This is a genomic window from Flavobacterium sp. KACC 22763, assembly GCF_028736155.1.
GTDB lineage: Bacteria > Bacteroidota > Bacteroidia > Flavobacteriales > Flavobacteriaceae > Flavobacterium.
This window is the reverse complement of record NZ_CP117879.1, coordinates 3575636-3690978: the sequence shown is the minus strand read 5'-3', so window position 1 is coordinate 3690978 and position 115343 is coordinate 3575636. Positions and strand designations below refer to the sequence as shown.

The 115343-nt window shown below is 32.9% G+C and carries 124 protein-coding genes (2 of these 124 running past the window's edge); 93 read left to right on the top strand and 31 right to left on the bottom strand.

Features of this window, described 5'->3' with window-relative positions; genetic code table 11:
- The 3 genes from PQ463_RS15375 to PQ463_RS15365 all read left to right on the top strand — a co-directional run.
- Positions 1 to 794, top strand: the 3' portion of a protein-coding gene (locus PQ463_RS15375; protein WP_274254436.1) for a M28 family peptidase. It extends 184 nt beyond the left edge of the window; the window shows 794 of its 978 coding nt (coding positions 185-978); its start codon lies off the left edge, out of view; it ends in the stop codon at positions 792 to 794.
- Positions 795 to 829: 35 nt separating this feature from the next.
- On the top strand, positions 830 to 1507 hold the full coding sequence (locus tag PQ463_RS15370; protein ID WP_274254435.1) for an SDR family NAD(P)-dependent oxidoreductase: 678 nt from the start codon (positions 830 to 832) through the stop codon (positions 1505 to 1507).
- 76 nt (positions 1508 to 1583) lie between these two features.
- Complete coding sequence (locus PQ463_RS15365) at positions 1584 to 2198, top strand: SprT-like domain-containing protein (RefSeq protein ID WP_274254434.1); 615 nt, start codon at positions 1584 to 1586, stop codon at positions 2196 to 2198.
- Positions 2199 to 2335: 137 nt separating this feature from the next.
- Here PQ463_RS15365 and PQ463_RS15360 read toward each other — a convergent pair whose 3' ends face one another.
- The 6 genes from PQ463_RS15360 to gcvP form a co-directional block, all read right to left on the bottom strand.
- The gene (locus PQ463_RS15360; protein ID WP_274254433.1) at positions 2336 to 3100 is read right to left on the bottom strand and encodes an ABC transporter ATP-binding protein; all 765 of its coding nucleotides are present in this window, start codon (positions 3098 to 3100) and stop codon (positions 2336 to 2338) included.
- Positions 3100 to 3846, bottom strand: coding sequence for an MlaE family ABC transporter permease (locus PQ463_RS15355; protein ID WP_008464210.1), 747 nt, complete (start codon positions 3844 to 3846; stop codon positions 3100 to 3102). The genes PQ463_RS15360 and PQ463_RS15355 overlap by 1 nt, the downstream gene beginning before the upstream one ends.
- Before the next feature lie 79 nt (positions 3847 to 3925).
- A complete protein-coding gene (locus PQ463_RS15350) occupies positions 3926 to 4774 on the bottom strand; it encodes a glycosyltransferase family 2 protein (RefSeq protein WP_274254432.1) in 849 nt (282 codons plus the stop codon).
- 125 nt (positions 4775 to 4899) lie between these two features.
- Positions 4900 to 5424 (bottom strand): methyltransferase, encoded by a 525-nt coding sequence (locus PQ463_RS15345; protein ID WP_274257963.1) that lies wholly within the window; start codon positions 5422 to 5424, stop codon positions 4900 to 4902.
- 283 nt (positions 5425 to 5707) lie between these two features.
- Positions 5708 to 6766: a 3-oxoacyl-ACP synthase III family protein gene (locus tag PQ463_RS15340; RefSeq protein ID WP_274254431.1), complete on the bottom strand. Its 1059-nt coding sequence runs from the start codon at positions 6764 to 6766 to the stop codon at positions 5708 to 5710.
- Between the two features lie 441 nt (positions 6767 to 7207).
- On the bottom strand, positions 7208 to 10057 hold the full coding sequence (gene gcvP, locus PQ463_RS15335; protein ID WP_274254430.1) for an aminomethyl-transferring glycine dehydrogenase: 2850 nt from the start codon (positions 10055 to 10057) through the stop codon (positions 7208 to 7210).
- Positions 10058 to 10253: 196 nt separating this feature from the next.
- Between gcvP and PQ463_RS15330 the strand changes: the two genes are divergently transcribed.
- Positions 10254 to 11066 carry a UbiA prenyltransferase family protein gene (locus tag PQ463_RS15330; protein WP_274254429.1) on the top strand — a complete coding sequence of 271 codons (813 nt, stop codon included), beginning with the start codon at positions 10254 to 10256 and terminating at the stop codon, positions 11064 to 11066.
- A 161-nt stretch (positions 11067 to 11227) separates the two neighbouring features.
- On the opposite strand, the gene PQ463_RS15325 is transcribed toward PQ463_RS15330, so the two are convergent.
- The 7 genes from PQ463_RS15325 to PQ463_RS15295 all read right to left on the bottom strand — a co-directional run bounded on the left by PQ463_RS15325 (position 11228) and on the right by PQ463_RS15295 (position 15191).
- Positions 11228 to 11698: an SRPBCC family protein gene (locus PQ463_RS15325; RefSeq protein ID WP_274254428.1), complete on the bottom strand. Its 471-nt coding sequence runs from the start codon at positions 11696 to 11698 to the stop codon at positions 11228 to 11230.
- 125 nt (positions 11699 to 11823) lie between these two features.
- Positions 11824 to 12729, bottom strand: a complete 906-nt coding sequence (locus PQ463_RS15320) for a TIGR01777 family oxidoreductase (protein WP_274254427.1) — start codon at positions 12727 to 12729, stop codon at positions 11824 to 11826.
- Between the two features lie 57 nt (positions 12730 to 12786).
- On the bottom strand, positions 12787 to 13173 hold the full coding sequence (locus tag PQ463_RS15315) for a hypothetical protein (RefSeq protein WP_111424348.1): 387 nt from the start codon (positions 13171 to 13173) through the stop codon (positions 12787 to 12789).
- 12 nt (positions 13174 to 13185) lie between these two features.
- Positions 13186 to 13539: a hypothetical protein gene (locus tag PQ463_RS15310; RefSeq protein WP_274254426.1), complete on the bottom strand. Its 354-nt coding sequence runs from the start codon at positions 13537 to 13539 to the stop codon at positions 13186 to 13188.
- A 19-nt stretch (positions 13540 to 13558) separates the two neighbouring features.
- Positions 13559 to 14296 (bottom strand): YqjF family protein, encoded by a 738-nt coding sequence (locus PQ463_RS15305; RefSeq protein WP_274254425.1) that lies wholly within the window; start codon positions 14294 to 14296, stop codon positions 13559 to 13561.
- A 5-nt stretch (positions 14297 to 14301) separates the two neighbouring features.
- Entirely contained in the window at positions 14302 to 14631 is a 330-nt protein-coding gene (locus tag PQ463_RS15300; RefSeq protein WP_274254424.1) for a hypothetical protein, read from the bottom strand.
- A gap of 56 nt (positions 14632 to 14687) precedes the next feature.
- A complete protein-coding gene (locus tag PQ463_RS15295; protein ID WP_274254423.1) occupies positions 14688 to 15191 on the bottom strand; it encodes a GbsR/MarR family transcriptional regulator in 504 nt (167 codons plus the stop codon).
- A 138-nt stretch (positions 15192 to 15329) separates the two neighbouring features.
- On the opposite strand from PQ463_RS15295, the gene PQ463_RS15290 reads away from it, so the two are divergent.
- Positions 15330 to 16592 (top strand): cation:proton antiporter, encoded by a 1263-nt coding sequence (locus tag PQ463_RS15290; RefSeq protein ID WP_274254422.1) that lies wholly within the window; start codon positions 15330 to 15332, stop codon positions 16590 to 16592.
- Between the two features lie 100 nt (positions 16593 to 16692).
- Here the strand turns inward: PQ463_RS15290 and PQ463_RS15285 are convergent, their stop codons facing one another.
- From PQ463_RS15285 to PQ463_RS15260, 6 genes are all read right to left on the bottom strand, one after another.
- Positions 16693 to 17352 (bottom strand): SanA/YdcF family protein, encoded by a 660-nt coding sequence (locus PQ463_RS15285; RefSeq protein ID WP_274254421.1) that lies wholly within the window; start codon positions 17350 to 17352, stop codon positions 16693 to 16695.
- A 155-nt stretch (positions 17353 to 17507) separates the two neighbouring features.
- Positions 17508 to 19535 carry a M3 family metallopeptidase gene (locus PQ463_RS15280; protein WP_274254420.1) on the bottom strand — a complete coding sequence of 676 codons (2028 nt, stop codon included), beginning with the start codon at positions 19533 to 19535 and terminating at the stop codon, positions 17508 to 17510.
- Positions 19536 to 19638: 103 nt separating this feature from the next.
- A complete protein-coding gene (gene purE / locus PQ463_RS15275) occupies positions 19639 to 20124 on the bottom strand; it encodes a 5-(carboxyamino)imidazole ribonucleotide mutase (protein ID WP_129747982.1) in 486 nt (161 codons plus the stop codon).
- A 109-nt stretch (positions 20125 to 20233) separates the two neighbouring features.
- Positions 20234 to 21397 (bottom strand): 5-(carboxyamino)imidazole ribonucleotide synthase, encoded by a 1164-nt coding sequence (locus tag PQ463_RS15270; protein ID WP_274254419.1) that lies wholly within the window; start codon positions 21395 to 21397, stop codon positions 20234 to 20236.
- Between the two features lie 197 nt (positions 21398 to 21594).
- A complete protein-coding gene (locus tag PQ463_RS15265) occupies positions 21595 to 22146 on the bottom strand; it encodes a HEAT-like fold family protein (RefSeq protein ID WP_274254418.1) in 552 nt (183 codons plus the stop codon).
- A 387-nt stretch (positions 22147 to 22533) separates the two neighbouring features.
- The gene (locus tag PQ463_RS15260; protein ID WP_239457894.1) at positions 22534 to 22788 is read right to left on the bottom strand and encodes a hypothetical protein; all 255 of its coding nucleotides are present in this window, start codon (positions 22786 to 22788) and stop codon (positions 22534 to 22536) included.
- Positions 22789 to 22972: 184 nt separating this feature from the next.
- Here PQ463_RS15260 and hpt point away from each other — a divergent pair, with 184 nt between their 5' ends.
- The 4 genes from hpt to obgE all read left to right on the top strand — a co-directional run bounded on the left by hpt (position 22973) and on the right by obgE (position 26723).
- Positions 22973 to 23503, top strand: a complete 531-nt coding sequence (hpt, locus tag PQ463_RS15255) for a hypoxanthine phosphoribosyltransferase (protein WP_111379706.1) — start codon at positions 22973 to 22975, stop codon at positions 23501 to 23503.
- 66 nt (positions 23504 to 23569) lie between these two features.
- A complete protein-coding gene (locus PQ463_RS15250; protein ID WP_274254417.1) occupies positions 23570 to 24142 on the top strand; it encodes an adenylate kinase in 573 nt (190 codons plus the stop codon).
- A 253-nt stretch (positions 24143 to 24395) separates the two neighbouring features.
- The gene (locus tag PQ463_RS15245) at positions 24396 to 25619 is read left to right on the top strand and encodes a hemolysin family protein (RefSeq protein WP_238989935.1); all 1224 of its coding nucleotides are present in this window, start codon (positions 24396 to 24398) and stop codon (positions 25617 to 25619) included.
- 102 nt (positions 25620 to 25721) lie between these two features.
- Complete coding sequence (obgE, locus tag PQ463_RS15240; protein ID WP_274254416.1) at positions 25722 to 26723, top strand: GTPase ObgE; 1002 nt, start codon at positions 25722 to 25724, stop codon at positions 26721 to 26723.
- A 117-nt stretch (positions 26724 to 26840) separates the two neighbouring features.
- On the opposite strand, the gene PQ463_RS15235 is transcribed toward obgE, so the two are convergent.
- Complete coding sequence (locus PQ463_RS15235) at positions 26841 to 27371, bottom strand: outer membrane beta-barrel protein (protein WP_274254415.1); 531 nt, start codon at positions 27369 to 27371, stop codon at positions 26841 to 26843.
- A 312-nt stretch (positions 27372 to 27683) separates the two neighbouring features.
- On the opposite strand from PQ463_RS15235, the gene PQ463_RS15230 reads away from it, so the two are divergent.
- The 5 genes from PQ463_RS15230 (at position 27684) to PQ463_RS15210 (ending at position 33648) form a co-directional block, all read left to right on the top strand.
- On the top strand, positions 27684 to 29828 hold the full coding sequence (locus PQ463_RS15230; RefSeq protein ID WP_274254414.1) for a S46 family peptidase: 2145 nt from the start codon (positions 27684 to 27686) through the stop codon (positions 29826 to 29828).
- Positions 29829 to 30030: 202 nt separating this feature from the next.
- On the top strand, positions 30031 to 31386 hold the full coding sequence (locus PQ463_RS15225; protein ID WP_274254413.1) for a UDP-N-acetylmuramate--L-alanine ligase: 1356 nt from the start codon (positions 30031 to 30033) through the stop codon (positions 31384 to 31386).
- Positions 31387 to 31507: 121 nt separating this feature from the next.
- The gene (gene radC / locus PQ463_RS15220; protein ID WP_274254412.1) at positions 31508 to 32197 is read left to right on the top strand and encodes a RadC family protein; all 690 of its coding nucleotides are present in this window, start codon (positions 31508 to 31510) and stop codon (positions 32195 to 32197) included.
- 3 nt (positions 32198 to 32200) lie between these two features.
- Complete coding sequence (locus PQ463_RS15215) at positions 32201 to 32887, top strand: YjjG family noncanonical pyrimidine nucleotidase (protein WP_274254411.1); 687 nt, start codon at positions 32201 to 32203, stop codon at positions 32885 to 32887.
- Entirely contained in the window at positions 32887 to 33648 is a 762-nt protein-coding gene (locus tag PQ463_RS15210; RefSeq protein WP_274254410.1) for a hypothetical protein, read from the top strand. Before PQ463_RS15215 ends, PQ463_RS15210 begins: the two co-directional genes overlap by 1 nt.
- 14 nt (positions 33649 to 33662) lie before the next feature.
- Here PQ463_RS15210 and PQ463_RS15205 read toward each other — a convergent pair whose 3' ends face one another.
- Positions 33663 to 34940 carry a replication-associated recombination protein A gene (locus PQ463_RS15205; RefSeq protein WP_274254409.1) on the bottom strand — a complete coding sequence of 426 codons (1278 nt, stop codon included), beginning with the start codon at positions 34938 to 34940 and terminating at the stop codon, positions 33663 to 33665.
- Positions 34941 to 35114: 174 nt separating this feature from the next.
- On the opposite strand from PQ463_RS15205, the gene PQ463_RS15200 reads away from it, so the two are divergent.
- Positions 35115 to 35879: a rhomboid family intramembrane serine protease gene (locus PQ463_RS15200; protein WP_274254408.1), complete on the top strand. Its 765-nt coding sequence runs from the start codon at positions 35115 to 35117 to the stop codon at positions 35877 to 35879.
- 63 nt (positions 35880 to 35942) lie between these two features.
- The gene (locus PQ463_RS15195) at positions 35943 to 36449 is read left to right on the top strand and encodes a hypothetical protein (protein ID WP_274254407.1); all 507 of its coding nucleotides are present in this window, start codon (positions 35943 to 35945) and stop codon (positions 36447 to 36449) included.
- Between the two features lies 1 nt (position 36450).
- Here the strand turns inward: PQ463_RS15195 and PQ463_RS15190 are convergent, their stop codons facing one another.
- The 9 genes from PQ463_RS15190 to PQ463_RS15150 all read right to left on the bottom strand — a co-directional run bounded on the left by PQ463_RS15190 (position 36451) and on the right by PQ463_RS15150 (position 50963).
- Positions 36451 to 37254: a DUF2490 domain-containing protein gene (locus tag PQ463_RS15190; RefSeq protein ID WP_274254406.1), complete on the bottom strand. Its 804-nt coding sequence runs from the start codon at positions 37252 to 37254 to the stop codon at positions 36451 to 36453.
- A 54-nt stretch (positions 37255 to 37308) separates the two neighbouring features.
- Positions 37309 to 38043, bottom strand: coding sequence for a 23S rRNA (guanosine(2251)-2'-O)-methyltransferase RlmB (gene rlmB, locus PQ463_RS15185; RefSeq protein WP_274254405.1), 735 nt, complete (start codon positions 38041 to 38043; stop codon positions 37309 to 37311).
- An 89-nt stretch (positions 38044 to 38132) separates the two neighbouring features.
- Complete coding sequence (locus PQ463_RS15180) at positions 38133 to 38630, bottom strand: lipid-binding protein (protein WP_111424370.1); 498 nt, start codon at positions 38628 to 38630, stop codon at positions 38133 to 38135.
- Between the two features lie 15 nt (positions 38631 to 38645).
- Positions 38646 to 39281, bottom strand: coding sequence for a DUF5011 domain-containing protein (locus tag PQ463_RS15175; protein ID WP_274254404.1), 636 nt, complete (start codon positions 39279 to 39281; stop codon positions 38646 to 38648).
- Between the two features lie 13 nt (positions 39282 to 39294).
- Positions 39295 to 40731, bottom strand: a complete 1437-nt coding sequence (locus PQ463_RS15170) for a SusD/RagB family nutrient-binding outer membrane lipoprotein (protein ID WP_274254403.1) — start codon at positions 40729 to 40731, stop codon at positions 39295 to 39297.
- 16 nt (positions 40732 to 40747) lie between these two features.
- Positions 40748 to 43939, bottom strand: a complete 3192-nt coding sequence (locus PQ463_RS15165; protein WP_274254402.1) for a SusC/RagA family TonB-linked outer membrane protein — start codon at positions 43937 to 43939, stop codon at positions 40748 to 40750.
- A gap of 551 nt (positions 43940 to 44490) precedes the next feature.
- A complete protein-coding gene (locus PQ463_RS15160; protein ID WP_274254401.1) occupies positions 44491 to 45951 on the bottom strand; it encodes a SusD/RagB family nutrient-binding outer membrane lipoprotein in 1461 nt (486 codons plus the stop codon).
- Positions 45952 to 45962: 11 nt separating this feature from the next.
- Positions 45963 to 49241: a SusC/RagA family TonB-linked outer membrane protein gene (locus PQ463_RS15155; protein WP_274254400.1), complete on the bottom strand. Its 3279-nt coding sequence runs from the start codon at positions 49239 to 49241 to the stop codon at positions 45963 to 45965.
- A gap of 87 nt (positions 49242 to 49328) precedes the next feature.
- The gene (locus PQ463_RS15150; protein ID WP_274254399.1) at positions 49329 to 50963 is read right to left on the bottom strand and encodes a BamA/TamA family outer membrane protein; all 1635 of its coding nucleotides are present in this window, start codon (positions 50961 to 50963) and stop codon (positions 49329 to 49331) included.
- Positions 50964 to 51211: 248 nt separating this feature from the next.
- Here PQ463_RS15150 and rpsL point away from each other — a divergent pair, with 248 nt between their 5' ends.
- The 37 genes from rpsL (at position 51212) to ctlX (ending at position 74824) form a co-directional block, all read left to right on the top strand.
- A complete protein-coding gene (rpsL, locus tag PQ463_RS15145) occupies positions 51212 to 51595 on the top strand; it encodes a 30S ribosomal protein S12 (RefSeq protein ID WP_007136570.1) in 384 nt (127 codons plus the stop codon).
- A gap of 24 nt (positions 51596 to 51619) precedes the next feature.
- Complete coding sequence (rpsG, locus tag PQ463_RS15140; protein WP_026727879.1) at positions 51620 to 52096, top strand: 30S ribosomal protein S7; 477 nt, start codon at positions 51620 to 51622, stop codon at positions 52094 to 52096.
- A gap of 10 nt (positions 52097 to 52106) precedes the next feature.
- Positions 52107 to 54263, top strand: coding sequence for an elongation factor G (gene fusA / locus PQ463_RS15135; RefSeq protein ID WP_274254398.1), 2157 nt, complete (start codon positions 52107 to 52109; stop codon positions 54261 to 54263).
- A 10-nt stretch (positions 54264 to 54273) separates the two neighbouring features.
- A complete protein-coding gene (gene rpsJ, locus PQ463_RS15130) occupies positions 54274 to 54579 on the top strand; it encodes a 30S ribosomal protein S10 (RefSeq protein WP_007803605.1) in 306 nt (101 codons plus the stop codon).
- A 383-nt stretch (positions 54580 to 54962) separates the two neighbouring features.
- Positions 54963 to 55580 carry a 50S ribosomal protein L3 gene (gene rplC, locus PQ463_RS15125; protein WP_008464284.1) on the top strand — a complete coding sequence of 206 codons (618 nt, stop codon included), beginning with the start codon at positions 54963 to 54965 and terminating at the stop codon, positions 55578 to 55580.
- Positions 55580 to 56209, top strand: coding sequence for a 50S ribosomal protein L4 (rplD, locus tag PQ463_RS15120; RefSeq protein WP_274254397.1), 630 nt, complete (start codon positions 55580 to 55582; stop codon positions 56207 to 56209). Before rplC ends, rplD begins: the two co-directional genes overlap by 1 nt.
- Before the next feature lie 7 nt (positions 56210 to 56216).
- Positions 56217 to 56507, top strand: a complete 291-nt coding sequence (gene rplW, locus PQ463_RS15115) for a 50S ribosomal protein L23 (protein ID WP_008464286.1) — start codon at positions 56217 to 56219, stop codon at positions 56505 to 56507.
- Positions 56508 to 56516: 9 nt separating this feature from the next.
- Positions 56517 to 57341: a 50S ribosomal protein L2 gene (rplB, locus tag PQ463_RS15110; protein WP_008464287.1), complete on the top strand. Its 825-nt coding sequence runs from the start codon at positions 56517 to 56519 to the stop codon at positions 57339 to 57341.
- 6 nt (positions 57342 to 57347) lie between these two features.
- The gene (gene rpsS, locus PQ463_RS15105; RefSeq protein ID WP_008464288.1) at positions 57348 to 57626 is read left to right on the top strand and encodes a 30S ribosomal protein S19; all 279 of its coding nucleotides are present in this window, start codon (positions 57348 to 57350) and stop codon (positions 57624 to 57626) included.
- Positions 57627 to 57634: 8 nt separating this feature from the next.
- A complete protein-coding gene (rplV, locus tag PQ463_RS15100; protein WP_007803631.1) occupies positions 57635 to 58048 on the top strand; it encodes a 50S ribosomal protein L22 in 414 nt (137 codons plus the stop codon).
- A gap of 5 nt (positions 58049 to 58053) precedes the next feature.
- Entirely contained in the window at positions 58054 to 58812 is a 759-nt protein-coding gene (gene rpsC / locus PQ463_RS15095) for a 30S ribosomal protein S3 (RefSeq protein ID WP_008464292.1), read from the top strand.
- Positions 58813 to 58831: 19 nt separating this feature from the next.
- A complete protein-coding gene (gene rplP / locus PQ463_RS15090) occupies positions 58832 to 59257 on the top strand; it encodes a 50S ribosomal protein L16 (protein WP_008464295.1) in 426 nt (141 codons plus the stop codon).
- A gap of 12 nt (positions 59258 to 59269) precedes the next feature.
- Positions 59270 to 59461, top strand: coding sequence for a 50S ribosomal protein L29 (gene rpmC, locus PQ463_RS15085; RefSeq protein ID WP_008464297.1), 192 nt, complete (start codon positions 59270 to 59272; stop codon positions 59459 to 59461).
- Between the two features lie 17 nt (positions 59462 to 59478).
- On the top strand, positions 59479 to 59739 hold the full coding sequence (gene rpsQ, locus PQ463_RS15080) for a 30S ribosomal protein S17 (RefSeq protein ID WP_012022485.1): 261 nt from the start codon (positions 59479 to 59481) through the stop codon (positions 59737 to 59739).
- A 2-nt stretch (positions 59740 to 59741) separates the two neighbouring features.
- Positions 59742 to 60110, top strand: coding sequence for a 50S ribosomal protein L14 (gene rplN, locus PQ463_RS15075; protein ID WP_007803649.1), 369 nt, complete (start codon positions 59742 to 59744; stop codon positions 60108 to 60110).
- Between the two features lie 11 nt (positions 60111 to 60121).
- Positions 60122 to 60436, top strand: a complete 315-nt coding sequence (rplX, locus tag PQ463_RS15070; protein WP_026727873.1) for a 50S ribosomal protein L24 — start codon at positions 60122 to 60124, stop codon at positions 60434 to 60436.
- A gap of 2 nt (positions 60437 to 60438) precedes the next feature.
- Complete coding sequence (gene rplE, locus PQ463_RS15065; RefSeq protein ID WP_017495015.1) at positions 60439 to 60990, top strand: 50S ribosomal protein L5; 552 nt, start codon at positions 60439 to 60441, stop codon at positions 60988 to 60990.
- A 3-nt stretch (positions 60991 to 60993) separates the two neighbouring features.
- Entirely contained in the window at positions 60994 to 61263 is a 270-nt protein-coding gene (gene rpsN, locus PQ463_RS15060; RefSeq protein ID WP_008464305.1) for a 30S ribosomal protein S14, read from the top strand.
- Between the two features lie 104 nt (positions 61264 to 61367).
- Positions 61368 to 61766, top strand: a complete 399-nt coding sequence (rpsH, locus tag PQ463_RS15055) for a 30S ribosomal protein S8 (RefSeq protein WP_008464306.1) — start codon at positions 61368 to 61370, stop codon at positions 61764 to 61766.
- Positions 61767 to 61784: 18 nt separating this feature from the next.
- Positions 61785 to 62327, top strand: coding sequence for a 50S ribosomal protein L6 (gene rplF / locus PQ463_RS15050; protein WP_111424377.1), 543 nt, complete (start codon positions 61785 to 61787; stop codon positions 62325 to 62327).
- An 11-nt stretch (positions 62328 to 62338) separates the two neighbouring features.
- Positions 62339 to 62689 carry a 50S ribosomal protein L18 gene (gene rplR, locus PQ463_RS15045; RefSeq protein ID WP_008464310.1) on the top strand — a complete coding sequence of 117 codons (351 nt, stop codon included), beginning with the start codon at positions 62339 to 62341 and terminating at the stop codon, positions 62687 to 62689.
- Positions 62690 to 62692: 3 nt separating this feature from the next.
- Positions 62693 to 63217 (top strand): 30S ribosomal protein S5, encoded by a 525-nt coding sequence (gene rpsE / locus PQ463_RS15040; protein WP_085949269.1) that lies wholly within the window; start codon positions 62693 to 62695, stop codon positions 63215 to 63217.
- Positions 63218 to 63228: 11 nt separating this feature from the next.
- The gene (rpmD, locus tag PQ463_RS15035) at positions 63229 to 63411 is read left to right on the top strand and encodes a 50S ribosomal protein L30 (protein ID WP_008464315.1); all 183 of its coding nucleotides are present in this window, start codon (positions 63229 to 63231) and stop codon (positions 63409 to 63411) included.
- Between the two features lie 11 nt (positions 63412 to 63422).
- On the top strand, positions 63423 to 63875 hold the full coding sequence (gene rplO / locus PQ463_RS15030; RefSeq protein ID WP_109190654.1) for a 50S ribosomal protein L15: 453 nt from the start codon (positions 63423 to 63425) through the stop codon (positions 63873 to 63875).
- A 13-nt stretch (positions 63876 to 63888) separates the two neighbouring features.
- Positions 63889 to 65235, top strand: a complete 1347-nt coding sequence (secY, locus tag PQ463_RS15025; protein WP_007803669.1) for a preprotein translocase subunit SecY — start codon at positions 63889 to 63891, stop codon at positions 65233 to 65235.
- A gap of 7 nt (positions 65236 to 65242) precedes the next feature.
- The gene (gene infA / locus PQ463_RS15020; protein WP_007136545.1) at positions 65243 to 65458 is read left to right on the top strand and encodes a translation initiation factor IF-1; all 216 of its coding nucleotides are present in this window, start codon (positions 65243 to 65245) and stop codon (positions 65456 to 65458) included.
- A 12-nt stretch (positions 65459 to 65470) separates the two neighbouring features.
- Positions 65471 to 65587: a type B 50S ribosomal protein L36 gene (gene ykgO, locus PQ463_RS15015; RefSeq protein WP_002987490.1), complete on the top strand. Its 117-nt coding sequence runs from the start codon at positions 65471 to 65473 to the stop codon at positions 65585 to 65587.
- Positions 65588 to 65589: 2 nt separating this feature from the next.
- Positions 65590 to 65964: a 30S ribosomal protein S13 gene (gene rpsM, locus PQ463_RS15010; protein ID WP_008464322.1), complete on the top strand. Its 375-nt coding sequence runs from the start codon at positions 65590 to 65592 to the stop codon at positions 65962 to 65964.
- 8 nt (positions 65965 to 65972) lie between these two features.
- On the top strand, positions 65973 to 66356 hold the full coding sequence (gene rpsK / locus PQ463_RS15005; RefSeq protein ID WP_026727866.1) for a 30S ribosomal protein S11: 384 nt from the start codon (positions 65973 to 65975) through the stop codon (positions 66354 to 66356).
- 92 nt (positions 66357 to 66448) lie between these two features.
- Positions 66449 to 67054 (top strand): 30S ribosomal protein S4, encoded by a 606-nt coding sequence (rpsD, locus tag PQ463_RS15000; protein WP_008464326.1) that lies wholly within the window; start codon positions 66449 to 66451, stop codon positions 67052 to 67054.
- Positions 67055 to 67075: 21 nt separating this feature from the next.
- Positions 67076 to 68068 carry a DNA-directed RNA polymerase subunit alpha gene (locus PQ463_RS14995; RefSeq protein WP_008464329.1) on the top strand — a complete coding sequence of 331 codons (993 nt, stop codon included), beginning with the start codon at positions 67076 to 67078 and terminating at the stop codon, positions 68066 to 68068.
- 62 nt (positions 68069 to 68130) lie between these two features.
- A complete protein-coding gene (gene rplQ, locus PQ463_RS14990) occupies positions 68131 to 68622 on the top strand; it encodes a 50S ribosomal protein L17 (RefSeq protein ID WP_008464331.1) in 492 nt (163 codons plus the stop codon).
- Between the two features lie 247 nt (positions 68623 to 68869).
- Complete coding sequence (gene carA, locus PQ463_RS14985; RefSeq protein WP_111379750.1) at positions 68870 to 69979, top strand: glutamine-hydrolyzing carbamoyl-phosphate synthase small subunit; 1110 nt, start codon at positions 68870 to 68872, stop codon at positions 69977 to 69979.
- Positions 69980 to 70090: 111 nt separating this feature from the next.
- Complete coding sequence (gene eno / locus PQ463_RS14980) at positions 70091 to 71383, top strand: phosphopyruvate hydratase (RefSeq protein ID WP_008464336.1); 1293 nt, start codon at positions 70091 to 70093, stop codon at positions 71381 to 71383.
- Between the two features lie 153 nt (positions 71384 to 71536).
- Complete coding sequence (locus PQ463_RS14975) at positions 71537 to 72814, top strand: citrate synthase (RefSeq protein WP_111424379.1); 1278 nt, start codon at positions 71537 to 71539, stop codon at positions 72812 to 72814.
- A 63-nt stretch (positions 72815 to 72877) separates the two neighbouring features.
- Complete coding sequence (locus PQ463_RS14970) at positions 72878 to 73792, top strand: dimethylarginine dimethylaminohydrolase family protein (protein WP_274254393.1); 915 nt, start codon at positions 72878 to 72880, stop codon at positions 73790 to 73792.
- A gap of 96 nt (positions 73793 to 73888) precedes the next feature.
- Positions 73889 to 74824, top strand: coding sequence for a citrulline utilization hydrolase CtlX (gene ctlX, locus PQ463_RS14965; protein ID WP_274254392.1), 936 nt, complete (start codon positions 73889 to 73891; stop codon positions 74822 to 74824).
- Positions 74825 to 74907: 83 nt separating this feature from the next.
- On the opposite strand, the gene PQ463_RS14960 is transcribed toward ctlX, so the two are convergent.
- Positions 74908 to 75534: a MarC family NAAT transporter gene (locus PQ463_RS14960; protein WP_111424382.1), complete on the bottom strand. Its 627-nt coding sequence runs from the start codon at positions 75532 to 75534 to the stop codon at positions 74908 to 74910.
- Positions 75535 to 75686: 152 nt separating this feature from the next.
- Between PQ463_RS14960 and PQ463_RS14955 the strand changes: the two genes are divergently transcribed.
- From PQ463_RS14955 to PQ463_RS14760, 40 genes are all read left to right on the top strand, one after another.
- The gene (locus PQ463_RS14955) at positions 75687 to 76052 is read left to right on the top strand and encodes a CoA-binding protein (RefSeq protein ID WP_274254391.1); all 366 of its coding nucleotides are present in this window, start codon (positions 75687 to 75689) and stop codon (positions 76050 to 76052) included.
- Positions 76053 to 76182: 130 nt separating this feature from the next.
- The gene (recR, locus tag PQ463_RS14950; RefSeq protein WP_274254390.1) at positions 76183 to 76803 is read left to right on the top strand and encodes a recombination mediator RecR; all 621 of its coding nucleotides are present in this window, start codon (positions 76183 to 76185) and stop codon (positions 76801 to 76803) included.
- Positions 76804 to 76874: 71 nt separating this feature from the next.
- Positions 76875 to 77666, top strand: coding sequence for a polysaccharide biosynthesis/export family protein (locus tag PQ463_RS14945; protein ID WP_274254389.1), 792 nt, complete (start codon positions 76875 to 76877; stop codon positions 77664 to 77666).
- A 15-nt stretch (positions 77667 to 77681) separates the two neighbouring features.
- Positions 77682 to 80123 (top strand): polysaccharide biosynthesis tyrosine autokinase, encoded by a 2442-nt coding sequence (locus tag PQ463_RS14940; protein WP_274254388.1) that lies wholly within the window; start codon positions 77682 to 77684, stop codon positions 80121 to 80123.
- A gap of 10 nt (positions 80124 to 80133) precedes the next feature.
- Positions 80134 to 81117 carry an SDR family oxidoreductase gene (locus PQ463_RS14935; protein ID WP_274254387.1) on the top strand — a complete coding sequence of 328 codons (984 nt, stop codon included), beginning with the start codon at positions 80134 to 80136 and terminating at the stop codon, positions 81115 to 81117.
- Between the two features lie 24 nt (positions 81118 to 81141).
- Entirely contained in the window at positions 81142 to 82533 is a 1392-nt protein-coding gene (locus tag PQ463_RS14930; protein WP_274254386.1) for a UDP-glucose 6-dehydrogenase, read from the top strand.
- A 64-nt stretch (positions 82534 to 82597) separates the two neighbouring features.
- Positions 82598 to 83062: a UpxY family transcription antiterminator gene (locus PQ463_RS14925; RefSeq protein WP_274254385.1), complete on the top strand. Its 465-nt coding sequence runs from the start codon at positions 82598 to 82600 to the stop codon at positions 83060 to 83062.
- Between the two features lie 282 nt (positions 83063 to 83344).
- Positions 83345 to 84634 carry a nucleotide sugar dehydrogenase gene (locus PQ463_RS14920; RefSeq protein ID WP_274254384.1) on the top strand — a complete coding sequence of 430 codons (1290 nt, stop codon included), beginning with the start codon at positions 83345 to 83347 and terminating at the stop codon, positions 84632 to 84634.
- A 24-nt stretch (positions 84635 to 84658) separates the two neighbouring features.
- Entirely contained in the window at positions 84659 to 85666 is a 1008-nt protein-coding gene (locus PQ463_RS14915) for a mannose-1-phosphate guanylyltransferase (RefSeq protein WP_274254383.1), read from the top strand.
- A gap of 16 nt (positions 85667 to 85682) precedes the next feature.
- The gene (gene rfbB, locus PQ463_RS14910) at positions 85683 to 86729 is read left to right on the top strand and encodes a dTDP-glucose 4,6-dehydratase (protein WP_274254382.1); all 1047 of its coding nucleotides are present in this window, start codon (positions 85683 to 85685) and stop codon (positions 86727 to 86729) included.
- 32 nt (positions 86730 to 86761) lie between these two features.
- A complete protein-coding gene (locus PQ463_RS14905; RefSeq protein WP_274254381.1) occupies positions 86762 to 89245 on the top strand; it encodes an SLBB domain-containing protein in 2484 nt (827 codons plus the stop codon).
- A 9-nt stretch (positions 89246 to 89254) separates the two neighbouring features.
- Positions 89255 to 90328 carry a Wzz/FepE/Etk N-terminal domain-containing protein gene (locus PQ463_RS14900; RefSeq protein WP_274254380.1) on the top strand — a complete coding sequence of 358 codons (1074 nt, stop codon included), beginning with the start codon at positions 89255 to 89257 and terminating at the stop codon, positions 90326 to 90328.
- A 73-nt stretch (positions 90329 to 90401) separates the two neighbouring features.
- The gene (locus tag PQ463_RS14895; RefSeq protein WP_274254379.1) at positions 90402 to 90809 is read left to right on the top strand and encodes a sugar 3,4-ketoisomerase; all 408 of its coding nucleotides are present in this window, start codon (positions 90402 to 90404) and stop codon (positions 90807 to 90809) included.
- Entirely contained in the window at positions 90796 to 91230 is a 435-nt protein-coding gene (locus PQ463_RS14890) for a sugar 3,4-ketoisomerase (protein WP_274254378.1), read from the top strand. The genes PQ463_RS14895 and PQ463_RS14890 overlap by 14 nt, the downstream gene beginning before the upstream one ends.
- Positions 91214 to 91738: a GNAT family N-acetyltransferase gene (locus tag PQ463_RS14885; RefSeq protein WP_274254377.1), complete on the top strand. Its 525-nt coding sequence runs from the start codon at positions 91214 to 91216 to the stop codon at positions 91736 to 91738. The genes PQ463_RS14890 and PQ463_RS14885 overlap by 17 nt, the downstream gene beginning before the upstream one ends.
- Positions 91739 to 91749: 11 nt before the next feature.
- Entirely contained in the window at positions 91750 to 91971 is a 222-nt protein-coding gene (locus PQ463_RS14880; RefSeq protein WP_274254376.1) for an acyl carrier protein, read from the top strand.
- Complete coding sequence (locus PQ463_RS14875) at positions 91971 to 92948, top strand: ketoacyl-ACP synthase III (RefSeq protein WP_274254375.1); 978 nt, start codon at positions 91971 to 91973, stop codon at positions 92946 to 92948. The genes PQ463_RS14880 and PQ463_RS14875 overlap by 1 nt, the downstream gene beginning before the upstream one ends.
- 3 nt (positions 92949 to 92951) lie before the next feature.
- Positions 92952 to 94049, top strand: a complete 1098-nt coding sequence (locus PQ463_RS14870; protein WP_274254374.1) for a DegT/DnrJ/EryC1/StrS family aminotransferase — start codon at positions 92952 to 92954, stop codon at positions 94047 to 94049.
- A gap of 5 nt (positions 94050 to 94054) precedes the next feature.
- The gene (locus tag PQ463_RS14865; protein WP_274254373.1) at positions 94055 to 95311 is read left to right on the top strand and encodes an O-antigen translocase; all 1257 of its coding nucleotides are present in this window, start codon (positions 94055 to 94057) and stop codon (positions 95309 to 95311) included.
- On the top strand, positions 95304 to 96134 hold the full coding sequence (locus tag PQ463_RS14860) for a glycosyltransferase family 2 protein (RefSeq protein ID WP_274254372.1): 831 nt from the start codon (positions 95304 to 95306) through the stop codon (positions 96132 to 96134). Before PQ463_RS14865 ends, PQ463_RS14860 begins: the two co-directional genes overlap by 8 nt.
- Positions 96135 to 96241: 107 nt before the next feature.
- Complete coding sequence (locus PQ463_RS14855; RefSeq protein WP_274254371.1) at positions 96242 to 96742, top strand: acyltransferase; 501 nt, start codon at positions 96242 to 96244, stop codon at positions 96740 to 96742.
- 13 nt (positions 96743 to 96755) lie between these two features.
- Complete coding sequence (locus PQ463_RS14850) at positions 96756 to 97892, top strand: NAD-dependent epimerase/dehydratase family protein (protein WP_274254370.1); 1137 nt, start codon at positions 96756 to 96758, stop codon at positions 97890 to 97892.
- Positions 97889 to 98758, top strand: a complete 870-nt coding sequence (locus tag PQ463_RS14845) for a glycosyltransferase family 2 protein (protein ID WP_274254369.1) — start codon at positions 97889 to 97891, stop codon at positions 98756 to 98758. Before PQ463_RS14850 ends, PQ463_RS14845 begins: the two co-directional genes overlap by 4 nt.
- 1 nt (position 98759) lies before the next feature.
- The gene (locus PQ463_RS14840; protein ID WP_274254368.1) at positions 98760 to 100127 is read left to right on the top strand and encodes an O-antigen polymerase; all 1368 of its coding nucleotides are present in this window, start codon (positions 98760 to 98762) and stop codon (positions 100125 to 100127) included.
- A 1-nt stretch (position 100128) separates the two neighbouring features.
- Positions 100129 to 101106, top strand: a complete 978-nt coding sequence (locus tag PQ463_RS14835) for a GDP-mannose 4,6-dehydratase (protein WP_274254367.1) — start codon at positions 100129 to 100131, stop codon at positions 101104 to 101106.
- A 7-nt stretch (positions 101107 to 101113) separates the two neighbouring features.
- On the top strand, positions 101114 to 102238 hold the full coding sequence (locus PQ463_RS14830) for a glycosyltransferase family 4 protein (RefSeq protein WP_274254366.1): 1125 nt from the start codon (positions 101114 to 101116) through the stop codon (positions 102236 to 102238).
- A gap of 5 nt (positions 102239 to 102243) precedes the next feature.
- Positions 102244 to 102990 (top strand): glycosyltransferase family 2 protein, encoded by a 747-nt coding sequence (locus tag PQ463_RS14825; protein ID WP_274254365.1) that lies wholly within the window; start codon positions 102244 to 102246, stop codon positions 102988 to 102990.
- A 22-nt stretch (positions 102991 to 103012) separates the two neighbouring features.
- The gene (locus tag PQ463_RS14820) at positions 103013 to 103912 is read left to right on the top strand and encodes an NAD-dependent epimerase/dehydratase family protein (RefSeq protein ID WP_274254364.1); all 900 of its coding nucleotides are present in this window, start codon (positions 103013 to 103015) and stop codon (positions 103910 to 103912) included.
- A gap of 10 nt (positions 103913 to 103922) precedes the next feature.
- Positions 103923 to 105041, top strand: coding sequence for a GDP-mannose 4,6-dehydratase (gene gmd, locus PQ463_RS14815; protein WP_274254363.1), 1119 nt, complete (start codon positions 103923 to 103925; stop codon positions 105039 to 105041).
- A 48-nt stretch (positions 105042 to 105089) separates the two neighbouring features.
- A complete protein-coding gene (locus tag PQ463_RS14810) occupies positions 105090 to 106022 on the top strand; it encodes a GDP-L-fucose synthase family protein (RefSeq protein ID WP_274254362.1) in 933 nt (310 codons plus the stop codon).
- Between the two features lie 8 nt (positions 106023 to 106030).
- A complete protein-coding gene (locus PQ463_RS14805; RefSeq protein WP_274254361.1) occupies positions 106031 to 107002 on the top strand; it encodes an MraY family glycosyltransferase in 972 nt (323 codons plus the stop codon).
- Entirely contained in the window at positions 106992 to 107423 is a 432-nt protein-coding gene (locus PQ463_RS14800; RefSeq protein ID WP_274254360.1) for a WxcM-like domain-containing protein, read from the top strand. The genes PQ463_RS14805 and PQ463_RS14800 overlap by 11 nt, the downstream gene beginning before the upstream one ends.
- On the top strand, positions 107413 to 108546 hold the full coding sequence (locus PQ463_RS14795) for a DegT/DnrJ/EryC1/StrS family aminotransferase (protein WP_274254359.1): 1134 nt from the start codon (positions 107413 to 107415) through the stop codon (positions 108544 to 108546). The genes PQ463_RS14800 and PQ463_RS14795 overlap by 11 nt, the downstream gene beginning before the upstream one ends.
- 9 nt (positions 108547 to 108555) lie before the next feature.
- Positions 108556 to 109104, top strand: a complete 549-nt coding sequence (rfbC, locus tag PQ463_RS14790; RefSeq protein ID WP_274254358.1) for a dTDP-4-dehydrorhamnose 3,5-epimerase — start codon at positions 108556 to 108558, stop codon at positions 109102 to 109104.
- Complete coding sequence (gene rfbD, locus PQ463_RS14785; RefSeq protein ID WP_274254357.1) at positions 109104 to 109949, top strand: dTDP-4-dehydrorhamnose reductase; 846 nt, start codon at positions 109104 to 109106, stop codon at positions 109947 to 109949. Before rfbC ends, rfbD begins: the two co-directional genes overlap by 1 nt.
- Before the next feature lie 94 nt (positions 109950 to 110043).
- Positions 110044 to 110928, top strand: coding sequence for a glucose-1-phosphate thymidylyltransferase RfbA (rfbA, locus tag PQ463_RS14780; RefSeq protein WP_274254356.1), 885 nt, complete (start codon positions 110044 to 110046; stop codon positions 110926 to 110928).
- An 84-nt stretch (positions 110929 to 111012) separates the two neighbouring features.
- On the top strand, positions 111013 to 112980 hold the full coding sequence (locus PQ463_RS14775; protein ID WP_274254355.1) for a polysaccharide biosynthesis protein: 1968 nt from the start codon (positions 111013 to 111015) through the stop codon (positions 112978 to 112980).
- A gap of 132 nt (positions 112981 to 113112) precedes the next feature.
- Positions 113113 to 113976: an ABC transporter permease gene (locus tag PQ463_RS14770; RefSeq protein WP_274254354.1), complete on the top strand. Its 864-nt coding sequence runs from the start codon at positions 113113 to 113115 to the stop codon at positions 113974 to 113976.
- A complete protein-coding gene (locus tag PQ463_RS14765; RefSeq protein ID WP_274254353.1) occupies positions 113977 to 115275 on the top strand; it encodes an ABC transporter ATP-binding protein in 1299 nt (432 codons plus the stop codon).
- Positions 115268 to 115343, top strand: partial view of a class I SAM-dependent methyltransferase gene (locus PQ463_RS14760; RefSeq protein ID WP_274254352.1) — the start only. 629 nt of this gene lie beyond the right edge of the window; 76 of the gene's 705 nt are visible here — the first part of the coding sequence; its start codon is at positions 115268 to 115270; its stop codon lies beyond the right edge, outside the window. The genes PQ463_RS14765 and PQ463_RS14760 overlap by 8 nt, the downstream gene beginning before the upstream one ends.

Sequence of the window (115343 nt, the reverse complement as noted above, 5' to 3'; positions counted from 1 at the left end):
CTGGAACGAAAGGAATTGAAAAAGCGGCTGTTTTCTTGGAGGATTTTTTAAAGAAAAATAAAATTAAACCGTATTTTAAAACCTATCGTGATACTTTGACCAATTTTGATTCGCCAGCTTTTAATATTGTTGGAGTTATTGAAGGAACTGATCCTCAATTAAAAAAAGAATTTGTGGTGTTAAGTGCACATTATGATCATATTGGTTTGGAGAAAAAAGAGCAAGCCGATAAAATAAATAATGGTGCGAATGATGATGCTTCGGGGGTAACTTCTGTTGCGGCGATGGCAAAATATTTTAGCGAAACAAAATCAAATAAGAGAAGTATTTTAATTGTATTCTTTGCCGGAGAAGAAAAAGGATTATTAGGTTCTAAAAGTTTAGTTGAGAAATTGAAAAAACAAAGCTTCAACCTTTATACACAATTAAATATCGAAATGATTGGTGTGCCAATGAAAAGAGATTATCTAGCTTATATTACTGGTTTTGATAAATCGAATATGGCGCAAAAAATAAATGAATACACAGGAAAAAATACAATCGGATTTTTACCAAAAGAAGCAGAATATCAACTGTTCTATCGTTCTGATAATTATTCGTTCTTTCAAGCTTTTGGAAAACCATGTCAGTCTCTAAGTACTTTTGATTTTGAAAACTTCGATTTCTATCATCATGTTTCAGATGAATTTAAAGTAATGGACATTCCTCATATTACTAGATTCACACAAGAATTATTACCAGCGGTGACAAAAATTGCGGTTTCGCCTACGCAAGAAATAACCATGAATAAATAAGAGGCTGTTTTACAGCATTTGATTATTTTTGCGACATGAAAAATATTATCGTTACAGGAACAAGCAGAGGAATTGGTTATGAGTTAGCCTTGAAATTTGCCGAAGCAGGTCATCAGGTTTTGGCCATTTCCAGAAAAATACCGCAAGCACTTTTAGAACATAAAAACGTAACTTGTCTGTCTGTTGATTTGGCAGATGAAACGGCTTTAGGTCAAGTCGACAATTTTCTTTCCTCAACATGGAAAAGAGTAGATGCTGTGGTTCATAATGCAGGAGCTTTGCTTCTAAAGCCTTTTGCAGAAACTACTCAAGCAGATTTTGAGAATATTTATAAAGTGAATGTTTTTGCAGTAGCAAATTTGACTCGTATCTGTATTCCGTATTTAGAAAAAGGAAGCCATGTTGTTACTATAAGTTCGATTGGCGGAGTTCGCGGAAGTTTGAAGTTTGCCGGATTGGCGGCGTATAGTTCGAGTAAAGGCGCTGTAATTACTTTAAGCGAATTATTAGCAGAAGAATATAAAGAAAAAGGAATTTCATTTAATGTTCTGGCTTTAGGATCTGTTCAGACCGAAATGCTAAACGAAGCTTTTCCTGGATACCAAGCGCCAATTTCAGCAGAAGGAATGGCAACTTATATTTATGATTTTACGCTTAACGGAAATAAATATTTTAACGGAAAAGTATTAGAAGTTTCTTCAACAAACCCTTAAATTAAATTCCAATATTTAAATTCCAAATTCCAATTTAAAAACGTCTAACATCTAACTAATAACATTTAACTTTAAATTGAGCGAAACTTTAGGTAAATATATTCCAGAACATGCGGTAAAACCCGTTTTTGATTTGATAGTGGCCAATCAGGTTCATTTGAAAATCGTAAACGAACGCCAGACCCGTCATGGAGATTATAGACGCGGACCAAGCGGAAAGCACGAAATTACGGTTAATGCAAGTTTGAATAAGTATAGGTTTTTAATCACATTAATTCATGAAATTGCACATTTGGTTGCTTTTGAGAAGTTTGGACGAAATATAAAACCGCACGGAAATGAATGGAAATATACTTTTCAGCGTTTAATGGTTCCGTTTATTCGGCCAGAAATATTTCCTGGGCAGATCTTGCCTTTGCTTGCGAGACATTTTAAGAATCCTTCTGCAAGTAGTGATACGGATACTACTTTGTCTTTAGCTTTAAAGCAATATGATAAAGAAAATGATAAAAATTACGTTTTCGAAATTCCTTATGGAAGTATTTTTAGAATTAAGAATGGCAAAGTCTTTAAAAAAATAGCCGTTAGAACAAAACGTTTTGAGTGTTTAGAAATCAGCTCTGGAAAAACGTACCTTTTTAATCCAAATGCGGAAGTGGAATTGGTAACGCTGAAAAATTTCAATATCTAGATTCCAAATTCAATTACAGGAAAAGTCAATAAAAAAATCCCAAATTCCAATTTAGTTAACGTTGGAATTTGGGATTTATATTTTGAGTATTCTTATTTTTGGAATTTGGGATTTTAAATATTTTGGAATTTAAAAATCTAAAGCCCTTTCAAATAAGCTTCACGTACTTTCTTAAATAAATTTGAAGAATAGACGAATTTTACGATTGCTTCATTATCGGTTCTAAAGATTTCTTCTTTAGTTCCCTGCCAAGCTTTTAATCCTTTCTTTAAGAAAACAATATTTTCACCGATTTCCATTACAGAGTTCATATCGTGTGTGTTGATTACGGTTGTGATATTGTATTCTTTTGTAATTTCCTGAATCAAGTTATCAATCAAAATCGAAGTATTTGGATCTAAACCTGAGTTTGGTTCATCACAAAACAAATATTTCGGATTGTTTACAATAGCACGTGCAATAGCCACACGTTTCTGCATACCTCCGGAAATTTCAGAAGGTAATTTTTTATGTGCGTCAACCAGATTTACTCTTTCTAAAACAAAATCTACACGCTCTTGAATTTGCGCTTTATTATTGTTGGTAAACATTTTTAAAGGGAAAGCTACATTTTCTTCAACAGTCATAGAATCAAATAAAGCACTTCCCTGAAATACCATTCCGATTTCAGTTCTCAGGTCACGTTTTTCGTCTTTGTCTAAATCAGAATAAACTCTTCCGTCAAATTCAATTGTTCCTGAGTCTGGGGTGTGAATTCCTAACAATGTCTTTAACAAAACTGTTTTTCCAGATCCACTTTGTCCGATAATCAAATTGGTTTTTCCAGTTTCAAAGACCGTCGAAACGCCTTTTAAAACCTTGCTGTCGCCAAATGATTTTTCTATATTTTTTACTTCTATCATTATCCTAGTAATAATTGAGTTAATATATAATTTAAAAGGATGATAGTAACAGATGTCCATACAAACGATGTTGTACTTGCCTTACCAACTTCTAATGCGCCACCTTTCATATAATAACCATGAAAAGACGGGATTGTTGCCAATAACATGGCGAAGATTAAAGTCTTGATAAAGGCATATGTAATATGAAATGGTATGAAATCTTTCTGAGCTCCCATAATAAAATCTGCGCCGGTTGAAAATCCTCCGTAAGCACAAGCAAGCCATCCTCCAAAAATTCCTAAAAACATACTAATTCCGATTACAAAAGGGTACATTAATAAAGCGATAATTTTTGGGAAAACAAGATAATTTACTGAGTTAACTCCCATAACTTCTAAAGCATCAATTTGCTCTGTTACACGCATTGTCCCAATACTTGAAGTAATGTAAGATCCCATTTTTCCGGCCATAATTACCGAAATGAAAGTAGGGGCAAACTCCAAAACTACAGATTGACGTGTTGCAAAACCAATTAAATATTTTGGGATTAATGGATTAGTTAAGTTTAAAGCTGTTTGAATGGCAACAACTCCTCCAATGAAAAATGATATAAAGCAGACAATTCCAAGGGAATCAATAATCAAATCATCAATTTCTTTGAAAATTAAATTTTTCATAACCGACCATTTAGTCTGTTTATTGAAAATTTCTTTCAGCATTAAAAAATATTTTCCTATTTGGGATAAATAACGAATTAGCATCATAAGTTTTAAATATTGGCTAAGGTAAAAAGAAGTTATGAGTTATGAGTTATGAGTTCAGTTTTTTCGAGTGTTTTGGTACTCAAATTAACTTTTCTTTCATTTTTTTTAAACGATAATTTCTAATAAATTTAGCTTGTTCGGGAGTTACTAATAAAGGAGCTTTAGCGCTTTTCGCTTTCATAAATCCTTTAATGTAATCTAAAAATAGAAATGGTTTTTTCTTCATCATTGCCAGTTTTGCCGAAGCAATAGCAGTAATCCAAAAACCATAACCTAAAGTGTAAAAAGCTTCGCCTTGTTTGTAACGGGCTGTTTTGTTATAGTTTGCGCCAGTTGGTTTGAGATGTTTTACATGCAAAGACTGGTCAGTAACTATTTTCCAATCGTAATATTTACAAAGTAATTCATCAACTGTGTCCCAGCCCATTGCGGGTTTTAAACCTCCAATTTGCTGAAACGTTTCTTTGCGATACGCTTTCAAAGCACCGCGGATATGATCTTTATCGGTTAGATTTTCCAGAACCCATTCGCCGTTTTTATCAATATAGCAGAATCCGCCAACCATTCCGATTTTTGGATCAGATTCGAAATGTCTGATTATAGTTTCGAAATAGTTTGATGGGAAAATCAAGTCACCATCAATTTTTACAATAATATCGTAATCTGAATCTAAAGTTTCAAAACCTTTCTGAAAAGCCTGAATAACTTTGCTTCCTGGTAAATGAATCGCATCTGAAGTTTTGTTTACGACAGAAATGTATGGGTTTTCCTTTGCAAAATTCAATACAACCTCTTCTGTTTTATCAGTCGAATTATCGTTTACAACCACAATTTTTGCTGGCAAAACAGTTTGAGTAACTAGAGACTGCAATGTCAAGCCAATCAAATCTTGTTCGTTGTGTGCGGGGATGACGATGTAATATCTCATATCAAATTCCAATTTTTAAATTCCAAATTCCAAATCTCTGAGAATAAATCCCAATCTTCTAAAATTCCAAATTCCAATCTTACCTATATGGTTAAAATTGGAATTTGGAATTTTAAATTTGGAATTTATTTAATCTTTTCCGCAACAACAAGGTAATATCTCGGAGTAAAATATCTTAATAATGGTCTGATTCCAAGTTTTTTTACTGGATGTGTAAATTGAAGACGATCAGTTATTTTCCAACCAGTTTTTTCCAAAAGCCAGTCCAATTGCCAATCTTCAAATTCGTGGTAATGTCTGTCCCACATATCTGTTTTAGAACGATATGCTGGCGAAAACCATAAACGTAACGGAATTGAAATTAACAATTTATCACATTTTACATTTTGTAGAATAGTGTATGGATTTAGTAAATGTTCGAAAATTTCAAAAGCTGTAAAAACGGTGTAATCTTCTGTTTGTAAAGCTGTTTGATCGTTGTCTAAATCTTCGCCTTTTGTGTTTTTTACAGTATAGCCGTTTTCTTCCATTATTTTTGAAAACGGATTTGGCACGCCAAAATCAAAAATAGTTTCAGATGTGCTAACATGTTTTTTTAAAAACTCTAAAGTAAGTTTGAATCTTTTATTCGGAAACGTTTTTTCGTACATAGTCATTGCGAACGAACTAATCTCTCGTTCATGAATTGTTAATTAGGTCGCAAATATACTAAAAAAGTAATCAGTGTTTAGTTTTTAGTATTCAGTTGAGGTGCTAAGTTTTAAAATGAATTTCTCGCAAAGACGCGAAGTCGCAAAGTTTTTCTGTTTCAAGCAGATTTGGCAGATTTAAACAGATTTTTTAATCTTTTTAATTCTCTTGATCTGTGGCAAAAAAAACCTTGCGACTTCGCGTCTTTGCGAGATTATTTCGCTTAAGCTTGTAAAGCTTTATTTAATATCGATAAACAAAGGCATTAATATTCATTCCAGCTCCAACTGAAGCAAAAATAAGAACATCACCTTTATTGATTTCATGGCCTTCAACTTTTTTCTGAAGAATTAAATCATATAAAGTTGGTACAGTTGCAACACTACTGTTTCCTAAATCGTGAATGCTCATTGGCATAATATCTTTTGGAGCTGTTTTATCGTATAATTTATAGAAACGTTCGATAATTGCTTCGTCCATTTTTTCGTTTGCCTGATGAATAAGAATTTTTTTCACTTCGTCAATTCCGATACCGCTTTTATCCAAACAGCTTTTCATTGCGCAAGGAACATTGCTTAAAGCAAATTCGTAGATTTTACGTCCATACATTTTAATGTATTTCGTATCTGGATCTAAATCTTTATTGTATGATTTTCCGAAGAAAAGGTAACCAGCTTCATCAGTTGCATAAGTAGCACTTTCGTATGCTAATAATCCAGTTTCGTCTGTTGAAGCTTCTAATATTGAAGCACCTGCACCATCAGAATAAATCATTGAATCACGATCGTGATCATCAACAACTCTTGATAGCGTTTCGGCACCGATAACCATTACTCTTTTTGCCATTCCAGATTTGATGAAAGCATTGGCTTGCAAAACGCCTTCAATCCATCCTGGACATCCAAAAATAATATCATAAGCCACACACTTAGGATTTTTGATGCCTAGTTTGTTTTTCACACGTGTTGCTAAACTCGGTAAAATATCAGACTGAGTAGTTCCTGGTTTTACATCCCCAAAATTATGGGCGATGATAATATAGTCTAAAGTTTCTGCATCAATAGCAGCATTTGCAATTGCTTTTTCAGCAGCAAAAAAAGCTAAATCAGAGGCATTGTATTGTGGCTCAGCATAACGGCGATTTTCAATTCCCGTAATGCCTTTGAATTTTTTAATAACAACTTCGTTCGGATAACCAAAAGGAGTTCCATCCTCATTTAAAAAAACATGTTTATCAAAATCTGTGTTTTTTACTTCTAGATTAGGAATATAGCTCCCAATGCCAATAATTTTTATTTTCATTTTTCCCTTAATTATCCGATAAATTTAGTGCTAATGTATAAATAATATTATGATAACAATCATAAAAAATAGTATGCATGCATATAATTATGAAATAACTATTTTTCGGATGATATATTGTTTTTCTTCTAATGATTTTTTAATATTTCCTAGATTTCAAACGATTGAAGACGATTTTGAAGGTAAAGTTTTTTCAAAGTTTTTTCGATTTTATAAAAATAATTTCACAAAACATTGGCTAAAAGTTATGTTTCTTTAAATCAGATTTCTTCTTTGTTGTTTGGTTTAAAAAAGTTTCAAGTTTCAGGTTTCAAGTTATGCTAGAGCCTGAAACTTGAAACCTGAAACTTGAAACCCGAAATTTGAAACCCGAAACAAAAAAATAAACCCGACAGAGTTTTAAAATCTGTCGGGTTTGAATATTTATAAGAAAACTAAATTTTAGCTTTCCATGTAAGCTTCAATTGGAGCACAGCTACAAACTAAATTTCTGTCACCATAAGCATCGTCTACACGACGAACAGATGGCCAGAATTTATTGTCAGCGATGTAATCTAATGGGTAAGCTGCTTTTTCTCTTGAATAAGGGAAATCCCAAGCATCAGAAGTTAACATAGCCAATGTATGAGGTGCATTTTTTAATACATTATTTGTATCATCAGCTGTCGCAGTTTCAATCTCTTTTCTGATTGAGATAAGAGCATCACAGAAACGATCTAACTCAGCTAAATCTTCAGATTCTGTAGGCTCGATCATTAAAGTTCCAGCAACTGGGAAAGAAACCGTAGGAGCGTGGAAACCGTAATCCATTAAACGTTTAGCGATATCACCAACTTCAATTCCGTTTTCTTTAAATGCACGGCAATCTAAAATCATTTCGTGAGCAGCTCTTCCACATTCTCCTGTATAAAGAATTGGGTAGTGTCCTTCAAAACGTGCTTTCATGTAGTTAGCATTCAAGATTGCATGTTCTGTAGCACTTTTTAATCCGTCAGCACCCATCATAGTGATGTAGCCGTAAGAAATTAAACAAACTAGAGCAGATCCGTAAGGAGCAGATGAAATAGCAGTAATTGCTTGTTCACCACCAACTTTTAAGATTGGGTTTGTTGGCAAGAACGGAACTAATTTTTCGTTCACACAAATTGGTCCAACTCCAGGTCCACCACCTCCATGAGGAATAGCGAATGTTTTGTGTAAGTTTAAGTGACAAACGTCAGCACCAATAGTAGCAGGATTTGTTAATCCAACTTGCGCATTCATGTTTGCGCCATCCATATATACTAATCCGCCATTTTCGTGGATTAATTTAGTGATTTCAATAATTGAAGATTCGTAAACTCCGTGAGTAGAAGGATACGTTACCATTAAACAAGATAAGTCATCTTTGTGTTCAATAGCTTTTGCTCTTAAATCTTCTACGTCAATATTTCCTTCTGGGGTGGTTTTAGTAACAATGATTTTCATTCCAGCCATAGCAGCAGAAGCAGGATTTGTTCCGTGAGCTGAAGAAGGAATCAAACATACATTACGGTGACCTTCGTTTCTTGACATGTGGTAAGCACGAATTGCCATTAATCCAGCGTATTCTCCTTGAGCTCCTGAGTTTGGCTGTAAAGTTGTTCCAGCAAATCCAGTGATTACATTTAATTGTTGCTCTAATTTTTTAAGCATTGTGATGTAACCTTCAGCTTGCTCAACTGGTGCAAACGGGTGAATGCTGTTCCAGTTTGGCATTGAAAGAGGCAACATTTCAGAAGCAGCGTTTAATTTCATCGTACAAGAACCTAATGAAATCATCGAGTGATTCAATGATAAATCTTTACGCTCTAATTTTTTGATGTAACGCATTAACTGGCTTTCTGAATGATGATTGTTGAATACATCATGCGTTAAGAAAGAAGAAGTTCTTTCTAACGAAGCTGGTAATTGGCTAGCTTCACTTAATTCAGAAACTGTTACAGTTTCTTTTCCTAAAGCTTCAGCAAAAATCGCAACGATTTGGTTGATGTCTGCAACAGAAGTTGTTTCGTTTAACGAAATCGAAACTGAATCAGCATCAGGATAGAAGAAGTTTACTTTGTTTTGTTCTGCTACAGCTTTTACTTTTTGAGCATCAGCTTTTACTAAAATCGTATCAAAGTAAGCCGTGTTTGTTTGGTAAACTCCTAATTTATTTAAAGCTTCAGCAGTAGTAACTGCAGATGCGTGAACTTTGTTTGCAATGTATTTTAATCCTTCTGGTCCGTGGTAAACCGCGTACATTCCAGCCATAACTGCTAATAAAACCTGAGCAGTACAAATATTTGAAGTCGCTTTTTCACGTTTAATGTGTTGTTCGCGAGTTCCTAAAGCCATACGTAAAGCACGGTTTCCATTTGTATCAACAGAAACTCCAATGATACGACCTGGCATAGAACGTTTGTACTCATCTTTAGTAGCAAAGTAAGCGGCGTGAGGACCACCGTAACCCATTGGTACACCAAAACGTTGTGTTGTTCCAACAACTACAGCAGCTCCCATTTCTCCTGGAGAAGTTAAAGTTGCAAGTGATAAAATATCAGCAGCAAAGGCAACTTTGATTTCGTTTTCTTTTGCTTTAGCAACAAAAGCACTGTAATCATTTACCTGACCATATTTTCCAGGGTATTGCAAGATAGCACCGAAGAATTCATTTGAAAAATCAAAAGTTTCGTGGTTTCCAATAACTAATTCAATTCCGATTGGAGTTGAACGTGTTTGAAGTACAGATAAAGTTTGTGGTAAAATTTCTTCAGAAACGAAGAATTTATGTGTATTGTTTTTCTTTTGATCTCTCGTACGAACATCAAATAATAAAGCCATCGCTTCTGCAGCAGCAGTTCCTTCATCAAGTAAAGAAGCATTTGCGATTTCCATTCCTGTTAATTCGATAACCGTAGTTTGGAAATTTAAGATAGCTTCTAGACGACCTTGAGCAATTTCTGCCTGATAAGGTGTGTAAGCTGTGTACCATCCTGGGTTTTCAAAAATATTTCTTTGAATTGGAGCAGGAACGATAGTTGGGTGATAACCCAAACCAATGTAAGATTTGAATACTTTATTTTTCTTTCCTAATTCCTGAATGTGATTTGCGAATTCATATTCAGTCATCGCAGGATCTAAATTCAAAGGTGCTTTTAAACGAATGTCGTCTGGAAGGGTTTCATAAATAAGTCGCTCGATAGAGTCAACTCCAATAGTTTTCAGCATATGCTGAAGATCCGTTTCTCTTGGACCAATGTGTCTTAAAGCAAAAGCATCTGTTTTCATGTAGCTATCTAAGTTTTTTTAATTAATGTGTTCGTACACCATTTTATGGTATGAATCACATTTAAAAGTAAATGTGTTGTTTTTTTGTGGCGCAAAATTAAGTATTATTAATAATTTAATAGGTATTTTTAACTTCATTTTTTATCAAATTTATAATCAAAGACTTGGTTTGTTAATAAATGATTAGATTTGAGGTATGATAGTATCAAAACGCATCTTAGATTTTTATCTAAATAGCAGTATTCATGTGGCTTTATCGTGTTACGCTCTTGTGCGAATCACGTTTCATGTATTTCATATTCAGTATGATGAGCCGATGGCTCTTTTTGTTTTTTTTGGCACAATTGTAGGATATAATTTCGTAAAATATGATGCGCTTGTTCGCGTAAAGAAAAATCCGATTGGAACTCAGCTAAAAATTATTGCTGTTTTGAGTTTTATTTCGGTCGTTTTAGTCGGTTATTATTTTTTCCATTTGCAAAGAATCACGCAAATTGTCTCCGTCGGAATTTTTGCCATAACAGCACTTTATACCTTGCCATTTTTCCCAAACCGAAGAAATGCCCGAAACTGGGCAGGCGTAAAAATTTATATTGTTGCACTTTGCTGGGTTGGTGCCACTTTGGTATTGCCTTTAATAAATGCCGAAATTCCGTTTACAACAGATTTCTTTATTAAATGCATTCAGCGATTTATATTGGTTTTTGTGCTGATTCTGGTTTTCGAAATTTTAGATTTAGCCAATGATGATCCACATTTGCAAACCGTTCCGCAGACAATAGGAGTGAAGAAGACTAAACTTTTAGGATTTCTATTACTGGTTCCGTTTTGGTTTTTGGAGATTTTCGTATCAACTTTTAATTATCATGATGCCTTTATTAATCTCATTATGGTCGTCATGCTGATGTTGTTTATCGCTTTTGCGAACCCAAATCGTTCCAAATATTATACTTCTTTTTGGGTAGAAAGTGTTCCAATTTTTTGGTGGCTGATGGTGGTTTTTCTTTAGGGTAAATTGAGTCCAAGTATGAAAATGATTTGGGCGTGCCCCTCCGGGTCGGGCTATCCGTTACAAGTCCTCGCTCTTCCTTCGTCAGGCTGTGGGCTTTCCACTTCTATCCCTCACGCAAAACGTAAAAGGAGAAAATTCATTTTTCAAAAGAAATTTTATTAATTATAATTTTCTGATACTTCTTTCAAAACTTTATTTCTTTCCAAAAGGAAATTAGTAAGATGCTTTTCCAAAAATAAAATATCAAAAAGTTGTCCGAATATTCCAAAAGACGTTTCATATTGTAATTTGTCTTTCATAATCGTAATTCCATTTTCTTCTTCAAAAAAATGTTTGTGTTTGAAGGATTTGAATTTGCCTGTTTCCATTTCATCCACAAAATAATCATAAAGATTCATTGCAGTAATTCGGCTTTTGTGAGTGAGATAAAATCCAAAATGCTTACCTCGCCAAGTTGCGGTTTCTCCCAAATTTATTAAGCCTGACATAACACCATCAATTGCTTTTTCTTTTGTTGGGCTCGCAGATTGTTGATGAATATCAATATTTCTGGATGCGTCGAAAACGATCTGTTTTGGTGCTTTTATTTTGGTTGTGAGGTTTATTGTTGTCATTATATTTAAGTTCATTTTAGCGCAATTTTGTCATTTCGACGAAGGAGAAATCTCCACAAGCAGCTCCGCACAGAATGTCGCCAATCTTTGTAGAGTTACTTGTGGAGATTTCTCCTTCGTCGAAATGACAAATAAGACGCTTAAATGAGATCTTTAAAAGCTTTATCAATATTCCCAAACTTAAATCGAAACCCATTTTCCAAAAGTTGTTTCGGGATCACATTTCTACTTTTCAAAACCAATTCGGTTTCAGTTCGAATCAAAAAAGAACCAATTTCAAGAAAGAATTTGTTAAGCGGAATTCCAAAAGGAAAACCAATAGATTTTCTCAGTCTTTCCATAAAATCATTATTTCGAATTGGCGTTGGAGAAACTACATTGATAACGCCAGTAATTTCTTTTTCAATAATAAAATCAACTGCACTTGCAAAATCCTCTTCATGAATCCAACTTACAAACTGATTGCCGCTTCCTTGTTTTCCTCCGAAACCCATTTTTGCCAAAGTCTTTAACGGAATAAATGCACCGCCATTTTTCCCTAAAACAATAGAAGTCCGCAAAGCCGTTTTTAGAGTATTTGGAGTTTCAGTTTTAAAAAATGCTTTTTCCCAAGAAAGTGCCACGTTTATAGAAAAGTCATTTCCGATTTCGCCATCAACTTCATCCATTTGTTTGTCAAGTGAAAAACGATAAATAGTTGCCGTTGATGAATTCAACCAATGTTTAGGTGGATTTTTACAATTCAAAACGGCTTTATTCAAGATTTTTGTGCTTTCAATTCTCGACCAAAGAATTTCTTTTTTATTAGCTTTCGTATATCGGCAATCAACAGATTTTCCTGCAAAATTTATTAGAATAGAAGCATTTTCTAATTCCTTTTCCCAGCCAGTAAAAGTTCTGGCATTCCAATTTATATATTTAATTCCGTCAATTGTTTGAGATTTTCCTCGAGTCAGAATTACAATTTCTTCAAATTTATTTTTGAAATGATTCACTAAAACTTGTCCAAGAAAACCAGTTCCGGCTGCGATTATAAGTTTTTTCATTTGTTTTTAAGTATTAAACCCGACAGGTTTTAAAAACCTGTTGGGTTTCGTTAAAAATTAAGCTTTAAAAACTAATCTCTCTTCTCGCTGAGCTTCTTTAGCTTTTCTTTTTCCTCTAAAAAAGAAATATAAATTGAAGAATAGCATGATACCAAGATAAATAGAAAATCCGCCAATTTTGTAGCTCAATCTTTCAATTAATTCCTGATAACTGTCATTGCTTAATTGCAGTTCCAAAATCATTAATGCAAAACCAATATTTAAAAGATAGAATCCGGTTTCAAAAAGTTTGTTGGTTGCTTCAGCGATTTCTTCGCGTCCTTTAAAAATGTCAAGCATAAATATTTTTCCATTTTTGAAAAGTGTTTTAGAAACATAGTAAGTTAGAAATAAAGCAACTGGTAAATAAATTCCGTAACCGATTAAGATTTTTGTAGTTTCCATGATATTTAAATTTTAGTTGTTGTGAATTAATTTTTGAACGTATTTGGTTATAATTAAAATGTTGAGGTAATGCAGAATTGAAATAATAAAAACGATGACAGCTGTTTTTATACAAATTGTTTCGATCAATTGAGTCGATGAAACGATTTTTTGCCAGGAAATTAAAGTCATCGCACAATAGCCAATGTTTAAAAGATAATAGGCCAAAAGCAAAACCTGATTAATTTTTTGGCAGAGATCGGTGTGGTTTGGAATTAGTTCTAAAACAAAAATGTTTCCGTTTCTGTAGCAGATTTTTCCAACTTTTAGGATAATGAAAATGGTTATGCTGAGGTAAACAAAATACCCAATGATATTAAAATTCATGATTTCCCAATTTATGAGGTTAATACATCTCTTTCAGAACAGGAAGCATTTGCAATTTTCTTTTGTTCTTCACTGTAATTTTTGAGCCTTGAGCTAAGAGAACGGAAGTTGGTTTTTGAGTTTGAAGAAATCCAAAATCATTTCCATAATTTTTTTCGAAATCAATATCAATTGTATGATTTAAAACTTCCAATTGTTTCCATCTTGGATGTGTTACTTCATATTCAAAAGTGGTTTCTTTATCGATTTTTGTATATCCGAAATAATGTTCTGTAATGAATTCGGCTTCAGAATCGATTTCGATTTTACTTAAATCTTTTTTGGTTTCAATTTCGATTGTATTCCATTCTTTGTCATTTTTCCATTGATAGATAAAAGTATTCGTGTTGTGATTTTCTATTATTTCATGTCTCATTTTCTGAGTTTCATAATGTTCTTGATACAAAGTATTGGCAATAAAAGTGATGGCTTTTTTAGGGACAATTTCTTTAATGAAAACTACACCACGTTTCCATTCACTGTTTTCAAAACGTTTTACATAAAATCTCAGATTCACTTCTTCAAAATCGATATGAAACGGAACTTTCAATCCTAAAACTCTGGTATTTTTAAACATAAATCCAACTAGACTGACATAACATTTGTTATCCCAAATGTCGATCTCAGTTCCTGCAGGAAGATATTTTTCTAAGATTTCAGCATCAATTTCATAATTGACAAGTGCTAAGTTTTTCCATTCTGCTTTTAAGAAGTTCATGATGATTATTTTTTATAGACTATGATAGATAGATAAATTGCCAGTATAATAGGCATTGGAAACAGAGTAAATGTTAAGGTATTATTATAGCCAATTAGGTTATTAATAAACCAAAGTCCAAAGAAGAATGCAACCCCAGTCATATAAATTTGTAAACTTTGATCTTTGGGATTTTCAACTAGCATTTTTACACCTATAGAAAATTGTAGAAAACCTGTAAGCATCGTTGATAATAATGCTAACATTACAGCGCCTTCTCCGAATATTATGGCAGTTAGGAAAATTGTAAATGGAAGAGCTATTGCAAACGTGTTGATCTTTTTTATAATTTTCATGACTATTAATTGTTTTTAAACTTTCAGAAAAAAATGAAAGTTTTGATTAAATTTTTTTATTTCATCATTTTTATAACCAATTTTCCTAACCAATTTTCGTTGAATTCAGTCATTTTGTCCAGCATATTATCAGCTTTTAAAACGAAATCATACAATTTAGTTGTCTGATCCACAAAGTGTTTTTCTTCTGCAGAATCTTTAGCTTCGATTGTCGAAACTTCTTTTAAGATTTTCAGCGTTGGTTTAATTTCTCTTTTACTTCTTTCTCTGGAAATTTTAACTGCTAATTCGTCTAAATCTTTTTCAGCTGTGAAAAACTCTTTTCTTTCTCCAGCTTTAAATTCTTTATAAACAATTCCCCAATCCATTAATGCTCGTAAGTTCATGCTGGCATTTCCGCGAGAAATTTGCAGTTCTTCCATAATGTCTTCCATAGAAACAGCTTCGTTTGAGACCATTAATAAAGCATGGATTTGTGCCATCGTTTTATTAATTCCCCACTGAGAACCTAATGCTCCCCAGGTTTGTACAAACTTATTTTTTGCTTCTTTGAATTCCATGGATCAAATGTAAGTAAAAGTTTTTAAACTTTCAAAAATAATTGAAACATATTTAACAAATTATAAAGTTGTGTTAATTCGACCCTTGAAATTTTTGATTAAATAATGAGAAGGATATTTTTGTAAAAATCACTTTTTATGGAATTATACTATACTTTTTCGGTGCTAATTGTATTAGCATCATTCTTCGCCTATTTGAATTTAAGATTTTTAAAACTTCCTGGAACCATCGGAATTATGATTATTGCTATGTTGGTTTCAGTAGGAATTCGTCTTTTGGGAGATTCTTATTTTCCTGCAACGACAAAGCATTTTTTTGATCTGATAAAAGAATTTGATTTCAATGAAATCCTTATGGGAGCGATGTTGAATTTCCTTTTATTCGCGGGAGCTCTTCACGTAAATATGTTTGACCTTAAGGAACAAAAGGTTCCAATCATGATTTATTCGACAGTCAGTGTCGTTTTATCAGCCTTAATTATTTCTGTTCTGCTATATTATATCGCGCCACTTTTAGGTATAACTATTCCGTATATTTTTTGCTTGGTTTTCGGAACATTAATTTCTCCAACCGATCCAATTGTGGTTTTGGGGGTTTTAAAAGAAGCCAAAGTTCCTAAAAGAATCGAAACCAAGATTGTTGGTGAATCATTATTTAATGACGGAGTTGCGGTTGTAATGTTTGCGGTTGTCCTTAAAATGGCGACCGATCCAACATTTGATGCTACTTTTAGTTCAATTAGTTGGTTGTTTATTAAAGAAGGAATTGGCGGACTTTTATTAGGAGCTGTCTTCGGATTTACAGCATCTAAGGTGATGAAGAAAATAGACGATTATAAGGTTTCGGTTTTAATTACCCTTTCTATCGTGACAGGAGGTTTTTTAGTTGCTCAAGCGTTGCATGTTTCTAGTCCGCTTGCAATGGTGGTTTCTGGATTGATTATTGGAAATTATGGTAAAAAAGTTGCGATGAGTGAAGTAACTAAAGATTATCTTGGCAAGTTTTGGGAGCTTATCGATGAGATTTTGAATGCTGTTTTATTCCTTTTTATAGGTTTTGAATTGTTGTTGCTTCCAAATTTAGACAAACAGTTATTGACAGGGGTTGTTGCCATTTTTATAGTGCTTTTTTCAAGATTAACATCAATAGTTTTGCCATGGAAATTCTTTGATATATTCAAGTTCTTCGGAATCAAATCGGCCTACAACAAAGGTTCTTTGATGGTTTTGGTTTGGGGCGGAATTCGTGGTGGAGTTTCTATTGCCTTAGTGCTTTCTATGCCAGAGGGAGAATATAAAAACCTGCTTTTGGAAGTAACTTATATTGTGGTATTATTTTCAATTGTTGTTCAAGGATTGACAGTTGGAAAGTTAGCTAATAGAGTTTTGGAGAAGGAGTAAAGATTTAGAAATAGATACAAGAGCAAAGAAACAAGACTTATGTTCTTTGTCATTAAATTTTTAATTAAAAACCCTGCAAGTTCTTTGCAGGGTTTTGTTTTTATCGTTTATCGTCTTTAGAATAATTAGATTCTCCATTAATATTAATTTCTCCACCTAAAAAACGAGGTTCGCGATTTCTCAAAACATCAAAAAAAGATTTGAAAATCGAACCATATTCTCTAAATCGAACATAATTATATCCAAGATATTCTCCTTTATTAGCGGAATATCCAGAAGATTTAATACCAAGTTTTTGTCCGATATAAATAGCACGATTTAAATGATATTCCTGCGAAATTAAAGTTGCTTTTTTAATCTTAAAAATATGTTTTGCCCGATACATTGTTGAGTAAGTGTCGAAACCTGCATAATCGATAAAAATCTTTGTAGTGTCAAGACCATGATTATAACAGTAGTTTTTCATTACCGTTAATTCGTCATATTCATCGCGACCATTATCACCCGAAAGTAAAATTTTATTGATGCGTTTGGCTTTCCAAAGCATAATTCCCGCATCCAAACGATCTTTTAAATACTTGCTTGGCTGATTTCCATTAATTCCCGCACCAAAAATAATTCCGACATCATTCTTTGGGAACTTTTTTATTGAATAATAAATGTTCTTCTTGGTCGCAGATTTCACGTAATAATTTATTGAGACAATGGCAGTCAATCCGATAATGGCAAGATAAAGTGCTATTTTAAAATATTTTTTCACGGCTTGTATTTGTAAGATTAAGATTTAAAACACGAAGATAAGTAAATTTATTTCTAAGAAAAATCAAATAAAAAAACCGAAGCAAAAAAGCTTCGGTTTCAAAATTCGGTTCTCTAAAAAGCTTAGCAACTTAGAACCTTAGTATCTTAGAATCTTTACAACAATCCTGCTCTTTTCAATAAAGCTTCAGGTTTTGGTTCTTGCCCTCTGAAACGTTTGTATAAAGTCATCGGATGTTCTGTTCCTCCTTTTGAAAGCACATTGTCTTTGAATTTCTTCGCAATTTCGTCATTAAAGATTCCGTTTTCATGGAAATATTCAAAAGCATCAGCATCTAGAACTTCTGCCCATTTGTAGCTGTAATATCCAGAAGAATATCCACCTTGGAAAATATGAGAAAAAGCAGTACTCATAGCATTTTCTTTTACATCAGGATACAATTGCGTGTTCGCAAATTGTTCGGTTTCGAAAGCTTTTAAATCTGTAATCGAAGTTGGATCTTGTCCGTGCCAAGCCATGTCTAAAAGTCCAAAACTTAACTGGCGCAATGTTGCCAAACCTTCTTGGAAACTTGCACTTTCTTTAATTTTCTGAACATACTCAATCGGAATAATTTCTCCTGTTTCGTAATGATTTGCAAACAAAGCCAAAGCCTCTGGCTCATAACACCAGTTCTCCATAATCTGACTTGGTAATTCTACGAAATCCCAATAAACAGAAGTTCCTGATAAACTCGGATAAACTGTATCGGCTAACATTCCGTGTAAACCGTGTCCGAATTCGTGAAATAAAGTTGTTACTTCATTAAAAGTTAATAACGAAGGTTTTGTTTCTGTTGGTTTTGTAAAATTACAAACGTTAGAAATATGTGGTCTTTCGTTTACGCCATCTTTTACATATTGAGATTTGAATGAAGTCATCCACGCGCCGTTTCTTTTTCCTTTTCTTGGGAAGAAATCGGCGTAGAAAATCGATACTAAATTTCCATCATTATCTTTTACTTCGTAAGTCGTAACTTCTTCGTGGTATTTATCAATGTCAAAAACCTCTGTAAAAGTTAAGCCGTATAATTTTTTGGCAACGGTAAATGCGCCGTCTAAAACTTTTTCTAATTGAAAATATGGTTTAAGCTTTTCATCATCTAAATTAAAAAGCTGTTGTTTTAATTTTTCAGAATAATATGCCCCGTCCCATTTTTCCAATTGTTCGATTCCGTCCAATTCTTTTGCGAAAGCAGTTAATTCTGCAAATTCTTTTTGAGCTGCTGGTTTTGCTTTAGACAATAAATCATTTAAGAAAGAGAATACTTTTTCTGGACTTTCGGCCATTCTTTCTTCTAGAACAAAATGCGCATGTGTTTTGTAACCTAATAAATTAGCTCTTTCATGACGAAGTTTGGCAATTTTTAGAACGTTTTCTTCATTGTTGAATTCATTCTTTTGGAAACCTTTAGCACCAAACGCAATTGCCATTTTTTTACGCAATTCACGATTATCAGCATAAGTCAAAAACGGAACATAACTTGGATGGTCTAAAGTGAAAATCCATCCTTCTTTTTCCTGATTTTTGGCTAATAATCTTGCCGCTTCGATTGTTCCTTCTGGCAAACCAGATAAATCTTTCTCATCGGTTAAATGCAACTCGAAGTTGTTGGTTTCGGCCAAAACATTTTCGCCAAACTGTAAACTCAATTTCGATAATTCTTTGTCAATTTCTCTTAATTGATTTTTCTTGTCTTCTGGTAAATTCGCTCCGTTTCTAGAAAAGCTTTTGTATTTTTTGTCTAATAAAGTCGTTTGCTCTGGATTAAGATTCAAACTTTCTTTTTGATCATAAACAGCTTTTACTTTTGCAAACAATTCAGCATTTAAGCGAATGTCATTTCCTAATTCTGAAAGCCAAGGCGAAACTTCCTGTGCAATTTTCTGCATTTCGTCATTTGTTTCAGCTGAATTTAAGTTGAAGAAAATACTTGAAAGACGATCTAAAATATCACCCGAAAAATCCATAGCTACAATTGTGTTTTCAAAAGTTGGCGCATCTGGATTATTTACAATTGCATCAATTTCGGCTTTAGCCAAAGCAATTCCTTCTGTAAAAGCAGGAACATAATCTTCAATTTTAATTTGCGAAAAAGGTGCAGTGTTATGTTTGGTGTTGAAATATTGTGTTAATACGCTCATAAGTAGAGTTTTTTAAAAGTAGTCAGTGGTCAGTTTTTTTAGTGTTCAGTTCTCATAAAGACAACTACTGAACACTAAAAAAACTGACCACTGATCACTAAATTTATTTATTAAGACTTTCAGCCGCTTTATTAACTGCCGCTTTCAATTCTTCTTTATAAGAAATAATGGTATCTAAAACTTTTTTATCGTGGCTTCCGATGATTTGTGCTGCTAAGATCCCAGCATTTTTTGCTCCGTTTAAAGCAACAGTTGCGACAGGAACGCCGCCTGGCATTTGTAAAATTGATAAAACAGAATCCCATCCATCAATAGAATTGCTAGATTTTACTGGAACTCCAATTACTGGAAGCGGAGACATTGAAGCCACCATTCCAGGTAAATGCGCCGCACCGCCCGCACCAGCAATAATTACTGAAATTCCACGAGTGTGTGCGTTTTTGCTGAAATCAAATAATTTCTCCGGCGTTCTGTGTGCCGAAACGATATCTACTTCAACTTCTACATTAAATTGTTTTAATATGTCGATTGCATCCTGCATAACTGGCATGTCGGAGATGCTTCCCATTATAATAGCTACTTTGCTCATGTTTTTTTGTTTATCTTGTTTCAGGTTTAAAGTTTCAAGTTGTTGGAAACTGAAAACACTCTTTGTTTAGTTTTAACTGAATACTATGACTGCGGCTGACCACTAAAAATTACTGACCACTGATCACTTTAATAGTATTCTTAACTTCCTGCGCAATTCTTCTGGCTTCGGCCATATTTTCATTTACGATTGTCACGTGACCCATTTTTCTGAAAGGGCGAGTTTGTTTTTTTCCGTAAATGTGTGGTGTAACGCCGTCCCATCCTAAAATGGTTTCGATGTTTTCATAAACCACATTTCCAGAATGACCTTCGGCACCTACTAAATTTACCATAATTCCGGCAACTTTGCTGTCTGTATTTCCTAACGGAAGATCTAAGATAGCGCGTAAATGATTTTCGAATTGTGAAGTATAACTTGCTTCGATAGAATAATGTCCAGAATTATGTGGACGAGGAGCAACTTCATTAACTAAAATTTCGTCGTCCTGAGTTTGGAACATTTCAACTGCTAAAAGACCAACGTGGTTAAAATTCTCTGAAACTTTTAAAGCAACAGCCCTTGCTTTTTCGGCTACTTTATCGTCGATTCTTGCTGGACAGATTACGTATTCAACTTGATTTGCTTCTGGGTGAAATTCCATTTCCACAACCGGATACGTTTTCATTTCGCCCGATGGATTTCTAACTACAATTACAGCCAATTCATTTTTGAACGGAACCATAGTTTCTGCAATACATTCTACATTTGGCAATGTATCTAAATCTGAAACTTGGCGAACTATTTTTACACCATTTCCATCGTAACCAAATTCGGTGCATTTCCAAACAAATGGCAATTTGATTGTTGATTGTTCATTAACGATTTCTGATTTTAGATTTTCAAGGTTCTCAAATCTTTTGAAAGGTGCAGTTGGGATATTATTTTTAGCGTAAAAATCTTTTTGAACGCCTTTATTCTGAATTCCTTTTAAGGTTTTTGGAGATGGATATACTTTTAAGCCTTCGTTTTCTAGTTGCGTTAAAGCTTCAAGATTTACCAATTCGATTTCAAAAGTCAAAACATCGACTTGTTTTCCGAAATTGTAAACCGTTTCATAATCCATTAAATCGCCTTGAAAAAACTTGTTGCAGGCAATTTTACTAGGCGCTTCGTCGCTTGGATCTAGAACGTAAGTTTGTATATCAAATTTTCTGGTGTCAAACAAAAGCATTTTGCCCAATTGTCCGCCACCTAATATTCCTAATTTAAAATCAGAAGAAAAATAATTCATTTTGTGTTGTGTTTTTGCAAAGATACTTTTTAATCTTTTTTAGCCAAAATTTAGTTTTTTATGCCACAGATTAAAAGGATTAGAAAGGATTTTTTTTGTTTGCCACGAATTGCACAAATTTCCACTAATTTTTTTAGACCGAATTTGAAAAAAAAAAATAATTCGTGAAAATTTGTGTAATTCGTGGCAACTAAAACCTATTTTATTTTCTTTAAAACTTCTTTGGCTACGGCTTTATAGGCTGCAGTATGATCCCCGAAATCTTTGTCGATTATGACTTTTAGCTCGGGATGTATCCAGTCGTAATGATTTCCTAGAATGTATAGAGTTCTTATGGAATAAGCTTTTGTGGCAACTTTGGTGTCATTAATAAGCCAGTCAAAAGAAGCTTCAATACAATCTTGAAGATTTTCTTCGGAGAGTTTTATGCCATTTTCGTTTTTCTTATAATGCGATTTTACCAAAAGCTGAACGACTTTTGCAATCGGACGCATAGAACTTTCGTCTTTTAAGACTTTCAGATTTGAACAGAAAAAATCTAGATGAGGTTGTAACCAATTTAATTCTTCGTACGAAACAAATTCTAAAATCCAACAAGCTTTATGATTGTTTTTATCTTCGGGTGAAAAGCAAATCGAAACCAATTCGCTAAAAAGCGATGGGTTTTCTAGAACATCTTGCGCAGCTTTTAGACGGTTTTCTCTATAAGCATTTACGTAATCCAGTTTTTTCTGCAGTTCGGAAAGCATTGTTTTTGAGATTTAATACGGCGCTAAAATAAATAATTTAGCGAGACAATTTCGTAATAGTTTGTGAGTGGTATGAGATAGTAAAATCGCTCCACACAATTCAGCGCCATAAACACTAGAAAATGGACCTTATCAATATTTTGGACTTCATTTTTTTAGGCGGAACTGTTTTTAGAATAAAAAAGAAAAACAAAGAAGAAGAAAATATTTTTTGAAAGGCATAAAAAGAGCTGGGATAGAACGCAATTTTATTTAACACATAGAAACATAGCATTGATTGAGGCAAAAAAGGCGTTTGACTTATTTAAAACTCACATCCCGATGCTTCGGGGTCATGCAAGAAAATGAGATTTTTTGTAACATCTTTTTAAACAAAAATCTATATTTCTATGTGTTTAGAATCTTTTTAGAGTTGGAATTTGGTGCTTCAAAATTGCCCATAGGCAAGACAGTCACTTTAGTGACATTACTTTTAGATTCGATAGCGTAGGGTGCAGGAAGCGTAATATCTCCAATGGCAGTTTTTACAACATTTCCGGGCTGTTTGGCAAGAGCTTCTTTTTCTTCTTTTTTTACTTGCCCATTGCAGCCTGTCATTAAGGCTAATAGCGGTATATAAAATAGGGCTAAGGGTTTTTTCATTATTTTTGCGGTTAAATGGTTAGGGTACAGCAATTTACTTAAATTTGGAATAGGGTTAAAAAATATTTTGTAAACATTAACTGATATTTAACATTCTTAAAAAATATCTCGATACAGTTTATTTTGATAGAAGCAGTTAAGTTGTAATTCTGTATCTTTGTCCATTATTTTAAAAAGAAAAATAATGATACAACTTCACGATAAACAATTTGTTCCGTTTATTTCGGCTAAAGAAATTGATTTTGCTTTAACTAAAATAGTTGCTCAGGTAGAAGATGATTTTGGAGATGATACGCCAATTTTTATTGGAGTTTTGAATGGTGCTTTTATGGTCGTGTCAGATTTTCTAAAAAAATATAAAAAGCCATGCGAGGTTTCGTTTATAAAAATGGCATCGTATGAAGGAACTGAAACAACAAATGCTGTTAAAGAATTAATCGGAATCAATCAGGATCTTTCAGGAAGAACCGTAATTATCATCGAAGATATTATTGATACCGGAAATACAATTGAAGAATTAAAGCACTTGTTTAAAGCGCAAAATGTAAAGCATTTTAAAATTGCAACATTATTCTTTAAGCCAGAAGCATACAAAAAAGACATAAAAATAGATTACATCGGAATTCGTATTCCGAATAAATTTATTGTAGGTTACGGTCTGGACTATGATGGTTTAGGAAGAAACTTAACCGAGATTTACAAATTAGCAGAATAACAAAACACAACTAAATATTCATTTAAAGACTTCTGAAAGACAGAAGTAACAACACTCATTTCAATTATGATTAACATCGTTTTATTTGGAAAGCCTGGTGCAGGAAAAGGAACTCAGGCAGAATTTTTAAAAGAGAAATACAATTTAACACACCTTTCAACAGGAGATATTTTTCGTTTCAATTTAAAAAATGATACTGAACTAGGAAAACAAGCAAGAGTTTTTATGGACAATGGAGAATTGGTTCCTTGCGAAGTAACAACTGCAATGTTAATTGATGAGGTGAAAAAACACCCAGATACAGCAGGATTTTTGTTTGACGGTTACCCAAGAACAATCAACCAGGCTGAAGCTTTAGATAAATTTTTACCAACAATCGGGTCTAACGTAACTGCAACAATTGCTTTAGAAGCTGATGACGAAATTTTGGTAAAACGTCTATTAGAAAGAGGAAAAACAAGCGGAAGAGTTGATGATCAAGACGAAGAAAAAATTCGTGTGAGATATCAGGAATACAATGAGAAAACTGCTCCGTTAATTGGATATTACAAAGAACAAAATAAGTTTCATGCCGTAGACGGTATCGGAACGATTGAACAAATTACAGAGCGCTTAACGTCAGTTATAGATAATTTGTAGAAGCTTTTTCCAGCTGTACGTTACGAGTCCTCGCTAAAAAAACTATTTTTCTATACCATAAAACGAGCTTCCTTCGGTCGCTGTTTTCTGGCAAGAAAAATTAGTTTTTTTAGCTCCGGGCTCTTCTCTTCCATCTGGGCTATTTTAGATTACGATTGCAAATTACATTAACGAGACTATTTTATAACGAATCCCCTATCAATTGGAAATACTAATAATATTTTTTCTAATTCTATTAAACGGAGTTTTCTCCATGTCTGAAATCGCTTTGATTTCGGCCCGTAAAAACAGGCTCGAAACGGCAGCAAAAAAAGGCAATAAAAGTGCTAAAACGGCACTCGATTTAGCCAACTCCCCAAATAAATTTTTGTCTACAGTACAAATCGGAATTACCTTAATCGGAATTTTAACCGGTATTTATTCTGGAGATAAAATCACGGCAGATGTTGAACTTTTTGTTGCAGGAATTGCCGTTCTTAAACCTTACGCACATTCAATCGCTGTTGGAATTGTAGTGGTAGTTTTAACTTTTTTCTCATTGGTTTTGGGAGAATTGCTTCCAAAACGAATTGGATTAAATTATCCAGAAGCTATTGCTAAAATGGTGGCGATGCCAATGAAAGTGATTTCGATTATTACGGCACCATTTATTTGGTTGCTAACTTCTTCAACAGATTTTTTACTGAATGTTCTTCAGATAAAACCAACTGCTGATGGAAAAGTTACAGAAGAAGAAATTAAAGCCATTATTAAAGAAGGAACTGAAGTTGGGGAAGTTCAAGAAATAGAACAAGACATTGTGGAGCGTGTTTTTCATATTGGAGATAGAAAAGTAAACTCTTTAATGACACACCGCAAGTCAGTAGATATGCTGCCATTAAAAGCAGATAAAGAAAAAATTAAAGAATTAGTAGTTCAGGATTTGCATGCTGTTTATCCAGTTTACAATGATAATTACGATGATATTGTTGGTGTTGTAACACTTAAAAATATTTTTGCGAATATTGAAAAAGATAATTTCGATTTAGCAGCCATAATGTCTGATGCTCCTTATTTAATGGAACAAACTACGGCTTATAAAGCATTAGAGAATTTCAAAAAAACAGGAGTTCATTACGCTTTAGTTTCAGATGAATATGGTGTTTTTCAAGGTATGATTACTTTGAATGATATTTTAGAGGCTTTAGTTGGTGATGCCGCTGAATTCTATAAAGATGAATTCCAGCTTATAGAAAGAGAAGATGGTTCATGGCTGGTTGATGGACATTATTCGTTGCATGATTTCTTGACATATTTCGAATTAGACGAATTAACAAACGATTACGAAGTAAACACTGTAAGCGGAATGATTATGACTGAGTTGTCTCATATTCCAAAAGAAGGAGAGAAATTAGTTTGGCAGAAATTCGTTCTAGAGGTAATCGATATGGACGGTGTTAAGATTGATAAAGTGCTTGTAAGAGCATTAAAAGAGTAGAGAGAAAATTTGTTTCAAGTTTCAAGTTTCAAGTTTCAGGTTATGCATTACGTAACCTGAAACTTGAAACTTGAAACTTGAAACTTTACATAAACAAAGAAAATGACAGAAGGAAATTTTGTAGATTACGTTAAGATATATGTTTCTTCCGGAAAAGGAGGAAAAGGATCTACGCATTTACATAGAGAGAAATTTATTGAAAAAGGCGGTCCCGACGGAGGAGATGGAGGTCGCGGAGGACATGTGTATTTGGTTGGGAATAAAGGACTTTGGACATTATTTCATTTAAAATTTGCACGTCACATTAAAGCAGGTCACGGTGGAGATGGAGGTTCAGACAGAAGTACGGGAGCTGATGGAGAAGATAAAGTAATTGAAGTGCCATTAGGAACTGTTGTAAAAGACAAGGAAACTGGAGAAACACTTTTTGAAATTACAGAACACGGAGAGAAGCAAATCCTTGCAAGAGGAGGAAAGGGAGGTTTAGGAAACTGGCATTTTAGAAGTTCTACAAACCAAACACCTCGTTATGCACAGCCAGGTTTACTTGGGGTAGAAATGGATGTGATTCTGGAGCTTAAAGTTTTAGCTGATGTTGGTTTAGTTGGCTTCCCAAATGCAGGAAAATCTACTTTACTTTCGGTTTTAACTTCAGCAAAACCAAAAATTGCCGATTATCCGTTTACAACTTTAAAGCCAAATTTAGGAATCGTTGCTTACAGAGATTTCCAATCTTTTGTAATTGCTGATATTCCAGGAATTATTGAAGGCGCTGCAGAAGGAAAAGGTTTAGGGCATTATTTCTTGCGTCATATTGAGCGTAACTCAACTTTATTGTTCTTGATTCCCGTTGACACGGCAGATATTAAAGGAGAATATGATATCTTGGTTAACGAATTAACAAAGTATAATCCTGAAATGTTAGATAAAGAACGTCTTGTTGTGATTTCAAAATGCGATATGTTGGACGATGAACTAAAAGCAGAATTGAAAGCAGAATTAGATGTTTCTTTCAAAGGCGTTCCTTATATGTTTATTTCATCTGTTGCACAACAAGGTTTGACAGATTTGAAAGATAGGCTTTGGAAAATGCTTAATGAGTAAAAAAGTTTCAATTAAAAACATAAAACCCGACAATAAACAGTATTGTCGGGTTTTTCTTTTTGTACGAAAAAAAACAAAAAGATATAAGATGGCTAAATCTTACGTGATAAGTTCAAACTACAATCCGAAGTTTTTAGAAATTCCGATGTTTAGGGTTTTTCCAAAGTTAAAGCTTAAACGTTCTTGTCTTGGATCATTTTTACCGTCAAGATTATCGTAGTTAATTCCTCCAATAGAGAAATTTAAACCAAATCCTCTTTTCATATTAATGAATAAAGCAGGAGTAAGACTAGCATAAATTCCTTTTGCATCATTAACATTAGTTGATTGGTATCCAGCGCCTAAATCACCAAAAACAGAGAACATATCCGAAAGAGGAACTGTGTAACGTACAAAACCTCCAATTTTGTATTTTTCAGTTGTGTCTGCTCCTGCTGCTTTTACATTCATGATAGAACCTTCAACTCCAGCTGTCCATTGGTCTGCAAATTGATACCCTACTTTTGGTGAGAATTCGAAGTTTTCTAATTTAGAATCGCCAATTTTCTCAGAAGAGAATCCAACGTTGCCACCTAATAGGATAGAATTTTTTTGTGCACTTGCCATAGTTGTAAATATGATTACAACTGCTACTAACATTTTTTTCATTTTCACTTAATATTTATTGGGACGCAAATGTAGTACAAAATAAATTGTAGGAAATAATTTATTGTATTATTTTTGTTTTGAAAGTTTATTTTTATAATAATTGCTTTTATTTAAAAGATGCAATTGTTTTATATAATGTTTTTATTAATTTTTATGTGTTTACCTAAGAAAATTAAATGTTATCCTAGTTTTCTGAAAATTGTGAATTTCGCAAAATCATGCCTTATTCAATTTATTATGTTTTGTTTTTGAATGTAAAGCTTATTTTTTTTGCTAAAATGGCTTATATTCGCATCACTTAAACAAAATAACATGAAAAAAGTAATTTTATTCTTGACCATGTGCCTTATGGCTTTCCCAATGAGAGCCGATGAAGGAATGTGGTTTTTGATGTTTATCGAAAGATTGAACCATAGAGATATGGAAAAAATGGGCTTGCAATTGACAGCCGAAGAAATTTACAGCATTAATCACCATAGCTTAAAAGATGCGATTGTACAGTTCAATGGAGGTTGTACGGCAGAAATCGTATCAAACAGCGGTTTGGTTTTGACTAATCACCACTGTGGATATAGCGCAATTGCAGAACTTTCAACTGCAGAGCAAAATCATTTAAAAGATGGTTTCTGGGCAAAAAGCCGTTCAGAAGAACTAAAACCTAAATCTTTGTTCGTTCGTTTCTTCGTTCGTATGGATGATGTTTCTAAAAGAATCTTATCTAAAGTAAACGATCAAATGACAGAAACTGAAAGAAACAAAATCATTCAGCAAGAAATTGCTTTGATCGAAAAAGAAAACAGCGAAAACGGAAAATACACAGTTTCTGTTCGTCCTTTCTTTCAAGGAAATGAATATTACTATTTTGTTTACCAAGATTACACAGACGTTCGTTTAGTGGGAACTCCTCCTGAAAGCGTTGGTAAATTTGGTGGAGATACAGACAACTGGGAGTGGCCTCGCCAAACTGGAGATTTCTCTATGTTTAGAGTTTATGCAGATAAAGACGGAAATCCTGCTACATATTCTAAAGACAATGTGCCTTTAAAACCAAAACACTATTTGCCTGTTAGTTTAAAAGGTGTAAAAGAGAATGATTTTGCAATGATCTTGGGTTATCCAGGAAGAACAAACCGTTGGATGCCAGCTGGAGGAATTGAGCAAAACATTAAATATGCTTATCCTGCTTGGGTTGAAGGTGCAAAAACAGGAATGGATGTAATGAAAAAGTATATGGATAAAGATGCAACTGTTCGTTTACAGTACGCTTCTAAATATGCTTCAACTGCAAACTACTGGAAAAACCGTCAGGGTATGATTGATGCTTTAACAAAAGCAGGTACGGTTGATACTAAAACAGCACAAGAAGATAAATTCTATGAGTGGGCTACTAAACCTGCAAACAAAGAAAAGTACGAGAATGTAATTCCGACTATCAACGATTATTACAGAGAAACAAACTTAAAAGCACGTCACGATAATTATTTGACTCAGCTTTTACGAACTTCTAGTTATGCGACTGGACCAGCTAATTTAGGAAATGCATTAATTGCTTATTATAAAGAAAATGATGCGAAGAAAGCAGAAATGCTTCCTAAAATTAATGCAATGGTAGAAAGCATTTATGGAGATTTTTATGCTCCATTAGAAAAAGATGTTTTAGTAGCTCAATTGAATCTGTATGCTTCTAAAGCTGCAGAATATGGACTTGCTCCAGAGGTTGCGAAAATGAAAACGGCTAACAATGGAGACTTTACTGCTGATGTAGCAAAAGCAACCGAAATTAGTTATTTCACAAGCAAAGAAAAAGTATTGGCATTTTTGGCTGATCCGAAACCATTAGCAATTGTACACGATCCGTTGTATATTATTTCTAATGATTTATTGACTAAATACCGTGCTAAAACAGACGATCAGGCAAAAGCAGATGATGGATTTGCAGCAGCTTACCGTAAATTGGTTGAAGGTTTAAGAGAGTCTAAATTGAACGCAATTAAATATCCAGATGCAAACTCTACATTGAGATTGACTTACGGAAAAGTTCGCGCTTTACCTGCAGATCCTCGTAATGATGCTAAAATCAACAACTATACTACAATGGAAAGTATGGTTAAAAAATACAAAGCAGGAGATCAGGAATTTGACTTACCAGCTCGTTTATTAGAATTGAACAAGAAAAAAGATTACGGACAATATGCTGATAAAGCGGGTTACATGCCAGTAAACTTCTTAACAGATAACGATATTACTGGAGGAAACTCTGGTTCGCCAGTTCTTAACGGAAAAGGAGAATTAATCGGAATTGCTTTTGACGGAAACATTGAAGCAATGGCTGGAGACGTTATTTTTGATTCTAAATTGCAAAGAACAATCAACGTAGATATTCGTTATGTACTTTGGATTATCGACAAATACGCTGGAGCTAAAAACATTATCGACGAATTGACGATCGCAAAATAATCTTTAATTCCTGATTGTAAATATCAAACCCGACACGTTTTCAAAACTTGTCGGGTTTTTTTATTGTCTTCTAATTAATTTATTTTCAAAACCAAATTTGACATATTATATTTCCTTATTTTTGAAGAATAATTATGGAGTTTAATAAGTTATTTGCCATTTCGATTAACCGATTAAACAGTTTAACGATTAAACATTTTAAATGAAAACACATTTCATCGCCATTGGCGGAAGCGCTATGCACAATCTGGCATTAGCATTACATAATAAAGGATACCAAGTTACAGGAAGTGACGATGCAATTTTTGAACCTTCAAAATCGAGATTGGAGAAAAAGGGAATTCTTCCGGCAGAAATGGGTTGGTTTCCAGAAAAAATCACTTCAGATATTGACGCAATTATTTTAGGAATGCATGCAAAAGCAGATAATCCTGAATTGTTAAAAGCGCAAGAATTAGGTTTGAAAATCTATTCGTATCCTGAATTTTTATACGAACAATCTAAAAATAAAACTCGTGTTGTAATTGGTGGTTCTCATGGTAAAACTACGATTACTTCAATGATTCTACACGTAATGCATTACCACAATATTGCGGTTGATTATATGGTTGGCGCGCAGTTGGAAGGTTTTGATACTATGGTGCATTTGACTGAAGAAAACGATTTTATGGTTTTGGAAGGTGATGAGTATTTGTCTTCACCAATTGACAGACGTCCGAAATTTCATTTGTATCAGCCAAATATTGCTTTGATTTCTGGAATTGCGTGGGATCATATTAATGTTTTTCCAACTTATGAAAACTATGTGGAGCAGTTTGAGATTTTCATCGAAAAAATTACAAATGGCGGAATTTTAGTTTACAACGAAAATGATCCAGAAGTAAAACGTGTTTCTGAGGGAGCGACAAATCCGATTAGAAAAATTGCTTATTCAACTCCTGAATATTCTGTGAGTGAAGGAGTAACTTTATTAAAAACTCCAGAGGGCGATATGCCAATTGAAGTTTTTGGAGCACACAACTTAAATAATTTGGCTGGAGCAAAATGGATTTGCCAAAATATGGGCGTTGATGAAGCCGATTTCTACGAAGCAATTGCAAGTTTTAAAGGTGCATCTAAACGTTTAGAAAAAATTGCAGAAGGAAAAGGAAAAGTAGCTTATAAGGATTTTGCGCATTCGCCAAGTAAAGTGGCTGCAACAACAAAAGCGGTAAAAGAGCAATATCCAAACAGAACTTTAGTAGCTTGTTTAGAATTGCATACTTATAGTAGTCTAAATGCTGAGTTTTTAAAGGAATATGAGGGCGCTTTAGAATATGCAGATGTTGCTGTTGTTTTCTATTCTCCAGATGCGGTAAAAATTAAACAGTTAGAAGAAGTAACTTATGAACAGATTGCTACTGCATTCAATAGAAAAGATTTAATCATTTATACCAATCCTGCTGAGTTTAAAGAATATTTGTTCAATTTAAATTTAGACAATTCTGCACTTTTATTAATGAGTTCTGGAAATTACGGAGGCTTAAACTTTGATGAGGTAAAAAGTTTGATTAATTAGAAAATTAGTCAATTAGATAATTTGCCGATTGTTTCTACAGTCGGCTTTTTTATTTAAACCAATATTTTTTTTGAAGGATTTTTCTTCTTTTTGAATATCTTCGCTTCTTAAATTTATTATTATGGAAGGAAGTCATTTTGCTATAAAAAATTGGTCAGACGATGACAAACCTCGTGAAAAATTAATGCTCAAAGGAAAAGATGCCTTGAGTGATGCCGAATTATTAGCAATTTTAATTGGCTCGGGAAGCCGCAATGAGTCGGCCGTAGCATTAAGCCAACGGATTTTGGCTACTACAAAAAATCTAACTGCTTTAGGAAAAATGTCGACTTCTCAATTGATGAAATTTAAAGGCATAGGTGAAGCAAAAGCTGTTTCAATTGTTTCGGCTTTAGAGTTGGGTAGGAGGCAAAGAATAGAAGATGTGGAAAAAGTAAAAAAAATAACTTCAAGTAAAGCTGTTTTTGATATTATGCAGCCCATTATTGGGGAACTTTCGCATGAAGAGTTTTGGGTACTTTTTCTTAATAATTCAAATAAAGTAATTTCTAAATCTCAATTAAGTAAAGGAGGCATCTCTGGAACAATTGTAGATATACGATTGGTTTTTAAATTGGGATTAGAAAATGGTGCTACAGGCTTGATTTTGTGTCATAATCATCCTTCTGGAAGTTTAGTTCCAAGTAGTGCCGATAAACAGATTACCAAGAAAATTAAAACAGCAGGAGAAATTTTAGATGTTAAAGTTTTGGATCATGTTATTATAACTGAATCAAAATATTATAGTTTTGTAGATGAAGGAATTTTTTAATACATGAATACCAATATTACCGACATCTTTTTTGATTTAGATCATACGCTTTGGGATTTTGATAAAAACTCAGAAATGGCTTTTGATCGAATTTTCAAAACTAAGTATCAAGAAATCGTTACTCAAGATTTTATTAGAGAATATATTCCGATCAATCAAGAATGCTGGAGATTGTATCAGAATGATAAAATTACGCATCAAGAATTGCGCTATAATCGTTTGAAGTTTTCTTTTGATGCTTTGAATTATACTATTTCAGAAGAGAATATCTTGGAAATTGCCAATGATTATATTGAGTTTTTGACTGATAATAATTATCTTTTTGATGGAGCAATTGAAGTTTTGGATTATTTAAAACCAAAATATAAACTTCATATCATTACAAATGGATTTGCTCACGTGCAGGAAAAGAAAATTAATAATGCTTCGCTTGGAGGTTATTTCAGCACTATTACAAATTCGGAGCTAGCTGGGGTTAAAAAGCCAAATAGTATTATATTTGATTATGCATTAAATTTGGCTAATACTTCAAAAGAAAACAGCATTATGATTGGAGATGATTTTGAAGCCGATGTAAATGGTGCTTTAAATGCTGGTCTAGATGCTATTTTCTTTAATGAGAAAAAAATCGACGTTTCGGAAAACTATAAACAAATTAACCATTTATTAGAACTAAAAAAATATTTATAATGATGAGAATTAAATTTTTATTTGCTGCACTTTTATGCTCAGTTGTTGGATTTGCGCAGTCTATTAATGATTACAAAGCTGTAATTATTCCTTTGAAATATGAGTTTATGAAGACTGATAATCAATATCGTTTGGCAACATTAAGCAAACAAAATTTGACTAAAGCTGGTTTTGAAGCTTTTTATTCAAATGAGCAGCTTCCTGATGGTTATACTGATCGTTGTCAGGTTTTGTATATTGATGTAGTAAAAGATAATGCTTTCTTGGTAACTAAGCTTATAGTGAACTTCAAAGATTGTTTTGGTCAGGTTGTTTATACTTCAGAAGTAGGAAGAAGTAAAGAGAAGGATTATGATGTAGCTTACAAAGAAGCATTAGATAACGCTTTTAAGTCAGTCTTTACTTTACATTATAAATATAGTGGCAATCCAGTCGCGACTTCAAAAACACCTGCTCCAGCAAAAACTGTGGCAGCTACAGCAGTTACTACTGTTGCAGCGACACAAATTGTTGCTGCGTCTTCGCCAGACTTAAAAGATCCAAATTTACTATATGCTCAGCCAACAGAATCAGGTTACCAATTGATCGATAAAACCCCAAAAGTGGTAATGAAGCTTTTCAAAACTTCACAACCAAATGTGTACATTGCGAGCAAAGATAATGTTCAGGGTTCTTTAATCTTAAAAGGAGATGGACAATGGTATTTTGAATCTTATCAGAATGATAAATTAGTTTCAGAAAAAATTGTAGTTAAATTCTAAATATAAAATATGGTTTAATAACCGTATTTATCTTTCCAACGGTTCTTTAAAAATTCGCGGGTACTGTTCTCTCTAGAATTGTTTCCAGGATTGTAAAGAACCGTTTGCTTTATAGCATCTGGCAAGAATTCCTGTTCAGCAAAATTATTGGCATAATCATGTGAATATTTATATTCATCTCCATATCCTAGTTCTTTCATTAATTTGGTTGGAGCATTTCGCAAGTGGAGTGGAACAGGCAAGTCTCCAGTTTGTTTTACCAATTGCTGCGCATTTCCAATTGCCATATACGATGCATTGCTTTTTGGCGAAGTCGCTAAATAAATGGCACATTGACTTAATATGATTCTGCTTTCTGGATATCCAATAGTCGTAACGGCTTGAAAAGTATTATTAGCCATTATGAGTGCTGTTGGGTTTGCATTTCCAATATCTTCGCTAGCTAGAATCAGCATTCTTCTGGCAATAAATTTTACATCTTCTCCGCCTTCAATCATTCTTGCTAGCCAGTAAACAGCTCCATTTGGATCACTGCCACGAATTGATTTTATAAATGCAGACACTATATCGTAATGTTGTTCACCAGTTTTGTCATAAAGAACTGTGTTTTGCTGTACAAGTTCTAAAACACGATCATTTGTTATTGTGATTTCGTCGCCTGCAGAAGCATTAACGACAAGTTCAAAAACATTTAGAAGTTTTCTTCCGTCACCGCCTGAAATACGCAATAAAGCTTCTGTTTCTTTGAGATTTATCTTTTTTGTCAATAAATAGGAGTCAGTTTTCATTGCACGCTCTAAAAGAGCTTCTAAATCGGCTTTTGTAAAGGCATTTAGTATGTAGACCTGGCAACGTGACAATAATGCAGGAATTACTTCAAAACTTGGGTTTTCGGTTGTGGCACCAACCAAAGTTATCCAGCCTTTTTCTACAGCAGCTAAAAGTGAATCTTGTTGTGATTTGCTAAAACGATGAATCTCATCAATAAATAGAATAGGGTTTTTAGCAGTAAAAAGGCCGCCACTTTGTTTTGCTTTATCAATAACATCGCGAATGTCTTTTACACCAGAGTTTATGGCGCTTAGAATGTAAAAAGGTCTTTTTGATTCCTGAGCAATGATTTGAGCCAAAGTTGTTTTTCCTGTGCCAGGAGGCCCCCAGAAAATCAACGAAGGAATTATTCCTTTTGAAATTTGCTGTGTTAAAGAACCAGTTGGTCCAACCAAATGTTGCTGGCTTATATAATCTTCTAATTTCTGCGGACGAATACGCTCTGCTAAAGGTGCTTCCATAGATACAAAATTACTATTTTAAGATTTAAATTTCATTCATTCAAAAGTTAAAACAGTTAGTAGAAAGAAGGATTGTTCTGATTTGAGACATTTTTTTATCTTGATATGACAAAATATCAGTAAATTATTTTTGGATAGTTTTTTGAGTTCTATTAGGTGTTATTTTTTAAAAACATGAGCGACACTAATTTTAAGTTTTCAAATTCGGTTATTGGACTTCCATTATTTTTTGTCCTTTTTTTATGGGTTGTATATTGGCTTCAAATACGTTTTGATTTTGATTTTTATCGATACGGAATTTATCCTCGAGATTTTTTAGGACTTCGTGGCGTTTTGTTCAGTCCTTTTATTCATGAAAATTTAGATCATTTATATAATAATAGTATTCCGCTTTTAATATTGCTGGCAGCGATGCAGTTTTTTTACCCAAAACAAACTTTAGGAGTTATTGGGTACGGGATTCTATTTTCAGGATTGATTACTTGGGTAATAGGAAGAGAGAATTTTCATATTGGAGCTAGCGGATTAATTTATGTTCTTGTAAGCTTTATTTTCTTTAAAGGTATTCAAACTAAATATTACAGACTAGTAGCTTTGTCTTTAACTGTCATTCTGCTGTATGGCGGAATGATTTGGTACGTTTTTCCAGATGTTGATCATTCTATTTCTTGGGAAGGGCATTTAGCTGGACTTATTACGGGTTTTGTGCTTTCATTGTTTTACAAAGCGCCCGAATATGCCAAACCAATTGTTTACGATTGGCAGCGTCCAGATTTTGATCCAAATAGTGATCCGTTTATGAAGCATTTTGATGAAAATGGAAATTTTGTTGTTTTTCCTAATGAAGAAGAAGATGTTAATTTGGGGTATTTTTTGTCTAGTCATCCAGTGAATTACATTATTACTAGAAAAGAAGAACAAGAAGAGGAAGAAAACTGATTAATAATTTCTTTCAGATAAAAAGATTAAATTTGTTAGATAACAAGTTAATTTTTATGCATTATGAAGAAAATGAAGTTTTTAATTTTGTTCTTATGTTTTGTTTTTAATGTAAAAGGTGTTGCTCAATGCGAAATCAAAAATAGGGTACAAGCAGATGGGAGTATGATATACTATTTTGAGCCTGCCGTATTTTATACTACGAAATCAAAATCGTTAAAAATTAATATTGTTACCGACAAAGAGCATTATTTTGTTGCATTGCAACCTACGCCGTTTCCTGAAAAGAAAGTTGGGAAAAAGATAAAAGATGATTTAATAATTCATCTTGCAGATAATAAAACCTATAAATTAGCACATTACGATACACAATATCGACGTAATGATTCTATAATGCAAGTTCTTTATTTGATTGATGATAAAGATCTCGATGCTTTTTCTAATTATGAAGCTGTTAGTGCAGAAATCAATATGCAAGGGACTGAATTCATTAGAAGCTATAATTTTAAACTTCATAAAAATGCTATTGTCGAACAGCTTAAATGTTTTATAAAGAAAGAAGAAAATTAAGCTATTCTTCATCTTTAACTTCAGGATGTTTATTGGCTTTGATTTTCTTTTGAAGATTTCTTAAAAGATTATTGAAAGTTACAGTAAGTGAGGCTGCATTGGTTGTCTGGTTTCCGCTATTTCGTGGGAGATATTCATTGCAATAAGTTAATTCTACCTGAAAATCATCCGAAAATAAATAGCCAGCTCCAATATTGAATCTATTCCTGTCAAAGAAACTTTCGCCCGTAACATTTGCTCCAGATTTAAAATAAACTTCATCTGAAGCAATTGCATATATAACACCACCTCTCAATATCTTGCTATTGATTGGCTGTATATATTTAATTTGCTGACGATATCTAAAAACATTTTCATAATCGTCATCTTTGTTTTTCATATGACGGAATTCAGTACGCATTCTTGTGCTTAAAGTATATCCAGTTTTATGAAAATAATAAATTCCTTGAAGAGCAAATCGTGTTTCGGGAGACTCAAATTGACCTATTTCGGGAACATCCCTATTGTTGAAATACGCTATAAAAGCTGAGAATTTCCATCTTGGAGAAAAGTAATAATGTCCCCAGCCTCTAATAGATCTTTGTATAGTATTTTCGAATAAGTTTGGTGATGATTCAGTGCTGCTGTACGCTGCGGCGAAATCTATTTCAGTAGCCCATTTTTTGCTAATAGTTTGGTTAAACTGAATTTCATTCCAGAACTGATTATATGTAGTATTTTGTCCGTAGCTGTTTGTAATTAATAAAACTACAAACAGACTTCGGAATAGTATAATTTTGAATTTTGAATTAGATTTTGAAAGCATTAATTAAAGGTATTTAATTATTTCATTCGCATCTTAATCTTTCATTGTATTTTATTAAGTTCTTTGTCGAACAGCTTCGTATAGGAAAGCACCACAGGCAACAGATACATTTAAAGACCCAATCGATCCAAACATAGGCAGTTTTGCTTTTTCATCTACTATTTTTAAAACAGAAGGGTTAATTCCTCGATCTTCAGATCCCATGATAATTGCTAGTGGTTCTGCCAATGATATATCATATATGTTTTGATCTGTTTTTTCAGTTGCCGCTACTGTTTTGATTCCAGAGCCTTGCAGATAAAAGATAGCGTCTTTTATGTGTTCAACTTTGCAGATTGGCACATTAAATACAGCTCCTGCAGATGTTTTAACAGTATCTCCATTAACTGGAGCAGAACCTGCCTTTTGTACAATAATTCCGTTTACACCAGTGCATTCTGCTGTTCTAATAATAGCGCCAAAATTTCTAGCGTCAGATATCTGATCTAAGATAAGAAAAAGAGGTTTTGCACCAGACTCAATTGTAGATTCAACAAGATGTTCTAGATCGATAAAACCAATAGGAGAGATGGTAGCTACAGCGCCTTGATGATTGTTTGGAGTTAGGCGGTTTAGTTTTTCTACTGGAACATAAGAGAAGTTAACGTTTGCACGTTTCATTACCTTCATTAAATCTTTCATAAGCTCACTAGAAATCTCTTTCTGAATGAAAACTTTGTCTACTTCTTTTCCTGCCTGAATTGCTTCTATTATGGCTCTAATGCCAAATATTTGATGTTCTTTTCCCATTGGACAAATATAGGTAATATGTTATATAAAAAAAAACCACCCCAAATTAATGGGATGGTTTAATATTAAAGTGCCTAGATTAAAAAATCTTAGTATTCATCTTCTAAGAAACCTGTTCTTCTGTGACCTTCATAAGAGTAAATAACTCCTGGCTCGTTGCTGAACTCAGCTTTAAAGCTGATTTTATCAACTGTGTGACCACCTTGAGATTTAGCAGCATCTTTTTCTACTTTACCAGCTGTAATAGTTACAGTTTTAGCATTGTATGAGTTAGCTGCAGCAGTTGCTGAGAAAGTATTATCACTGTTAAAAGTAACTTTAACTTTGAATCTCTTAAGACCAGCAGTGTTATGATCATCTAACCATAATGTGTTATCATTGGCAGCTGTGTTGTAAGTAGAGAACAAAGCATGATCAATAATTACTGCTCCAGCTGGATTAGTAGTTGAAACATACCAGTCACCTGCAAGAAATTCTGCTGATGTTCCTCCTGGATTTGTGTCTCCCACTTCGTCACAAGCTACGAATGACGTAAGTACAAGAATCGCTACAAGTACACGTGTTATATTTAGTTTTAATTTTTTCATTTTAATATTTTTAAATTATCGTGTAAATATTCTTTCAGCTGTACCAAATACTGCTGAAGCATAAATAACCCATTTCCAGTGGTCTTTGTCTGTAATGGTTCCAATATTACTTTCTGCAGAAATTCCTGATTTAGAAGTATTTTCAGCATAAGGTGCGTAAATCTGTTTGTCATCGATGTTATAGAACTCCAATGTAATGTAGTCATTAGGAACGTTATAACCTGTAGCATTATCACAAATGTACTTTCTGTCAGCTAACTTTTTAACGTTATTAACATTCGCACCTCTAACAAATGTACCTTCTAAATTAATCGTACTAGGTTTGTTGCTTAATACAACAACTGTACGTGTTACAGTAGCTGGGAATCCGTCACTGTTTAAAGCTGAATAGTTAATTTTGTATACAGTTGGTTTACTCGTGTCTACTGAACCGGTAGTCGTTACTTGTAAAGGCTGTCCGTTTGCTTCAGCATCAACACCTTTTTCAGTGTAAGTATCTCCCTGTGTTAGTACAACAAGTGCATCTCCATGCATAGTTAAGTTAGGATAGTAAGTAACTTTTGAAACATTCGCAGTTGAATCACCATCACAAGCAGTAAATAATAATCCTGAAGTTAGGATTACCATTAGTTGTATAAATATTTTTTTCATGATCTAATTTTTATTAGTTAACATCCCACCAAACTTTGTCAGTGATTAGTTTCGCTGCCGGTGCATTTGGATTTCTTGTTGTTACAACGTTTGGTAATACAATTCTTCTTGGGAATACGTTACCAGTTTTAGTTTCAACTGCAATTGCCAATTGTCCAGGAATGTATAATTCGCTTGATTGTTTAACAGCAGACTCTTTTGGATATCCTGTTCTGTTTTGCTCTAAGAATGATTCGTAACCATTTCCAGGGAAACTTGCGATCCATTTTTGAGTAATGATAGCTTCAATTTGAGCATCAGTTCCTGTTGCAGGGAATGCATACGCTCCATTTACGAAACCTGCAGCATCCGTTGCAGTTTGTCCCCATCTTACCAAAGCAGCAGTTACACCAGCGTCATATTTAGCTTTTGCGCCAGCACCACCATAGTATCTTGTAAGAGCTTCAGCTTGAAGGAAATAACTTTCTTCTTTGCTGATAAAGAAAACTGGTGTTAATGGGCTTAATTGAACTAAAGATAAGTTTGGAACTGAAGTGTTATTCCAGTCACCTTGATTGTTAGGGTTACCAGGTTGTGCATAATATTTAGCTAAACGTGGGTCGCTATTAAGAGATAGGTAAGAAAACATAGTTTTACTAGCTCTTAAGTTCAAAGTAGTATTTAACTGTCTTCTGTCAGACTCATAAAGTGGGTTACTTCTATCAGCAGCATCTTCGAATTGAGTCATAGCAGCATCTACATCTAAGAATTGTGCTCCAGAATTAATTAAAGTAGTGATTCCAGACTGAGCAAGAGTTGGATTAACTGCAGTTAATCTCATGTGTAATTTTAACAATAGAGTGTTTCCAAATTTTGTCCATTTTTCCATGTCTCCATTGAAAATGAAATCATCTTTACCTGGCTTATCTCCCACAGAAGCACTTAAATTTTTAGATAACGCTGCTTTTAAATCAGCAATCATTAATTCATAAGTTTCTTTTCCTGTATTGAATTTAGGTTGTAAAATGTTAACATTGTTAGCTTCTGCATAAGGAATGTCATCATACAAATCTGTTAAAACTTGTGAACCTTCAACTTCAAGAACTGTTGCCATTAAATAATAGTTCCAGTTTCCTTCTTTTTCAGATTGAGCTTTTACAGTTCTGATATCGTTTAAAGCATCGTACATAGCAGTATAAGCTGCTGAGTAGTTGTTTGCTCCGATACTGTAGCTGTCAATATCTCTATATTGGTTAGAAGTTGGGTTTTGTGTCCAAAATTGAGACCAAAAACCACCTATTATAGCGTAGTATGATCCTTGTGCACCTGCAAGTCCTGCAATACCAGCAGGAAATATTGTGCTATTTGCTTGTCCAGGAGGCAATGCATCCGGGTCTCTGTTAATGTCAAATGTTTCATCACATGACACTAATAAGAAAAGAGCTGTTATTAATGTTGCTATCTTTTTCATTTTTCTATATTTATTTTTAGAATGATAATTTTAAAACTCCACCTACTGATCTTTGAGATGGGTTAGCTCCAAACTCTCCTAAGTCTGAAAGTACACCTGTACCGTAAGTACTTACCTCTGGATCTACGTAAGGGTTGTCTCCAGGAGTCCACATAAATAAGTTTCTTCCGTAGATACCAACTGTAATTTTGTTTAGACCCATGTTTTTACTTAATGAAGAAGGGAAATCATAGTTTAAATTTATCTCTCTTAATCTAACAAAAGTTTTGTCAACAATGTGAGTGTTTTCAATCGCTAAGTTACTTTGAGTATTGTAGTAGTTAGCAACATTTTCGAATGAAACTGGTGTAGTGTTTTCTACGTATGATACAGTTCCATCAGGAGCAACAACTTCGTTAACAGAATTTGGTACAATGAAAGGAGCTCTGTCGTTGTAAGTAGTTTCGATACCATTTCCTACGAAGTGAGACAATCTTTTTGTGTAAGAATACATTTCTCCACCTTGTTTCCAGTCTAAAGACATTCCTAAGTTGAAGTTTTTGTACTTAAATGTGTTTTGTAATCCCATAACGAAATCACGTTGTGAGTTTCCAATTCTTTGTACTTGAGTTGTGTTTACATCGATTCCTGTTGTAGCACTTACAATTGGCTGACCAGTTGGAGATGTTTTTGTAACTAACGAATAGAATGAACCGATTGGCTGTCCTTTTTCTGCTGAGTAAGTTACACCGTATGCAGGTGCTAAGTCAATTCTGTCAAAACCATCAGCTAACTTAGTAACTTCATTAAGGTTTTTAGTGAATGTGTAAGTTAAGCTCCAAGTAAAGTCTTGGTTTTTGATTGGGCTTGCAGTAATAGAAAGCTCGATACCTTTGTTTACGATATCACCAGCGTTGATTGCTTTTTGTGTAAAACCAGTAGATGGATCTAATGGTAAGTTAACGATTAAGTCAGATGTAGTTTTGTGATATAAAGCGATATCATAACTAATTCTGTTTTTGAAGAATGATCCTTCAGCACCAACTTCATATTCAACAGTACTTTCTGGTTTCAAACTTGAATTTCCTAATCTTCCAGAAGCTTCGTAGAAACTTACCCCACCAATTGGAGATGCAAGAATTCCGAAGTTAGCAGCTGCTGATCCTGTAATGTATGAGTTTTCAGTAACGTATGGATTTGTGTCATTTGCAATTTTAGAAGCAGCAGCTCTTAGTTTTAAGAAAGTGTTTCCGTTGTCAATTGCGATAGCACCTAAAGATAATGCTGGGTAGAAATATGCATTGTTGCCAATTGGTAATGTAGATGTAACATCTTCTCTACCTGTAATTGTAGCAAAATATCTGTTTTTGAAAGCAAATTCAGCAGATGCATAAACAGCTCCAGTTTTTCTTAGAGTATTAGATTGTGTAAGAACTGGTCTTACAGCAGAGTTAGATAGCTCGTAGTAACCTGGGATTCCTAGGTTAGTGATAGAAGCACTTAATCTGTCGCTTTCTCTTCTGTTGTAGTTAAAACCACCTAAAAGGTTTAATGTCCAGTCTTCACCTAAGTTTGTGTTGTAGTTTAAGTTGAAGAATGTATCAAATTCAGAGAATTCAGATCTTGATTCTGTAACACCACCCACAGTTAAACTTCCTGCAATATCTTGAGGGCTTCCTGGTAAATAGTTTACAATAGCACCGTGGCTTTTTAATCTTTCAGTTCTAAAGTTACCACCAATTTGCCATGAAGCAGTTAATTTGTCAGTAATTTTATAGCTTAAGTTAGCATTTCCAAAAATGTTGTTTCCGTATATTTTAGTACTGTTTTCGTTAACAGTAAAATATGGATTTGAAGCATAAGGAGTGAAATAGTAAGAAGGAGTGTTGAAAGGATTATTTTTGTAATCTCTCAAATCTACGATACTAATATCAGTTGGGATTTGTAATAAATCTTGTTGTAATGTAGAACCTTCTCCAGCATCATCACCTTGACCAGTGTTTACAACACTTTGATCTTTGTAGATATAGTTTAAAGATGTTCTTAAAGTAAGTCTTTTACCTTTTAATCCTCCGTTGAATCCAATAGATTGTTTTTTGTATAAATCAGCATCTGTAGGTACAACCCCGTCACTGTTTACATTAGAGAAGATTAAAGAGAAATCTGAAGTATCTCCACCACCACTAAGATTTACAGATTGTGTAGCTAAAACACCAGTGTTGTAGAAATCTCTAACATTATCTTTTAATCCAACGTAAGGTTTAATTTGTTGGCTGTTTTCATAAACAGTTCCCCATGGTCTAACTTCGCCATTGAATTTTGGTCCCCAAGAACCATTTTCGTTACTAGCTCCGTTTCCTGTGTAACCATGTCCATTCCATCCTTGTCCAAATTCATTTTGTAAGTGAGGAACTCTTGCAACTTCACTTAGTTCAGTTGAAGCTAATAAGTCTACTTTTATTCCAGAATTTGCTTTTCCTTTTTTAGTAGTAATGATAATAACACCACCTCCAGCTCTTGAACCGTATAATGCAGAAGCAGCAGCTCCTTTAAGTACAGTCATGCTTTCAATGTTGTTTGGATCTAAATCACTTACACCGTTACCAGCATCATATGATCTACTGCTAGATGCAACACCATTGTTACTAGTACCTGTAGAAGTGTTGTTGATTGGAGATCCATCAACTACGTATAAAGGTCCAACGTTACCTGTAATAGAGTTCAAACCACGGATGATAACTTTTGTAGCCGCTCCTGGTTGTGATGGAGCAGTGATATCAACTCCGGCAATTTTACCAGATAGAGTTTCAAAAGGGTTAGTGTTAACTACTTGAGTAAGCGCATCTGATTTTAAAGTTGTAGTCGCGTAACCAAGAGATTTTTTCTCTCTTTTAATACCAAAAGCAGTTACAACTACTCCTTCAAGTTCTTGTGCTCCTGCATCTGCTAATTTTACATTTACAGTTGAAGAACTTGCTGCTACCTCTTGAGTTTTCATTCCGATGTAGCTAAATACCAAAATTTGGCTTGGTGATACTTTGATCGAAAATTTACCATCAAAGTCAGTTTGTGTTCCCGTTTTAGTTCCTTTAACTAATACACTAACACCTGGTAAAGGCATTCCTGCATTGTCAGAAACTGTTCCCGAAACAGCTCTTTCTTGCGCAAAAGAAAGTTGCGCAACTAGTACTAATAAAAGTACTAAGAATCCATTGAACTTTAGTTTCATTTTTAAATATTTTGAATTAGTCCGACAAAAATCTTAATAATTTGTTAATCTACCTAATTTAAAAAGCTTTTTTTTTAGTTAAATAATGATTTTAGGATGGGATTTTGCTGTTTTATCGATTAAAATCAACTTAAAATTACAAATCCGTAATTTTTAGTGTTAAATTTGATAATAATTAAAAATTTTGTCAAACACTCAAATGTTAAATTTATGAATGAAGGGTGTTTAAATGTTTTTTTTATAACTTTTGTCCAAAAAAAACTGTCAGGTTTATTCCTAAATTTTGCTGAAAAGATTCTGAATCTTTAATAGACAGTATTAAGAGGTGTGTAAAGTGTTTTTATACTGTAATAATGTTTTGAAAACTAAACAAAGTTTTTTGGCTATTAAATAAGGGTGTAATTGTAATTTTATTTTTAATAGTTTTTAACGTTTTTTTGTTTTAGAGTTCTTATTAAAGTAAGTTAAATGTAAAATTAAAGTTAATAGGCTTTATAAAAAAAGCGATCGCATTATTTGCAATCGCTTTTCTTTACTTTTAGTTTTTCAATTTAGAATTTATCCCAAAATAACTTAGTTTCTACAGCGTCACCACCAATTGCAGCACTTGCCTCTGTGTAACTTGCCTTATTTAACGACTGCTCGATAATTGGATAAGTATAACGCATTGGGAAACCTGACACAGCATCAGGCGGCGCCACTAAAACCGGAAAATCTAATCTTCTGTAGAAAGACCAGCCTTCAAACGAATTGTTGTAAAAAGCAATCCAGCTTTGAGTTCCTATTTTTTCTTTCCATGTTCCTGCTGCGGTTGCATAGGCGACATCAGGGTTTGCTAAGTAGGTTGTAGCGTCAGATTGTGTTCCTCCCCAATCTAAAATAGAAGCGGTTATTGCTGCATTATAGTGTGCTTCAGCATCGCTTGGTGTTCCGTATAAAGATCTCTCGGCTGCTTCTGCTAAAAGGAATTCAGCTTCAGCATAGTCTAGAATTGTCCCTGGAAAGTCTGGAGCTTGGATTGTTGGTGTAATATGTGTTTTTTGTGCAAATGAATTACTTGAGCCATTTTCCCCGCCTATGTATTCAATTTCTGGGGTAGATGGGTCGTCCATATTGTTGTCAAAGTATTTCGCACGTCTTGGGTCGCTCAAATTATTCATCATATCTATTATAGTGCTAGTTGGAACAAAGTCAGAACGACCGCTTGCCACAAGATCGACATATAATGGATTGGTGTTTGGTGTCGCAGTAAGATACTTTAGATCTGCATTGTCAAGATTCGATGTAAAAACAAATGGAGCAGCACTTGATACCGTTGCTTTAGCCAATGCGCTTTCTGCTGGAATATCAGAAATGGTTATGCCCATTCTTAATTTTAGAGTATTTGCAAATTTAATCCATTTCGGTACATCTCCTCCATAGATTCTGTCATTGTCGCCAAAACTTTTGCCGCCAGTGTTTAGTTTAGCTATTGCATTATTCAATCGTTTAATCAAATCTTTGTAGATTGTTAAGCCATCATCGTATTTTGGTGTTTTGTAGTCAAGATTTATAGCTTGAGAATAAGGTATATTTCCAAATGTCTCGACTAATATTGCATACGTATAAACATTTAAAATTTCTATGATTGCAAGTTTGTTTTGTTTGTCTAATGGATTTTCAGTTAGGCCAAGTGGTGTGTTGGTAATGTTTTTTGCACTTTGGTCTAAGTCTTTTAATACATCTTTATATAAAAACTGCCAGTGTTGTTCTGGGATTGTTCTTGTAACTAAGTCATAGTTACTTTCGTCTGTATAAACAGTCTCTGTAAAATATTGATTGATTAATCTTATGATGTTGTTGTTAACATTAGTGTTTGTCATTTGATCCACCAAACTTTTTTGTGCGCTGGTAAATAATGCCTCACCTGGCACATTAGAAGGATCTTTAACATTCACGTTTAATTTTTCTATATCATCAGAGCAGGACGAGAATGTAACTGCGGTGAGTATGATTATAAATATTTTTTTCATGATTTCTTGATTTAAAATTGGATTTTAATGTTAAAGCTAACATCTCTTGTTGATGGTAAAGATCCTGTTGAGTAGCCTTGTAGGTTACCAGCTCCTAATCCTGATTCTGGATCTGCATCTGGTAAGTTTTTGTGTATAATCCAAAGATTTGTTCCAACAACACTAAAAGTCATTCCGTTGATGAATGTATTTTTTAACACTCTTTCTGGTAAGGCGTATGTAATTGCTGTTTGTCTCAGTTTGATATAGCTCGCATCATATACAAATGCTTCGTCTGGTAAACCTCTTCTGTAACCTTGAGCTCCAAATCGGCTTGCTTCAATTCTAGTAGTGTTTACTTTTCCATCAGGATTTACCCCCGGGTTTATAAAGCCTCCACTGTCAGCTCCTGAAGTTAATGGGTTTCTGATAGGGTTTCCTAATTCATTTATAAAAGCTGTATCGTCTGGAAGACCAGTTGCTAAACCATAATAGCGGTCTAGTGAGAATATTTGTCCGCCTTTTTGCATATCGATTAAGAATTCAAATGAAAAGTTTTTATAAACGAATTTGTTGTTTAGACCTCCCGTGTAATCAGGATTTGCATTTCCAATCGGATTGTCAGACGTTGAAGTTTTGATATATTGGCCATTACTTGGGTCAACAACTGGTTGTCCATTTAAATAAGTGTATTTTGTACCGTATATAACTCCGTATGGTTGTCCAACGGCGGCATTTATTGTCACACCTCCTTGAAAAGATCCTAATTGTAAGTTGTCAATACCTTCTAATAGATTTAATACTTTGTTTCGATTTCTAGCAAAGTTTAAATTTACTTCCCATGAAAAAGTGTCTGTTTTTATTGGAGTACCATTTAGGCTTATTTCAATCCCCTTGTTTTCAATTTCTCCGGCATTAATTAATTCGTATAGATATCCAGTAGAGGCAGTAAGTCTTAATGGAATGATCTGGTCAATTGAGTTTGATTTGTAGTAAGAGAAATCAAATCCTAATCTCTTTTTAAAGAAGGAAAGCTCTAAACCTGCTTCGTAACTTTTTGTACGTTCTGGTTTTAGGTTAGGATTGTTCTTAGTGTCTTTTACTGATGCTGATGCTGCTCCAAATGCAGTGTTAACAGCGTAGGTGTCTAAGACTCTGTCAAAGCCAGGGCTGTTTCCAACTTCAGCATAATTAAGTCGTACTTTTCCAAAGGATAACCAATCTGCTTCTATAAATTTGGAGAATACAAAACTAGAGGAAACGGAAGGATAGTAATAAGTGCTGTTTGCTTCTGGAAGAGTTGAAGAGTGGTCTCTTCTGATTGTTCCTTCAAGGAATAAATAATCTTCGTATCCAAAAGATGCGCTTCCATAGATGCCATCTACACCTATAGCTTCATCTCTTTCGATAGGTGCTAGAAGAGGGCTTACAGTATTTTGTAAAGAATATAGTTTTGGGATAGCAAGTCCGCCATTTGTTGCTGCGAATATTGAATTATAATAGCTTCTTCGAATATTTACTCCGACAACACCTTTTAAGTTTAGCTTTTCTGTGATGTCTGTGTTGTAGTTTAACATGAAGTCATAATTGTATTCACTGAAGCCAATGTTTTTTCGTGAGTAACCTGATGATGCGGGGTTTCTATTAAGAGAGCCGTCGCCACCTCCAGTTCCAATTCCAAAATCAACTGGTACACTTCCAATGGCTCTTCTTTCTTCTTGTAGCTCATCATACGTGTCAACAGAAATTCGACCAAAGGCATCTAGCCAGCTTGCAATTTTATAGTTTAAAGAAACATTTCCGATGAATCTGCTTCTGCTGTCTGATTCATAATTTTCATAGCGTTGAAAATAAGGGTTGTCCCAAAATATTGGAGTTGGATTTGTATATGAATTAGGATTCCATGTTACATTACGTCCTGTAAGTTCATACGCTTGTCTTAGACCTTTTAAGTCAACATTGGTTTGCCACCATTGTCTAAAATTACCTGCAATATTATCATTGTATCCTGTGCTATTTCTACCAATCGTGCTAGTTTTTGTAAAGTTACCATATCCAGCTACAGTTAATCGGTCATTAATCAAAGTGGATGCATTAAGGGTGAAAGTGTTTCTTTTTAAGCTACTGTTTGGCAGTAACCCGGTTTGATCAAGATTATTTGCCCCTAATCTTAAATAGCCATTTTCTAAACCTTTATCAATTGAGATAGAATTGGTAAGAGCCACTGGTTTTTGGAAAAAAGTAATAGGGCCATTTTTTGCCGCTACCCAAGGTGTAGCTTTCATATAGTTTGGAGACTCAGGATAAAATGCATCCCATTGATAAACCATTAAATTCGGATCGAAAGCTTGTCCGTAAGAAGCATCCTCGGTTAGTGGAGTCACATTGTCTAAAACTCCATCTCCATTAATGTCAATGTGGTCTAAATACGAATCTTCGTCGGGACCATAGTAAGGTCCATATCCGGCACCATATTGTTTTTGATATTTGATAAAAGTGCTTTTGTCGACAGAACCAATTGTTACGCCTGAATTAACCGTAATTGAGTAGCCTTTTGCTTTTTTGTTCCCTTTTTTTGTGGTAATAACGACAACTCCATTTGCAGCTCTCGATCCATATAGTGCACTTGCGGCAGAGCCTTTAAGCACGTTGATAGATTCGATGTCTTCAGGGTTAATGTCTGATGCGGCGCTTCCGTAATCATAACCTGCTCCAGATTGTTCCTGATCTCTCGTATTTGAATTGTTGTTGCTTACTGGGACCCCATCAATAACAAATAGAGCTTGATTGTTTCCTGTTAGGGAAGAATTTCCTCTAATTACAATATTGGTAGAACCACCAAAGTTTGTTGTTCGCTTTACTTGTACTCCAGAAACTTTTCCTGATATGGCATTTACGAAGTTGTCGCTTTTAACTGCGGCAAGGTTTTCTCCTTTAACTTCTTGAGTTGCATAACCAAGAGATTTTTTTTCTCTTGATAATCCTAAAGCAGTAACAACAACTCCTTCTAGCTGTTGTGCATCGCTTGATAGTTTAGCGTTAATTTTTGTTGAGCTAGCTGGAAATTCTTGAGATTTCATTCCAATATAGCTAAAAACTAAAATTTGATTTGGTGATGCTTTGATGGAATATTTTCCATCAAAATCGGTTTGTGTTCCAGTTTTTGCTCCTTTTATTAATACACTTACACCTGGTAGAGGCATATTTGCATCATCGGTAACAATACCTGAAACAGTTCTTTCTTGCGCAAAGGTTAGTTGCGCCATTAGTGCTAATAAAAGCACTAAGAATCTGTTTGGTTTTGATTTCATATTGTCAAATATTTTGGATTAGTCATGTAATATTCGTAAATACTTGTTAAAAATCCTAATATTTTGTTAATGATTTTTTGTAAAATCCTAAAATTTAACATTGTAACAGATAGTAAGTATACTGTTATAAAATTTTATTTCGGCTTGATTTGTGCTACCATTGGCTATTATTATCTTTAATAAGCCATTTTTTGTTAGTAGTCCTAAACCTACACCAGCACTAATTAAACTGGTGAATTTTTTGTTGCTTTTGGTTGAAACCTGATCTTGGTAAATTCCATAATCAAGTATTGTGTGGATGTATAAATTTGAACTAAGTAAATATCTGTATTCAGTAATGAATAGATTTGCAATGTTTCCTTGTAAGCTATTTTCGGAGAAGCCTCTAATTGAATTTAATCCTCCAAATCTGAAAAGTTCATTTATTATATAATTGTCGCTTTTTAAATATAAGATTTGTGGGTTGATGTAAATAAAGTTCTTTTTGTTTAATTCGAAATTGTAAGATAGATTTATATTGGTGTAGAATTGATTCGTTGTTTCTGTTGTTTCAGGGGTGTTGTTTGTTGTTCTTTTTCCGTAGCCAAATAATATGTTTGCGTATGATTTCCTTGGAAACATATAGTTGGAATTATCGTTTTTTTTGTATTCAAGGGTGGAAGTAAGATATGAGTTTTTGAAATCACTTATTGTTGAACTGTTAGTGTTTTGTATGTCACTAGATTCTGTTGATTGATATCCTATATATACTTTAGAATTGTAGCTTAGAAAATAGCCTAAATTTATTTCTGTTTTTGTATTTTGAAATGTACTGTCCTGTTTAAAAATATTTAGTTGGGCTTTTATTCCTAGAGGGCTTTTAAAAATGTACGGGATTTCCAGTTTTGTATTAAATGTTGTTTGTTTGTTTCCATCGCTTTTCCAATATAATGAAAATTGTTCTCCTGCATGAAGCGTGTTAAGTAAGGAAATGTCTAAATAACCATTAAGTCGTATTTTTTTGCTGTCGTCGTTTGAAAAGCCAATATAACCATCAAAAGTGTTTGCTTTTCTCTTATCTATATATGTATAGACTTTTGTTGAATCTTTGGTAAATAAGATTTCTGGGTATTTGGTTTGAGTAACAAATTCAAAACTATTGATGTCGTCAGAAAGTTTTTTAACGGTTTCTTGGTTGAAGGTTTTATCGATATACTTTCTGTTTAATTGCTTTAACGCTCCTTCGGGGAAAAAGCCTTTCACAGAAGGATTGTTGTAATTGAGAACAATTGAATTCAAAACTCTTTTTTTTTCAGAGTAAAGGCTTAAATCTGCATATAGTATGGTGTTCTTTTTTTTAAGATTCTCTAGTTTTATTTTGGTGAATGCATAGCCAGCTTTTTCCTTATTTGAAATTTCTTGACTTAAAAAGTTTTCAAGTTCTGTGTAGGGGATAATTATACTGTCTTTTGAAATTTTATTTGAATCATAAAAGAGACTATTTGTGCCTATATATATATGTATCTCTTTTATTTTGTTTTTTAGGTCAATCAAAACAATATATGAGCTATCATTGATCTTTTTGTTTTCTATTATTTCGGAGTCTATATAGCCTTGCTTTGTGAGGTGGTTTAAAGTAGCTGAAATTTCATTATTGAGAGATTTTACGTTTATGTGTTTTTTTGCATATGGAATAGAATCGATTGTCGAGTTTTGCTGTTTATTGATTCCATTTATATTCAAATAAAAAGATTGTGCGAAACAATTTGAGGATAAAAGTAAAATGAGTATGTATTGTAATTGTTTCAAATGCAATTATTTTGTTAGTTAAATGTAAAGCAAATATCTAATGTTTCTCGTTGAAATCATAGATATAAATAATGTTGTTGAAAATTAATGATTTAACGTTTGTATAGTGAAAATTATTTTATACATTTGCAACCCCGTAAAAAGCGGGAATTTAATAAACATAATAATTTTTAGTATTAATTATGCCAACAATTCAACAATTAGTAAGAACAGGAAGAACTCAGATCACTAAGAAGAGTAAATCGGTTGCTTTAGATTCTTGTCCTCAAAGAAGAGGGGTTTGTACGCGTGTTTACACTACTACACCAAAAAAACCAAACTCTGCAATGCGTAAAGTTGCGCGTGTACGTTTGACAAATGGTAATGAGGTGAATGCTTACATCCCTGGAGAAGGACATAATCTACAAGAGCACTCGATAGTATTAGTGCGAGGTGGAAGGGTAAAAGATTTACCAGGTGTTAGATATCATATCGTTCGTGGAGCTCTTGATACGTCAGGTGTTGCAGGAAGAACGCAAAGAAGATCTAAGTACGGTGCTAAACGCCCAAAAGAAGCAAAAAAGTAATTTAAAAACTTTTAAGAAAAAGACATGAGAAAAAGAGCGGCAAAGAAAAGACCACTTTTACCGGATCCAAGGTTTAATGACCAATTAGTTACGCGTTTTGTGAACAACTTAATGTGGGATGGTAAGAAATCTACAGCTTTTAAAGTATTTTATGATGCAATTGATATCATTGAAACTAAAAAGCAAAATGATGAGAAGACTTCATTAGAGATCTGGAAAGATGCTTTAACAAACGTTATGCCTCACGTAGAAGTACGTAGCCGTAGAGTTGGTGGAGCTACATTCCAAATCCCAATGCAGATTCGTCCAGACAGAAAAATTTCTATGGCAATGAAGTGGTTAATACTTTATTCTAGAAGAAGAAATGAAAAATCTATGGCACAACGTTTAGCTTCTGAGTGTTTAGCTGCTGCTAAAGAAGAAGGTGCTGCGGTTAAGAAAAGAATGGATACTCACAAAATGGCAGAAGCTAATAAAGCATTCTCTCACTTTAGATTTTAATTCGTAAGAAATGGCTAGAGATTTAAAATATACAAGAAATATCGGAATCGCTGCTCACATTGATGCTGGTAAAACAACAACAACTGAGCGTATTCTTTTTTATACTGGAAAATCACACAAAATTGGTGAGGTTCACGATGGTGCTGCAACAATGGACTGGATGGCACAAGAGCAAGAAAGAGGTATTACAATTACTTCTGCTGCTACAACTTGTACATGGAACTTTCCAACAGATCAAGGAAAAGTTATTCCTCAATCATTGCCTTATCACTTTAATATTATTGATACTCCTGGGCACGTTGACTTTACTGTAGAGGTAAACCGTTCTTTGCGTGTACTTGATGGTTTAGTTTTCTTGTTTAGTGCTGTTGATGGTGTTGAGCCTCAATCAGAAACTAACTGGAGACTTGCTGATCAATATAGAGTTCCTCGTATGGGGTTCGTAAACAAAATGGACCGTCAAGGTGCTAACTTTTTAGCTGTGTGCGGACAGGTTAAAGATATGTTGAAATCGAATGCGGTTGCAATTACTTTGCCTATTGGTGATGAAGCAGATTTTAAAGGTATTGTTGACTTAGTTAAAAATCAAGCTATTGTTTGGCATGATGAAACTCAAGGAGCTACTTTTGATATTGTTGATATTCCAGCTGACATGGTTGATGATGTGAAACACTATCGTTCTATCCTTATCGAAGAGATTGCAACTTACGATGAAAATCTTTTGGATAAATACATGGAAGATGAAAACTCTATTACAGAGGATGAAATCAACAATGCATTAAGAGCGGCTACTATTGATATGGCAATCATTCCTATGCTTGCTGGATCTTCTTTCAAAAATAAAGGAGTTCAGTTTATGTTAGATGCTGTATGTAAATATTTGCCATCTCCATTGGATAAAGAAGGTATCGAAGGAATTCACCCTGATGATGCTGAATTATTAGAAGAAGATCAAACTAAAATCTTACGTCGCCCAGATGTAAAAGAGCCGTTTGCTGCTTTAGCATTTAAAATTGCTACTGACCCATTCGTAGGTCGTTTAGCTTTCTTCCGTGCTTACTCTGGACGTTTAGATGCTGGTTCGTATGTTTTAAATACTCGTTCTGGTAACAAAGAGAGAATCTCTCGTATTTACCAAATGCACGCTAACAAACAAAATCCAATCGAATTTATTGAGGCTGGAGATATTGGAGCTGCTGTAGGATTTAAAGATATCAAAACTGGAGATACTTTGTGTGATGAAAAGAATCCAATTATCTTGGAGTCTATGAAATTCCCAGAGCCGGTAATTGGTATTGCTATCGAGCCTAAAACAAAAGCTGACGTTGATAAAATGGGTATGGCTTTAGCTAAATTAGCTGAAGAGGATCCAACGTTTACAGTAAGAACTGACGAGGCTTCAGGTCAAACTATTATTTCTGGTATGGGTGAGCTTCACTTAGATATCTTAGTTGATCGTATGAAACGTGAGTTTAAAGTAGAGGTTAATCAAGGTGAGCCACAAGTAGAGTACAAAGAGGCGTTTACTAAATCTGCTCAACATAGAGAAACTTATAAGAAACAATCTGGAGGTCGTGGTAAATTCGGTGATATCGTATTTAGAATCGAGCCTGCTGATGAAGTTGATGGTAAAGTTCCGGTTGGATTACAGTTTGTAAATGAGGTAAAAGGTGGTAACGTTCCTAAGGAATATATCCCTGCTGTTGAAAAAGGTTTCCGTGAAGCTATGAAAACAGGTCCATTAGCTGGATATGCTGTTGATAGTTTAAAAGTAACTTTATTAGACGGATCTTTCCACCCTGTGGATTCTGATGCTCTTTCTTTTGAATTAGCTGCTAGAATGGGGTATAAAGAGTCAGGACGTGCTGCTGGAGCTGTTATTCTTGAGCCAATCATGAAAATCGAAGTTATTACTCCTGAAGAAAACATGGGTGATATCGTAGGTGACTTGAACCGTCGTAGAGGTCAAGTTAATGATATGGGTGATAGAAATGGTGCTAAAACTATCAAAGCTGATGTGCCTTTATCAGAAATGTTTGGTTATGTAACTACATTAAGAACATTATCTTCTGGTAGAGCTACTTCTACAATGGAGTTCTCTCACTATGCAGAGACACCTTCTAATATTTCAGAAGAGGTAATCAAAAAAGCAAAAGGTAACGCTTAATTTTAAGAAAATGAGTCAAAAAATCAGAATAAAACTAAAATCTTACGATCACATGTTGGTAGATAAATCTGCTGAAAAGATCGTAAAAACAGTAAAAACTACTGGAGCGGTTGTAACAGGTCCAATTCCGTTGCCAACTCACAAAAAACTTTTCACTGTATTGCGTTCTCCGCACGTTAACAAAAAAGCGAGAGAGCAATTTGAAGTAATGTCATACAAGAGATTGATTGATATTTATTCATCTTCATCTAAAACTATTGATGCTTTAATGAAACTTGAATTGCCAAGTGGTGTTGAAGTAGAGATAAAAGTATAATTTTTTATATTTTTTTATATAAAAAGCGAGACAGAAATGTCTCGCTTTTTTTTGTTGTTAAATAGTTGTTTTTGATGTGATATTTCTGCGGTTATAAAATTTGATAAAAAGTGTAAATGTCTTTGTTTTAAGGAGGTGCGACAGTTTTTTGTTGTGGATTTTTTAAATAATTGTTAAGTGTTGTATTGATTTTGATGGAAAAATGAGATTTGTGTTTTTGAGTAAAAGAAGCTTGTTTTGATGCTTGGATTTTGATAATGAGCGATTTAATTTTTGTAACCGTTTGGTTTATTCAATTTTAATATCTACTTTTGCACTCCCTGTTTGGAAATTTCTGTTATTTTCAAATTGAAGGGAATTTTAGTAATTAATAATTAATATTTATGTCTGGGTTAATTGGTAAGAAAATCGGCATGACTAGTATTTTCGACGAAAACGGGAAAAACATTCCTTGTACAGTAATCGAAGCTGGTCCATGCGTTGTTACCCAAGTCAGAACCAACGAGGTTGACGGGTATGAAGCGTTGCAACTTGGTTTCGATGACAAAAACGAGAAACATTCTACTAAAGCTGCTTTAGGGCACTTTAAAAAAGCTGGAACTGTTGCTAAGAAAAAAGTCGTTGAATTCCAAGATTTTGCAACTGAACAAAAATTAGGAGATCTTATTGATGTTACTATTTTTGAAGAAGGAGAATTTGTAGATGTACAAGGTGTGTCTAAAGGTAAAGGTTTCCAAGGTGTTGTTAAACGTCACGGTTTTGGTGGGGTTGGACAAGCTACTCATGGTCAGCACAACCGTTTAAGAGCGCCGGGTTCTGTAGGAGCTTCTTCTTATCCATCTAGAGTATTCAAAGGAATGCGTATGGCTGGAAGAATGGGAGGAGAAAATGTAAAAGTTCAAAACCTTAGAGTTTTAAAAGTAGTTGCTGAAAAGAATCTACTTGTTGTTAAAGGATGTGTTCCTGGGCACAAAAACTCTTATGTAATCATTCAGAAGTAATGGAAGTAAAAGTATTAGATTTCAACGGAAAAGATACTGGAAGAAAAGTTCAACTTTCTGATTCAGTATTCGCAATTGAACCAAACAATCACGCTGTATATCTTGATGTTAAGCAATATCTTGCTAATCAAAGACAAGGTACTCATAAAGCTAAAGAAAGAGCTGAAGTAACTGGAAGTACGCGTAAGATTAAAAAACAAAAAGGAACTGGTACTGCTCGTGCAGGAAGTGTTAAGAGTCCATTGTTTAAAGGTGGTGGAACAGTTTTCGGACCAAGACCAAGAAGTTATTCATTCAAATTGAATAAAGGCTTGAAGCGATTAGCTAGAAAATCGGCTTTCTCAATCAAAGCAAAAGAGTCAAATATTGTGGTTTTAGAAGACTTTAATTTTGAGACGCCAAACACTAAAAATTTCATTAACGTTTTGAAAGCTTTAGGGTTAGAGAATAAAAAATCTTTATTTGTGTTGGGTGAGTCAAATAAAAACGTATATTTGTCGTCACGTAATTTAAAGGCTTCAAACGTCGTAACTAGCTCAGAATTAAGCACTTACGCAATATTAAACGCTAACAATTTAGTGCTTTTGGAAGGTTCTTTAGAGTTAATTGAAGAAAATTTAAGTAAATAATAGGAATATGAGCATTATTATTAGACCTATAGTAACGGAAAAAGTAACCAAAGAAAGTGAAGTTCTAAACCGCTTCGGATTCGTTGTTAACAAAAAAGCAAACAAAGTTGAGATTAAGAAAGCTGTTGAGGCTGCTTATGGAGTAACTATCGTTTCTGTTAACACAATGAATGTGAGACCAGATAGATCTACTAAATACACTAAAAGTGGTTTAATCAGTGGAAAGACAAATGCTTATAAAAAAGCAATTGTACAAGTACAAGAAGGAGAAACAATTGATTTTTACAACAATATCTAAGATAGAAAAATGTCAGTAAGAAAATTAAAACCTATTACCCCGGGTCAGCGATTTAGAGTTGTGAATGGTTATGACGCTATTACAACTGATAAGCCGGAACGCTCTTTGATAGCGCCGATAAAAAACTCAGGAGGTAGAAATAGTCAAGGAAAGATGACCATGCGTTATACGGGTGGTGGTCACAAGCAGAGATATCGTATTATCGATTTCAAAAGAACTAAAGATGGAATTCCAGCTACAGTGAAATCAATCGAATACGATCCAAATCGTACTGCATTTATCGCTTTATTAGCTTACGCTGATGGAGAGAAAACTTATATTATCGCTCAAAACGGATTGAAAGTTGGTCAGAAATTAGTTTCTGGACCAGAGTCTCAACCAGAGATTGGTAATACTTTACCTTTAAGCAGAATTCCTCTTGGAACTGTTATATCTTGTATTGAGTTACGTCCAGGACAAGGAGCTGTTATTGCTCGTTCAGCTGGAACTTTTGCTCAGTTAATGGCAAGAGACGGGAAATACGCAACAATTAAAATGCCATCAGGTGAGACAAGATTAATCTTGTTAACTTGTTCAGCTACAATTGGAGCTGTTTCTAACTCTGACCACCAATTAGTTGTATCTGGAAAAGCAGGTAGAACAAGATGGTTAGGAAGAAGACCTAGAACTAGACCAGTAGCGATGAACCCTGTTGATCACCCTATGGGAGGTGGTGAAGGACGTTCTTCTGGAGGGCACCCACGTTCAAGAAACGGATTGCCAGCTAAAGGTTACAGAACTCGTTCTAAGAAAAACCCGAGTAACAAGTATATCGTAGAACGTAGAAAGAAATAATAAGATATGGCACGTTCATTAAAAAAAGGACCTTTCGTTCATTATAAATTAGACAAGAAAGTTCAAGAAAACGTAGAAAGTGGTAAAAATGCAGTTGTTAAGACTTGGTCTAGAGCTTCAATGATTACACCAGATTTCGTTGGACAAACTATCGCAGTTCATAACGGTCGTCAATTTGTACCAGTTTACGTAACAGAAAACATGGTAGGTCACAAATTAGGAGAGTTTTCACCAACTAGATCTTTTAGAGGTCATGCTGGAGCAAAAAATAAAGGTAAAAAATAAAAGAAGCAATGGGAGTTCGTAAAAGAGAAACAGCAGATGCGAGAAAAGAGGCTAATAAGTCTATCGCTTTCGCAAAATTGAATAACTGCCCTACTTCACCTAGAAAAATGCGCTTAGTAGCGGACTTGGTAAGAGGTCAGAAGGTAGAAAGAGCACTTAACATTTTAAGATTCAGTTCTAAAGAAGCTTCAAGAAAATTAGAAAAACTATTATTATCTGCAATCAATAACTGGGAGCAAAAAAATAGTGAAGGTAATTTAGAAGAAGCTGGATTATTTGTTAAAGAGATCAGAGTAGATGGTGGAATGATGTTGAAAAGACTTCGTCCAGCTCCACAAGGTCGTGCACACAGAATAAGAAAACGTTCTAATCACGTTACAATCGTGCTTGGAGCTATCAATAACACACAAAGCAATTCTTAAGCAGCATGGGACAAAAGACAAATCCAATTGGAAATAGACTTGGTATCATCAGAGGATGGGACTCAAACTGGTATGGTGGAAATGATTACGGCGATAAATTAGCTGAAGATCACAAAATCAGAAAGTATATCCATGCTCGTTTATCAAAAGCTAGTGTATCAAAAGTAATCATCGAGAGAACTTTGAAACTTGTAACCGTTACTATCACTACTGCTAGACCTGGTATCATTATCGGAAAAGGTGGACAAGAGGTAGACAAGTTAAAAGAAGAACTTAAGAAAGTTACTGACAAAGAGGTTCAAATTAACATCTTTGAAATTAAAAGACCTGAGCTAGATGCTTATCTTGTGGCTACAAGCATCGCTCGTCAAATCGAAAGCCGTATTTCTTACAGACGTGCAATCAAAATGGCTATTGCTGCTTCTATGCGTATGAACGCTGAAGGTATCAAAGTTTTGATTTCTGGTCGTTTGAATGGTGCAGAGATGGCGCGTTCAGAAGGTTTCAAAGAAGGTAGAATTCCTCTATCAACTTTCAGAGCTGACATTGATTATGCTTTGGCTGAAGCTCACACTACTTACGGTAGAATGGGTATCAAAGTATGGATCATGAAAGGTGAAGTTTACGGTAAGAGAGAACTTTCTCCACTTGCTGGAATGGACAAAAAACAATCTGGTACAGGTGGTGGAAAAGGTGGAGATGCTCCTAGAGGCAAATCTAACTTTAACAAAGGTGGAAAACCAGACGCTCGTAAAAGAAAGTAAATTTTTAAACTAAAGAAAAATGTTACAGCCTAAAAGAACAAAATACCGTAAGGTACAAAAAGGTAGAATGAAGGGTAACTCTCAAAGAGGGCATGAACTTTCAAATGGAATGTTTGGTATTAAATCTGTACATGAAGATGGAATGTTCTTAACATCTCGTCAAATCGAAGCTGCACGTATCGCTGCAACTCGTTACATGAAGAGAGAAGGACAATTGTGGATTAAAATTTTCCCAGACAAACCTATCACTAAGAAGCCTCTTGAAGTACGTATGGGTAAAGGTAAAGGAGCAGTTGAATATTGGGCTGCTGTTGTTAAACCAGGAAGAATTATGTTTGAAGTTGGAGGAGTTCCATTGTCAGTTGCAAAAGAGGCTTTACGTCTTGCAGCTCAAAAACTTCCAGTAAAAACTAAGTTCGTCGTTGCTAGAGATTTCGAAGCATAATTTATATTTATTATGAAACAATCAGAAATAAAAGATCTTTCTGCAGCGGAGTTGCAAGAAAAGCTTAGTCAAACTAAGAAAGTATATGCTGACCTAAAAATGGCTCACGCTATTTCTCCAATTGCTAACCCACTTCAAATTAGAAGCGTTAGAAGAACAGTTGCAAGATTGGCTACAGAGTTAACTAAAAGAGAGTTACAATAATTGTATTCTGCTGAAAGATGGAAGAAAAAAGAAATTTAAGAAAAGAAAGAATAGGTGTTGTTACTTCAAATAAGATGGATAAATCTATCGTTATTTCTGAAGTAAGAAAAGTAAAACACCCATTATACGGTAAGTTCGTGTTGAAAACTAAGAAATATGTTGCACACGACGAAACAAACGACTGTAACATTGGAGATACTGTAAGAATTAGCGAAACGCGTCCTTTAAGTAAAACAAAATGTTGGAGATTAGTTGAAATCTTAGAAAGAGCTAAATAATTATGGTACAACAAGAATCAAGACTAAAAGTAGCAGATAACACGGGAGCTAAAGAAGTTTTAACTATTCGTGTTTTAGGAGGTACTAAAAGAAGATATGCCTCTGTTGGTGACAAAATTGTAGTTTCTATCAAAGATGCAACTCCAAACGGAAACGTGAAAAAAGGAGCTGTTTCAACTGCAGTTGTTGTACGTACTAAAAAAGAAGTGAGAAGAGCTGATGGTTCTTATATCCGTTTCGATGACAATGCATGTGTTCTTTTGAATGCTGCAGGGGAAATGAGAGGAACTCGTGTTTTTGGTCCGGTAGCAAGAGAACTTCGTGAAAAACAATTCATGAAAATTGTATCATTAGCACCAGAAGTGCTTTAATTCGTTTTAAGATGATAAAGCTAAAAATAAAATCAGGAGATATCGTAAGAGTTATTGCTGGAGACCATAAAGGCGCTGAAGGTAAAGTTTTACGTGTTTACCGTGAAAAAAACAAAGCGATCGTTGAAGGTGTAAACATGGTTTCTAAACATACTAAACCAAGTGCTAAAAACCCTCAAGGAGGTATCGTTAAGAAAGAAGCTTCTATTCAAATTTCTAACATTGCTTTAATTGATCCTAAAACTAAGGAGACAACTAGAGTAGGTATTAGAGTAGAAGGAGATAAGAAAGTAAGATTTTCAAAAAAATCTAATCAAGTACTATAGTAATGGCATATACACCTAGACTAAAAGAAGAATATAAGAGTAGAGTAATCTCTGCTCTTAAAGAAGAGTTCGGATATACAAACGTAATGCAAGTTCCTAAACTTGAAAAAATCGTTTTAAGCCGTGGAGTTGGTGCAGCTGTATCTGATAAAAAACTTATTGACTATGCAGTTGATGAGTTAACAAAGATCACTGGACAAAAAGCAGTTTCTACAATCTCTAAAAAAGACGTTGCGTCTTTCAAATTGAGAAAAGGAATGCCTATTGGAGCAAAAGTTACTTTACGTGGAGAAAGAATGTATGAGTTTTTAGATAGACTTATTACTTCTGCTTTGCCACGTGTTAGAGATTTTAGTGGTATTAAAGCTACTGGTTTCGACGGAAGAGGTAACTACAATCTTGGAGTTTTAGAGCAAATCATTTTCCCAGAAATTGATATTGACAAAGTAAATAAAATTTCAGGAATGGATATTACTTTTGTTACTACTGCAAAAACAGACAAGGAAGCAAAGTCATTATTGGCTGAATTAGGATTACCTTTTAAAAAGAATTAAGACATGGCTAAAGAATCAATGAAAGCCCGCGAGGTGAAAAGAGAGAAAACGGTAGCTAAGTATGCTGAGAAGAGAAAAGCTTTATTAGAAGCTGGAGACTACGAAGGTTTACAAAGATTACCTAAAAATGCTTCACCAGTTCGTTTACACAACCGTTGTAAATTAACAGGTAGACCAAGAGGTTATATCCGTCAATTCGGTATTTCACGTGTAACTTTCCGTGAAATGGCTAACAATGGATTAATTCCAGGTGTTAAAAAGGCATCTTGGTAATCTCGCAATAAGTTATTACTTTTGCAAACCAAAAAATAATTTTAATTGATTAAAGGTTCGGGAGACGGGTGTCTCCCGAAAACCATAATCGCAATCAAATACATATGTATACAGATCCTATTGCAGATTATTTGACTAGAGTTCGTAACGCTGTGGCTGCAAACCACAAAGTTGTTGAAATTCCGGCATCTAATCTTAAAAAAGAGATAACTAAGATCTTATTTGATCAAGGTTACATCTTAAGTTACAAATTTGAGCAGAACACAGTTCAAGGTTCTATCAAAATTGCTTTAAAGTATGATAAAGATACTAAAGAGCCTGTAATTAAAGATATTCAAAGAATTAGTAAACCTGGTTTACGTAAGTACGCAGGTGCTGCCAAATTACCAAGAATCCTTAACGGATTAGGAATTGCTATCGTTTCTACATCAAAAGGTTTGATGACTGGAAAACAAGCAAAGCAATTAAATGTAGGTGGTGAGGTAATTTGTTACGTATACTAATTTTAAACACTAGATAAGATGTCAAGAATAGGTAAAAGCCCAATTGTAATTCCTGCTGGTGTAACTGTTGAAGTTAAAGACGGTAGTATTACGGTAAAAGGAAAAAAAGGTCAACTAACTCAGGAGTTTTCGGACGTAACTGTAAAAGTTGAAGGTGATCAAATCATAGTTGAAAGATCATCTGATTATAAAGACCAAAGAGCAAAACACGGATTATACAGAGCATTAATCAGTAATATGATTGTTGGTGTATCTGAAGGTTTTACAAAAGAACTTGAATTAGTTGGAGTTGGTTATAGAGCTTCAAACCAAGGACAAAAGTTAGATTTAGCTCTTGGATATTCTCACAATATTGTTTTAGAAATTGCTCCAGAAGTATCTCTAGAAACAATATCTGAAAAAGGTAAGAACCCAATCGTAAAATTAACATCATTTGACAAACAACTTTTAGGACAAGTTGCTGCGAAAATCAGAGGTTTCCGTAAGCCAGAGCCATACAAAGGAAAAGGTGTTAAATTTGTGGGTGAAGTATTAAGAAGAAAAGCAGGTAAATCAGCTTAAAATATAAGATTATGTCATTAACAAAATCTGAAAGAAGACAGAGAATTAAATTCAGAATTAGAAAATCGGTTAGTGGTACTGCTGCAAGACCTAGACTTTCTGTTTTTAGAAGTAATAAAGAAATTTACGCTCAAATCATTGATGATGTAAATGGAGTTACTATCTTAGCTGCATCTTCTAGAGAAAAAGAAATAGGAAAAGGTACTAACGTTGAAGTAGCTGCTGCTGTTGGAAAACTAGTTGCAGAGAAAGCGTTAAAAGCTGGGATTGATACCATCACTTTCGACAGAGGTGGATATTTATATCACGGTCGTATTAAATCATTAGCAGAAGGCGCAAGAGCCGCTGGACTTAAATTCTAATATATTATGTCTAAATACAAAAATGTAGAATTGGTAAAACCTAGTGGTCTTGAATTAAAAGATCGTCTAGTTAGTGTTAATCGTGTTACTAAAGTTACAAAAGGAGGTAGAGCTTTTGGTTTTTCTGCTATTGTAGTTGTAGGTGATGAAAATGGAGTAGTTGGTCATGGATTAGGAAAATCTAAAGACGTTTCTGAAGCAATTGCGAAAGCAGTAGAAGATGCTAAGAAAAACTTAGTTAGAATTCCTTTAAATGGACAATCTGTTCCTCACGAGCAAAAAGGTAAATTTGGTGGTGCACGTGTATTCTTAATTCCAGCGTCTCATGGTACTGGAGTTATTGCTGGTGGAGCTGTTCGTTCAGTTCTTGAGTCAGTAGGTATTCACGATGTATTGTCTAAATCTCAAGGATCATCAAATCCACATAACGTAGTAAAAGCAACTTTTGATGCTTTATTGCAAATGAGAAGCGCTCATACTGTTGCAAAACAGAGAGGTGTTTCTTTAGAGAAAGTTTTTAAAGGTTAATTCAGGAAATTATGGCTAAATTATTAGTAAAACAAGTAAGAAGCAAAATCAACTGTCCTCTTTCTCAAAAGAGAGGGTTGGAAGCTTTAGGTCTACGTAAAATTGGACAAGTTGTGGAGCATGAGTCAAATCCTGCTATCCTTGGGATGATAAACAAAGTTAAACACTTAGTTTCTGTAGAAGAAGCTAAATAACAAATACTGTTATGAATTTAAGTAACTTACAACCTGCTGAGGGATCTACACACAATCAAAATAAAAGATTAGGTAGAGGAGAAGGTTCTGGAAAAGGTGGTACCGCTGCACGTGGACACAAAGGAGCAAAATCTCGTTCTGGTTATTCTAAAAAGATTGGTTTTGAAGGAGGGCAGATGCCACTTCAAAGACGTGTACCTAAGTTTGGTTTCAAAAACATCAATCGTAAAGAATACGAAGGTGTTAATTTAGATACTCTTCAATTATTAGTTGATAACGGTGTAATTACTGATTCTGTTTCAATGACAGATTTCGTAGCAAATCGTCTAGCTACTAAAAATGAAATCGTTAAGATTTTAGGTAGAGGAGAGTTGAAAGCAAAATTAAAAGTAACTGCCCACAAATTTACTGCTACTGCAAAAGCTGCTATTGAGGCTGCTGGTGGAGAAGCTGTAACTATATAACTTATCTATTAAGATGAAGAAATTTATTGAATCAATAAGTAATGTTTGGAAAATCGAAGAACTAAAAAATAGAATCTTAATTACTTTAGGATTACTTTTAGTATATCGTTTTGGAGCACACGTTACGCTTCCTGGAATTGACGCAACGCAATTGACTGGTTTAGCGGGACAAACTAAAAATGGTCTAGGATCTATTCTAGACATGTTCACCGGGGGTGCTTTCTCTAAGGCTTCAGTTTTTGCCTTAGGTATCATGCCTTATATTTCTGCGTCTATTGTTGTTCAGTTGATGGGGATTGCGATTCCATATTTACAAAAACTTCAAAATGATGGGGAAAGTGGTAGAAAAAAGATTAATCAAATCACTCGTTGGTTGACAATCGCTATCACATTGGTTCAAGGTCCAACTTATATCTATAATTTATACAGAACATTGCCTAGTAATGCATTTTTGCTAGGCTTTAATTCTCCTGAATTTTTGTTCTCGTCTGTTATCATTTTAGTTACTGGTACAATTTTTGCTATGTGGCTGGGTGAGAAAATTACAGATAAAGGTATTGGAAATGGTATTTCATTGTTAATTATGGTTGGTATTTTGGCTCGTTTACCACAAGCTTTTATCCAAGAGTTTACAACTCGAGTTACCAATAACAATGGAGGTCCAATGTTATTAGTTATTGAAATTATTGTGTGGTTATTAGTTATCATTTCTTGTGTATTGCTTACAATGGCGGTACGTAGAATTCCTGTTCAGTATGCACGTCGTACAACTACAGGAGATTACGAGCAAGATTTGGCAGGAGGTAATAGACAATGGATTCCTCTAAAGCTTAATGCTTCTGGAGTTATGCCAATTATTTTTGCTCAGGCAATTATGTTTATTCCTGCGGCTGTAGCTGGATTGTCTAAATCAGATACATCACAATCTATTGTTGGTGCATTTAGTAATATGTTTGGTTTCTGGTATAATTTTGTTTTTGCAACTTTAATTATTGTATTTACATTCTTTTATACTGCAATCACTGTACCTACTAACAAAATGGCTGATGATTTAAAGAGAAGCGGCGGTTTTATTCCTGGAGTTCGTCCTGGAGCAGAAACTTCTGATTTCCTTGATAAAGTGATGTCTTTAATAACTTTCCCAGGATCTTTATTCCTTGCTTTGATTGCTGTGTTCCCAGCTATTGTTGTAAGTATTATGGATGTACAACAATCTTGGGCAATGTTTTTTGGAGGTACCTCATTAATAATTATGGTTGGTGTTGCAATAGATACTATTCAACAAATCAATTCATACTTGTTAAACAAACATTATGATGGTTTAATGAAGACTGGTAAAAATAGAAAAGCGGTAGCTTAATATATTTATGGCAAAACAATCAGCAATAGAACAAGACGGATCAATCATTGAAGCATTATCAAATGCGATGTTCCGTGTAGAGTTAGAAAATGGACATATTGTAATTGCTCATATTTCTGGTAAAATGCGAATGCATTACATCAAATTATTACCTGGTGATAAAGTGAAACTAGAAATGAGTCCTTACGATTTGTCAAAAGCAAGAATTACTTATCGATATTAAAGGATATTCACTATGAAAGTTAGAGCATCAGTAAAAAAGAGAAGTGCCGAGTGCATTATCGTGCGTAGAAAAGGGAGACTGTACGTAATAAACAAAAAGAATCCTAGATTTAAACAAAGACAAGGATAATTATGGCAAGAATAGCAGGGGTAGATATCCCAAAAAACAAAAGAGGTGTTATCGCACTTACCTACATCTTCGGATTAGGAAAAAGTAGAGCTATTGAGATTTTAGAAAAAGCTCAAGTTAGCCAAGATAAAAAAGTTCAAGATTGGAATGATGATGAGATCGGAGCAATTCGTGAAGCTGTTTCATTTTACAAAATTGAAGGAGAATTACGTTCTGAAATTTCTTTAAACATTAAACGTTTAATGGATATTGGATGTTACAGAGGTATTCGTCATAGATCTGGTCTTCCATTAAGAGGACAAAGAACTAAAAACAACTCAAGAACAAGAAAAGGTAAAAGAAAAACTGTTGCTAACAAGAAAAAAGCAACTAAATAATAAGTAATATGGCTAAAGCAACTGCAAAAAAACGTAAAGTTATCGTTGAATCAACGGGTGAGGCTCATATTTCTGCCACTTTTAATAACATTATTATTTCTTTGACTAATAAGAAAGGTGAAGTTATCTCTTGGTCTTCAGCTGGTAAAATGGGTTTCAGAGGTTCTAAAAAGAACACTCCTTATGCAGCTCAAATGGCAGCAGAAGATTGCGCTAAAGTAGCACTTGAGGCAGGACTTAAAAAAGTGAAAGTTTATGTAAAAGGACCAGGTAACGGACGTGAGTCTGCTATCCGTTCTATTCATAACGGCGGAATTGAAGTTACTGAAATTATTGATGTTACTCCAATGCCACACAACGGATGTCGTCCTCCAAAAAGACGTAGAGTTTAATTTTTTATTTTTATAGTATAAACAAGGTAGAACATAGATTATCGAAGGATTTGACCTGAATTCATAATTTCTACCTTAAATTTTTTTTTAAAATGGCAAGATATACTGGTCCTAAAACCAAAATCGCTCGTAAATTTGGCGAGGCAATCTTCGGAGATGATAAATCTTTCGAAAAAAGAAATTACCCACCTGGACAACACGGGATGGCTAAAAAAAGAGGAAAAAAATCTGAGTATGCTGTTCAGTTAATGGAAAAGCAAAAAGCTAAATATTCTTACGGAATTTTAGAAAAACAATTCAGAAATTTATTCGAAAAAGCATCAGCGACTAAAGGAGTAACTGGTGAAGTTTTATTACAATTATGCGAAGCAAGATTAGATAATGTTGTTTTTAGAATGGGAATTGCTCCATCTAGAAGAGGTGCGCGTCAAATCGTTTCTCACAGACACATTACTGTAAATGGAGAGGTTGTTAATATTCCTTCTTACCACCTTAAGCCTGGTGATAAAGTTGCAGTTCGTGAAAAATCTAAATCTTTAGAAGCTATCGAACGTTCTTTATCAAATTCAAGTCATGTTTATGAATGGATTACTTGGAATAATGATCTTAAAGAAGGAACTTTCGTTTCTGTACCTGCGAGACTTCAAATTCCAGAAAACATTAAAGAACAATTAATCGTAGAGTTGTACAACAAATAATAATTGACTTAGTCGAAATTTATGGCAATATTTAATTTTCAAAAGCCCGATAAAGTTATCATGATCGATTCAACCGATTTTGAAGGTAAATTTGAGTTTAGACCTTTAGAACCTGGTTACGGATTGACAGTTGGTAATGCACTTAGAAGAGTTTTGCTTTCAGCGTTAGAAGGTTATGCAATTACATCTGTTCGTATCGAAGGTGTAGATCATGAGTTTTCTACTATTTCAGGTGTTGTTGAGGATGTTACCGAAATTATCCTTAATCTAAAACAAGTACGTTTCAAACGTCAGATTGAAGATATCGATAATGAATCAGTTACTATTTCTGTTTCTGGTAAAGATCAATTAACAGCAGGTGATTTTCAAAAATTTATCTCAGGTTTTCAAGTTTTGAATCCAGACCTTGTTATCTGTAATTTAGATTCTAAAATCAAATTGAACTTCGATTTAACAATCGAGAAAGGTAGAGGATACGTTCCTGCTGAAGAGAACAAAAAACAGAATGCTGCAATTGGAACAATTTTTACAGATTCTATTTTTACTCCGGTAAAAAATGTAAAATATGCAATCGAAAATTTCCGTGTAGAGCAAAAAACAGATTACGAAAAATTAGTTTTTGAAATCAAAACTGATGGATCTATTAATCCAAAAGATGCTCTTACTGAAGCTGCTAAAGTTTTAATTCACCATTTCATGTTATTCTCTGACGAAAGAATTACACTTGAGGCTGACGAAATTGCACAAACAGAATCGTATGATGAAGAGTCATTGCATATGAGACAATTGCTTAAAACTAAGCTTGTTGATATGGATTTATCTGTGAGAGCATTAAATTGCTTGAAAGCGGCTGAAGTTGATACACTTGGTGATTTAGTATCGTTCAATAAAAATGACCTAATGAAATTCCGTAATTTTGGTAAAAAATCTTTAACTGAACTTGATGAACTTGTTGCAGTGAAGAATTTAACTTTCGGAATGGATTTAGCTAAATACAAATTAGATAAAGAATAATTTACTTCATATTTTGCTCTCCATAGTGGATTGTAGCAAGATGAAGATAAAAAAAACACGTCATGAGACACGGAAAAAAATTCAACCACTTAAGCAGACAGACTGGACATAGAAAAGCTATGTTAGCTAATATGGCTTGTTCTCTTATTGAGCACAAACGTATTAACACTACTGTTGCTAAAGCTAAAGCGCTTAAACAATTTGTTGAGCCTTTAATCACAAAGTCAAAAGAGGATACGACTCACAATCGTCGTATTGTTTTTGCTTACTTACGTAACAAATACGCTGTAACTGATTTGTTCAGAGATGTTGCTGCTAAAGTAGGTGACCGTCCAGGTGGATACACTCGTATCATTAAAGTTGGAAATCGTTTGGGAGATAACGCTGATATGGCGATGATCGAACTTGTTGACTTCAATGAACTTTACAACGGAGGTAAAAAAGAAGTTAAAAAAGCGAAAAGCCGTCGTGGTGGTAAAGCTAAAAAAGCTGAAACTGCTGCTCCTGAGGCCCCTGCTGCTGAATCAGAAACGACTACTGAAGCTTCTGAATAATTATGAGAGTAATCATTCTATAATATTAAAGGATAAACTAATTTTTAGTTTATCCTTTTTTTTTGATTTTTTTGAAACAAGAGAAATGTAACTTATTTAAAATGATAGGTTTTATTTTTACGAATGAAAGTTTTAAAAAATCTTGGAAGGGCTATTTTAAAGAAGTAAATTTGCAAAATTCTAATTACACTTAAAACCGTTATTTTGGTTTTATAACTTGATTAAAAAAAACAATACAAATTAAATAATGAAATACACAACACGACAAAGCGCCATTTTATTACTTAGTGATGGAACAATCTTTCACGGAAAATCTATCGGGATTAGCGGTAAAACTTTCGGTGAAGTTTGTTTTAATACGGGAATGACGGGATATCAGGAAATTTTTACTGATCCTTCTTATTTCGGACAAATTATGGTTGCTACAAATACACATATCGGAAACTATGGTGTTAATGATTCAGAAGTAGAATCTGATAGTATTAAAATTGCCGGTTTAGTTTGTAAAAACTTTAGTTTTAATTATTCTAGAGAAAATGCTTCTGGAAGTTTAGAAGATTATTTCACTAAACAAAATTTGATCTGTATTTCTGATGTTGACACGCGTGCACTTGTAAGTTATATCCGTGACAATGGTGCAATGAATGCTGTTATTTGTACAGATGGGACTTCAATCGAGGATTTAAAGAAGGAATTGGCTAATGTGCCAAATATGGAAGGTTTAGAGTTAGCTTCTAAAGTTTCAACTAAAGAGCCATATTTCTTTGGGGATGAAAATGCTACCTACAAAATCTCGGCTTTAGATCTTGGGATTAAAAAGAATATTTTAAGAAATCTTGCTAAAAGAGATTGTTATATTAAAGTGTATCCTTTCGACTCAACTTACAAGGATATGTCTGAGTTTAATCCAGATGGGTATTTCTTGTCAAATGGACCTGGGGATCCAGATCCGTTGTTTGGAGCAATTCAGGTGGCAAAAGAAATTTTAGCCGATAATAAACCTTTATTTGGAATCTGTTTAGGGCACCAAGTGATTGGTCTTGCAAATGGTATTGAAACTTATAAAATGTTTAATGGCCACCGAGGAATTAATCATCCAGTTAAAAACATCATTACAGGCAAAGGTGAAATAACTTCTCAAAATCACGGGTTTGCTGTTAGAAAAGAACAATTAGAAAATCATCCAGAGTTAGAAATTACTCACTTACATTTAAATGATGGCACTGTTGCTGGAATGCGAATGAAAAACAAAAATTGCTTTTCAGTGCAATATCACCCAGAGGCTAGTCCAGGACCACACGATTCGTCATATTTGTTTGACCAATTTGTGGAGAATATTAAAAGTAGCAAAGTCTAAAACGATGTAGTTAATAAATAAACGGGTTTAATGACTAAAGCTCGCTTATAGTATTAAATATTTTTATAATTTCGAAAAAAAAATATAATTTATTAATAAAAAACAAAAATAATGAGTATTATAATTAAAGTTCACGCAAGACAAATTCTTGATTCTAGAGGTAATCCTACTATTGAAGTTGATGTAGTAACTGAAAATGGAGTTTTAGGTAGAGCTGCTGTTCCGTCTGGAGCATCAACTGGAGAGCACGAAGCTGTTGAATTACGTGATGGAGGTAAAGCTTATCTAGGTAAAGGTGTTTTGAATGCAGTGAATAATGTAAATACTATTATTGCTGAAGAATTAGTTGGAACTTCTGTTTTCGAACAAAACACAATTGACCAATTAATGATTGATTTAGATGGTACTCCAAACAAATCTAAATTAGGAGCTAATGCTATTTTGGGTGTTTCTTTGGCTGCTGCAAAAGCTGCTGCTAACGAACTTGGTTTGCCATTATACAGATACGTAGGTGGTGTTTCTGCTAATACGTTACCAGTTCCAATGATGAATATCATCAACGGTGGTTCTCACTCTGATGCACCTATCGCATTCCAAGAGTTTATGATTTTCCCAGTAAAAGCAACTTCTTTTACACATGCTATGCAAATGGGAACTGAAATTTTCCACAACTTGAAAAAAGTATTACACGATAGAGGCTTGAGTACTGCAGTAGGTGATGAAGGAGGTTTTGCTCCAAACTTAGCAGGTGGTACTGAAGATGCTTTAGATACTATCAAACTTGCAGTTGAAAAAGCTGGATACTCTTTCGGTGACGAAATCATGATTGCTCTTGACTGTGCTGCTTCTGAATTTTATGTAAACGGAAAATACGATTACACTAAATTTGAAGGAGAAACTGGAAAAATCAGAACTTCTGCTGAGCAAGCTGAATACTTAGCTGAACTTGCTGCTAAATATCCAATTATCTCTATCGAAGACGGTATGTACGAAGATGATTGGGATGGATGGAAAGCTTTAACTGAAAAAATTGGAGATAAAGTACAATTAGTTGGTGATGATTTATTTGTTACTAATGTTGCTCGTTTATCAACTGGTATCGAAAAAGGAATTGCTAACTCTATCTTGGTGAAAGTAAACCAAATTGGAACTTTAACTGAAACAATTGCTGCTGTAAACATGGCGAAAAATGCTGGTTATACATCTGTAATGTCTCACCGTTCTGGAGAAACTGAAGATAATACAATTGCTGACTTAGCTGTTGCTTTAAACTGTGGTCAAATTAAAACAGGTTCTGCTTCACGTTCAGATCGTATGGCTAAATACAACCAATTATTGAGAATTGAAGAAGAATTAGGAAGTACAGCTTATTTCCCTGGTTTAAATGCTTTTAAAATCAAATAATTGAATAAATTATATATTGGGAAAAACCATCCGCCACAGCGGATGGTTTTTTTTTGGACTTTTAACAAATTCATAGCAGTATTCTTTTTTTAATTAGTCTTAAATTCATTAGATTTGATAAATTATTATTTAAAGAATTATTTCCAGTATATTATGTCAAAAATAGCTACATTAGAAATAGATGGTAAAAAGATTGAACTTCCAGTAATCACAGGGAGTGAAAACGAATCAGCTATCGATATCAACAAATTACGTGATTTAACAGGTTATATTACTCTTGATCCAGGGTATAAGAATTCAGGATCTTGTACAAGTGAAATTACTTTCCTAGATGGAGAAGAAGGAATTTTACGTTACAGAGGATATTCAATCGAAGATCTTGCTGAAAAAGCTAGTTTCTTAGAGGTTTCATATCTTTTGATTTTTGGTGAATTACCTACGGCTAAACAATTAGAAGATTTTGAAAATGGTATTAAAAAACATTCTTTGGTAAACGAAGAAATGAAAAATATCATTGACGGTTTCCCTAAAACAGCTCACCCAATGGGAGTGTTATCTGCTTTAACAAGCGCTTTAACTGCTTTTAATCCAAAAGCAGTTAATGTTGATAATGAAAAAGAAATGTACGAAGCTATTTGTAAAACAATGGCAAAATTTTTAGTGATTGCTACATGGACTTACAGAAAATCTATGGGTTATCCTTTAAATTACTATGATAACACAAAAGGTTACGTAGAAAGCTTTATGCAATTAATGTTTAAATTGCCTACAGGACCTTACGCCGCAAATCCTGTAATTGTAAACGCTTTAGATAAATTATTCATTCTTCATGCAGATCATGAGCAAAACTGTTCTACTTCTACAGTAAGAATGGTAGGTTCTTCTCATGCTGGTTTATTTGCTTCAGTTTCTGCAGGGGTTTCTGCTTTATGGGGGCCACTTCATGGAGGTGCAAACCAAGCGGTACTTGAAATGTTAGAAGAAATTAATAAAGACGGTGGAGATACTGATAAATTTTTAGCGAAAGCGAAAGATAAAAATGACCCTTTCCGTTTAATGGGATTCGGACATAGAGTTTACAAAAACTTTGATCCAAGAGCTAAAATCATCAAAAAAGCAGCAACAGAAGTATTAGAAACTTTAGGTGTTGAAGATCCGATTTTAGAGATTGCAAGAAAATTAGAAAAAGCAGCTCTTGAAGATGAATACTTCAAATCAAGAAACTTATATCCAAACGTTGATTTCTACTCTGGAATTATCTACAGAGCTTTAGGAATTCCAACTGATATGTTTACTGTAATGTTTGCAATTGGAAGATTACCAGGTTGGATTGCGCAATGGAAAGAAATGCGTGAAAATAAAGAGCCAATTGGAAGACCAAGACAAATTTATACAGGACATCCTTTACGAGAGTTTAAGTCTAATAAATAAAAAAACGAAAGCTTCACTTACATGTGAAGCTTTTTTTATCTTTGCTCAAAATATAATAAAGTTATGTTGCAATTAAATGTAAAGAACGAAACGTCTCGGCTTCGGGCTGTAGTTTTGGGTTCTGCTGTTCATAATGGTCCAACTCCAACTATAGATGAGGCTTATGACCCTAAATCATTGGAACATATTAAAGCAGGGACTTATCCTGTAGAAAAAGATATGGTTGCTGAAATGGAAGCTTTTAATGCTGTTTTTCAGAAATATGATGTAACTGTTTATCGTCCGGAAATGATTGAAAATTACAATCAGATTTTTGCTCGTGATATTGGATTTGTAATTGACGATGTTTTTGTGAAATCTAATATTCTGCCGGATAGAGAAAGAGAATTAGATGCTATTCAATATGTGATTGATCAGATTGATCCTGTAAAAGTGGTTCGACCTCCAGAAGAAGTTCATATAGAAGGAGGAGATGTTATGCTTTGGAACGACCATATTTTTATTGGGACTTATAAAGGAAGCGATTATAAAGATTACATTACGGCAAGAACAAACATGCATGGTGTAAATTATATAAAATCATTGTTTCCAAATAAAATTGTGAAAGAGTTTGATTTGGTAAAATCTAAGTTGGAAGCAAGAGATAATGCACTGCATTTAGATTGTTGTTTTCAGCCTGTTGGAAAAGATAAAGGAATTATCTATAAAAGAGGTTTTCGCGAAGAAGCAGATTATCGTTATTTGGTAAAACTTTTTGGAAAAGAAAACTTATTTCATATCGAAAGAAATGAGATGTATAATATGTTCTCGAATGTGTTTTCAATTGATGAAAATGTGGTAGTTTCTGAAAAGAATTTTACGAGATTGAATAACTGGCTTCGTGAAAATGGTTTTACGGTTGAAGAAATTCCGTACGCTGAAATTTCAAAACAAGAAGGTTTGTTGAGATGTTCAACGCTTCCGTTAATTAGAGACTAAAAGAGTTTTTTTTTTTGTTTCAAGTTCCAGGTTTCAAGTTTTTATAAGACGTGAAACCTGAAACTTGAAGCTTGAAACTAAAAAAATATATAAAAAATGAAACAAACTACTAATGCTATCGTGATGATTCGTCCAGTTGCTTTCAGAATGAATGAGCAGACGGCTGTTAATAATTATTATCAAAAAGTGTTAGACGGACTTTTACCAAGTACTGTTAATGCTAAAGCGCAACAAGAATTTGATGCTTTTGTAGAAAAGCTAAGAGCGGTTGGTGTTGATGTAACTGTTGTTGATGATAATTTAAATACTGATACTCCAGATAGTATTTTTCCAAACAATTGGGTTTCATTTCATGAAAATGGAGATGTGGCACTTTATCCAATGTTTGCTGAAAATCGTCGTCAAGAACGTCGTGAAGATATTTTGGATACTTTGGAAGAAAAAGGATTCGAAATTGCAAATATCATGGATTATACTTCTGCGGAAGAAGACGGTATTTTCTTAGAAGGAACAGGAAGTTTGCTTTTAGACAGAGCCAACGGAAAGGCATATTGTGCATTATCTCCAAGAGCAGATGAAGAGTTGTTTATCGAATTTTGTGAAGATTTTGATTATGCTCCTGTGATTTTTGAGGCTTTTCAAACTGTTGATGGAGAACGCAAGTTAATTTATCATACAAATGTTATGATGTGCTTAGGTGAAACTTTTGCTGTTATTTGCGCAGATTCTATTGATGATAAGAAAGAGCGTAAAATGGTTTTGGATAATCTTAAACAAGATCAAAAAGAAGTCATTTTAATAACTGAAGATCAGGTGAATAATTTTGCAGGAAATATGCTGGAAGTTAGAGGGAAAGATGATAAGAGATACATTGTAATGAGTGCGTCGGCACATCAAAGCTTAACTCCAAAGCAAATTTCGCAATTAGAAAATCACACCGAAATTTTAAGTTCAAGTTTAGATACCATCGAGGCATGTGGTGGAGGAAGTGCCAGATGTATGATGGCTGAAGTTTTTTTGCCAAGAGCTTAAAAAACTAAATTGATAAAAAGAGAAGGGATGAAATTATATTAATAATTTCATCCCTTCTCTTTTTATGCAGTAAGTAATATTGATTAGAAATTTCCTTTAACAATATTAATGATAGCACTTACAATATATTGAATGCCTATTGAAATAACGATAAAGCCAACAATTCTTGAAATAGCAACAATTCCTGAAGCTCCCAAAATTCTAGCTAGATAATGAGCACTTTTTAAAATGGCAAAAATGGCGACAGCAATAGCCAAAATAGCTAGCGACGAAATTATGATTTCGTTTATTTCATGATGTTCTTGATAAAAAGCAATTAAAAGAGACATAGATCCTGGGCCCGCAAGCATTGGTATTGCCAATGGCGTAAGGGCAATGTCATTCCTGTGTTGTGCTTCATTTTCAATCTTTTTATTAATTCCTCGTTTCTTGTTGAATTTACCTGAGAGTAAAGAAAATCCAGAATTTACAATTACGATTCCGCCCGCAATTCTTAAAGCGTCTATACTGATGCCGAAAAAAGTTAAAACATATTGACCAATGAAATAAGATACCAATAATATGATGAAAACATTAATAGCAGTCCAAAGAGAAATTCGAGATCTTTCTTTTTGGGAATCGTGTTGGGTTAGGCCAACAAAAATGGGTACTGTACCGATTGGATTTAATACCGAGAATAAGGCAGCAAATAAGTAAATAAATAATTCCATACAATATTGGTTAGTGAAGTAAATGTAGTTATTTTTTAATGCTTTTGTGTGAAATTATGTTATAATAATGTTTTTTATTGTTGCCGATTCTGTATCAAAGACATAAAGTTAAATCGTTCTTTTTGATTACTTTTGCAGTCTAAATAAAAACTATGAAAAGTAAAAAAACATTAGTTATAGGAGCATCAACAAATCCTGAACGTTATTCATATAGAGCTATAAATATGTTGGTAGGAAAAGGGCATTCAGTGTTAGCAATTGGACAAAAAACAGGCGAAGTAGCTGGAGTAAAAATTCAGACTAAGGCAATGCCAGTTAAAAATATAGACACTATTACTTTGTATTTAAATCCTGTTCGTCAAAGAGATTACTATAATTATATCGTTGAATCGCATCCTAAACGAGTAGTTTTTAATCCAGGGACAGAGAATCCACAATTATATCAATTATTAGAGTCGAATGGTATTGAGGTAGAAGTGGCTTGCACATTAGTTTTATTAGCTACAAATCAGTATTAAACAATAAGTTGCTGCTTTTGTTTGAGCCCACAAAAGAAGGAGGTTTCGTAATAAATTTCAAATAGCATTAGGTCTTGAATTTAATGGCTGTAATGTAGGCTAAATCATTAAAAGTATTACTTTTGTCGTCATGGAATTTTCATCAAAATTAATTGAAAAAGCAGTAAACGAAATGTCACAATTACCTGGTATAGGTAAGCGTACGGCACTTCGATTAGTTCTTCATTTGCTAAAACAGCCTAAAGAGCAAACCGCTTTTTTATCTCAAGCATTATTGAATATGCGAGAGGATATTAAGTTTTGTGAAAGCTGTCATAATATTTCTGATACTAAAATTTGTGAGATTTGCGCTAATCCAGTTAGAAATCATGAAACAATATGTATCGTAGAAGATATTAGAGATGTGATGGCGATAGAAAATACTGGGCAGTTTAAAGGAATATATCATGTTCTAGGCGGAAAAATTTCGCCAATTGAAGGAGTTGGACCAAATCAGTTGAATATTTCTAGTTTGGTGACAAAAGTGAAATCTGGAAATGTATCTGAAATTATTTTTGCATTAAGTTCAACAATGGAGGGAGATACAACGAATTTTTATATCTATAAACAAATAGCAGATTCTGAAATTATCATCTCAACGATTGCGAGAGGAATATCGGTTGGAGATGAATTGGAATATGCAGACGAAATAACATTAGGACGAAGTATTTTACACAGAGTGCCTTTTGAAAAAACATTTAAAAATAATTAACCAACCCCAAATGACAACTTGGTTTTTCTGAAGGCTAAAGGAAAAACTATATTTGCGATAAAATTGAACGAATGACAAAAAAAAGTTTTTTCCTATTCTTATTAATTTCTGTATTATTTACCTCGTGTATTCCTATTAAAGATCTGGTTTATCTTCAGGATAAAAATGATTCAGGCGAGCAAACAGCGATTGCAGCGGTAGAGTCAAAACCGTATAGATTACAAGTTAATGACATCTTAAAAATAAATATAAAGGCGATTGATCCAAAACTGGTTTCTATTTTTAATACAACAGAGGATCAAGGGGGACAGGGAGGAAAAAGCGAGTCTGGTTTATATTTTGATGGCTTTACAGTTGATGATCACGGGAATATCAGGATGCCAATTCTAGGAGAAATAAATGTGATTGGTTATACTCTTGAAGAAGTTCGTGTGAAAATTGAAAAGAAATTACTAGAGGAATATTTTAAAAGCGAAGCTAATATTTTTGTTACCGTTAAGTTAGCTGGTTTTAGATATACTATTAATGGAGAAGTTGGAAGTACGGGGACAAAAACATTATTTAAAGATAATGTAACTATTTTGGAAGCTGTTGCAAATGCAGGAGATATTACAACAGTTGGTAATAGAAAAGAAGTAACAGTAATTCGCCAGACTCCAACAGGTGTGCAAATGCATGATATTGATCTTACAGATGTGAATGTAATGAAATCACCTTATTATTATTTACAGCCAAATGACTATATCTATGTTAAGCCATTGAGACAAAAAACTTGGGGAACTGGTCAGACAGGAATACAATCTATTGGGACAATAATTACATTATTGTCTTTAGCAACTACAGTTTACCTAATTATAAAGTAAAAAGAGATTTTTAAAATGTTAGACATTAAAGACTTCGCTATTTTTGAAAATCATTCTCATTTTGATTTTAAAGGCTTTCTGTTAAAAATTGTAGGCTATTGGAAATGGTTTCTGATAAGTTTGATTATTACTTTCGCAATTGCTTATCAGGTGAACATTCGTAAAGAAAAAATTTACGAAATGCAGACTTTGATTTCTATCAAAGAAGAAAATAATCCTTTTTTTACGTCGAATACAAGTTTGGTATTCAATTGGGGCGGAGTTTCAGATCAGGTAAATGGCATATCTACAATTATTCAATCAAGATCTCATAATGAATTGGTTGTAGATAAACTTCGATTTTATATTGATTATTTAGAACAAGGAAAATACAATTTAATAGATTCTTACGGAGCAGTACCATTTTATGTAGATATTGACAAAACAAAAGGACAACTGGCAAATACATTAATTGGTATAAAATTTTTAAGCGAAAATGAATATCAAATTGAGATTCCGTTTGAAAGTAATTCTGTTTCGTTAATTACTTACAGCAGTAATTCTTATAGTAATACTTCTGTACAGCCTGTAACTTTTGTTAAAAAATATAAAGTAGGGGACAAAGTAATTCTTCCGTTTTTAAATTGGAAACTCCAAATAACTGATAATCCAGGTTTTTATAAAGGGAAAGAATATTTTGTCAGATTTAAGGATTTTGATGGAACGGTTTCTCAATACAAAGATGTAGAGGTAGATGCAGGTAAAAGTGGAGGGTCGATATTGACCTTATCAATGCAAGGAACAAATAAAGCTAGAATGGTCGATTATTTGAATTCTACCGTGAAAATGCTGATTAAAATTCAGCTCGATGGCAAAAATCAATTTGCTGCAAATACTATTAATTTTATTGACAGTACTCTCGTAGCAATGGAATCTCAGCTTAAGCAAACTGGTAACGAATTAAAATCTTTTCAAAAAGATAAAAACATCTATGAAATAGAAGGAGGTGGTTCTAAAGTTTCAGAGAAAATAATGGATTTTGATGTTGAAAAAGATTTGCTGGCAAGAAAAATAGCTTACTATAATTCGTTAAAAGCATATTTGAATAATAGTGTCGATTATTCTAGATTACCAGCTCCTTCTGTTGCTGGAATTGAAGATCCAAATATTGTGGCAAATGTTTCTAAACTTATTGCGCTTTCTACTCAGAGATCTGAAATGGCTTATGCAGTAAAAAGTGAAAAAATATTTAAGGATTTTGATAATCAAATGGCGGCAGTGAAAAATGTTCTGCAAGAGAATATTGTTACCGCTAAAGCTTCTTTATTGTATGACTTATCGTTGGTGAATGCAAAAATTGGTCAGGCAGAAAGTACAGTGAGAAGACTACCGGCAGAACAGCAAGAATTATTGAAAATCAAAAGAAAATATGATTTAAATGATAATATTTATACAGAATTTCTTCAAAAGAGAAACGAAGCAGAAATTGTTAGAGCGTCTAACCTGTCTGATATTCACTTTATCGATCCAGCAAAAGATATTGGAGGAGGTTTGATAGGTCCTAAGACTTCTGTTAATTACGTAATGGCTCTGTTTTTAGGAATTTTAATTCCATTGTTATTTGTATTAGTGATTTTTTTCATTAACAATTCAATTCAGAATAGTGACGATATTAATAAGCTAACACAAATACCTTTACTGGGCGTTATTGGGCTAAATAAGGATTCGGGTAATTTAGCAGTTTTTGATAAACCTAAATCAGCGCTTTCGGAAGCTTTTAGAGGGGTTCGTTCTTCACTTCAGTTTTTGTATAAAAAACAACAAGTCAGCGGGTCAAAAACATTAATGATTACTTCTTCGATTAGTGGTGAAGGAAAAACATTCTGTTCTATTAATATTGCTACCGTTTTTGCTTTAAGTGAAAAGAAAACTGTAATTGTTGGTTTAGATTTACGAAAACCAAGATTAGCAGATGAATTCCAAATAAAATCGACTTTAGGAGTTGTAAATTATTTGATAAGGCAGAATAATTTGGAAGAAATTACTAATTCAACACCAATTCCAAATTTAGATGTGATTCTGTCGGGACCAATTCCTCCAAATCCTTCTGAGTTAATTTTAAGTGAGACAATGAAAGAATTGATTAATGAGTTGAAGCAGAAATATGATTATATTATTTTAGACACTCCTCCAGTTGGTTTAGTGGCAGATTCATTAGAGTTGGTTCAGTTTGCAGATGTAACATTGTATATTGTAAGACAGAATTATACTAAAAAAGATATGATAACGTTGTTAAATACCAGACTTAAACGTGGGGAGCTAAGTAATGTGAGTATTGTGCTGAATGGTTATGAAAATAAAGCAAAATATGGTTCCGGTTATGGCTACGGTTATGGAACATATTCAAATGGTTATCATGAAGAAGAAGTAAAAGTTGGGTTTTGGAAAGCATTTATGAGTCGAATTAGAAAAAGTTAAGTTTGGATAAATGGAAAATAAAACAAAAAATACAATTTTAATTACTGGAGGAGCTGGATTCATAGGTTCGAATTTGACTGAGTATTTTTTACACTTAGGCTATAAAGTTGTTTGTTTGGATAATTTTTCAACAGGTCATCATCATAATTTGAAAGATTTTTTAGATAATCCAAATTTTAAATTAATTGAAGGTGATATCCGAGATTTAGCCGATTGTAGTTTAGCAGTTAAAGGAGTGAATTATGTTTTGCATCAAGCTGCGTTAGGCTCTGTTCCTCGATCAATAAAAGATCCAATTACAACAAATGATGTAAATGTTTCTGGTTTTTTAAATATGCTTACTGCAGCGCGAGATGCTGAAATAAAACGGTTTATATATGCAGCGAGTTCTTCTACCTATGGAGACTCTCAAGGACTCCCAAAAGTAGAAGATGTTATAGGGAAACCATTATCTCCTTATGCAATTACTAAATATGTAAATGAATTGTATGCTGAAATATTTAGTAAATCGTACGGATTAGAAACTATTGGGCTTCGTTATTTTAATGTTTTTGGACGAAAACAAGACCCAAATGGAGCTTATGCCGCTGTAATTCCAAAGTTTGTGAAGCAATTTATGAATCATGAGAGTCCAGTGATTAATGGTGACGGAAATTATTCTCGTGATTTTACATATATAGACAATGTTATTCAAATGAATGAGTTAGCAATGACTTGTCAAAACCCAGAAGCCATTAATACTGTTTATAATACAGCGTTTGGAGATCGAAATACACTGAATGACTTAGTTAAGTATTTAAAGGAATATTTGTCAGATTTTGATCCAAAAATAAAGGATATTTCAGTTATCTATGGTGAAAATCGAGTAGGAGATATTCCTCATTCTTTAGCAAGTATCGAAAAAGCAAAAAGAAATCTTGGTTATAACCCAAAGTATTCTTTGCAAGATGGATTGAAAGAGGCTGTAGGGTGGTATTGGAATAATTTAAAATAAACAGATCAAGATAAAATAGATCAAATGAAAATTACAAAAATTTGCTGCATTGGTGCAGGGTATGTAGGCGGGCCAACAATGGCAGTTATTGCTCAAAAATGTCCGTATATTCAGGTTACAGTTGTAGATTTAAACGAACAGAGAATAGCGGATTGGAATGATCCGAATCCTGAAAACATTCCTATTTATGAACCAGGTCTTTCTGAAATTGTAGCAGAAGCGAGAGGTAGAAATCTGTTTTTTTCTACAGATGTTGATAAAGCAATAGATGAAGCGCAAATGATATTTATTTCAGTTAATACTCCAACCAAAACTTACGGGAAAGGAAAAGGAATGGCGGCTGACTTAAAATACATTGAGTTATGTGCAAGACAAATTGCAAGAGTAGCAAAACAAAATAAAATTGTAGTTGAGAAATCAACTTTGCCAGTTAGAACAGCTGAAGCAATTAAAAGTATATTAGATAACACTGGAAATGGCGTTCAATTTCAAATTTTATCTAACCCAGAGTTTTTGGCAGAGGGTACTGCAGTGGCAGATTTGTTAAATCCAGACCGAATTTTAATTGGTGGAGATACAACGCTAGAAGGAGAAGAGGCGATTAATTCGCTAGTAGAAGTCTATTCAAATTGGGTAGGGAAAGATCAAATTTTGACAACAAATGTTTGGTCGTCAGAATTGTCTAAACTTACCGCAAATGCATTTTTAGCACAGCGTATTTCCTCTATTAATGCAATGTCAGAGTTATGTGAAAAAACAGGGGCTGATGTAAATGAAGTAGCAAGAGCAATTGGGATGGATAGCAGAATTGGATCGAAATTCTTAAAAGCTTCTGTAGGTTTTGGAGGTTCTTGTTTCCAAAAAGATATTTTAAATTTAGTTTACATAGCAAAGTCATATGGATTGAATGAAGTTGCGGATTATTGGGAGCAAGTTATTATAATGAACGATCATCAAAAAAGAAGATTCTCAAGTAAAATTGTTCAGACATTATACAATACAGTAGCTGATAAGAAAATTACTTTTTTAGGTTGGGCTTTCAAAAAAGACACAAACGACACTAGAGAATCTGCGGCAATTTATGTTGCTGATGATTTAATAAATGAACATGCAAAAATCTCAGTTTTTGATCCGAAAGTTTCAGAAAATAAGATGTTAAGTGATCTTAACTATTTAGAAACAAGATCAAGTGAAGAAAATGCAAAAGCGTTAAATGTGTTTGAGGACGCCTATAAAGCATGTAAAGATGCTCATGCAATAGCAATCTTGACAGAATGGGATGAATTTACAACTTATGATTGGCAAAGGATTTACGATTCAATGCATAAGCCAGCTTTTGTCTTTGATGGGAGAAATATTCTTGATGCTAAACAATTAGAAACAATAGGATTCGTTTACAGAGGTATTGGATCATAAACAGATTTTTGTGTTTATAAATAAAATGGAACAAAATGCCTTGTTTCATGCTAAATGAATAAGAATGAATTGGTACGTAGTTTATACAAAGCCTAAATGGGAGAAGAAAGTTGCAGACAAACTTAATCAACTGGGAATAGAATGCTATTGTCCACTGATTACTCAGATAAAACAGTGGTCAGATCGAAAAAAGAAAGTTGAAACGCCTCTTTTTAATTCCTATGTTTTTGTTCATTTGTCAGATTTCGATCGTAATGTAGTTTTTCAAGCACAAGGAGTAGTTCGGTATTTGTTTTGGCTGGGAAAACCCGCAATTGTGAAAGATGAAGAAATAGAAACAATAAAGAAAAGTCTTAAGGCACCTAATATTAGCGATGTTTCAGTATCTGCTATACAAGTTGGAGATAAAATTAAATTAGAATCGGGTGTATTCAGCAATCAAAGTGGAGTGGTACAAGAGGTTTCTAATAATTATTACACTTTAGTTTTGGAAAGTTTAGGATGTATTTTGAAAATAAAATATAAATAATAGCGTTATCCTAGTAAAATTAACAGAAGAGAAAGTCTTTTTTAGATTTTTTTCTTCTGTTTTTTTTATAAAGTAATTATTTACAGCCTGATTAATAACGCATTGTGGTTAAGCGTTTTTTTATTAACAATTTGTTTTTGAGTATTACGGGAAACCGTATTGATTAACTAGAGTTATTATACTATATTTGCGCGAAAATGATTAATTTAGGCATCTGAGTCAGATATTGTGACTTGGAACGGCGAAGCCGTGAATTTTTAAAAGCCTAAAGAAATTAAGAAAATGGAGTTAGAAAAAAATATTAAAATTGCAGTTATTGGTTTAGGCTATGTCGGATTGCCATTAGCACGACTGTTTGCGACAAAATATTCTGTAATTGGTTTTGATATAAATGAATCGAGAGTTAGTTCTCTGAAATCTGGAATAGACACTACTTTAGAAGTAGAGGATGATGTTTTACAAAGCGTCTTGGTAGATAAAACTGATGAAAAAGAAGGATTATATTGTACTACCTCCAGAGCGGACATTGCTGAATGTAATTATTATATAGTCACAGTTCCTACACCAGTAGACAAAAACAATAGACCAGATTTAACGCCTCTTTATAAATCTAGTGAAACTGTTGGTAAAGTTTTAAAAAGAGGAGATATAGTTATTTACGAATCTACAGTTTATCCTGGAGTTACGGAAGAACAATGTGTTCCAGTTTTAGAGCAGGTTTCCGGTCTAAAGTTTAACGAAGATTTTTTTGCAGGATATTCTCCAGAGAGAATTAATCCAGGAGACAAGGAACATACAGTTGAAAAAATCCTAAAAGTTACTTCTGGTTCAACACTTGAAATAGGTTTAAAAGTTGATGCTTTATATAAATCGGTAATTATAGCTGGGACACATTTAGCACCTACTATAAAAGTTGCAGAAGCAGCAAAAGTTATTGAGAACTCTCAGCGAGATATTAATATTGCTTTTGTAAATGAACTAGCTAAAATATTCAACTTAATGAATATTGATACACAAGAAGTATTGGCCGCAGCTTCGACAAAATGGAATTTTTTGCCTTTTAAACCAGGTCTTGTAGGGGGACATTGTATTGGTGTAGATCCCTACTACTTAGCACAAAGAGCACAAGAATTTGGATATCATCCTGAAATAATTTTGGCGGGAAGACGTCTAAATGACAGTATGGGTGAGTACGTAGCTTCACAGATAGTGAAGTTAATGATTAAAAAAGGCATTTCTGTTAATGGAGCTGAGCTGTTAATGTTAGGGATAACGTTCAAAGAGAACTGCCCAGACGTTAGAAATACTAAGATTGTAGATGTTATAAAAGCATTAAAAGATTACGGAATAGCGGTTACTATTTTTGATCCTTTGGCTAATCCCGAAGAAGTTAAAAGAGAATATAAATTAAAGACTATTAATTCTATTCCTGAACAAAAATTTGACGCATTGGTATTAGGGGTAGCCCATTCGGAGTTTCTTCAAATAGAATTTTCGAATCTGCAAAAAGAGAAAAGTTTAATTTATGATGTAAAAGGAGTTTTAGGATCTTTGGCAGACAATAGACTTTAGATTTCCTTTTTTATTTAAAAATATATGAATTCAGATAAAACGATAACGCACGTAATCCTTACAGGAGGAGTTGGAAGTAGATTATGGCCTCTTTCTAGAAAAAGTAGGCCGAAACAATATCTAGAAATATTTGAAGAAAAATCTTTGTTTGAAATGACTGTTGAGCGCAATAGCCATTTAGCTAAAAAAGTAATGGTGGTTGGAAATATTGACAATCATCAATTAAGTGGGCAAGTAATGGATAAGACCAATACTTCGTACGTAAATATTGTGGAAGCGACTCCACGAAACACGGCTGCGGCAATTGCTTTCGCTGCTTTTGCATCAAACCCTGAAGATATTTTAATTATTACGCCATCCGATCATATTATAGATCAAATGGAAGATTATAATCAGGCTATGAATCAGGCTATTACAAAAGCTAATGAGGGCTTTATTGTAACTTTCGGTGTTATTCCTACGAAACCAGAAACGGGATACGGTTATATTGAAGCTGAAGGAGATAATGTAATTTCTTTCCGCGAAAAACCAAATGAAACGACAGCGAAAGAGTTTATTGCAAAAGGGAATTTTTTATGGAATAGCGGAATGTTTTGCTTTAAAGCAAGCGTTCTTTTAGAAGAATTGAAAAATTTCCAACCTGATGTTTATGAGAAATCAAAAACGGTATGGGAAGTTAGTAAAGAAGGATTTTTAGATTTAGATTTATCAATGGAAATCCCTTCTATCAGTATTGATTATGCTGTAATGGAAAGAAGCAAAAAAATTAAGGTTGTTCCTGCGTCGTTCTCTTGGTCAGATTTAGGTTCTTTTGAATCCGTATATGATTATTTAAATTCAAAGGGGCACTATACAGATTCAAATGGAAATATGGTTATTGGCTGTGATAAGCACACCACTTTTCTTGGATTGAAAAATACCATCTTTGTCTATACAAAAACTGCCAATCTAATTTTGCAAAAAGAAAATTCACAAGATGTGAAAGATATCTATAGCGAATTGGAAAAACAAAATTCAGATTTATTAAATTAATAGAAATTAGTCACGAATGAAAAAAATTCTAATAACGGGAGGCGCTGGTTTTATAGGTTCTCATGTAGTAAGACGTTTTGTAAACAAATATCCGGAATATCAAATTTTCAATTTAGATGCATTGACTTATGCTGGAAATCTTGAAAATATTAAGGACATCGAAAATAAACCGAATTATACTTTCGTAAAAGGAGATATTGTTGATGAAACTTTTATTAATGATCTTTTTAATCTTCATGAATTTGACGGAGTTTTGCATTTAGCAGCAGAATCTCATGTAGATCGTTCAATCGAAGATCCTCTGGCATTCGTTAAAACAAATGTTATTGGTACAATGAATTTGCTAAATGCAGCAAAGAATCAATGGAAAGGAAACTTTGATGGAAAAAGGTTTTATCATATTAGTACAGATGAGGTTTATGGTTCTTTGGGTTCTACAGGGTTATTTACTGAAGAAACACCATATGATCCAAACTCTCCGTATTCGGCTTCAAAAGCAAGTTCAGATCATTTTGTGAGGGCATATGGTGAGACTTATGGATTGCCTTATGTTTTAACTAATTGTTCAAATAACTATGGTTCATACCACTTCCCTGAAAAATTAATTCCTTTGTTTATCAATAATATTATTAATAACAAATCTCTACCAGTATATGGTGATGGAAATTATACAAGAGATTGGTTGTTCGTAGAAGATCATGCCATTGCAATAGATTTGGTTTTTCATGAAGGAAAGAATCATGAAACATATAACATTGGCGGATTTAATGAATGGAAAAATATAGATCTTGTCAAGTTATTATGTAAAATAATGGATGGTAAACTTGCAAGAAAAGTTGGGACTTCTGAAAAACTTATTGCCTATGTTAAAGATAGGCCTGGTCATGATTTGCGTTATGCAATAGATGCTTCAAAAATTAATAAAGAACTAGGATGGACGCCTTCTGTGACTTTTGAAGAAGGATTAGAAAAGACTATAAATTGGTACTTAAATAATCAAGAGTGGCTTCAGAATGTTACATCAGGAGCTTACAAAGAGTATTATCAAAAGCAATACTCATAAGAAATATCTTTAAAAATAATTTTTCCTTTTATATGAAAAAAATATTATACGTTCTTACCCTGTTTTTTGCATTAATTACTTTTAATGCGAAAGCACAAGATATTATGAAATCTAAAGATTTAAGTACAGTGAAAGTTGATTACTTATCTGATGATGATTTAGCAAAAATTAGTGCTCAGCTAAAAAGTAATAATGCGACTATAGATCAAGTTGAATCGATGGTGCTTTCAAAAGGGATGAGTCAGACAGAGTTTAATAGACTTAAGATTAAGCTTAATGACTATGAGAAGAAAAATGCAAAAGATAAAAGTAAAGATAGTAAATCAAAGATAGGAGAGAAAACTTCAGAATTTGGAAGAAAACAGAATGAAATAAAAAATGATAAAGTAAAAGATTCTCTGAATACTTTAATTTTTGGTTCGGAATTGTTTGATAACCCTACTCTGAATTTTGAACCCGATTTAAATTTAGCAACTCCTATGAATTACGTTCTTGGTCCTGGTGATGAATTACAAATTAGCGTTTATGGTGTCCAAGAATATAATGCTAATACACCTGTAAGTGTAGAAGGAAAGGTAAGTATTGATTATGTGGGACAAATCTCGGTTTCTGGGATGTCTATTGAGGCTGCAACTCAAAAAATAAAAGCAGCAATTGCTAAGGTATACAGCACGGTTCGTTCTGGACAATCTCAAGTAAGCATTAGCTTAGGAAAAATACGTACTATAAAAGTTACCATTGTTGGTGGTAAACAACCTGGTAATTATTCTATATCGTCATTATCAACTGTTTATAATGCTTTGCATTTGGCTGGCGGACCTGGGAAAAACGGTAGCTATAGAAATATTGAATTGATAAGAAACAATAAGGTTTACAAGAATATTGACATTTATAGATTCTTAGTTAAAGGAGATCAATCTGATAATGTTTCCCTAAAGGAAAATGACGTAATTAGAATTCCTGCTTATAGTCAAAGAGTTACTGTTGAGGGAGAAGTTAAACGTCCTGGAATTTTTGAAATGAAAAAAGGTGAGAAGTTTTCTGATTTGTTAAATTTTGCTTCTGGATTTAATGAATTTGCTTATACAGCTTCGGTTAATGTACTGCAAAAGACCGGAAAAGAATTTAAAGTACACGATATAAATGAAAGCGAATACAATTCTTATCAACCTCAATCTGGGGACGTTTTTAGAGTTACTAAGATTTTAAATCGATTTGAAAATCGTATCAAGATTGAAGGAGCTGTTTTTAGACCAGATTATTATTCTTTTACTGAAGGAATGAGAATTTCAGACCTTGTAACAAGAGCAGAAGGATTGAAAGAAGATGCTTATAGTAAACGAGCACGAATTATTCGTTTAAAAACTGATTTGACAACAGAAATCGTTAATGTTGATCTAGGTGCTGCTTTGTCGGGAGATTTAAATGCGGATATTGAATTAAAAAGAGAAGATATAGTAACAGTATATTCTATTCTTGAGTTTAGAGAAGAATATAAAGTGACAATAGATGGGGAAGTAAAAAATCCGGGTGAATATGAATACTTTGAGAATCTTACATTAAATGACTTAGTTGTTCAAGTAGGCGGATTAACAGGTTCGGCATCAAAAAGAGTTGAGATTGCTCGAATGATTAAATCAGATGCTATTGATGATGCAGATCCTAAACGTGTAGAATTAGTTGAACTAGAAATTACCGCGGATAATAATGAACAAATTAAAAATTTTGTTTTAAAACCTTTCGATGTTATTAATATTCGTAGAATGGCGGTTTATGAAAAACCGGAAATGGTAAAAGTAAGCGGAGCTGTAACTTATCCGGGGAAATATGTTTTGGCAAATAAAAAAGAAAGGGTTTACAATGTGGTAATGAGAGCAGGAGGATTAACATCTATCGCAAATTTAGATGGTATGAAGATAAAAAGACCAATCAAAGAAGAACAAATAGAACAATTAGAAAGTATAAATCTTAATTTGGAGAAGAAGGAAACGTTAGAGAAAAAAGAGGGAATTTTAGAAGAATCAAATCTTAAAATTAAGGACACTCTTAAATCTAAATTATCAAAAAAATTAAGAGACGAATTAAAATACACTACTATTCCTGTTAATTGGGAAAAAATTGTAAAAGATAAAAACCACTATTCTAATGTTACTTTATTTCCTGGAGACGAAATTGAAGTGGCAGTGTATAACGAAGGAGTAAAAGTTACTGGTAATGTGTTGTTGACTTCTGAAATTCCATATAGAAGTGGAAAAGGATTCAAATATTATATTAATTCTGTTGGTGGTGTAGATAATAAAGGATGGAAGAGAAAAGCTTATATTATTTATCCAAACGGGAAAGCGGCGGTAACAACTTCATTCTTGTTTTTCAAATCTTACCCGAAAGTGGAGCCTGACTCGCAAATTGTTGTGCCTGAAAAGCCTGAAAAGAAAAAAATGACTGCGGGGGAATGGGTTGGTATTGGTAGTGTAGTTTCCAGTTTAGCTTTATTAATTGTAACTGCTTTTAAATAATACATTTTCATGGAGAATATAGATATTGAAAACGAGGAAATGTCGTTAAAAGAAGTTGTTCAAAAAATAAGACAATGGTATATATATTTGTTTTCTAAATGGAAAATAATTGTATTAGCATCTATAATTGGAGCAGCAATCGCTTTAGCATATTCATTTATTAAAAAACCTATATATACAGCAACATTAACATTTGCTGTCGAAGATGAAAAGGGAGCTGGTGGTTTAGGCGGGGCTTTAGGCTTGGCTAGCTCGTTTGGCTTGGATTTAGGAGGTAATGGAGGAGGAATTTTTGCGGGTGCAAATTTGACAGAACTTTTTAAATCTAGAACAATGGTTGAAAAAACACTATTGTCTTCAGTGAATTTAAATGGTAAAGTTGTTTCTCTTGCAGAAATGTATATTCAGAATAATGAATGGAGAAAAAAGTGGTCTGACGAGCCAAAAATTGCGTCAATTGAGTTTCTGCCAAATGCTGATAGAAAAAAATTCACAAGAGAGCAAGATAGTATTTTGGGATTGATGTATACTGATTTGTCTAAATCAGATTTAGGGGTTAATCAAAAAGATAAAAAGGTATCAATAATCACTATGGATGTTTCTTCAAAAAATGAATTGTTTGCTAAGTATTTTTGCGAAGCTTTAGCCATACAGGTTGGTAAGTTTTATGTTGAAACAAAAAGCAAGAAAGCAAGAATGAATATGTCAATTTTAGAAAGGCAAGTTGATTCTGTTCGAGGAGAACTTAATGGAGCTATTACAGGTGTTGCTGTTGCAAATGATAACACATTTAATTTGAATCCAGCTTTAAATGTTCGTAGAGCACCTTCTGCAAGAAGACAAGTAGATGTTCAGGCTAATACAGCAATTTTAACTGAATTAGTAAAACAGTCTGAGTTAGCTAAAGTAACTTTACGTAAAGAAACACCTTTAATTCAAGTAATTGACAGGCCTATTTTACCTTTACCTAAAAATAAGTTTGGAAAGGCAAAAGCATTACTTTTAGGCGGATTTATTGGTGCTTTTTTATCCATTATTGCTGTAATATTGAGAAGGATTTTACGACAACTTAATGTGAATTAGAAAGCTGATTTGAGATTTAGTTTTTTAATTCAACCTATTTAAAAAAAAACAAATAGTAAAATATTATTTTATAATGAAGCCAAGATTAATTACTTTTCCTAAGATTCAAGATCCAAGAGGCAATTTAACTTTTTTGCAATATTCTGACCAAATACCCTTTAAGATTGAAAGGACCTTTTGGACTTATGATGTGCCAGGCGGAGGAATAAGAGGAGGACATGCATATTATGAGCAAAAAGAAATTATCATTGCCTTAAGCGGAAGTTTTGATATAATAATAACAAATATTGATGGTAGTACCGAAAAATTTTCTTTGAATAGAAGTTACTACGGTCTTTATTTGCCTGCTAAAACTTGGAGACATATAGAGAATTTTTCCACAAACTCTTTAGTTTTACATATATCTAGTGAGAAATTTTCTAAAGAAGATTATATTAGAGATTTTAATGAATTTAAAATGTTAACAAATGATGCAGTCTAAAAAAAGTGTTTTTGAGTGTAGTCTTTTGCATTTGAGTCAGATAGGAAATAGAAATGGCCATATAACAGCAGTTAGTAACAATAGTGAAATTCCTTTTGCTGTAAAAAGGATTTTTTATTTATATGATATTCCTGGCGGTGAGTCTCGAGGAGCTCATGCTCACAAAGATTGTCACCAATTTTTAGTAGCTGCTAGCGGTAGCTTTGAAATTTTGTTAGATGATGGTAAGACAAAACGACAAATATTGTTGAATAGACCAGATTTAGGATTGCATATACCTCCAGGTATTTGGGCTTCTGAAATTAATTTTTCTAGTGGATCTATATGTTTAGTTCTAGCCTCGCATGAATATGACGAGAAAGATTACTTAAGAAATTATGACGAATATTTAAATTATATTAGCATTGAATCAAATAAATAAGTATAATATATCACTCCGTTTGGTAGAAGAAAGCGATGCTGATTTTATAGTTGCCATAAGAACAGATATTTCTAAATCAAGATTTATTAGCCAAACAGATTCAGATATTGAAAAGCAAAAATTATGGATTTGTGATTATAAGAAAAGGGAGAAGTCTCAAGAGGAGTTTTATTTCATTTGCATAGATGAAGATGGGATGAGTTTTGCTACTTATAGATTATATAATAAAAAGGAAAATTCTATTGAAATTGGTAGTTTTGTTTCAAAACCTTTTTACGATAATCCGATAAATGTAATTAAGGTTGACGTGATTTTAAAGTCATATGTTTTTGAAGAACTGAATTTAGATCGACTAGAATTTGAAGTTAGAAAAGAGAATAAATCTGTCGTTAATTATCATAAAAAATTTCATCCGACATTGATTAATGAAGATGACTTAAATTATTATTTTGTTTTAGAAAAGAAAGACTTTTTAGCTAATAGAATAAAATTTGAAAAATTATTTTAAATTATTAAATTATGGAAAAATTTATTGAAAATTTTAAGAGACAATTAGAGGATGTCGATACTGATTTGAATGCCGATACAGATTATGTGAATTCAGATTTTTGGGATTCTCTTACAGCAGTAACTATTCAAATGATGATAGATGATGAGTACAATGTAAAAATTGATATAAAGAAGATTTCAAGCTTTACATCAGTAGGTGAATTATATCACTTTGTTCAAGAGAGTAAGTAATGGAAGCCTTTATTAAGCACGTATCTTATTATTTGCCAAGCAATAAACTAAGTAACGATGATATAGCAACTCAATTTCCAGAGTGGGATAGTGAGAAAATAATTCAAAAAATAGGGATTCAAAATCGTAACATTACCGATAAAGATCAATATACTTCAGATATTGCGACTGAGGTTATTGATATTCTCTGTAGTGAATATAAAATAGATAAATCAGAGATTGATTATTTAATCTTATGCACTCAATCACCCGATTATTTTTTACCTACTACTGCTTGTATTGTACAGAATAAATCTGGATTATCAACTAATTGTGCTGCTATTGATATAAATCAAGGTTGTTCAGGGTATATCTATGGACTTTCTTTGGCCAAAGGCTTAATCATTTCTAAGGTTGCTAAGAATGTTATTCTTGTTACAGCAGAAATGTATTCAAAATATATTCATGAAAAAGATAAAGGCAATCGTAGTATATTTGGTGATGCGTCTTCTGCCACTTTAATATCAGATAATGGGTTGTATAGAATTGGTGAGTTTTCATTAGGAAGTGATGGGAGTGGTTTCCAAAATTTGATAGTTAAAAATGGAGCTGTTAAGAATGCTAAAATTTTAGATTCTGATGAAGCTAATGATAATAATCTTTTTATGAATGGTCCAGAAATATTCAATTTTACCGCTAAAGCTGTGCCAGAACTGATTAGTAAGACTTTGGAAAAAAACAATGAGAGCATTGATTCAATAGGGGCTTTTGTTTTCCATCAAGCTAACACTTTTATGTTAGAATATCTCAGAAAAAAAATTAATATTCCAAAAGATAAATTTATTATCGATATGGAAAATTATGGGAATACTGTTTCTTCAACTATACCTATTGTCTTGAAAAACAAAATTAAAGAGTCGACATATGAAAATAATTTTCTTTTGGCAGGATTCGGAGTAGGGTATTCTTGGGGAGCAGTTGTTATATATAAAAAGTAAAATATGATTAAATTTTTAGATTTACAAAAAATAAATGCTCAATATACAACTGAATTAAAAAAAGTTGCAGATGAGGTAATTGACAGCGGGTGGTATTTATTAGGGGAGAGAGTAAAGGAGTTCGAAAAAAATCTCGAAACTTATCAAGGGGGTGGAAATGCAGTAGCGGTTGCTAATGGTTTAGATGCTTTACGCCTTATTTTTAAAGCCTATATCGAATTGGGGGTAATGCAAGAAGGGGATGAAATTATTGTTCCTGCTAATACTTACATAGCCTCTGTTTTAGCCATTACTGACAATAAATTGATTCCTATTCTTGTAGAACCAGATTTAGATACTTACAATCTAGATTTAAATTTATTAAAAGATAAGATTACCTCAAAAACTAAAGCTATAATGATAGTTCATCTTTATGGACGTGCTTGTTGGAGTGAAGAACTTGAAATCTTAGCCAAATCTAATAATTTAAAATTAATTGAAGATAACGCTCAGGCTATTGGAGCGTGTTGGAATGGTATTAGAACAGGTAATTTAGGAGATGCAGCTGGATTTAGTTTTTATCCAGGGAAGAATTTAGGAGCACTGGGTGATTCAGGGGCTGTCACTGCGAAAGATATTGAATTAGCTAAAGTAATACGTACTCTAGCAAATTACGGCTCCGCTCAAAAATATATAAATCAATATCAAGGGTTAAACAGTCGTATGGATGAAATTCAAGCGGCATTTCTAAATGTTAAAATGAATTATTTAGATAATGAAACAATTTTGCGTCGAGAGATAGCGAATTATTATATGCAGAATATAAAGAATGATAAAATAATATTGCCACATATTAATAAAACAGAAGAACATGTTTGGCATCTTTTTGTGATTCGTGCAAATAACCGTGATGAATTACAGATTTATCTACAAGAGCATAAAATTCAGACTTTAATACATTACCCGATTCCTCTGCATAAACAAGAATGTTATTCTGAGATGTCAAGTATTTCTTTACCAATAACGGAGAAAATACATGAAGAAGTATTGAGTTTGCCAATTAGTCCTGTTATGAGTAATGATGAAATAGCGAGAATCGTAGAAGTTTTAAATAAGTTTTAAGTATTTTGAAATTAATTAAAACTTCTCTTTATTCTGCTATTACAACATTTATACGCATTGCTTCTGGGTTTATTGCTAATAAAATTGTAGCAATATTTACGGGACCTGCTGGTGTTGCAGTAATTGGTCAATTTACAAATTTTGTTGCCATTATTTTGACAGTTTCTAATGGAGCAATTAACACGGGAGTAGTAAAATATACAGCCGAATATGAAAACAATGAGCTTAAACAAAAGAAAATGCTCAGTACTGCATTAAGAATTTCAATGTTTTGCTCCTTTTTTTTTGGTTTTTTCTTATTTATATGGGCTAATTATTTTTCAAATTTAATACTAAAAAACTCTATTTACAATAATGCAATTAGAGTTTTAGGGATAACAATAATTTTTTATTCATTAAATAATCTTTTGATTTCTATTTTAAATGGCAAAAGTGAAATAAAGAAATATACAATTGTAAATACATTTGGGAGTTTAGTAGGTCTAATATTTACGGTATTATTAGTTTACTTTTGCAAAATTGAAGGAGCTTTGTATTCTATTGTTCTTTCCCAATCTATAGTTTTTTTTATTACTCTCTTCTTTGTGATTAAAAGCAATTGGTTTTCATGGAGTTATTTTAAGTATTCATTTGATAAAACGCTTGCAAAGAAACTTGGAGGCTTTAGTTTAATGGCTTTAGTTTCTGTATTTACAGCTCCTGTTGTTCAGATTTTACTACGTGATATGGTAATTTCAAAAATTGGTTTGGATGCGGCGGGATATTGGCAAGGAATGATGAAGGTGTCAGATGGATATTTATTATTAATAACAACAGCATTAAGCACTTATTATTTGCCGAAGCTCTCTTCATTAAAAGAAGATAAAGATCTTCGAAATGAAATCTTGTATGGTTACAAAATAATTATGCCAGTTGTTTTTATCAGCTGTTTATTAATATATTTTTCAAGATTATTCATCATAAAACTTCTTTATACGAATAGTTTTGTAGAAATGGAACAGCTTTTTTTGTATCAACTAATTGGTGATTTTTTTAAAATTGCTGCATGGTTAATTTCATATTTAATGTTGGCAAAGGCCATGACAAAGCTTTTTATTATAACCGAAATTGTTTTTAGCTTAACATATCTTATTTTTGGGTATATATGTGTGGATGTATTTGGTTTAATAGGTTTGACAATAGCATTTGTAATAAACTATTTTATTTATTTTATATTTATGTTAAGTTACTTTCGAAAATTAATTTTTTATAAAAATGAGTGACCTTCCTTTAGTTTCAATTATAATACCTTGTTATAATCATGAGAAGTATGTTTTAAATATGCTTAAAACAGTTTTACAAGATGATTATTCTAACAAAGAACTGATTATTATTAACGATGGCTCTTCTGATAAATCACATGGAATAATTAGCGAATGGATAGAAAATAATAATCAGCATTCTTTAAAAATAGTATATAAAAATAGGGAAAATAGAGGTCTTTGTAAGACATTGAATGAGCTTATTGATTTATCTAAAGGTAAATATTTAATTCCTCTTCCTAGTGATGATTTGCTAGTATCTGGAAGTATATTGAAAAGAGTGACTATTCTGGAAAATAATCCTCATAAAAAGGCATTAATAAGTGATTCATTAGTTATTGATGAAAATGATAAAGTTATTATGGATAGCAGTATTGTTGACTATAATAAAGGAGATAAATCTAGATTTTTGACTGATGATGCTATTTTGTTATGTACTTTAATTAGTCCACAAATTTCTGGTCCAAGTATTATAATCAATCGTGAAATTTTCGATATTATTGGAAGATATAAAGAAAATTTAATTGCAGAAGATTGGTATTTTTATCAAAGGGCCGCAGCTCATAATTTGCTTATTTTTGAAGATCTTATTGGTGCAAAGTATAGAGTTCACTCTAACAATTCTTCGGGAGTTGCAGTGAAACGTTCTACTAAAATGGCTTGGACTATAGTGCTCACTTATTGGTACAATTGGAAAGTGATGCCAAGTTTTAAGTATAAAATTATTGCATTGAAGGAATTAGCTAAATGGTCAGCAAGATATTTGTATTATAAAACTGTATAATGATAATTGTTAATATTTTGAATAAGTGTAAAACGATAATTTACTACTTATTCATATACCCATACTATTTTCTTTTGTTTAAAAAAATAGAAGGATTTAGTAGAATAATGAAGCCTCTTAAAATTGAAGGTTATAAAAACATTTTAATAGGAAGTGATGTTGTTGTTGGCAAATATTCTTGGCTTGCTGCTGTTCCATTAACTGGAAGTAAGTGTACTTTAGAAATTAAAAGTGGAGCTCGAATTGGTAATTTTAATCATATATATGCGACATCTAAAATAATTATCGAAAAAGATGTTTTAACGGCAGATAAGGTTTACATATCAGATAACCAACATACTTATGATTCAATAGATATGCCAATACACAAACAAAGAATAAAGCAATTAAAGCATGTGTCTATTGGTGAGGGAACTTGGATTGGAGAGAATGTTTGTATTATAGGAGCCTCAATTGGTAAAAATTGCGTAATCGGAGCAAATTCTATAGTAAATAAAGATATTCCTGATTTTTGTGTTGCCGTTGGAAATCCAGTTAAAATTGTTAAAAGATATTGTGTAAATAATAAAGCTTGGTTAAAAACAAATTCTATTGGAGAATTTAATTAAAATTTAAAAAAAAATGAAAAATATATTAATTACCGGTGGCGCTGGTTTTATAGGATCTAATCTTTGTTTAGCACTTGTTAAAAAAGGTTATAATATTACAGTTCTCGATAATTTATCTCCGCAAATACACGGAGTTGATGCAAAGAACAATTCTTTTCTTTATTTGTCAATCAAAGATAAAGTAAAGTTTATAGAAGGGGACATTAGAAATAGTGACAACATAAAATTAGCAATCCAAGGTAATGATGTTATCGTTCATTTGGCTGCGGAAACAGGTACTGGTCAATCTATGTATGAAATTGAAAAGTACTCTAATGTAAACATAGGAGGAACTGCATTAATGTTAGATATACTTGCTAATAATCCGCATACAATAAAAAAAATTGTTGTTGCTTCTTCAAGATCAATATACGGTGAGGGCAAATATTATTCAAAAGATAAAGGCTTTGTTTATCCAAAACATCGTAATTCTGAGGATATGAGCAATGGTGATTTTGAAGTGAAGTATAAGGATTGTGAAGGAGTATTAGCACTAGTAGCTACTGATGAGGAATCTAAAATTCACCCAAGTTCAGTGTATGGAATTACAAAACAAAATCAGGAACAGATGATCATGACAGTATGTCCGACGATAGGGATTGAACCTGTTGCTTTTAGATATCAAAATGTGTATGGCCCTGGACAATCGTTAAGTAATCCATATACTGGAATTTTGTCTATATTTTCTACGTTAATTCGAAACGGAAAAGAGATTAATATTTTTGAGGATGGTAAAGAGTCTAGAGATTTTGTATTCATCGAAGATGTAGTTAATGCTACTGTTTTAGGAATTGAAAAACCAGAAGCAAACCGGAACATATTTAATGTTGGTTCTGGAATACCGACTGATGTAATTACGGTTGCCAATGAATTAATGAAAAATTACAATATTAACGTTCCACTTACAGTTTCTGGAAACTTCCGTTTAGGAGATATTAGACATAATTATGCTGATTTGAGTAAAATTTCGAGTAGATTAGATTTTAAACCTCGATATTCATTTGAAGACGGAATTAGAATTTTTTCAGAGTGGGTTTTAACACAAAAAATTGAAGAAAGTAAATATGAAAAGTCTGTGACTGAAATGAAAGATAAAGGTTTATTAAAATGAGTAAAATAGGGTTTGTTACTGTACTATTTAATAGTGATAGTGTACTTGAAGGTTTTTTTGAAAGTTTGAGTTTGCAAAGCAATCAAAACTTTATCGTATACATGATTGATAACAGTTATTCGGAAGAATCAGAAAAATTTATTAAGTCACTAGTTGAAAATTTTAATATAAAAAATAAGATAAGACATATTATTAATTCAGCAAATGAAGGCGTTGCTAAAGGTAATAATCAAGGTATCGAGTTAGCTATAAAAGATGGTTGTGATTACATTCTTATTGGAAATAATGATGTCGAATTTTATCAGAAAGATCTCTTTGATGTTCTTGTTAAAAAATGTGAAATAAATAAGATTGTTGCTCCAAAGGTGTTATATCATAATACAAATCAAATCTGGTTTGCAGGTGGACATATTAATAAATATAAAGCTCTTGCAATTCATGAAAATGAGTATGCAGAAAGCAGGGATGAAGTGGAAAGATTTACAGAATATGCACCTACATGCTTCGTATTATTTCACAAAGAAGTTTTCGAAAAAGTAGGGGTAATGGACGAAAAATATTTTGTGTATTGGGACGATACGGATTTTATGGTAAGAGCAGTAAAATTAGGATTCAAAATATTGTATCTGCCATCTTATGTAATTCAGCATAAAGTAAGTATTAGTACAGGTGGAAGAAGTTCTTTATTTTCAACTTACTATTTTTTGAGAAACAGACTTTATTTTATTAAAAAACATTTTAAAGGTCTGTCTTTTGTTTCGTCATTGTGTTATACATACTTTACTTCTGTTGCTAAAATTGTATTGTATGATATGAAAAGAAAAAAAGTCATTATAAAGGCAATTCGAGATTCTAAGGTGATGTAATATGAATTATATTGATTTTTTTCTTTTTGCAGAAGAGCATATTGTAAGCTTGATTTTTTTTTCAATAACAATAATTATGTGTTATTTCTTGCTTTATAGGAAATACATTCAATCTATCTTTGATCCTTTTTTTTTAATAGTGTCCATTTCTGGATTATCTACATCTACTGTTTTTTTTTTATATTTTAATAGTGCCATTAGTGATGAATTGTTTTATAGATTTATTTGTACAGAATTAGCTTTTTTTGCAGGCTTTTTTTTACTTAAACCAATAAAATTTGATAATTATTTAAAAAATAGAAACATAAAAATTTCGAATACATTTAACGAAAAATTTACAAGTATCTTATTTTATCTTTCAAGCTTGTTGCATATTTTTTTTCAACTTCTAACATATATAGTCGTAGGAATTCCGATATTATTAGATTCTAGAATGTCGACTTTTGCCGGAGGAAGTGGTTTTGGTTTTGTGGGCAGATTACTAGAAGTGGTAAGTGTTGTAGGTACTTTTATATTACTTTACAGAGTGTTTTATTGTAAGGAAATCTCAAAAATGGGAAAACTATATAATTATCTTTATTTATTTTCAGTGATTATATTTTTATTATTGTCTGGAAATAAGACAAATTTAATTTTTTTAGTATACTATTTGTTCTTTTTAAACTTATTTATGCTTAAAATAAAAGGAAATTCAGTAGCAGGAGTAATAAAAAAAATATCTAAGTTTCAAAAAATTCTAATTTTATCTTCAATTCCTCTAATATTTGTTGTAATGTATGTTCAGCTTGTAAATTCTGGAAGTGAATCGGAAGATTCTCCTTTATTGGCATTAGGACAACGAATAATTTCTTTTGGTGATATTTATTATATGACTTTCCCCGACAATGTTATTAGAATTATGAATCATGACAGTGGCCTATTACAGTTGTTTAAAGATCCTTTGGGCATGCTTCGTATAGTTTCATGGGAAAAACTTCCATTAGATTGTGGTGTTGAGATATATCAATATCATTATCCAAATGGTACTCTTTCAGGACCTAATGCTAGGTACAATTATTTCGCTATTCTATATTTTGGAACTTTAGGACAGATTATTTACTGTTTTATACTTGGATTAATTACCTCGTTTATGAGAAATACATTTTTTAAACTCCTGCCTAATAATATTATTTATGGCGCTATTTACACACTTTTTTCTTTTAATTTGATTTATATATTTCAAGATCAAGCGTTTACAGTGGCTAGGTTTTTTAATATAATTGCAATAGTTCCAGTTCTGATTATTTTTACTCTTGTAATTCAATATATTTTAGAGTTTAACCCTATGAATTATTTAGTGATCTCTAAAAAAAATATTCAAAAATTATAATATGAATAATAATAAAATAAAAAAAGCATTAATTTGTGGCGTTTCGGGCCAAGATGGAGCCTATTTGTCTCAACTTTTACTAGAAAAAGGTTATGAAGTATATGGAGGGTCAAGAGATGTTCACAACACTTCATTCAGAAATCTCGAGAAACTAAACATTCTTGATAAGATTAATGTGGTTTCGATTACTTTAAACGATTTTAGAAGTGTTTTTCAGACGATCAATAAAATTAATCCAGACGAAATATACAATCTTGCAGGGCAAAGTTCTGTTGCTCTATCTTTTGAACAGCCTGTTGAAACTATGGAAAGTATTATAACAGGAACGTTAAATTTGCTAGAGGCAATTAGATTTTCGGGGCAATCAATTAAATTTTATAATGCAGGTTCTAGTGAGTGTTTTGGTAATGCAGATCATGCTGTAGATGAGGAGACTCCATTTAGACCGAGAAGCCCTTATGGTGTTGCAAAAGCCACTGCCTTTTGGCAAGTTGCCAATTATAGAGAAGCATATAATTTATTTGCGTGCACAGGCATACTTTTTAATCATGAATCACCTCTTAGAAAAGATAGATTTGTTACTAAAAAAATTATCTCAACGGCTTTTAGAATTTCACAGGGCGAAAATATAAAGTTAAATCTCGGAAATATTAATATTCATAGAGATTGGGGATGGGCACCTGAATATGTTGAGGCAATGTGGTTAATGCTACAGGAAGAAAAACCAGATGACTTTGTTATTGCTACGGGTAAAACCACTAGTTTGGAAAGTTTTATTAAAATTACTTTTGAATTACTTAACCTAAACTGGAAAGATCATGTAACTGTAGATGAACTTTTAATGCGTCCAACCGATATTTCTGTTGGTTATGCAAATCCTTCGAAAGCAAAAAAAATCTTAAATTGGGAAGCAAAGAATGAAATTGCGGACATAATTAAGCTAATGTTGGATGATGAAGAAAAACAAATAAATAAATAAATAAATCATGAATCAATCGCGTACCATAGGGATTAATTTGCTTTACATGAATCGCCGTCTTTCAGGCGGATCTATTACGTATGGTATTAATCTGATCAATGAGCTTATAAAGCTTGATACAATCAATAAATATATAATTTATGTTAATAAAGATTGTATCGATCTACCGATTTTAACTAGTCCCAATTTCAAAATTAAAGTAATACCTTTTTATAATAAAGTTGTTTATGTTAGATACTTTTGGGAACAACTTTTATTTCCGTTTTATTTATTAAAAGATAATTTGGACTTATTGCATTCATTAGGGTATGTAGGACCAGTATTTTGTCCAACAAAGCATATAGTATCAATCTTAGACTTAAATTATAAAAGACATGCTGAGAGTATGTCATATTCTAAAAAAGTTCTTTTAGGCTCGATGGTAAAATTGATGTCTATATTTTCTAATAAAATTATCACTATTTCCGAATTTTCAAAAAAAGAAATTTCGGAAGGATTAAATGTCAAAGGAAATAAAATAACTGTAACCCATTTATCTGGCTCGAATGATCAATATGAAAATAGATTTGATATTGACATAAAATCTTTATATAATATTAAATCTGACTATATTATTGCCTTTGGAAGTCCTAGTTCTCATAAAAATATTATGGGCCTAATTTTAGCATTTTCAGATTTACAAAAAAAATGTTCTAATGTTATTTTAATTTTAGTTGGGCATCAGCATAATAATAAAGAATTACAAGATTATATTATAAGCCTTGATTTAAAAGAAAAAATTCTTTTTACTGGGTTTGTACCAGATGAACATATATTTCCACTAATAAGCGCATCCAAGTTGTTTGTTTTTCCTTCATTTTATGAAGGTTTTGGGATTCCCCTTCTTGACGCTCAATCAACAGGTACTCCAGTAGCTTGCAGTATTGCTGCTTCTTTACCAGAAGTGGGGAATGATGGGGCATTATACTTTAATCCTAATAATACTAGTGAAATGGAAGCAGTAATGTTAAAAATTTTGAAAGATGATTCAGTAAGAGAAGATTTAATTAAAAAAGGATTAATTAATAGAGGTGGTTTTAGTTGGAAAAAAACTGCGGAAAAAACTTTAGAATGCTATAATCTCAACAATTAAATTTAATGAAAATATCAATTATCACAGTCGTTTATAATAATGAAAGAACTATAAAAGATGCTTTAGAATCGGTTCTTGGACAAACTTATAAAGATATAGAATACGTAATTATTGATGGAAAGTCTAAGGACAATACTGTATCAATTATTAAAGAATATGAAGACAAATTAGGTTATTTTGTATCGGAAAAAGATAATGGATTATATGATGCAATGAATAAAGGTATTCAATCCGCGACCGGAGATATAATTGGAATATTAAATTCAGATGATTTATATCAAGATTCTGAAGTTTTAGCAGATGTTATGAAACAATTTAGCATTGATTCTGATTTGGACATTTTGTATGGGAATCTTGTGTATGTAAAAAGTGATGATACTAATGTAGTTGTAAGAAATTGGAAATCAAAGCCATATTATAATAATTTTTTTGAGAATGGAAATGTTCCACCACATCCTACATTATTTGTAAAAAGGGCTGTTTATGATAAAGTGGGATTATTTAATTTAGATTATAAGTTAGCTGCGGATTATGAATTGATGTTTAGAATGTTGAAAAAACATACTTTTAAAATTAAGTACATTGATAGGCTAATTGTTAAAATGAGATTAGGTGGAGCTACAAATCAAAGTTTTACAAATATTCTTAATCAGAATAAAGAAATTGTTAGGGCATGGAAAAATAATTCCTATAGAGCCCCATTTTATTTAATGCCAATGAGGATATTTAAGCGGTTAATTCAATTTATTTAAGAGATAAAATATTTAAAGCAAAATGAAAATTTTATTAACTGGTTCAAGTGGCTTTCTTGGAAAATTTATTTGTGAACAATTAAACCATGAAAATGAAATCTTTGAACTATCAAGAAATTCTTGTACTTATAAGTGTTCGTTAGATAAAGAGATTCCAAGTTTTAACCATAGTTTTGATCTTGTAATACATGCTGCGGGTAAGGCACACAGCGTTCCAAAAACAGAAACACAAAAAAAAGAATTTTATAATGTGAATGTTTTAGGAACCAAAAACTTATTAAAGGGATTAGAAAATTCAACTATTCCTAAAGAATTTGTTTTTATAAGTTCAGTAGCAGTCTATGGACAAGAAATCGGTAAAGAAATTGATGAAAATTTCATTTTGGGTGCTACTGATCCATACGGCTTAAGTAAAATAGAGGCTGAAAAAGTTGTGTCGAAATGGTGTAAGGAAAGAAATGTTATTTGTACAATTTTACGTTTGCCATTATTAGTGGGAGAAAATGCTCCTGGAAATTTGGGTTCCATGGTAAGTGCGATTGATAAAGGATATTATTTTAATGTCGCAGGAGGAAAAGCTCGAAAAAGTATGGTTTTGGCTAAAGATGTAGCTTCAATAATTATAAAGGGAGCTAAAATAGGAGGTACTTACAATTTGACTGACGGATGTCATCCCACTTTTAATGATTTAAGTGCCGCTATCTCAATCAATATGAATAAAAAGAAACCAAAAAACTTATCAATGAATTTAGCTTTGTTTATTGGAAAGTTTGGTGATTTTTTTGGCAAGAGAGCACCAATCAATACTTCGAAAGTTAGAAAGATGACTTCAGATTTAACGTTTAATGATAATAAAGCAAAAATGTTATTTGACTGGAAACCGCAATCGGTAATAGACTATATAAATAATAATAAAATATAAAATTTTAAAAATGAAAATTGCACTTATAACAGGAATTACGGGACAAGATGGTTCATACTTAGCAGAACTATTATTAGAAAAAGGTTATATGGTTCATGGCGTTAAAAGAAGAGCTTCTTCTTTTAATACACAACGTATCGATCATATTTATCAAGATCAACATGAAGCCCATGTTAATTTTAAGTTGCACTATGGTGATTTAACAGATTCTACGAATGTTATTAGAATTATTCAAGAAGTTCAGCCAGATGAAATATATAATTTAGGAGCAATGAGCCACGTAAAAGTGTCGTTTGATTCTCCGGAGTATGTTGCTAATGTAGATGGTATTGGTACTTTACGAATTTTAGAAGCAGTACGAATTTTGGGGTTAGAAAAGAAAACTCGTATTTATCAGGCATCAACATCTGAATTGTATGGTGGTTTAGCTGAGAATAAAAATGCAAAAGGTTTCTATGATGAAAACTCTCCTTTTTATCCACGCTCACCTTATGGAGTAGCAAAAATTTATGGTTTCTGGATCACTAAAAATTACAGAGAGGCTTATGATATATTTGCTTGTAATGGAATTTTGTTTAATCACGAATCACCTCGTAGAGGAGAAACTTTTGTAACAAGAAAAATTACTATGGCCACTGCAGCGATTGCTTTAGGGGAACAGGATTGTTTATATTTAGGAAATCTAGATGCGCAACGTGATTGGGGACATGCTAAAGACTACGTGGAAGCTATGTGGCGAATTCTTCAACAAGATGTTGCAGAAGACTATGTTATTGCAATGGGGGAAACGACCTATGTTCGTGATTTCGTTCGAATGTCATTTGCTGAAGTAGGAATAGATATTGAATTTAAAGGAGAAGGAGTAAATGAAAAAGGATATGTGGCTTCTTGCAGTAATCCAAATTATCAATTAGAGATTGGTAAACAGGTAATTGCAGTAGACCCACAATACTTCCGTCCGACAGAAGTAGACTTACTTATCGGAGATCCAACAAAATCAAAAACAAAATTGGGATGGGTAGCTAAATATGATTTAGCTGGTTTAGTAAGAGAAATGATGATATCTGATCTTGCATATGTTCAAAGAGAGAAGATGTTAAATGAAGTAAGATCAGCTATTAGATATTAACTAGATATATTATAATAATTTGTATTCTGGATTGAGAAAAGGAACATTATGAACTTACAAGATAAAATATACATAGCTGGACATAGAGGTATGGTTGGGTCAGCCATCTTACGTCAACTGAAAGAAAAAGGATATACAAACTTTGTATTGAAGAGCTCTTCAGAACTTGACTTAAGAAATCAACAAGCTGTGGCAGATTTCTTTGCTGAAGAAAAACCAGATTATGTTTTTTTGGCCGCAGCAAAAGTTGGAGGGATTATTGCTAATAATACTTACAAAGGAGATTTTATTTATGAAAATCTTATGATACAAAACAACATAATTCATCAATCCTATTTAAATGATGTAAAGAAATTGATGTTTTTAGGATCTTCTTGTATCTATCCTAAAATGGCTCCTCAGCCATTAAAGGAAGAATATATGCTTACCGGAGAATTGGAACCCACTAATGAGCCGTATGCAATCGCAAAAATTGCAGGTATTAAAATGTGCGATGCCTACAGAGACCAGTTTGGCTGTAATTATATTTCTGTAATGCCTACAAATTTGTATGGGCCTAATGATAATTATGATTTAAAAAATTCACATGTTCTTCCAGCAATGCTAAGAAAATTTATTACTGCCAAGCGCAATAATGAAGCCGCAGTAACTATTTGGGGAACAGGAAGTCCGAAAAGAGAATTTTTACATGCAGATGATCTTGCAGAGGCCTGTTTGTATTTAATGGAAAATTATAACGAACAAGGATTAGTAAATATTGGAGTAGGAGAAGACATCTCGATTTTAGACTTGGCTATTTTGGTGAAAAAGATAGTAGGTTTTGAAGGAGAAATTCTAACAGATACTTCTAAACCTGATGGAACTCCTCGAAAACTTATGGATGTTTCAAAATTAAACAGTTTTGGATGGAAAGCTAAAACTAGTCTAGAGGAAGGTATTAAGAAAGTCTATGAAGAAGTAAAAGATACTAACTGGGAGTAAATCATAAAATGAAATATACAATTTTAGGGCTTGTTTTAATGATTATCATGTTGCTTTATTTTAAAGTTGCAGATCGTTTTAATATAATCGACAAACCTAACCAAAGGAGTTCTCACACAGAAATAACTTTAAGAGGCGGAGGAATCATTTTTTGGTTTTCTGCCTTGCTTTATTTTGTACAGCATATTCAAAATAATTACTTTTTCTTCACGGGTATAACTTTAGTTAGCTTGGTAAGCTTTTGGGATGATATTCAAAGTTTATCAAATAAAATTAGAATTGGGGTGCATTTTCTTTCAATTACTTTAATTTTTTATGATCTAGATTTATTCCATTTATTGCCTATTTGGGGAGTTATAGTTTCATATGTCCTAGCCATAGGATTAATAAATGCTTATAACTTCATGGATGGGATTAATGGTATCACGGGATTGTATACCTTAGTAGTTATGAGTTCACTTTTATATGTGAATACTAAAAATCAGCTTTTTACCGATGGAACTTTTGTAAAATATGCAATGATTGCAAGTTTAGTTTTTTTATTTTTTAATTATAGAAGAAAGGCTAAATGCTTTGCTGGAGATGTTGGAAGTATTGCTATCGCTTTCTGGATAATTTATTTGGTTTTAAAATTAATTCTCGCAACAGAATCAATTATTTGGTTATTGTTTTTAGGGGTATATGGAGTAGATGCTGTCTGCACAATTTTACATAGACTTTACTTGAAACAAAATATTTTTGAAGCCCATCGTTTGCATCTATACCAAGTACTCAGTAATGAATATAAGATACAACACAGGGTAGTTTCGTTGCTATATGCAATTGTACAGGCAGGGATTTCTTTTTTAGTTATTTTTCTTTATCAAAAAGTTCAAGATTCTATTGTGTTCTTAATTGTAATTTTGCCCTTATTGTTACTTTACTCTTCAAAATTTTATTTGTTAAATAAAAGTAATTTACGATTGAATCATGGAGCCTAAAATAATTCAGGGAGGAAAGTTTTCAGATTATCGAGGAAGCATATCATATGTTAATGATTTTAGCTTTATTGGTATTGAAAGGTTTTATATTATAAGTAACTCAAACGAAAACCCGATTAGGGCTTGGCAGGGGCATAAATTAGACGCTAAAAATTTTTATTGTCTTTCAGGTTCTTTTAATATTCATTTTATAAAAATTGATAATTGGGAAAATCCTTCAAAAGATTTGGTTGTTGAGACTGTTTTTGTTTCTGAATCTGACAGTAAAATTGTTCACATACCTGCTGGTTATGCAAATGCAGTAGAATCGCTAGATGAAAATTCAAAATTAATATCTTTTTCTACATTGCCATTGAGTAATGTTAGTGAGGACGATATTCGTTATCCATTCGATTATTGGCTTTTTAATAATGATAAATAAGAGAATTTATTTATCATTATCTCAAGAAAGCGGATTTGAGCAAGAATATATTCAGTACGCTTTAAAGTCAAATTGGATTACTTCTGGAGGACCAAATGTCGAGGAGTTTGAAAATAGACTTGAGGGTTACTTTGGAGATGAATATTTTATTGCCGCTTCAAATTCTGGAACATCTGCTATACATTTAGCTCTAATCTTATTAGGTATTAGAGCAGGTGATGAGATAATTTGCCAAAGTATGACTTTTTCGGCTTCAGCAAATCCAATTTTATATCAGAATGCATGTCCGATATTTGTAGATAGCGAAGTTGATACTTGGAATATTTGTCCAGAATATTTAGAAATTGCTATAAAAGATCGAATTAAAAAGGGAAAAAAACCAAAAGCAATTATAGCTGTTCATCTGTATGGCATGCCTTATAAAATTGATGAAATTCACGCGATTTCTGATAAATATCAAATACCAGTTATTGAGGATAGTGCTGAAGCCCTTGGAAGCAGTTACAAGGGGAAAAAATGTGGTAGTTTTGGAGCTTTTGGTATTTTATCTTTCAACGGAAATAAAATTATTACTACTTCAAGCGGAGGAGCATTGATTTCAAATTCTAAAGAGACAAAAGAGAAAGCAATTTTTTATGCTACACAGTCAAAAGATTTAGCTGTACATTATGAGCATAGTGAAATAGGGTATAATTACAGAATGAGTAATATTTGTGCAGGAATAGGTCTTGGACAAATGGAAATCTTAGAAAAGAATATTGCTTTAAGACAAAATAATCATTTGTTTTACAGAGATATTTTTAAAGAATTTGAAAATGTAAAGCTCTTTGATACTATAAACGATGACTTTTTCTCCAATTATTGGTTAAATGCAATATTACTTGAAACAGTAGAAGAAAGGGAAAGTTTAAGACTTGCTTTTGAAGAAGCTAACATAGAGAGTCGCCCATTATGGAAACCAATGCATTTACAACCAATTTTTGAGAAATATCCATTTTATGGCAATAGTATTTCTGAACAGTTATTTGAAAAAGGATTATGTTTGCCATCAGGGTCGAATTTAACTGATATAGATAAAAGCAGAATAAAAGAAGTTATTATTAATTTCTTTAAATCAATATAAAATTTAAAAATGAAAATTGAAGAAACATTTATAAAAGATTTAGTAGTTTTAGAACCAACAGTATTTGGAGACGAAAGAGGCTACTTTTTTGAATCTTACAGTAAAACTAAATTTGAAGATTTAGGAATTAATATTGAATTTGTTCAAGATAATCAATCATTCTCAAAAAAAGGAACTTTAAGAGGGTTGCATTACCAAAATCCTCCATTCGCACAGACAAAATTAGTTCGCGTTTTAGAAGGGGAAATTATTGATGTTGCGGTAGATTTAAGAAAAGATTCTCCTACTTATGGAAAAGCATTTAGTGTTTTATTATCAGCAGAGAATAAAAAACAATTATTAGTTCCGCAAGGATTTGCACACGGATTTTCTGTTATTAGTGAAACAGCTTCAGTAATGTATAAATGCGATCAATTTTACAACAAAGCCTCTGAGGGTGGAATTAAATATGATGATCCGTCTTTGAAGATTGATTGGGGAATGAATCTGGATGAAGCAATAGTTTCAGAAAAAGATCAAATTCTCCCTTTTATTGAAAATTGTAATAGTTTATTTTAATGAAAAAAATTCTAGTAACTGGTGCAACAGGACAATTAGGATCAGAACTTTCAGTTTTAGCACCTTCTTATCCGCAATATGAATGGGTCTTTGCAGATAGAACGCAAATTACATTGGATAACTTAGAAATGCTTCAATCTCAATTAGAAGTAATTCGTCCTGATATTGTATTTAATTGTGGAGCTTATACAGCTGTTGACAAAGCTGAATCAGAAAAAGATTTAGCTTTTAAAGTAAATCATTTGGCAATAGAGTTAATAGCAAAATATACTAAAGAAAATAACGTCAAATTAATTCATGTTTCGACGGATTATGTTTTTGACGGTTCTTCATCAATTGCTTTAAATGAAGAAGCTGAAACTAATCCAATAAATGTTTACGGAGAAAGTAAATTGGCAGGTGAAATTGCTTGTTTGAAAGAAAACCCACAAGCTGTTATAATTAGAACTTCATGGGTTTATAGCAAATTTGGAAATAATTTTGTTAAAACTATGCAGCGACTAATGCAGGAAAGAGATGAAATTAATGTGGTAAATGATCAAATAGGTTCACCAACTTATGCTGCTGATTTAGCGCAAGCAATGATTGATATCATCGAATTTCCGAAATGGATTTCTGGGATTTACAATTATTCGAACGAAGGCGAAATTAGTTGGTTTGAATTTGCAGAAAGTATTAAAGAACTTGGAGATTATAATTGTAAAGTTAGAGGGATTCCATCTTTATCTTATCCAACTCCAGCAAAAAGGCCAAGTTATTCGTTGTTGAATAAAGGAAAAATAAAAGAATTTTATAATGTAGCTATTCCTCATTATAAAGAAAGTTTAAAGAAAATGTTTGCTTAAATTAAAAGGATTTGAAGATTTGCATTACAGAATTTCAAAATTAAAAGGAATCTAAAATCTAAAATCTAAAATCTAAAATCTAAAATCGAAATATATGAAAGGAATTATATTAGCAGGAGGTTCTGGCACAAGATTGCATCCCTTGACATTAGCGGTAAGTAAACAGCTGATGCCAGTTTATGATAAACCTATGATTTATTATCCGTTATCAACTTTGATGATGGCAGGAATTAATGAAATTCTAATTATATCGACTCCTCACGATCTACCACATTTTAAAAAACTTTTGGGTAATGGTAGTACAATTGGTTGTAAGTTTAGTTATGCTGAACAGCCAAATCCAAACGGTTTGGCACAAGCTTTCGTAATTGGCGAAGAGTTTATAGGAAAAGACAAAGTAGCTTTAGTTCTTGGAGACAATATTTTCTTTGGAACCAATATGCAACAGCTTTTAAAAGACAATGCTGATCCAGAAGGAGGAGTTGTTTTTGCTTACCATGTTTCAGATCCTGAAAGGTATGGAGTGGTTGAATTTGATGAAAATAAAAATGCTATTTCTATTGAAGAGAAGCCGTTGGAGCCAAAATCTAATTATGCAGTTCCAGGACTTTATTTCTACGATAATTCTGTTGTTGAAATTGCCAAAAATATTAAGCCGAGCGCCCGCGGTGAATATGAAATTACAGACGTAAACAAAGTGTATCTTGAGAAAGGAAAATTAAAAGTAGGTATCTTAAGCAGAGGAACAGCTTGGTTGGATACAGGAACTTTTAATAGTTTGATGCAAGCTGGACAATTTGTACAAGTTCTTGAAGAAAGACAAGGGCTAAAAGTAGGTTGTATTGAAGAAATAGCATGGAGGCATGGATTTATTAATGATGCTCAACTTGAAGAATTGGCCCAACCCTTACTTAAATCAGGTTATGGAACCTATCTTTTAGACTTTTTGAAGCAAAAGAAAAAAGGTGTTAAAATTTAATTTGAGCCACGAACTAATTGTTTAAAACCTTTAATTTGTATTTTTGTATAAAGTTCAAATTTTACTGACTTAAAAAAAGCTAAATTGAATACAGAAAAACCAAATAATATAACTTCCTTGCTATATAAAACCTTTTCTCCAAGAAATCTGAGGGCAAATATCAATAATTTGAGTTATCTGCCTAGGTGGATTATTATTGCTATTGACGTAATGGTTCTGTTTTTTTCTTTTTCCTTTACTTATTTACTTTTTGATGGAACTGCAATAGGGTATATTATAACATCTCATGATTTTTATTTTGTAGCTAGTTTAATAATTGTCAATATATTTTTCTTTTGGCTTTTTAGAACATACTCGGGAATTATTAGACATTCGTCGTATATAGATGCGATAAAACTGCTTTTTTCACAAATGTCAGTTTTAGTTTTCTTTCTTTTTATAAATCTAGTATTTGAGTTATACACAGGCCATAAAGCTTTTTTAAATACGGCTCTATTTATAAATTTAGTTTTATCTTTTTGTGGACTGTTTTTATATCGTGTAATTGTAAAGCAAACTTTTGAGATGTATTTTTCAGAAAAAGCTACTACCAAACTTGTAAGAACAGTTATTTACGGTACAGATGCAAATGCAATTTCAGTAGCAAATGCCTTAAAATTTGAAACGCCTTCTCGATTTAAAATAGTTGGTTTTGTAGATAAGAATAATCAGAATGCGTCTAAACGTATGCTTGATTTACCCATTTTGATTTTAAGAAAGAAGCTTCCTGCATTAATGAGGTCTGTTGCTGCAGAGGGAGTAATTATAGCGGATAAAAGTTTGACTAAAGATGAACAGCTTATTATTGTTGATCAATGTCTAGAATTTAATTATAGAGTATATACCGTTCCGTTGATTTCTGATTGGGAAAATCAAAAAGAGATTTCTCAGAAAGTCAAAAATATTCAGATTGAAGATTTGTTAGAAAGAAAACCGATAGTTCTAGACAGTAAATCCATTTCTAAACAATTAAAAGACAAAACTATTTTAATTACTGGAGCAGCTGGGTCAATTGGAAGTGAGATTGTAAGACAGGTTCTAAATTTCAATCCAAAAAATGTTATTGTTTTAGATCATGCTGAGACACCTTTGCATAATTTATGTTTAGAAACTCAATCAATGAATTTCAGCACAAAAATTGTGGCTGTAATTGCAGATGTAAGAAGTAAGAAAGCGCTTGAAAAAGTATTTAAAAGCTATAATCCTCATGTTGTTTTCCATGCTGCCGCATATAAACATGTGCCTTTGATGGAAGAAAATCCTTCGCAAGCAATTCAAACTAATATTAAAGGGACGAAAAACCTTGCTGATTTAGCTTGTGAATATCATGTAAAGAAATTTGTAATGGTTTCTACAGATAAAGCTGTGAATCCAAGTAACGTAATGGGAGCGAGTAAACGTATTGCTGAAAAATATGTTCAGTCTTTATTCTTAAAGAATCAACGAGAAAATGTTGAAGGTGGTACAAAATTCATTACAACTCGTTTTGGAAATGTTCTAGGGTCAAATGGATCTGTAGTTCCTTTATTTACCAAACAAATTGCAGAAGGAGGGCCAGTAACAATTACTCATCAGGATATTATACGTTATTTTATGACAATTCCAGAAGCTTGTCAACTTGTATTAGAAGCAGGAGCAATGGGTAATGGTGGAGAAATCTATATTTTTGATATGGGTAAACCAGTTAGAATTATTGATTTAGCACGCAAAATGATTAAGCTGGCGGGTTTTATTCCAGATAAGGAAATTAAAATTAAAATTGTAGGTCTAAGGCCTGGAGAAAAGCTTTATGAAGAATTATTAAATGATACATCTAAAACTCTTCCAACATATCATAATAAGATTATGATTGCACAAGAAATTCAAGACGAATATGAAACTCTTCATAATGATGTTGATGAATTAATTGGTATTGCTGATTTTTATGAAAATGATGATATTGTCGCTAAGATGAAAAAAATTGTTCCAGAATTTAAAAGCATGAATTCTGCTTTTGAGGTTTTAGACAAATAATCTAAAGACAAAATATAAATTCTAATATAATCAAAAGGTGTTTTTTTAAACGCCTTTTGACATTTTTAAATAAATTTTAAAATGTTAAAAATCTTGTTAATTTTTTAGATAAGATTTTTTTAGTTCTTTTAAATGGATTCTAAAAACACAAATGACTGGCTGTTTGAAATAACACCCAAAAATAAATTTTTCGCTCTAAATTTTAAAGAGATTTGGCAATATAGAGATTTATTGATGCTCTTTGTAAAAAGAGATATAATTACGGTATATAAGCAGACAATTCTAGGACCTCTTTGGTATCTAATTCAGCCTCTATTTACTTCTATAACTTTTACTATTATATTCAATAATGTCGCAGGAATTAAGACTGGTGGTATTCCGCCATTTTTATTTAATCTTGGTGGAATTATGGTTTGGAATTATTTTACTGCTTGTTTAAATGGGACTTCAGATACATTTAAATCTAATGCAGGAATATTTGGCAAAGTATACTTTCCTAGAATTATCACCCCTTTATCTATTGTGATTTCAAACTTGATCAAATTTGGAATTCAATTTTGCATATTTGTTGTTTTCTATATTTTCTTTTTTTTGCAAGGTGCAGATCTAAGCTTAAATATATCATTACTTTTTTTTCCTGTTTTAATTGCATTCATGGGAATTTTGGGGTTAGGCTTGGGGATGATGATTTCCTCAACGGTTACAAAATATAGAGATTTAAATAATTTAGTCGGATTTGGAGTGCAGTTATTGATGTATATATCTGCTGTGATGTATCCGATGGAATTGATAAAAGAAAAACTTCCAAAATTAGGTTGGATTGTCCAATATAATCCCTTAGCTTATGTAATCGAAACGTCTCGTTATATGCTTTTGAATATTGGTAGTATATCAATGTTGGGTTTATTATATACAACAGTAATCACATTGGTTGTTTTCTTTGCTGGATTATTGGTTTTTAATAGAACAGAAAAAAGCTTTATAGATACTGTATAAATGGAAGATATAATATTAAAAGCCGAAAACATTTCAAAGCAATATCGTTTAGGAGAAGTTGGCACAGGAACTTTAAAACATGATTTAAATAGATGGTGGCACAAAATTCGTGGCAAAGAAGATCCATATTTAAAAATTGGAGATGTAAATGATCGCTCAAAAAAGGGGGATTCAGATTATGTTTGGGCTTTGCAGGATATTAGTTTTGAAGTAGAACGTGGAGAAGTTTTAGGTATTATTGGAAAAAATGGTGCTGGAAAATCTACACTTTTAAAAATTCTTTCTAAAGTTACAGCTCCGACAACTGGTAGTATAAAATCTCGCGGACGTATTGCTTCTTTATTAGAAGTTGGAACAGGGTTTAATGGCGAAATGACCGGACGAGAAAACATATTTCTAAACGGAGCCATATTAGGTATGACCAAAAAAGAAATTACATCAAAACTTGACGAGATTATAGAGTTTTCTGGATGTGAGCGTTATATAGATACTCCTGTGAAAAGATATAGCTCTGGTATGACTGTTCGTCTGGCTTTTGCTGTTGCAGCTTTTTTAGAACCCGAGATTTTAGTTATCGATGAGGTTTTAGCCGTTGGTGATGCTGAGTTTCAGAAAAAAGCAATTGGCAAAATGCAAGATATCTCAAAAGGACAAGGAAGAACAGTTTTATTTGTTAGTCATAACATGGCTGCAGTTAAGCAGTTATGTACAAGAGGTGTTGTTTTAGAATTTGGTAAAGTTGCATTTCAGGGAGGAATTACTGATTCTATTAATTTTTATTTAAATTCAAATAAAAAAAGAAACGTAAATGTTGAAGTTGTTATTTCTGAGGAAAATAGGAAGTTTGAAACTACAAGAGAAATTGAGATTTTAAAGGTAAAATTGTTTAATCCACTATATGATAACTGTTTTGCATCAAATCAGAAGATTATGTTAGGAATGGAAGTGAAAATAAATAAATTAGTTCCTAATTTTAGAATTGCAGGCTCTATTTTTAATGATGATGAAATTAAGGTAGGAACATTTTTTACAAATGTTAAGAATTTGCAAACTTTACACGAAAATCTATCCCTAGAGCTATCTTTGATTAATCATAATCTTGCTAAAGGGACTTATTATTTTGCATTTTCAGTTGGAAGAGGAGATGAAGAATATGGAAATGTTGAATTTGATATTGTTTATGATGTTTTAACTTTTGAAATAACTCATAAAAATAATATTATTGATCCTATTAATAAATGGCCAAAAAATTGGGGAAATATCTCTTTTCAAGCAAACTTAAAACTGTTAGATGAGTAAAGATTTTATCAATATTTCTTTCAAAACTGAAAATTTGGATAGATTTTATGTGAGGACTTCAGTCTTTA

Excerpts from the sequence above, each read along its gene's own strand:
- rlmB (WP_274254405.1), bottom strand. The coding sequence starts at position 38,043 with ATGGGAAAAGAACATCAAATATTTGGCATTAGAGCCATAATAGAAGCA.
- radC (WP_274254412.1), top strand. The coding sequence starts at position 31,508 with ATGGAAGGAAGTCATTTTGCTATAAAAAATTGGTCAGACGATGACAAA.
- rpsK (WP_026727866.1), top strand. The coding sequence starts at position 65,973 with ATGGCTAAAGCAACTGCAAAAAAACGTAAAGTTATCGTTGAATCAACG.
- PQ463_RS14835 (WP_274254367.1), top strand. The coding sequence starts at position 100,129 with ATGAATAATAATAAAATAAAAAAAGCATTAATTTGTGGCGTTTCGGGC.
- obgE (WP_274254416.1), top strand. The coding sequence starts at position 25,722 with ATGACAGAAGGAAATTTTGTAGATTACGTTAAGATATATGTTTCTTCC.
- carA (WP_111379750.1), top strand. The coding sequence starts at position 68,870 with ATGAAATACACAACACGACAAAGCGCCATTTTATTACTTAGTGATGGA.
- infA (WP_007136545.1), top strand. The coding sequence starts at position 65,243 with ATGGCAAAACAATCAGCAATAGAACAAGACGGATCAATCATTGAAGCA.
- rpsM (WP_008464322.1), top strand. The coding sequence starts at position 65,590 with ATGGCAAGAATAGCAGGGGTAGATATCCCAAAAAACAAAAGAGGTGTT.
- secY (WP_007803669.1), top strand. The coding sequence starts at position 63,889 with ATGAAGAAATTTATTGAATCAATAAGTAATGTTTGGAAAATCGAAGAA.
- PQ463_RS14825 (WP_274254365.1), top strand. The coding sequence starts at position 102,244 with ATGAAAATATCAATTATCACAGTCGTTTATAATAATGAAAGAACTATA.
- PQ463_RS14995 (WP_008464329.1), top strand. The coding sequence starts at position 67,076 with ATGGCAATATTTAATTTTCAAAAGCCCGATAAAGTTATCATGATCGAT.
- eno (WP_008464336.1), top strand. The coding sequence starts at position 70,091 with ATGAGTATTATAATTAAAGTTCACGCAAGACAAATTCTTGATTCTAGA.
- PQ463_RS15200 (WP_274254408.1), top strand. The coding sequence starts at position 35,115 with ATGAGCGACACTAATTTTAAGTTTTCAAATTCGGTTATTGGACTTCCA.
- PQ463_RS14900 (WP_274254380.1), top strand. The coding sequence starts at position 89,255 with ATGGAGAATATAGATATTGAAAACGAGGAAATGTCGTTAAAAGAAGTT.
- rpsJ (WP_007803605.1), top strand. The coding sequence starts at position 54,274 with ATGAGTCAAAAAATCAGAATAAAACTAAAATCTTACGATCACATGTTG.
- rplW (WP_008464286.1), top strand. The coding sequence starts at position 56,217 with ATGAGCATTATTATTAGACCTATAGTAACGGAAAAAGTAACCAAAGAA.
- PQ463_RS14940 (WP_274254388.1), top strand. The coding sequence starts at position 77,682 with ATGTTAGACATTAAAGACTTCGCTATTTTTGAAAATCATTCTCATTTT.
- PQ463_RS15180 (WP_111424370.1), bottom strand. The coding sequence starts at position 38,630 with ATGAAAAAATTAAAACTAAATATAACACGTGTACTTGTAGCGATTCTT.
- rfbA (WP_274254356.1), top strand. The coding sequence starts at position 110,044 with ATGAAAGGAATTATATTAGCAGGAGGTTCTGGCACAAGATTGCATCCC.
- PQ463_RS15330 (WP_274254429.1), top strand. The coding sequence starts at position 10,254 with ATGATAGTATCAAAACGCATCTTAGATTTTTATCTAAATAGCAGTATT.
- PQ463_RS15305 (WP_274254425.1), bottom strand. The coding sequence starts at position 14,296 with ATGAACTTCTTAAAAGCAGAATGGAAAAACTTAGCACTTGTCAATTAT.
- PQ463_RS15160 (WP_274254401.1), bottom strand. The coding sequence starts at position 45,951 with ATGAAAAAAATATTTATAATCATACTCACCGCAGTTACATTCTCGTCC.
- rpmD (WP_008464315.1), top strand. The coding sequence starts at position 63,229 with ATGGCTAAATTATTAGTAAAACAAGTAAGAAGCAAAATCAACTGTCCT.
- PQ463_RS15270 (WP_274254419.1), bottom strand. The coding sequence starts at position 21,397 with ATGAATTATTTTTCTTCTGATTTTAAATTAGGAATATTAGGTGGCGGA.
- PQ463_RS14795 (WP_274254359.1), top strand. The coding sequence starts at position 107,413 with ATGATAAATAAGAGAATTTATTTATCATTATCTCAAGAAAGCGGATTT.
- PQ463_RS15265 (WP_274254418.1), bottom strand. The coding sequence starts at position 22,146 with ATGCTTTCCGAACTGCAGAAAAAACTGGATTACGTAAATGCTTATAGA.
- PQ463_RS15245 (WP_238989935.1), top strand. The coding sequence starts at position 24,396 with ATGTCTGAAATCGCTTTGATTTCGGCCCGTAAAAACAGGCTCGAAACG.
- PQ463_RS15345 (WP_274257963.1), bottom strand. The coding sequence starts at position 5,424 with ATGTACGAAAAAACGTTTCCGAATAAAAGATTCAAACTTACTTTAGAG.
- rpsQ (WP_012022485.1), top strand. The coding sequence starts at position 59,479 with ATGGAAGAAAAAAGAAATTTAAGAAAAGAAAGAATAGGTGTTGTTACT.
- PQ463_RS15215 (WP_274254411.1), top strand. The coding sequence starts at position 32,201 with ATGAATACCAATATTACCGACATCTTTTTTGATTTAGATCATACGCTT.
- PQ463_RS14805 (WP_274254361.1), top strand. The coding sequence starts at position 106,031 with ATGAAATATACAATTTTAGGGCTTGTTTTAATGATTATCATGTTGCTT.
- PQ463_RS14875 (WP_274254375.1), top strand. The coding sequence starts at position 91,971 with ATGGAAGCCTTTATTAAGCACGTATCTTATTATTTGCCAAGCAATAAA.
- gmd (WP_274254363.1), top strand. The coding sequence starts at position 103,923 with ATGAAAATTGCACTTATAACAGGAATTACGGGACAAGATGGTTCATAC.
- PQ463_RS15315 (WP_111424348.1), bottom strand. The coding sequence starts at position 13,173 with ATGGAAACTACAAAAATCTTAATCGGTTACGGAATTTATTTACCAGTT.
- rfbB (WP_274254382.1), top strand. The coding sequence starts at position 85,683 with ATGAAAAAAATTCTAATAACGGGAGGCGCTGGTTTTATAGGTTCTCAT.
- PQ463_RS15355 (WP_008464210.1), bottom strand. The coding sequence starts at position 3,846 with ATGATGCTAATTCGTTATTTATCCCAAATAGGAAAATATTTTTTAATG.
- PQ463_RS15250 (WP_274254417.1), top strand. The coding sequence starts at position 23,570 with ATGATTAACATCGTTTTATTTGGAAAGCCTGGTGCAGGAAAAGGAACT.
- PQ463_RS15230 (WP_274254414.1), top strand. The coding sequence starts at position 27,684 with ATGAAAAAAGTAATTTTATTCTTGACCATGTGCCTTATGGCTTTCCCA.
- PQ463_RS15325 (WP_274254428.1), bottom strand. The coding sequence starts at position 11,698 with ATGAACTTAAATATAATGACAACAATAAACCTCACAACCAAAATAAAA.
- PQ463_RS15295 (WP_274254423.1), bottom strand. The coding sequence starts at position 15,191 with ATGGAATTCAAAGAAGCAAAAAATAAGTTTGTACAAACCTGGGGAGCA.
- rpsG (WP_026727879.1), top strand. The coding sequence starts at position 51,620 with ATGAGAAAAAGAGCGGCAAAGAAAAGACCACTTTTACCGGATCCAAGG.
- PQ463_RS15235 (WP_274254415.1), bottom strand. The coding sequence starts at position 27,371 with ATGAAAAAAATGTTAGTAGCAGTTGTAATCATATTTACAACTATGGCA.
- PQ463_RS14880 (WP_274254376.1), top strand. The coding sequence starts at position 91,750 with ATGGAAAAATTTATTGAAAATTTTAAGAGACAATTAGAGGATGTCGAT.
- PQ463_RS15165 (WP_274254402.1), bottom strand. The coding sequence starts at position 43,939 with ATGAAACTAAAGTTCAATGGATTCTTAGTACTTTTATTAGTACTAGTT.
- rplO (WP_109190654.1), top strand. The coding sequence starts at position 63,423 with ATGAATTTAAGTAACTTACAACCTGCTGAGGGATCTACACACAATCAA.
- PQ463_RS14800 (WP_274254360.1), top strand. The coding sequence starts at position 106,992 with ATGGAGCCTAAAATAATTCAGGGAGGAAAGTTTTCAGATTATCGAGGA.
- PQ463_RS15300 (WP_274254424.1), bottom strand. The coding sequence starts at position 14,631 with ATGAAAATTATAAAAAAGATCAACACGTTTGCAATAGCTCTTCCATTT.
- PQ463_RS15175 (WP_274254404.1), bottom strand. The coding sequence starts at position 39,281 with ATGAAAAAAATATTTATACAACTAATGGTAATCCTAACTTCAGGATTA.
- PQ463_RS14960 (WP_111424382.1), bottom strand. The coding sequence starts at position 75,534 with ATGGAATTATTTATTTACTTATTTGCTGCCTTATTCTCGGTATTAAAT.
- PQ463_RS14850 (WP_274254370.1), top strand. The coding sequence starts at position 96,756 with ATGAAAAATATATTAATTACCGGTGGCGCTGGTTTTATAGGATCTAAT.
- PQ463_RS14765 (WP_274254353.1), top strand. The coding sequence starts at position 113,977 with ATGGAAGATATAATATTAAAAGCCGAAAACATTTCAAAGCAATATCGT.
- PQ463_RS14925 (WP_274254385.1), top strand. The coding sequence starts at position 82,598 with ATGAATTGGTACGTAGTTTATACAAAGCCTAAATGGGAGAAGAAAGTT.
- PQ463_RS14895 (WP_274254379.1), top strand. The coding sequence starts at position 90,402 with ATGAAGCCAAGATTAATTACTTTTCCTAAGATTCAAGATCCAAGAGGC.
- rplE (WP_017495015.1), top strand. The coding sequence starts at position 60,439 with ATGGCATATACACCTAGACTAAAAGAAGAATATAAGAGTAGAGTAATC.
- PQ463_RS15170 (WP_274254403.1), bottom strand. The coding sequence starts at position 40,731 with ATGAAAAAGATAGCAACATTAATAACAGCTCTTTTCTTATTAGTGTCA.
- PQ463_RS14845 (WP_274254369.1), top strand. The coding sequence starts at position 97,889 with ATGAGTAAAATAGGGTTTGTTACTGTACTATTTAATAGTGATAGTGTA.
- PQ463_RS15190 (WP_274254406.1), bottom strand. The coding sequence starts at position 37,254 with ATGCTTTCAAAATCTAATTCAAAATTCAAAATTATACTATTCCGAAGT.
- rfbC (WP_274254358.1), top strand. The coding sequence starts at position 108,556 with ATGAAAATTGAAGAAACATTTATAAAAGATTTAGTAGTTTTAGAACCA.
- PQ463_RS15210 (WP_274254410.1), top strand. The coding sequence starts at position 32,887 with ATGATGAGAATTAAATTTTTATTTGCTGCACTTTTATGCTCAGTTGTT.
- PQ463_RS14840 (WP_274254368.1), top strand. The coding sequence starts at position 98,760 with ATGAATTATATTGATTTTTTTCTTTTTGCAGAAGAGCATATTGTAAGC.
- PQ463_RS14770 (WP_274254354.1), top strand. The coding sequence starts at position 113,113 with ATGGATTCTAAAAACACAAATGACTGGCTGTTTGAAATAACACCCAAA.
- PQ463_RS15290 (WP_274254422.1), top strand. The coding sequence starts at position 15,330 with ATGGAATTATACTATACTTTTTCGGTGCTAATTGTATTAGCATCATTC.
- rpsH (WP_008464306.1), top strand. The coding sequence starts at position 61,368 with ATGTATACAGATCCTATTGCAGATTATTTGACTAGAGTTCGTAACGCT.
- PQ463_RS14955 (WP_274254391.1), top strand. The coding sequence starts at position 75,687 with ATGAAAAGTAAAAAAACATTAGTTATAGGAGCATCAACAAATCCTGAA.
- rplP (WP_008464295.1), top strand. The coding sequence starts at position 58,832 with ATGTTACAGCCTAAAAGAACAAAATACCGTAAGGTACAAAAAGGTAGA.
- PQ463_RS14930 (WP_274254386.1), top strand. The coding sequence starts at position 81,142 with ATGAAAATTACAAAAATTTGCTGCATTGGTGCAGGGTATGTAGGCGGG.
- hpt (WP_111379706.1), top strand. The coding sequence starts at position 22,973 with ATGATACAACTTCACGATAAACAATTTGTTCCGTTTATTTCGGCTAAA.
- PQ463_RS15195 (WP_274254407.1), top strand. The coding sequence starts at position 35,943 with ATGAAGAAAATGAAGTTTTTAATTTTGTTCTTATGTTTTGTTTTTAAT.
- PQ463_RS14870 (WP_274254374.1), top strand. The coding sequence starts at position 92,952 with ATGATTAAATTTTTAGATTTACAAAAAATAAATGCTCAATATACAACT.
- rplX (WP_026727873.1), top strand. The coding sequence starts at position 60,122 with ATGATAAAGCTAAAAATAAAATCAGGAGATATCGTAAGAGTTATTGCT.
- rplR (WP_008464310.1), top strand. The coding sequence starts at position 62,339 with ATGTCATTAACAAAATCTGAAAGAAGACAGAGAATTAAATTCAGAATT.
- fusA (WP_274254398.1), top strand. The coding sequence starts at position 52,107 with ATGGCTAGAGATTTAAAATATACAAGAAATATCGGAATCGCTGCTCAC.
- PQ463_RS14915 (WP_274254383.1), top strand. The coding sequence starts at position 84,659 with ATGAATTCAGATAAAACGATAACGCACGTAATCCTTACAGGAGGAGTT.
- rplB (WP_008464287.1), top strand. The coding sequence starts at position 56,517 with ATGTCAGTAAGAAAATTAAAACCTATTACCCCGGGTCAGCGATTTAGA.
- rfbD (WP_274254357.1), top strand. The coding sequence starts at position 109,104 with ATGAAAAAAATTCTAGTAACTGGTGCAACAGGACAATTAGGATCAGAA.
- rpsC (WP_008464292.1), top strand. The coding sequence starts at position 58,054 with ATGGGACAAAAGACAAATCCAATTGGAAATAGACTTGGTATCATCAGA.
- PQ463_RS15340 (WP_274254431.1), bottom strand. The coding sequence starts at position 6,766 with ATGAAAATAAAAATTATTGGCATTGGGAGCTATATTCCTAATCTAGAA.
- purE (WP_129747982.1), bottom strand. The coding sequence starts at position 20,124 with ATGAGCAAAGTAGCTATTATAATGGGAAGCATCTCCGACATGCCAGTT.
- PQ463_RS15155 (WP_274254400.1), bottom strand. The coding sequence starts at position 49,241 with ATGAAATCAAAACCAAACAGATTCTTAGTGCTTTTATTAGCACTAATG.
- PQ463_RS15280 (WP_274254420.1), bottom strand. The coding sequence starts at position 19,535 with ATGAGCGTATTAACACAATATTTCAACACCAAACATAACACTGCACCT.
- PQ463_RS15360 (WP_274254433.1), bottom strand. The coding sequence starts at position 3,100 with ATGATAGAAGTAAAAAATATAGAAAAATCATTTGGCGACAGCAAGGTT.
- PQ463_RS15260 (WP_239457894.1), bottom strand. The coding sequence starts at position 22,788 with ATGAAAAAACCCTTAGCCCTATTTTATATACCGCTATTAGCCTTAATG.
- recR (WP_274254390.1), top strand. The coding sequence starts at position 76,183 with ATGGAATTTTCATCAAAATTAATTGAAAAAGCAGTAAACGAAATGTCA.
- rplV (WP_007803631.1), top strand. The coding sequence starts at position 57,635 with ATGGGAGTTCGTAAAAGAGAAACAGCAGATGCGAGAAAAGAGGCTAAT.
- rplF (WP_111424377.1), top strand. The coding sequence starts at position 61,785 with ATGTCAAGAATAGGTAAAAGCCCAATTGTAATTCCTGCTGGTGTAACT.
- rplD (WP_274254397.1), top strand. The coding sequence starts at position 55,580 with ATGGAAGTAAAAGTATTAGATTTCAACGGAAAAGATACTGGAAGAAAA.
- PQ463_RS14945 (WP_274254389.1), top strand. The coding sequence starts at position 76,875 with ATGACAAAAAAAAGTTTTTTCCTATTCTTATTAATTTCTGTATTATTT.
- PQ463_RS14855 (WP_274254371.1), top strand. The coding sequence starts at position 96,242 with ATGAAGCCTCTTAAAATTGAAGGTTATAAAAACATTTTAATAGGAAGT.
- PQ463_RS14935 (WP_274254387.1), top strand. The coding sequence starts at position 80,134 with ATGGAAAATAAAACAAAAAATACAATTTTAATTACTGGAGGAGCTGGA.
- PQ463_RS14970 (WP_274254393.1), top strand. The coding sequence starts at position 72,878 with ATGTTGCAATTAAATGTAAAGAACGAAACGTCTCGGCTTCGGGCTGTA.
- PQ463_RS14920 (WP_274254384.1), top strand. The coding sequence starts at position 83,345 with ATGGAGTTAGAAAAAAATATTAAAATTGCAGTTATTGGTTTAGGCTAT.
- ctlX (WP_274254392.1), top strand. The coding sequence starts at position 73,889 with ATGAAACAAACTACTAATGCTATCGTGATGATTCGTCCAGTTGCTTTC.
- rplC (WP_008464284.1), top strand. The coding sequence starts at position 54,963 with ATGTCTGGGTTAATTGGTAAGAAAATCGGCATGACTAGTATTTTCGAC.
- PQ463_RS15370 (WP_274254435.1), top strand. The coding sequence starts at position 830 with ATGAAAAATATTATCGTTACAGGAACAAGCAGAGGAATTGGTTATGAG.
- PQ463_RS15225 (WP_274254413.1), top strand. The coding sequence starts at position 30,031 with ATGAAAACACATTTCATCGCCATTGGCGGAAGCGCTATGCACAATCTG.
- PQ463_RS14975 (WP_111424379.1), top strand. The coding sequence starts at position 71,537 with ATGTCAAAAATAGCTACATTAGAAATAGATGGTAAAAAGATTGAACTT.
- rplN (WP_007803649.1), top strand. The coding sequence starts at position 59,742 with ATGGTACAACAAGAATCAAGACTAAAAGTAGCAGATAACACGGGAGCT.
- PQ463_RS15320 (WP_274254427.1), bottom strand. The coding sequence starts at position 12,729 with ATGAAAAAACTTATAATCGCAGCCGGAACTGGTTTTCTTGGACAAGTT.
- rplQ (WP_008464331.1), top strand. The coding sequence starts at position 68,131 with ATGAGACACGGAAAAAAATTCAACCACTTAAGCAGACAGACTGGACAT.
- rpsD (WP_008464326.1), top strand. The coding sequence starts at position 66,449 with ATGGCAAGATATACTGGTCCTAAAACCAAAATCGCTCGTAAATTTGGC.
- PQ463_RS14890 (WP_274254378.1), top strand. The coding sequence starts at position 90,796 with ATGATGCAGTCTAAAAAAAGTGTTTTTGAGTGTAGTCTTTTGCATTTG.
- PQ463_RS14810 (WP_274254362.1), top strand. The coding sequence starts at position 105,090 with ATGAACTTACAAGATAAAATATACATAGCTGGACATAGAGGTATGGTT.
- PQ463_RS14860 (WP_274254372.1), top strand. The coding sequence starts at position 95,304 with ATGAGTGACCTTCCTTTAGTTTCAATTATAATACCTTGTTATAATCAT.
- PQ463_RS14905 (WP_274254381.1), top strand. The coding sequence starts at position 86,762 with ATGAAAAAAATATTATACGTTCTTACCCTGTTTTTTGCATTAATTACT.
- PQ463_RS15310 (WP_274254426.1), bottom strand. The coding sequence starts at position 13,539 with ATGAATTTTAATATCATTGGGTATTTTGTTTACCTCAGCATAACCATT.
- rpsS (WP_008464288.1), top strand. The coding sequence starts at position 57,348 with ATGGCACGTTCATTAAAAAAAGGACCTTTCGTTCATTATAAATTAGAC.
- PQ463_RS14830 (WP_274254366.1), top strand. The coding sequence starts at position 101,114 with ATGAATCAATCGCGTACCATAGGGATTAATTTGCTTTACATGAATCGC.
- rpsN (WP_008464305.1), top strand. The coding sequence starts at position 60,994 with ATGGCTAAAGAATCAATGAAAGCCCGCGAGGTGAAAAGAGAGAAAACG.
- gcvP (WP_274254430.1), bottom strand. The coding sequence starts at position 10,057 with ATGAAAACAGATGCTTTTGCTTTAAGACACATTGGTCCAAGAGAAACG.
- ykgO (WP_002987490.1), top strand. The coding sequence starts at position 65,471 with ATGAAAGTTAGAGCATCAGTAAAAAAGAGAAGTGCCGAGTGCATTATC.
- PQ463_RS15350 (WP_274254432.1), bottom strand. The coding sequence starts at position 4,774 with ATGAGATATTACATCGTCATCCCCGCACACAACGAACAAGATTTGATT.
- PQ463_RS14820 (WP_274254364.1), top strand. The coding sequence starts at position 103,013 with ATGAAAATTTTATTAACTGGTTCAAGTGGCTTTCTTGGAAAATTTATT.
- rpmC (WP_008464297.1), top strand. The coding sequence starts at position 59,270 with ATGAAACAATCAGAAATAAAAGATCTTTCTGCAGCGGAGTTGCAAGAA.
- PQ463_RS15205 (WP_274254409.1), bottom strand. The coding sequence starts at position 34,940 with ATGGAAGCACCTTTAGCAGAGCGTATTCGTCCGCAGAAATTAGAAGAT.
- rpsL (WP_007136570.1), top strand. The coding sequence starts at position 51,212 with ATGCCAACAATTCAACAATTAGTAAGAACAGGAAGAACTCAGATCACT.